The organism is Streptacidiphilus sp. EB129 (genome assembly GCF_041262645.1).
Lineage (GTDB): Bacteria > Actinomycetota > Actinomycetes > Streptomycetales > Streptomycetaceae > Streptacidiphilus.
Genome location: NZ_JBGCCS010000004.1, coordinates 230,687 through 346,029 on the forward strand (window position 1 = coordinate 230,687; position 115,343 = coordinate 346,029).

General features: G+C 72.7%; 87 protein-coding genes and 1 pseudogene (2 of these 88 running past the window's edge). 39 read left to right on the forward strand and 49 right to left on the reverse strand.

The features are described 5' to 3' along the window. The 11 genes from aepX to ABH925_RS07315 form a co-directional block, all read left to right on the forward strand. Window positions 1–678, forward strand: partial view of a phosphoenolpyruvate mutase gene (gene aepX / locus ABH925_RS07265; protein WP_370146221.1) — the 3' portion only. The gene continues 393 nt to the left of window position 1, outside the view; the window shows 678 of its 1,071 coding nt (coding positions 394–1,071); its start codon lies off the left edge, out of view; its stop codon occupies window positions 676–678. A gap of 2 nt (window positions 679–680) precedes the next feature. Then, window positions 681–2,015: an LLM class flavin-dependent oxidoreductase gene (locus ABH925_RS07270; protein WP_370146224.1), complete on the forward strand. Its 1,335-nt coding sequence runs from the start codon at window positions 681–683 to the stop codon at window positions 2,013–2,015. 162 nt (window positions 2,016–2,177) lie between these two features. Further along, the gene (locus ABH925_RS07275) at window positions 2,178–3,362 is read left to right on the forward strand and encodes a LeuA family protein (RefSeq protein ID WP_370146226.1); all 1,185 of its coding nucleotides are present in this window, start codon (window positions 2,178–2,180) and stop codon (window positions 3,360–3,362) included. Next, the gene (locus tag ABH925_RS07280; RefSeq protein WP_370146228.1) at window positions 3,362–4,603 is read left to right on the forward strand and encodes an aconitase/3-isopropylmalate dehydratase large subunit family protein; all 1,242 of its coding nucleotides are present in this window, start codon (window positions 3,362–3,364) and stop codon (window positions 4,601–4,603) included. The genes ABH925_RS07275 and ABH925_RS07280 overlap by 1 nt, the downstream gene beginning before the upstream one ends. Next, complete coding sequence (locus tag ABH925_RS07285) at window positions 4,590–5,174, forward strand: hypothetical protein (protein WP_370146229.1); 585 nt, start codon at window positions 4,590–4,592, stop codon at window positions 5,172–5,174. The genes ABH925_RS07280 and ABH925_RS07285 overlap by 14 nt, the downstream gene beginning before the upstream one ends. A 6-nt stretch (window positions 5,175–5,180) precedes the next feature. Then, on the forward strand, window positions 5,181–5,984 hold the full coding sequence (locus ABH925_RS07290) for a trans-aconitate 2-methyltransferase (RefSeq protein ID WP_370146230.1): 804 nt from the start codon (window positions 5,181–5,183) through the stop codon (window positions 5,982–5,984). Between the two features lies 1 nt (window position 5,985). After that, window positions 5,986–6,435, forward strand: coding sequence for a GNAT family N-acetyltransferase (locus ABH925_RS07295; protein WP_370146232.1), 450 nt, complete (start codon window positions 5,986–5,988; stop codon window positions 6,433–6,435). A gap of 2 nt (window positions 6,436–6,437) precedes the next feature. Next, the gene (locus ABH925_RS07300; protein ID WP_370146233.1) at window positions 6,438–7,649 is read left to right on the forward strand and encodes an acetyl-CoA carboxylase biotin carboxylase subunit family protein; all 1,212 of its coding nucleotides are present in this window, start codon (window positions 6,438–6,440) and stop codon (window positions 7,647–7,649) included. After that, window positions 7,642–8,865, forward strand: coding sequence for an acetyl-CoA carboxylase biotin carboxylase subunit family protein (locus ABH925_RS07305; RefSeq protein ID WP_370146235.1), 1,224 nt, complete (start codon window positions 7,642–7,644; stop codon window positions 8,863–8,865). Before ABH925_RS07300 ends, ABH925_RS07305 begins: the two co-directional genes overlap by 8 nt. Then, on the forward strand, window positions 8,859–10,184 hold the full coding sequence (locus ABH925_RS07310) for an MFS transporter (protein ID WP_370146237.1): 1,326 nt from the start codon (window positions 8,859–8,861) through the stop codon (window positions 10,182–10,184). Before ABH925_RS07305 ends, ABH925_RS07310 begins: the two co-directional genes overlap by 7 nt. Then, window positions 10,184–11,278 carry a hypothetical protein gene (locus ABH925_RS07315; RefSeq protein ID WP_370146238.1) on the forward strand — a complete coding sequence of 365 codons (1,095 nt, stop codon included), beginning with the start codon at window positions 10,184–10,186 and terminating at the stop codon, window positions 11,276–11,278. The genes ABH925_RS07310 and ABH925_RS07315 overlap by 1 nt, the downstream gene beginning before the upstream one ends. Window positions 11,279–11,328: 50 nt before the next feature. Here ABH925_RS07315 and ABH925_RS07320 read toward each other — a convergent pair whose 3' ends face one another. The 3 genes from ABH925_RS07320 to ABH925_RS07330 form a co-directional block, all read right to left on the reverse strand. Further along, window positions 11,329–12,360, reverse strand: coding sequence for a TolB family protein (locus ABH925_RS07320; protein WP_370146239.1), 1,032 nt, complete (start codon window positions 12,358–12,360; stop codon window positions 11,329–11,331). A 77-nt stretch (window positions 12,361–12,437) separates the two neighbouring features. Further along, window positions 12,438–13,703 (reverse strand): MFS transporter, encoded by a 1,266-nt coding sequence (locus ABH925_RS07325; protein ID WP_370146376.1) that lies wholly within the window; start codon window positions 13,701–13,703, stop codon window positions 12,438–12,440. Between the two features lie 72 nt (window positions 13,704–13,775). Continuing rightward, window positions 13,776–14,648: a glycosyltransferase gene (locus ABH925_RS07330; protein ID WP_370146240.1), complete on the reverse strand. Its 873-nt coding sequence runs from the start codon at window positions 14,646–14,648 to the stop codon at window positions 13,776–13,778. Window positions 14,649–15,196: 548 nt separating this feature from the next. Here ABH925_RS07330 and ABH925_RS07335 point away from each other — a divergent pair. The 8 genes from ABH925_RS07335 (at window position 15,197) to ABH925_RS07370 (ending at window position 26,727) form a co-directional block, all read left to right on the forward strand. Beyond that, on the forward strand, window positions 15,197–16,603 hold the full coding sequence (locus ABH925_RS07335; protein ID WP_370146242.1) for an exopolysaccharide biosynthesis polyprenyl glycosylphosphotransferase: 1,407 nt from the start codon (window positions 15,197–15,199) through the stop codon (window positions 16,601–16,603). Between the two features lie 121 nt (window positions 16,604–16,724). Beyond that, entirely contained in the window at window positions 16,725–17,771 is a 1,047-nt protein-coding gene (locus tag ABH925_RS07340) for a Gfo/Idh/MocA family protein (protein WP_370146243.1), read from the forward strand. An 88-nt stretch (window positions 17,772–17,859) separates the two neighbouring features. Continuing rightward, complete coding sequence (locus ABH925_RS07345) at window positions 17,860–18,825, forward strand: NAD-dependent epimerase/dehydratase family protein (protein ID WP_370146244.1); 966 nt, start codon at window positions 17,860–17,862, stop codon at window positions 18,823–18,825. Continuing rightward, window positions 18,822–20,006 (forward strand): DegT/DnrJ/EryC1/StrS family aminotransferase, encoded by a 1,185-nt coding sequence (locus ABH925_RS07350; protein ID WP_370146246.1) that lies wholly within the window; start codon window positions 18,822–18,824, stop codon window positions 20,004–20,006. Before ABH925_RS07345 ends, ABH925_RS07350 begins: the two co-directional genes overlap by 4 nt. Beyond that, the gene (locus ABH925_RS07355; protein ID WP_370146247.1) at window positions 20,003–20,818 is read left to right on the forward strand and encodes an acetyltransferase; all 816 of its coding nucleotides are present in this window, start codon (window positions 20,003–20,005) and stop codon (window positions 20,816–20,818) included. Before ABH925_RS07350 ends, ABH925_RS07355 begins: the two co-directional genes overlap by 4 nt. Beyond that, the gene (locus ABH925_RS07360; protein ID WP_370146248.1) at window positions 20,815–21,957 is read left to right on the forward strand and encodes a DegT/DnrJ/EryC1/StrS family aminotransferase; all 1,143 of its coding nucleotides are present in this window, start codon (window positions 20,815–20,817) and stop codon (window positions 21,955–21,957) included. The genes ABH925_RS07355 and ABH925_RS07360 overlap by 4 nt, the downstream gene beginning before the upstream one ends. Window positions 21,958–22,030: 73 nt before the next feature. Continuing rightward, entirely contained in the window at window positions 22,031–25,600 is a 3,570-nt protein-coding gene (locus ABH925_RS07365; protein ID WP_370146249.1) for a DUF4082 domain-containing protein, read from the forward strand. Window positions 25,601–25,680: 80 nt separating this feature from the next. Beyond that, the gene (locus ABH925_RS07370; protein WP_370146250.1) at window positions 25,681–26,727 is read left to right on the forward strand and encodes a glycosyltransferase family 2 protein; all 1,047 of its coding nucleotides are present in this window, start codon (window positions 25,681–25,683) and stop codon (window positions 26,725–26,727) included. A 152-nt stretch (window positions 26,728–26,879) separates the two neighbouring features. Here ABH925_RS07370 and ABH925_RS07375 read toward each other — a convergent pair whose 3' ends face one another. Continuing rightward, window positions 26,880–27,536, reverse strand: a complete 657-nt coding sequence (locus tag ABH925_RS07375) for a hypothetical protein (RefSeq protein ID WP_370146251.1) — start codon at window positions 27,534–27,536, stop codon at window positions 26,880–26,882. A gap of 71 nt (window positions 27,537–27,607) precedes the next feature. Here ABH925_RS07375 and ABH925_RS07380 point away from each other — a divergent pair, with 71 nt between their 5' ends. Both ABH925_RS07380 and ABH925_RS07385 read left to right on the forward strand, forming a co-directional pair. Further along, window positions 27,608–29,722, forward strand: coding sequence for an O-antigen ligase family protein (locus ABH925_RS07380; protein WP_370146253.1), 2,115 nt, complete (start codon window positions 27,608–27,610; stop codon window positions 29,720–29,722). Beyond that, on the forward strand, window positions 29,722–30,678 hold the full coding sequence (locus tag ABH925_RS07385; RefSeq protein WP_370146254.1) for a glycosyltransferase: 957 nt from the start codon (window positions 29,722–29,724) through the stop codon (window positions 30,676–30,678). Before ABH925_RS07380 ends, ABH925_RS07385 begins: the two co-directional genes overlap by 1 nt. On the opposite strand, the gene ABH925_RS07390 is transcribed toward ABH925_RS07385, so the two are convergent. The 16 genes from ABH925_RS07390 to ABH925_RS07465 all read right to left on the reverse strand — a co-directional run bounded on the left by ABH925_RS07390 (window position 30,675) and on the right by ABH925_RS07465 (window position 50,473). Next, window positions 30,675–31,343: a class I SAM-dependent methyltransferase gene (locus ABH925_RS07390; protein ID WP_370146255.1), complete on the reverse strand. Its 669-nt coding sequence runs from the start codon at window positions 31,341–31,343 to the stop codon at window positions 30,675–30,677. The genes ABH925_RS07385 and ABH925_RS07390 overlap by 4 nt on opposite strands. 39 nt (window positions 31,344–31,382) lie before the next feature. Further along, the gene (locus tag ABH925_RS07395) at window positions 31,383–32,180 is read right to left on the reverse strand and encodes a glycosyltransferase family 2 protein (protein WP_370146256.1); all 798 of its coding nucleotides are present in this window, start codon (window positions 32,178–32,180) and stop codon (window positions 31,383–31,385) included. After that, on the reverse strand, window positions 32,177–33,289 hold the full coding sequence (locus ABH925_RS07400) for a hypothetical protein (protein ID WP_370146257.1): 1,113 nt from the start codon (window positions 33,287–33,289) through the stop codon (window positions 32,177–32,179). Before ABH925_RS07400 ends, ABH925_RS07395 begins: the two co-directional genes overlap by 4 nt. 4 nt (window positions 33,290–33,293) lie before the next feature. Beyond that, window positions 33,294–34,811 carry an oligosaccharide flippase family protein gene (locus tag ABH925_RS07405; RefSeq protein WP_370146258.1) on the reverse strand — a complete coding sequence of 506 codons (1,518 nt, stop codon included), beginning with the start codon at window positions 34,809–34,811 and terminating at the stop codon, window positions 33,294–33,296. A gap of 44 nt (window positions 34,812–34,855) precedes the next feature. Then, window positions 34,856–35,734: a Wzz/FepE/Etk N-terminal domain-containing protein gene (locus tag ABH925_RS07410; protein WP_370146259.1), complete on the reverse strand. Its 879-nt coding sequence runs from the start codon at window positions 35,732–35,734 to the stop codon at window positions 34,856–34,858. Window positions 35,735–35,776: 42 nt separating this feature from the next. Next, window positions 35,777–36,886 carry a non-hydrolyzing UDP-N-acetylglucosamine 2-epimerase gene (gene wecB / locus ABH925_RS07415; protein ID WP_370146261.1) on the reverse strand — a complete coding sequence of 370 codons (1,110 nt, stop codon included), beginning with the start codon at window positions 36,884–36,886 and terminating at the stop codon, window positions 35,777–35,779. Window positions 36,887–36,890: 4 nt separating this feature from the next. Next, window positions 36,891–38,147: a nucleotide sugar dehydrogenase gene (locus tag ABH925_RS07420; protein WP_370146262.1), complete on the reverse strand. Its 1,257-nt coding sequence runs from the start codon at window positions 38,145–38,147 to the stop codon at window positions 36,891–36,893. Next, entirely contained in the window at window positions 38,147–38,965 is an 819-nt protein-coding gene (locus tag ABH925_RS07425; RefSeq protein WP_370146263.1) for a WecB/TagA/CpsF family glycosyltransferase, read from the reverse strand. Before ABH925_RS07425 ends, ABH925_RS07420 begins: the two co-directional genes overlap by 1 nt. Then, the gene (locus tag ABH925_RS07430) at window positions 38,962–40,131 is read right to left on the reverse strand and encodes a hypothetical protein (protein WP_370146264.1); all 1,170 of its coding nucleotides are present in this window, start codon (window positions 40,129–40,131) and stop codon (window positions 38,962–38,964) included. Before ABH925_RS07430 ends, ABH925_RS07425 begins: the two co-directional genes overlap by 4 nt. A gap of 261 nt (window positions 40,132–40,392) precedes the next feature. Next, window positions 40,393–40,995 carry an acyltransferase gene (locus ABH925_RS07435; protein WP_370146266.1) on the reverse strand — a complete coding sequence of 201 codons (603 nt, stop codon included), beginning with the start codon at window positions 40,993–40,995 and terminating at the stop codon, window positions 40,393–40,395. Between the two features lie 245 nt (window positions 40,996–41,240). After that, on the reverse strand, window positions 41,241–42,002 hold the full coding sequence (locus tag ABH925_RS07440; protein ID WP_370146267.1) for a Mut7-C RNAse domain-containing protein: 762 nt from the start codon (window positions 42,000–42,002) through the stop codon (window positions 41,241–41,243). A gap of 95 nt (window positions 42,003–42,097) precedes the next feature. After that, the gene (locus tag ABH925_RS07445; protein ID WP_370146268.1) at window positions 42,098–43,312 is read right to left on the reverse strand and encodes a calcium:proton antiporter; all 1,215 of its coding nucleotides are present in this window, start codon (window positions 43,310–43,312) and stop codon (window positions 42,098–42,100) included. 76 nt (window positions 43,313–43,388) lie between these two features. After that, window positions 43,389–43,631 (reverse strand): hypothetical protein, encoded by a 243-nt coding sequence (locus tag ABH925_RS07450; RefSeq protein WP_370146269.1) that lies wholly within the window; start codon window positions 43,629–43,631, stop codon window positions 43,389–43,391. Window positions 43,632–43,734: 103 nt separating this feature from the next. Continuing rightward, entirely contained in the window at window positions 43,735–44,592 is an 858-nt protein-coding gene (locus ABH925_RS07455; protein ID WP_370146271.1) for a peptidylprolyl isomerase, read from the reverse strand. Beyond that, on the reverse strand, window positions 44,589–49,109 hold the full coding sequence (locus tag ABH925_RS07460) for an NEW3 domain-containing protein (protein WP_370146377.1): 4,521 nt from the start codon (window positions 49,107–49,109) through the stop codon (window positions 44,589–44,591). Before ABH925_RS07460 ends, ABH925_RS07455 begins: the two co-directional genes overlap by 4 nt. A 104-nt stretch (window positions 49,110–49,213) precedes the next feature. Further along, a complete protein-coding gene (locus ABH925_RS07465; protein WP_370146272.1) occupies window positions 49,214–50,473 on the reverse strand; it encodes an ROK family protein in 1,260 nt (419 codons plus the stop codon). Between the two features lie 146 nt (window positions 50,474–50,619). On the opposite strand from ABH925_RS07465, the gene ABH925_RS07470 reads away from it, so the two are divergent. The 4 genes from ABH925_RS07470 (at window position 50,620) to ABH925_RS07485 (ending at window position 56,012) form a co-directional block, all read left to right on the forward strand. Next, entirely contained in the window at window positions 50,620–51,942 is a 1,323-nt protein-coding gene (locus ABH925_RS07470) for an extracellular solute-binding protein (protein ID WP_370146379.1), read from the forward strand. A 151-nt stretch (window positions 51,943–52,093) separates the two neighbouring features. Then, on the forward strand, window positions 52,094–53,026 hold the full coding sequence (locus ABH925_RS07475) for a carbohydrate ABC transporter permease (protein ID WP_370146274.1): 933 nt from the start codon (window positions 52,094–52,096) through the stop codon (window positions 53,024–53,026). Next, window positions 53,023–53,940: a carbohydrate ABC transporter permease gene (locus ABH925_RS07480; protein ID WP_370146275.1), complete on the forward strand. Its 918-nt coding sequence runs from the start codon at window positions 53,023–53,025 to the stop codon at window positions 53,938–53,940. Before ABH925_RS07475 ends, ABH925_RS07480 begins: the two co-directional genes overlap by 4 nt. A 23-nt stretch (window positions 53,941–53,963) precedes the next feature. Next, on the forward strand, window positions 53,964–56,012 hold the full coding sequence (locus tag ABH925_RS07485; RefSeq protein WP_370146276.1) for a hypothetical protein: 2,049 nt from the start codon (window positions 53,964–53,966) through the stop codon (window positions 56,010–56,012). A gap of 7 nt (window positions 56,013–56,019) precedes the next feature. Here the strand turns inward: ABH925_RS07485 and ABH925_RS07490 are convergent, their stop codons facing one another. From ABH925_RS07490 to ABH925_RS07510, 5 genes are read right to left on the reverse strand one after another with little or no spacing between them, the layout of a single operon-like run. Continuing rightward, window positions 56,020–56,265, reverse strand: coding sequence for a hypothetical protein (locus ABH925_RS07490; protein WP_370146277.1), 246 nt, complete (start codon window positions 56,263–56,265; stop codon window positions 56,020–56,022). A 50-nt stretch (window positions 56,266–56,315) separates the two neighbouring features. Beyond that, complete coding sequence (locus ABH925_RS07495; protein ID WP_370146279.1) at window positions 56,316–56,702, reverse strand: RNA-binding S4 domain-containing protein; 387 nt, start codon at window positions 56,700–56,702, stop codon at window positions 56,316–56,318. Between the two features lie 56 nt (window positions 56,703–56,758). Further along, window positions 56,759–56,911, reverse strand: coding sequence for a DUF6126 family protein (locus ABH925_RS07500; protein WP_370146280.1), 153 nt, complete (start codon window positions 56,909–56,911; stop codon window positions 56,759–56,761). Between the two features lie 33 nt (window positions 56,912–56,944). Beyond that, the gene (locus ABH925_RS07505) at window positions 56,945–57,532 is read right to left on the reverse strand and encodes a helix-turn-helix domain-containing protein (RefSeq protein WP_370146281.1); all 588 of its coding nucleotides are present in this window, start codon (window positions 57,530–57,532) and stop codon (window positions 56,945–56,947) included. Window positions 57,533–57,592: 60 nt separating this feature from the next. Beyond that, complete coding sequence (locus ABH925_RS07510; protein WP_370146282.1) at window positions 57,593–57,919, reverse strand: ArsR/SmtB family transcription factor; 327 nt, start codon at window positions 57,917–57,919, stop codon at window positions 57,593–57,595. A gap of 99 nt (window positions 57,920–58,018) precedes the next feature. Here ABH925_RS07510 and ABH925_RS07515 point away from each other — a divergent pair, with 99 nt between their 5' ends. Then, a complete protein-coding gene (locus tag ABH925_RS07515) occupies window positions 58,019–58,429 on the forward strand; it encodes a tautomerase family protein (RefSeq protein WP_370146283.1) in 411 nt (136 codons plus the stop codon). Window positions 58,430–58,448: 19 nt separating this feature from the next. Here ABH925_RS07515 and ABH925_RS07520 read toward each other — a convergent pair whose 3' ends face one another. Together ABH925_RS07520 and ABH925_RS07525 are read right to left on the reverse strand one after the other, a co-directional pair. Then, window positions 58,449–58,610, reverse strand: a complete 162-nt coding sequence (locus tag ABH925_RS07520; RefSeq protein WP_370146284.1) for a hypothetical protein — start codon at window positions 58,608–58,610, stop codon at window positions 58,449–58,451. Further along, a complete protein-coding gene (locus tag ABH925_RS07525) occupies window positions 58,607–58,789 on the reverse strand; it encodes a hypothetical protein (protein ID WP_370146285.1) in 183 nt (60 codons plus the stop codon). The genes ABH925_RS07520 and ABH925_RS07525 overlap by 4 nt, the downstream gene beginning before the upstream one ends. Window positions 58,790–58,911: 122 nt before the next feature. Here ABH925_RS07525 and ABH925_RS07530 point away from each other — a divergent pair, with 122 nt between their 5' ends. Beyond that, entirely contained in the window at window positions 58,912–59,634 is a 723-nt protein-coding gene (locus ABH925_RS07530) for a GntR family transcriptional regulator (RefSeq protein WP_370146286.1), read from the forward strand. A gap of 128 nt (window positions 59,635–59,762) precedes the next feature. On the opposite strand, the gene ABH925_RS07535 is transcribed toward ABH925_RS07530, so the two are convergent. Then, entirely contained in the window at window positions 59,763–60,395 is a 633-nt protein-coding gene (locus ABH925_RS07535; protein WP_370146287.1) for a TetR/AcrR family transcriptional regulator, read from the reverse strand. 94 nt (window positions 60,396–60,489) lie between these two features. Between ABH925_RS07535 and ABH925_RS07540 the strand changes: the two genes are divergently transcribed. After that, complete coding sequence (locus ABH925_RS07540; protein ID WP_370146288.1) at window positions 60,490–61,125, forward strand: NAD(P)-dependent oxidoreductase; 636 nt, start codon at window positions 60,490–60,492, stop codon at window positions 61,123–61,125. Between the two features lie 149 nt (window positions 61,126–61,274). Here ABH925_RS07540 and ABH925_RS07545 read toward each other — a convergent pair whose 3' ends face one another. The 3 genes from ABH925_RS07545 to ABH925_RS07555 form a co-directional block, all read right to left on the reverse strand. Further along, window positions 61,275–61,478: a cold-shock protein gene (locus tag ABH925_RS07545; RefSeq protein WP_370146289.1), complete on the reverse strand. Its 204-nt coding sequence runs from the start codon at window positions 61,476–61,478 to the stop codon at window positions 61,275–61,277. 230 nt (window positions 61,479–61,708) lie between these two features. Then, window positions 61,709–62,119 carry a YchJ family protein gene (locus ABH925_RS07550; protein WP_370146290.1) on the reverse strand — a complete coding sequence of 137 codons (411 nt, stop codon included), beginning with the start codon at window positions 62,117–62,119 and terminating at the stop codon, window positions 61,709–61,711. 126 nt (window positions 62,120–62,245) lie between these two features. Beyond that, complete coding sequence (locus ABH925_RS07555) at window positions 62,246–63,883, reverse strand: CHAD domain-containing protein (RefSeq protein WP_370146291.1); 1,638 nt, start codon at window positions 63,881–63,883, stop codon at window positions 62,246–62,248. Between the two features lie 116 nt (window positions 63,884–63,999). On the opposite strand from ABH925_RS07555, the gene ABH925_RS07560 reads away from it, so the two are divergent. Beyond that, window positions 64,000–64,752 carry an alpha/beta hydrolase gene (locus ABH925_RS07560; protein ID WP_370146292.1) on the forward strand — a complete coding sequence of 251 codons (753 nt, stop codon included), beginning with the start codon at window positions 64,000–64,002 and terminating at the stop codon, window positions 64,750–64,752. Window positions 64,753–64,894: 142 nt separating this feature from the next. Here the strand turns inward: ABH925_RS07560 and ABH925_RS07565 are convergent, their stop codons facing one another. The 3 genes from ABH925_RS07565 to ABH925_RS07575 are packed head-to-tail and all read right to left on the reverse strand — an operon-like array spanning window position 64,895 to window position 72,131. Beyond that, window positions 64,895–68,086 (reverse strand): efflux RND transporter permease subunit, encoded by a 3,192-nt coding sequence (locus ABH925_RS07565; RefSeq protein WP_370146293.1) that lies wholly within the window; start codon window positions 68,084–68,086, stop codon window positions 64,895–64,897. A gap of 2 nt (window positions 68,087–68,088) precedes the next feature. Next, the gene (locus tag ABH925_RS07570) at window positions 68,089–68,526 is read right to left on the reverse strand and encodes a hypothetical protein (RefSeq protein WP_370146294.1); all 438 of its coding nucleotides are present in this window, start codon (window positions 68,524–68,526) and stop codon (window positions 68,089–68,091) included. Further along, entirely contained in the window at window positions 68,526–72,131 is a 3,606-nt protein-coding gene (locus tag ABH925_RS07575) for an efflux RND transporter permease subunit (protein WP_370146295.1), read from the reverse strand. The genes ABH925_RS07570 and ABH925_RS07575 overlap by 1 nt, the downstream gene beginning before the upstream one ends. Before the next feature lie 178 nt (window positions 72,132–72,309). On the opposite strand from ABH925_RS07575, the gene ABH925_RS07580 reads away from it, so the two are divergent. Together ABH925_RS07580 and ABH925_RS07585 are read left to right on the forward strand one after the other, a co-directional pair. After that, a complete protein-coding gene (locus ABH925_RS07580) occupies window positions 72,310–73,035 on the forward strand; it encodes a 4'-phosphopantetheinyl transferase superfamily protein (protein ID WP_370146297.1) in 726 nt (241 codons plus the stop codon). Window positions 73,036–73,091: 56 nt separating this feature from the next. Continuing rightward, complete coding sequence (locus tag ABH925_RS07585) at window positions 73,092–74,228, forward strand: dihydrofolate reductase family protein (protein WP_370146299.1); 1,137 nt, start codon at window positions 73,092–73,094, stop codon at window positions 74,226–74,228. A 57-nt stretch (window positions 74,229–74,285) separates the two neighbouring features. Here the strand turns inward: ABH925_RS07585 and ABH925_RS07590 are convergent, their stop codons facing one another. From ABH925_RS07590 to ABH925_RS07655, 14 genes are all read right to left on the reverse strand, one after another. Continuing rightward, window positions 74,286–75,302, reverse strand: a complete 1,017-nt coding sequence (locus ABH925_RS07590; protein WP_370146301.1) for an ABC transporter ATP-binding protein — start codon at window positions 75,300–75,302, stop codon at window positions 74,286–74,288. Window positions 75,303–75,436: 134 nt separating this feature from the next. After that, window positions 75,437–78,331 carry an FtsX-like permease family protein gene (locus ABH925_RS07595; protein WP_370146304.1) on the reverse strand — a complete coding sequence of 965 codons (2,895 nt, stop codon included), beginning with the start codon at window positions 78,329–78,331 and terminating at the stop codon, window positions 75,437–75,439. Further along, window positions 78,328–81,786 (reverse strand): FtsX-like permease family protein, encoded by a 3,459-nt coding sequence (locus ABH925_RS07600; protein ID WP_370146305.1) that lies wholly within the window; start codon window positions 81,784–81,786, stop codon window positions 78,328–78,330. The genes ABH925_RS07595 and ABH925_RS07600 overlap by 4 nt, the downstream gene beginning before the upstream one ends. A 165-nt stretch (window positions 81,787–81,951) precedes the next feature. Continuing rightward, the gene (locus tag ABH925_RS07605; RefSeq protein ID WP_370146308.1) at window positions 81,952–82,356 is read right to left on the reverse strand and encodes a globin; all 405 of its coding nucleotides are present in this window, start codon (window positions 82,354–82,356) and stop codon (window positions 81,952–81,954) included. A gap of 94 nt (window positions 82,357–82,450) precedes the next feature. Further along, window positions 82,451–83,518: an ABC transporter permease gene (locus tag ABH925_RS07610; RefSeq protein WP_370146309.1), complete on the reverse strand. Its 1,068-nt coding sequence runs from the start codon at window positions 83,516–83,518 to the stop codon at window positions 82,451–82,453. Further along, a complete protein-coding gene (locus tag ABH925_RS07615; protein WP_370146310.1) occupies window positions 83,515–84,444 on the reverse strand; it encodes an ABC transporter ATP-binding protein in 930 nt (309 codons plus the stop codon). Before ABH925_RS07615 ends, ABH925_RS07610 begins: the two co-directional genes overlap by 4 nt. A 98-nt stretch (window positions 84,445–84,542) precedes the next feature. Then, window positions 84,543–85,826 (reverse strand): FHA domain-containing protein, encoded by a 1,284-nt coding sequence (locus ABH925_RS07620; protein ID WP_370146311.1) that lies wholly within the window; start codon window positions 85,824–85,826, stop codon window positions 84,543–84,545. A gap of 64 nt (window positions 85,827–85,890) precedes the next feature. Beyond that, window positions 85,891–87,231 (reverse strand): VWA domain-containing protein, encoded by a 1,341-nt coding sequence (locus ABH925_RS07625; RefSeq protein WP_370146312.1) that lies wholly within the window; start codon window positions 87,229–87,231, stop codon window positions 85,891–85,893. Window positions 87,232–87,289: 58 nt separating this feature from the next. After that, window positions 87,290–88,768, reverse strand: a complete 1,479-nt coding sequence (locus ABH925_RS07630) for a PP2C family serine/threonine-protein phosphatase (protein WP_370146313.1) — start codon at window positions 88,766–88,768, stop codon at window positions 87,290–87,292. Window positions 88,769–88,852: 84 nt separating this feature from the next. Next, complete coding sequence (locus ABH925_RS07635; RefSeq protein WP_370146314.1) at window positions 88,853–91,549, reverse strand: tetratricopeptide repeat protein; 2,697 nt, start codon at window positions 91,547–91,549, stop codon at window positions 88,853–88,855. 40 nt (window positions 91,550–91,589) lie between these two features. Beyond that, window positions 91,590–92,948: a hypothetical protein gene (locus ABH925_RS07640; protein ID WP_370146315.1), complete on the reverse strand. Its 1,359-nt coding sequence runs from the start codon at window positions 92,946–92,948 to the stop codon at window positions 91,590–91,592. A gap of 199 nt (window positions 92,949–93,147) precedes the next feature. Continuing rightward, a complete protein-coding gene (locus ABH925_RS07645; protein WP_370146316.1) occupies window positions 93,148–94,206 on the reverse strand; it encodes a glutamate ABC transporter substrate-binding protein in 1,059 nt (352 codons plus the stop codon). 14 nt (window positions 94,207–94,220) lie between these two features. Beyond that, window positions 94,221–95,459, reverse strand: coding sequence for a hypothetical protein (locus ABH925_RS07650; protein WP_370146317.1), 1,239 nt, complete (start codon window positions 95,457–95,459; stop codon window positions 94,221–94,223). 484 nt (window positions 95,460–95,943) lie between these two features. Continuing rightward, the gene (locus tag ABH925_RS07655; RefSeq protein WP_370146318.1) at window positions 95,944–96,411 is read right to left on the reverse strand and encodes a MarR family winged helix-turn-helix transcriptional regulator; all 468 of its coding nucleotides are present in this window, start codon (window positions 96,409–96,411) and stop codon (window positions 95,944–95,946) included. A gap of 121 nt (window positions 96,412–96,532) precedes the next feature. Here ABH925_RS07655 and ABH925_RS07660 point away from each other — a divergent pair, with 121 nt between their 5' ends. The 4 genes from ABH925_RS07660 (at window position 96,533) to ABH925_RS07675 (ending at window position 109,512) form a co-directional block, all read left to right on the forward strand. Continuing rightward, a complete protein-coding gene (locus ABH925_RS07660; protein ID WP_370146319.1) occupies window positions 96,533–96,907 on the forward strand; it encodes a cupin domain-containing protein in 375 nt (124 codons plus the stop codon). Window positions 96,908–97,045: 138 nt separating this feature from the next. After that, window positions 97,046–97,549 (forward strand): hypothetical protein, encoded by a 504-nt coding sequence (locus tag ABH925_RS07665; protein WP_370146320.1) that lies wholly within the window; start codon window positions 97,046–97,048, stop codon window positions 97,547–97,549. Between the two features lie 255 nt (window positions 97,550–97,804). Beyond that, window positions 97,805–108,796 carry a LamG-like jellyroll fold domain-containing protein gene (locus tag ABH925_RS07670; protein ID WP_370146323.1) on the forward strand — a complete coding sequence of 3,664 codons (10,992 nt, stop codon included), beginning with the start codon at window positions 97,805–97,807 and terminating at the stop codon, window positions 108,794–108,796. Window positions 108,797–108,930: 134 nt separating this feature from the next. After that, a complete protein-coding gene (locus tag ABH925_RS07675; RefSeq protein WP_370146325.1) occupies window positions 108,931–109,512 on the forward strand; it encodes a hypothetical protein in 582 nt (193 codons plus the stop codon). Window positions 109,513–109,613: 101 nt separating this feature from the next. On the opposite strand, the pseudogene ABH925_RS07680 reads toward ABH925_RS07675, so the two are convergent. Then, window positions 109,614–110,525: pseudogene (locus ABH925_RS07680) on the reverse strand (tyrosine-type recombinase/integrase); the annotation flags it as partial. A 112-nt stretch (window positions 110,526–110,637) separates the two neighbouring features. Between ABH925_RS07680 and ABH925_RS07685 the strand changes: the two are divergent. The 4 genes from ABH925_RS07685 to ABH925_RS07700 all read left to right on the forward strand — a co-directional run. After that, window positions 110,638–111,735, forward strand: coding sequence for a tyrosine-type recombinase/integrase (locus ABH925_RS07685; RefSeq protein ID WP_370146380.1), 1,098 nt, complete (start codon window positions 110,638–110,640; stop codon window positions 111,733–111,735). Window positions 111,736–111,744: 9 nt separating this feature from the next. Beyond that, window positions 111,745–112,092, forward strand: coding sequence for a helix-turn-helix domain-containing protein (locus ABH925_RS07690; RefSeq protein ID WP_370146329.1), 348 nt, complete (start codon window positions 111,745–111,747; stop codon window positions 112,090–112,092). Window positions 112,093–112,101: 9 nt separating this feature from the next. Continuing rightward, a complete protein-coding gene (locus tag ABH925_RS07695; RefSeq protein ID WP_370146332.1) occupies window positions 112,102–114,600 on the forward strand; it encodes a hypothetical protein in 2,499 nt (832 codons plus the stop codon). Window positions 114,601–114,858: 258 nt separating this feature from the next. Then, window positions 114,859–115,343: the 5' portion of a GNAT family N-acetyltransferase gene (locus ABH925_RS07700; RefSeq protein ID WP_370146333.1), read on the forward strand. The gene runs 25 nt beyond the window's last position; the window shows 485 of its 510 coding nt (coding positions 1–485); the start codon lies at window positions 114,859–114,861; the stop codon falls past the right edge of the window.

The window sequence follows — 115,343 nt, forward strand, 5'->3', positions numbered from 1 at the left end:
ACCGGCGGGCATCCGGCCCACTTCGAGTACCACGTACGGGACATGGAGCGGGCCGGGGTCTCCGCGGTGATCATCGAGGACAAGACCGGGCTGAAGCGCAACTCGCTGCTCGGCTCCGAGGTGCTGCAGGTCTCGGCCGGGATCGAGGAGTTCTCGGACAAGATCCGGCGCGGCAAGGCGGCCCAGGCGACTCCGGACTTCATGGTCATCGCGCGGATCGAGAGTCTGATCCTCGACCTCGGCATGCGCGACGCGCTGAGGCGGGCCGACGCCTATGTGGCGGCCGGCGCCGACGGCATCATGATCCACAGCCGTCGGGAGTCGCCGAGCGAGGTGCTGGAGTTTGCCGCGGAGTTCCGCCGGTCGCACCCGGGGGTGGCCCTGGTGTCGGTGCCCACCACCTACAACGCGATCCACGCGGACGACCTGCGGCGGGCCGGCTTCAACGTCGTGATCTACGCCAACCACCTGCTCCGGGCCGCGCTCAAGGCGATGCAGGAGGTGTCCGAGGAGATCCTGCGCAACGGCCGGACCGCCGAGGTCGAGGACCGCTGCCTGGACCTGAAGCAGATCCTCGACCTGCCCGCCGGCGCCGGCCCGGACGCCGCGGCGGAGGCCGGGACCGAGGCGGAGGCCGGGGCGGGCGACCCTGCACCGCGGACCCTGGAAGCCGCCTGACCATGAGCGGACCGCGCCGCCTCGTGCTCGGGGCCTACCTCTCCTACGGGACCGGCCATCACGCCGCCGCCTGGCGCCATCCGGACGCCCCGGCCGACGGCGCCCAGCGGATCGACCACTACGTCGACCTCGCCCGTACCGCCGAGCGGGGACTGTTCGACTTCATGTTCCTCTCCGACACCCCGTCGGTCTTCAACGACGACCGGCACGGGTACGGCAGCCGGGTGGTGGTCTTCGAGCCGCTGACTCTGCTGTCCGCGCTCGCCATGACGACCACTCATCTCGGACTGGTGGCCACCGCGTCCACCACCTACAAGGAGCCCTACAACCTCGCCCGCGAGTTCGCCTCGCTGGACCTGCTCAGCGGTGGCCGGGCCGGATGGAACATGGTCACCTCCTCCAAGCGTGAGGCGGCGGCCAACTTCGGCCTGGACCGGCATCCGGACCACGCCGAACGCTACCTGCGGGCCTCGGAGTTCTTCGACGTCGTCACCGGGCTCTGGGACAGCTGGGACGACGACGCCTTCGTCCGGGACAAGCAGAGCGGCGTCTTCTACGACCCGGGCCGCCGGCACCCGGTGGCCCACCACGGGCGGTACTTCAACGTCGGCGGCGAGCTGAACATCTCCCGGCCGGTGCAGGGGCGGCCGGTCATCGTGCAGGCCGGATCGTCGGACGACGGGCGGGAGCTGGCGGCCCGGACCGCCGAGGTCGTGTTCACCGCGGCCCCGGACCCGGACAGTGCCCGGGAGTTCGCCCTCGACCTGCGGAAGCGGCTGGCCCACTACGGCCGGCCGCCCGAGTCCCTGCTGGTCATGCCGGGGCTGTGCCCTTTCATCGGGCCGACCGACGAGGCCGCGCAGCAGGCCTTCGACCGGTTGCAGCAGCTGATCCACCCGCAGCTGGGGGTCTCCCTGCTCTCCGACCTGGTCGGCGGCTTCGACCTGTCCGGGTACGACGTGGACGGCCTGCTGCCCGAGCTGCCGCCGTCCAACGGCAACCGGAGCCGTCGCCGGCTGATCGAGACCCTGGCCGCGTCACAGCAGTTGACCATCCGTCAGCTCTACCAGCGGATGACGGTCGCGCGGGGCCATCTGGTGCTGGTCGGCTCCTACCGGCGGGTGGCAGAGACCATGGCGGAGTGGCTGCACTCCGGAGCGGCCGACGGCTTCGCGATCATGCCGCCCCATCTGCCCGGTGGGCTGGCCGAGTTCGTGGACCACGTGGTGCCCGAGCTGCAGGCACTGGGGGTGCACCAGACCGGATACCCGCCGGGCACGTTCCGCGACCGGCTCGGCCTGCCGCGCCCGCCGAGCAGGCACACCCGTACAGCGTGACCCGCACCGTGCTCCTCACCGCCTGACCCGCACCGCACCGCAGGACCGCACCGCGTGACCCGCACTGCACGACCAGCACCGCATGACCGGCACCGCACGACCCGCACCCCTGTGATCCGCCCCCGTAGCCGCATATCGCCGAGAGCTAAGGACACCAGGACCATGCGTGACGACATCATCCTTGAGGACACCACGCTGCGCGACGGGGAACAGGCCCCGGGCGTCGCCTTCTCGCGTGCCACCAAGGTGGCGATCTTCCACGCGCTGGTCGACGCCGGCGTGCGCTGGATCGAGCCGGGCATTCCCGCCATGGGCGGCCAGGACGTGCTGGCGATGCAGGAGATGCTGGAGCGCCGCGACGAGGTCAACCTCATCGGCTGGAACCGGGGTGTCCGGGCGGACGTCGAGTACACGATCTCGCTCGGCTTCAGGGCGGTCCACATCGGTCTGCCCACCTCCGGCATCCACCTCGCCCACAGCGTGGCCAAGGACCGGAACTGGCTGCTGGCGACCGCCGAGGACCTGGTCAAGTACGCCAAGGACCAGGGCTGTTTCGTGTCGATCAGCGCGGAGGACGTGGGCCGCACCGAGTTGCCCTTCCTGCAGGAGTACGCGGGCCGGGTGCACGCCGCCGGGGCCGACCGGCTGCGGCTCTCGGACACCATCGGCATCCTGGACCCCGCGCAGTACGCCGCCCGGGTGCGGACGGTGGCCGAGGCGTGCCCGATCGACCTGCAGACCCACTGCCACAACGACTACGGCCTCGGCGTGGCGAACTCGCTCGCGGGCCTGGCGGCCGGGGCGCGCTACTTCCACGTCACGGTGAACGGTATCGGCGAGCGGGCCGGCATGGCCGATCTGGGCCAGATGGCGCTCTGCCTCAAGGACTTCCACGGGGTGGACCTCGGCATCGACACCACCCGGCTGCGCTCGATCGCGGACCTGGTCGCCGACGCCTGCGGGCAGCCCATCGTGCCGTGGCAGCCGCTGGTGGGCCACAACGTCTTCGCGCACGAGTCCGGTATCCACACCAAGGGGATGCTCAAGGACAGCCGGACCTTCGAGCCCTTCCCGCCGGAGACCGTCGGCGGCAGGAGCCGCCTGGTGGTCGGCAAGCACTCCGGGCGGGCGGTGATCCAGCACGCGCTGGCCGAGGCGGGCGTCGCCGTTGACGAGCGCTACCTGGCCGACTGCCTGGTCCGGGTGCGCGACTACGCCATCGAGCGGCGCGGCGAGGTGCCCACCCCGGCGCTGGTCGAGATCTACGCCGCGGTGAAGGAGGCGGCGGAGCAGACCGGCGCGGCGGTGGGCGTGCCGGCTCCGGCCGGGGTCGGCGGGTTGTCGTGATGAGGCCGGACAGTCCCCTGGTCGGCCAGATCATCGCCGCTCACGGCGGCGGGGCGGCCGCAGCCGGTGAGCTGGTCTCGGTGGAGGTCGACCGGATCTACCTGCAGGACGGCAACTCGCCCACCGTGGCACGGCTGTTCGCGGAGTACGGGGTCGACCGGGTCGCCGATCCGGACCGGGTCGCGTTTGTCTTCGACCACTCGGTGATCGTTCCCGATCGTGACATGGCCGACCGGGTCCGCGAGGCCACCGCGTTCGCCAAGCGGATCGGCGCCAGGATCTATCCGCGGGGTGCCGGGATCAGCCATGTGATCGCGCTGGAGGAGGGCTGGTACCAGCCGGGCTCCATCGTGCTGGGCTCCGACTCGCACACCTGCACCGGCGGCGCCGTGCAGTCGCTGGCGCTGGGGATGGGCGCCTCGGACATCGCCGCCGCCATGGTCACCGGGCAGACCTGGCTGAAGGTCCCGGAGACGGTGTGGCTGCGGGTGCACGGCCAGGGGCATCCCGCGCTGCGTCCCAAGGACGTGGTGCTCGAAGTGCTGCGGGTCTTCGGGCAGCGGCCGTTCCTCTACAAGTCGGTGGAGTGGACCGGGGACTGGGCGGCCTCGCTGTCGCTGGACTCGGCCGCCTCGGTCGCCAGCATGGGCGTCGAGCTGGGCGCCAAGTGCGTGTTCCTGCCGGACGCCCCGGGCCGGGGGGACGGGCTGGTGCCGATCCGGCCGCCGGCCGGGGCGGCGGTGCTGGAGCTGTCCATCGAGGGGCTGCGGCCGAGGATCGCGATGCCGCACTCGCCGCGCAACAGCGTCGACATCGACCTGGCCGCCGGCGAGCGGATCGACTACGTCTTCCTCGGCAGCTGTACCAACGGCCGGCTGGAGGACATCGCCGAGGCGGCCCGGATCGTGAGGGACCGGTCGGTCCACCCCGATGTGCACTTCCTGGTCACCCCCGGCTCCAGCCGGGTGTACGCGGAGGCGCTCCGGCTGGGCTACCTGGAGACGCTGACCCGGGCCGGGGCGCTGGTCACCCCGGCCGGCTGCGGCGCCTGCGTCGGAACCCAGGGCACGGTGCCGGCCGCGGGCGAACGGGTGCTGTCCACGATGAACCGCAACTTCCGGGGCCGGATGGGCAATCCGGACGCGGACATCTACCTCTCCTCGCCGCTGGTGGCCGCGAGCGCGGCGCTGATCGGACGGATCCCGAGCGCGGACGAGCTGGTGTGCCATGTGGACCGGTGAGCTCAAGGTGCGCCGGGTGGAGGGCGAGATCTCCACGGACGACATCATCCCGGCCCGCTACAAGCACCGGTTCACCGATCCGGCGCTGATGGCCCCGCACGTGTTCGAGAACCGGCTCCCGGGCCTGGCGGCGACCTTCCGTCCCGGGGACGCGCTGGTCAGCCGGGACATCTTCGGGATCGGCAGCTCCCGGGAGCAGGCGGTCAGCGCCCTGCTGGCGGCCGGGGTCCGGCTGGTGGTCGCGCCCGAGTTCGGGCGGATCTTCTACCGCAACTGCTGGAACCTCGGCCTGCCGGCGGTGGAGGCCGCCGTGGAGGCCGCCGTGGAGACGGAGAAGTCGGCGCTGCCGGCCGAGGGCGCGCGGGTGGCACTGGACCTGACCCGGGGTCGGCTGACCGGGCCCGGTGTGTCCGTCCCGTTCCGGCCACCGGCTCCGATGATGATCGAGATGGTGCGGGCAGGCGGGCTGCTGCCGCTGGTCTTCGCCCGAACGCGGCCCCCGGCCGCCGCGCAGGCCCACCAGGACGTGGAGCCCTCACAGACAACCCCGGTAGGACCACAGGGAAGGTGACGAACCATGGCAGCTGCACGGCAGAAGTTCGACGGACTGTCGGTGGACTACGACCGCTACCGCCCGCGCTACCCCGCGGAGCTGATGCGGCGGATCGCCGACCGGCTGACCGGGACGGTGGTCCCGCACATCGTGGACACCGGCGCGGGCACCGGCGTCGGCCTGGAGGGGCTGATCCCGCTGACGGATCCGCGCAGCCGCTACCGGGCGGTGGACCTCTCGGCGGACATGGTGTCCGTGGGCCGATCCAAGTTCCCGCAGGTGGACTGGGCGGTGGGCCCGGCCGAACCCTTCCTGGAGTCGATGGCCGGGGTCGACCTGGTGCTCGCGGCGCAGGCGTTCCAGTGGATGGACCGGCCGCGCTTCCTCGCCGCCGCGCGCCACTGCCTCAACCCGGGCGGCCTGGTCGCCGTCATCCAGAACAACCGCGACTTCACGGCGAGCCCGTTCCTGAACACCTACGAGGTGCTGCTGGAGGAGTTCAGCCCCGGCTACAGCCGGTCCTACCGGGACTTCGACTTCGCCGCCGAGCTCGCCGAAGGCTTCGCGGGCACCGGTGCCCGGGTCGAGACCGCGACCGCGGTCTGGGTGAAGCGCATGCACCCGGACGAGTTCATCGGGATGTCCCGCTCGTCCACCCAGGCGCAGCGGGCCATCGCCGCGCACGGTGAGGTGTTCGGGGACCGGCTGCGCGACCTGGTGCACGGCTTCGCCGAGGGCGACGGGGGTGACGACGGCGCCGAGGTCGCCGTCCCGTACCGGGCGGAGCTGTTCACCGTGCAGCTGCCGCCCGCCGGGGCCGGGAGCTGAGGTGACGCCGCCGAGTGTCGGCGCGGCCGGGGGCGCTGACGTGGCCGCGATCCTGGCGGTGCTGGACGGCGCGTACTGGCCGTTCGCGGCCCGGTTCAGGCCGACCGCGCTGCGGGAGAACGCCGACTCGGTCGCCGCGGAGCTGGCCACCTGGCTGGTGGCCCGGGAGGCGGACCAGGTCACCGGCTGCGTCAAGCACTACCCGGACGGCGACTGGTACACCCTCTGCTTCCTGGCCACCCGGGCGGAGTCCCGGCGCCGGGGCCACGCCGGGGCGCTGCTGGACGAGGTCGCGGTGCGGGCCCGCTCGGCCGGGCACCGCACCGTGCGGATCGCCCTGCGCCGCAGCCTGACCGGCAACGTCGACTTCTTCGTCCGGCACGGCTACCGCTACCTCGAACCGTTCCCCACCGGTGAACACGACCTGTACCAACTGTCGATGGGAGCTTAGTGATGGGCACCGTGGTCGTACTCGGCTACCGCAAGGGCCTCGACCGGGCACTCGCCCGGCGCGGCCTGGACGTGTTCCATGTCGTGGCCAAGGTCAAGAGCGCGCTGGAGGACCGGCCCTACCGGTTGGTGGCCGGTCTGGAGGACGCGCAGGAGGTGCTGCGCGCGGTGCTGGCCGCCGAGCTGCGGGACGTGGTCGGCGTGGTCACCACGCACGAGGAGGCGGTGTTCAGCGCCGAGTTGGTGCGGGAGCACTTCGGCGTCTCCGTCGGCGGCAGCCCGGCGACGGCGCTCAGGTTCCGGGACAAGTACCTGCAGAAGACCGCGCTCCCGGAGACCGTGCGCCGGGCCCGATGCCGGTATCTCGCCGCGGACAGCTCGTTCGAGGAGGTGGCGGGCGAGCTGGGGACGCCGTTCATCGTGAAGCCCTCGAACGGCGCGGGCTCGGTGCGGACCGTGCGGGTCGGCACCGAGGAGGAGTTCCGCCGCTATCTCAAGGAGAACCCGCCGCTGACCGGCGCCTCGCTGGTCGCGGAGTCGTTCATGACCGGCAGGGAGATCCACGCCGACGGCGTCTGGGCCGGGGGCCGGGTCCGCTGGTTCTCGATCGGCGGCTACCACGAGTCCCCGATCGCCTGGAACTCCGGTGGCGTCCTGGCCGACCAGACGCTGTCCCGCGAGGAGCACCCGGAGCTCTTCCGGCGGGCCGGGGAACTGCTGGCGGAGAGCCTGGGCGCGCTCGGCACCCCGGACTGCGTGTTCCACCTGGAGGCCTTCGACGACGGCCAGGACGCGCTGGTGTTCAGCGAGTGCGGGCTGCGGCTGGCCGGCGCGCACGTCCCCGAGGTGGTCGAACTGACCTACGGCATCAACCTGTACGAGGCGGTGGCGGCCGTCGCGCTCGGCGAGCCGCTGCAGCCGCTGCTGGAACCGGCGGGGCGACCGGCGTCGCCGGAGCAGTACTACGGCTTCGTCTACCTGCGCCGGTTCGAGGGCGTGCCACTGACCCGGGCCGACTTCGAGCAGCGCTTCCCGATCGTCGAGCTGGACTTCCCGGACGGGGACGACGTCCGGGAGCGCATCTACGGCCGGGTCGGACACGCCGTGGTGGCCGCGCCCGACGGGGAACGGCTGACCCGGCTGATAGCCGACCTCGTCAGCTCCAACAGATTCGGCTCCACCGGGTCCGGCTCTACCGGGTCCGCTGATGCGTAGCCCGCGCGCCCTGGTCCTGCGGACCGAGAAGCCGCTGTTCGAGCGGGCCCGGGTCAGGTTCAGAACCGAGGTCGACTTCATCGACCTGGTCGAGTCGCGCTCCCCGGTCCTCGGCGCCCGCGCGGTGCGGGCGTTCGCGCCGGACGGCGACACCCTCGCGGTGGTGGACTCGGTGATGGCGCACACCCCGTTCTCCTACGCGGTCGCCACCTCCGAGCAGGACCTCGCCTTCGGGGGCTTCCTGCGCACCCGCTACGGCCTGCCCGGGCTGAGCTACGACCAGGCGGTGCGGGCCACCAACAAGGCCCGGATGAAGCAGACCCTGGGCGACGTCCTGCCGACCGCCGCGTTCTGGCTGGCCGGGGACTTCCTGGAGCTCGCGGAGCACGGCCCGGTGCCGCCGCGGGTGGTGATCAAGCCGCTGTCCGGCTCGGCCGGCCGGGGCGTGCGGATGCTGGAGACGGCCGAGGCGCTGAGGTTCCTCGGCACCGCCGACTCGCTCTACCTGGTGGAGGAGGCGGTCGACGTCGACTGCGAACTGCACTGCGACGGCGTGGTGCGGGACGGCGAACTGCGCTTCGTGCAGCCCTCCGTCTACAGCGAGCCGCTGCTGCGGACCATCGGCGGCAACTGCGCCAGCTACCACCTCGCCCCGGGCGACCGGCGCCGGGAGGCCGCGGTGGCCGCGGCGCGGAAACTGGTGGGCGCGGTGGACGCCACCGACTTCGTGTTCCACCTGGAACTGTTCGAGTCGGGCGGCGAACTGCTGTTCGGCGAGATCGGGCTGCGTCCGGCCGGGGGCGGGGTGGCCGAGTCGATCGGCCGCTTCTACGGCGTCAACCTGTGGGAGGAGCACCTCCGTACCCAGATCGGCCTGCCGTCGGGGCTGGACGCCGCGCCGGACCCGAATACAGGGACGGACCCGAACAGCGCCCTGGACCCGAACAGCGGGAGCCGGCACCGGGGGGTGATCGGGGTGTCCATCCACGCGTTGCGCGGCCGTACCCTCTCCGACGCGCAGATCCTCGAACTGCCGGGCGTGGTCTCGGTCTCGCCGGGCAGCTCCAAGGTCCGGCAGGCCGCCAAGGACGGCAGTACCAGTGCCTTCACCCACCTGGTGTTCTTCGACCGGGAGAGCGCGGCCGGCGCCCGGCAGACCTTCACCGACCTGCACGCGCTCTGCACCCGAAGGGAAGGACGGGTACGGACGTGGTGACCGAGACGCTGCCGGCCGCCGTCAGCACCCGGCGGTCCCGCACGCTGCTGTTCCTGCTGTACTTCCTGTTCGGATCGCTGGCCGAGGGCTGCCAGGGAATCGTGCTGCTGTGGCTGGTCTACGACCTGAGCCACAACGCCTTCCTGGTGAGCGTGATGGTGATGCTCGGCTATCTGCCGGCCGCCGTCATCGGGCTGCTGTTCAAACGGATCGCGGACCGGGGCCGGGCCGACCGGATCGCCCGGAGCACCAACCTGACCCTGGCCTGCACCTCCACCGTGCTCGGGGTGCAGCAGCTGGCGGCCGGGCACGCGGTGGCGCTGGTGCTCACCGTGATCGGTGTGGTCCAGGTGGTGCTGTCGCTGGCGAAGATGCTCAACAAGGCCGCGCTGAACCGGCTGATCCGGCTGGCCTTCGCGGACCAGGACGCGGCGCAGCTGCTGAAGACCTCCTCCTCGGTCTCGCTGATCGGCCAGGTGGCCGGGGCCGGGCTGGCCGGCCTGGTGCTCACCCAGGGCTGGATCGCCGCCGGGCTGCTCTGCGCCGCGGTCGCCTACGCGGCGAGCGCGGGCTCGCTGGCGCTCGGCACCAGGGGCGCCGAGGCCGCCGAGTGCGCGGCCAGGGACGGCGCGGGCGTCGGCGACTACCGGGATGAGGGGGACGGACGGCTCGCCGCGGGAACGGCCGTGCGCGTGGCGGGCGGTGCGGAGCCGGAACGGGCCGTGCGCGGTGGGGCGGTCGGGAAGATCCGCTGGAGCAGCGCGCTGGTGTCCGTGCTGGTGTTCTCCGTACCCAGCAGCGGTGCGCTGCAGTTCATCGCGATCCTGCTGGTGCCGCTGTCCAGGCAGGTCGCCCCGGACCAGCCGTCCTACTACGCGATTCTGGGCATCGTCGCGATCGGCGGCAGCATCACCGCCAGCCTGCTGCTCTCGGCGAACCTGGTGACGGCGGGTCAGGTGATGGGCTGGGCGCTGCCCGCGACCGCGGCGCTGGCCCTGCTGCTGGCGACGCTGCCGAGCCGCTATCCGGCCGGCCTGCTCAGCTTCCTGATCACGGTGACCATCACCGCCCATGTGATCTGCATGCAGGTGCTGACCAACCAGCTGCCCAGGCCGCAGGAGATCGGACAGTTCGCGGTGGCCCGCAACGTGGTCGCCTCGCTGGCCAAGGCCTCGTTCTCGCTGGCCGCCGGCACGCTGATCGAGGTCTTCGGGCTGAGCACCGCCTCGGTGGTGCTGGCCGGGGTGCTGGCCGCGTTCTGGATCGGCTGGTTGCTGTTCGGGCAGAGCCTGCGCGCTCCCGCCGTGGGGACGGCCTGATGGCGACGGGTCAGGGCACCGCCGTCGGGTCGGAGCTTCGTGCCGGCCTCTGCGACTGGCTGCGCTCCCGGCGCCGGGAGTTGCTGCCCTCGGCCGGGGACGACGCCTTCCGGGACGGCCTCGCCGTGCTGGGGCTGGACGACGCCGGGCTGGACCGGTTCGCCGCCGCGCGCCGGGTGGTGGTGACGCTGCCGCACGCCAGCCCCAACGTCTTCTTCCCGCGCGCCGGAGTCGGCTGGTACGCCCGGCACCTGCAGACCGTCGACCCGGACCTGTTCCATCTCCGGGTGGCGCTGACCCACGTCAACTTCTCCGACCTGGGCTGGCGGCCCTACGCCTGGTGGTACCTGGACCGGGACGGTGCGCTGACCCGGGAGACGCTGTTCACCCGCAACAAGAAGAACAAGCATGTGGTGGTGGCGAGCCTGCCGCCGTTGGAGACGGTGCCGCCGTCCGCGCACGGTGCCGACCGGGAGGCGGCTGAGCTGGCCCGGCACGGGGCCGACCGCGCCGTGTCGCACCTGCTGCTGACCGCGACGGTGGAGCGCGCGGCCGGACTGCACGGCGCCGGGGGCACCCTCTACCTGCCGCTCGACCTGCTGGTCGAGTACGTCCGGGGGATCGCCGAGCGGCCTGGCGCCTCGGCCCACGGGCCCTGGGCCGAGGCGCTGCTGGCCTCGGCCACCCAGGCCCGGAGGCTGGAGCCGGACGGCAGGCTGGCGGCGGCGGACGGCCGCGCGGACGCCTTCGTCTTCGACAACCCGACCAACCTGGCCCTGCTCGCGCCGCTGGCCTGCACGGCGGTGCTGGGCGGGGCGAAGATGGCCGGTTACTGGGGCGAGGTCGAGGCCCGCGTCGACGCCGCGGCATCGGCGGCGCGGCCGGGGCTGCCGCGGTTGCCGCAGCTGGTGCGGATGCCGGAGCCGGACTACCGGGCGGTGCTGGCTCCCTCGCGGTCCCTCGCCGACGCACTGGCCTCGGCGGGCATCGAGTACTCGCAGGGCATGGCGGTCGCCGGGCACGGCCGCTATGCGGACCGGATCGACCCCTTCGCGGACCTGCCCGGGACGTCCGGGCCCCCGATCGGCAGCTGACGCCACCTCATCCCGGCAGGCGCGGAAGGCTGATGCCCCGGGAGGACCGCCTACTGCGGGGCGGGGGAGAAGGCGCCGGGGAGCAGCAGGTGCGGGGTGCCGGTGCCGTCGGCGGGGACCGTCCACAGGTCGGATCCGCTGACGCTGCCGTTGCTGGGGAGGGAGTAGGCGACGGTGCTGTTGTCGAGCCAGGTGGCCTGGTCGTCCACGCTGCGGTGTTCGGCCAGCGGGGTCTCCTGAAGGGTGCCGAGGTCGAGGACGTACTCGTGCCACAACGCGGCGCCCGGGAGCACCCGCTTCTTGAAGGCGATGCGGGTGCCGTCGGGGGAGAGCGAGGGGCATTCGACGTTCTGCACCAGGGTGGTGACGGTGCGCCGCGAGAGCGAGCCGCGGACCAGGTAGGTGCGGCCGCCGGTGCCCAGGGTGGCGTAGAAGGTGTCGTCGTCGGCGGCGAAGGAGACACCCCAGAAGTTGGTGTCGGCGGCCCGGTAGCCGTGCCCGTCCAGGGTGATGGCGAAGGTCTCCAGACTGGGCGTCAGTTGCCAGGTGCGGGTGTCCAGGATGGAGGTGCGGGTGGAGAAGAAGGCCGCGCCGTAGGACTCGCCGCCGACGAAGACGGTCCAGGCGGCCAGGTGGCCGCTGGGCGAGACCCGGGCCCGGCTGGGGGTGCCCGCCAGCGGGAAGCTGCGCAGCGTGTGCAGCCTGGCGTCCAGGATCAGCGCGCGGTTGGTCTGGGTCAGGGCGCCGGGAGCGGACTGGAGGCAGACGCCGGTCCCGGCGGCGGCGTAGAAGCGCAGGCAGCTCACGTCGGAGGCGGTGCGTGCCGTGCCGGGGTCGGCCGGGGCGTCGGCGGCCGGGACGCTGACGATCGCGTCCAGGTGCGGCCCGGGGGTCTGGCTGAGGAAGTCCAGCTGTCCGTGCTGACCGAGGGTCACCGTCCCGGCGGTGACCGCCGGTCCGCCCGCCCGGGGCCTGGCCCGGTCGGCGGCCCGGGAGGCGGCGTGCAGGACCATGGCGGTGCCCGCACCGGCGCAGAGCAGTACCGCGACGGTGAGGATCAGCAGGCGGCGCAGGGGTGTCATCGGGGTCCTCGTGGTGCGGGGTGTGCCGGGTCGTCCGGGGAGCCGGGTACGTCGGGTGCGTGGGGACGGGTCGGGTGTCATCGGGCGGGGGCGGGACGCAGCACCACGCCGGCGACGGCGGCGCAGCAGAGCAGTCCGATCGCGGCGCCGGCCAGGGCGGGCCCGTCGCCCCAGGCGGTCCAGGCCGCGCCGAAGGCCAGTGAGCAGCAGAACCGGGCCAGCGCCTGGCCGGTGCCGATCAGGGCGAGGCCGCTGGCGCGCAGCCGCTCGGGCACGACGTCGGCGACCGCCGCGGGCAGGACGCCGTCGGTGGCCGCGTAGAAGGTGCCGTGCAGGGCCAGCACCAGGTAGGGGAGGGCCAGGGTGGCGGGCGTCCACAGCAGCAGGGCGTAGGCGGTGAGCAGGCCGACGTGGCCGGCCAGGAACACCGCGCGCCGCCCGACGCGGTCGGCCAGCGCGCCGAGCGGAACGGCCAGCAGCAGGAACATCACGGCGGTGCCGAGCGGCAGCAGCGGGAACCACTGCTCGCCGACGCCGACCCGGCGCTGCAGCAGCAGGTAGACGAACGCGTCGCTGACGGTGGTCAGGCCGAGCAGGGTGGCGCAGCCGGCCAGGGCGCGCAGCCGGGGGAGCCGCAGCAGCGACAGCGCCTCGCGCAGATCCACCCGTCCGCGCGCGGCGCCGGGCCGGGGGCCCGCCGGGCCGCGCGGTCGGCTCGGGACGAACAGCACCAGCACCAGCACGCCCAGCGCGGCGACGCAGGCGCTGACGCCGAAGACGGCGTCGTAGCCGCCGGTCGCCGCGCGCAGGATCAGGAAGGCGGACACCGGTCCCAGCACCGCGCCGGCGGTGTCCATCGCCCGGTGCACGCCGAACGCCCGGCCCCGGTGCTCGGCGGAGGTGGACAGCGAGATCAGCGCGTCCCTGGGCGCGGTGCGCAGGCCCTTGCCGGTGCGGTCCAGGGCCAGCACCGCGCCCAGCGGGCCGAGACTGTGGGCCAGCAGCAGCAGTGGCTTGCAGAGCGCGGACAGGCCGTAGCCGAGCCCGGCGACCAGCTTGTGGTTCCGGGCCCGGTCGGCCAGGTGCCCGCCGAGCAGCTGGACCAGCGCGCTGACGCCGTTGTAGACGCCGTCCAGCACGCCGAAGCCGAGCGGGCTGAGTCCGAGCCCGGCCACCAGGTAGAGCGGCAGCACGGCGGTGACCATCTCCGAGGAGACGTCGGTGATCAGGCTGACCGCGCCCAGCGCGATCACGGTCGTGCCGATCACCCGGGCCGCTCTGGCACCGGTGCCCGTCGTCACCGGGGTCGTCCCGCCGGGGGCGGAGCGGTCCGCGAGGTACATGTCAGCGGCTCCCACGGTAGGACCGGACGGGGGAGGACAGGACAGCGCAGGACAGGACGCCGATCGGCCGGATCACGCCTGCCTGCTGCTCTCGTCCCGCAGCCAGGTGCCGAAGTCCCCGACCCGGACGGCCTCCCGGGATCGGCGCCGGGCGATGACCGCCGCGGCGGCGAACACCGGTACCGAGGCCATCAGCGCCGGTTCGGCGCGCATCAGGGCGAGCAGATCCGCCTTGCTGGTACGGGCGGTGGGGTGGGCCGCGGGCTGCGCGCCGTCGGCCGCGGCCTGGCGCTGGTGGCGCTCCAGCTGGGTCGAGGAGGTGTCCGCCCGGACCCGACGACGGATCAGATCCGGCCAGGTGCGCGGCGGATGGACGGTGACCCGGGCCAGCTCGACCACCTTCCGCTCGTCCGGGCCGAAGGCCAGTGAGGCCGCCAGGTCGTCGGCCATCAGCGGGGGCAGCGCGGCGAGCCGGCGCTGCCCCTCCTCGGACACCGCGATCACACCCCGGCCGAACAGACCGGCCCGGACGGCCGGAAGCCGCTGCCAGACCCGGTAGTACGCCCGGACCCGCCAGTCGCAGTCGTCCAGCGGCAGGTCCCGTCCGGGCGCGGCGGCCAGCACCCCGTCACCGAGGGCCCCGGTCAGGGTCCGCAGGTCGGCGCCGCTGATCACCACGTCCGCGTCCAGGTAGACCCGGGGGAATCCGTGGGCCAGCTCGTCACCGGCCCGCAGTGCCGCGTGCTTCGAGGGCTCCGGCAGTTCCAGCACCCGCACCCCCCGGCGACGGGCCGTCTCCGCGGTGTCGTCGGTGCAGCCGTTGCACACCACCAGGACGTCGAAACCGTCCGTGGACGGTCCGTCAGGAGCGCTTCCCAGCACCGCGTCCAGGGTTCGGCCGAGGACGCGTCCTTCGTTGTGGGCCGGGATCACAATGCTCGTCACCTGGGCAGTATGACCCTAGACGTAGGGATGAGTCTGAGTATTTGTCCAACTGTTCCCCCGGTTGAGCAGAGTGGTCTAGATTGAACGCCGTCGGCCCGGTCGAGGTGGGGAGACACCCTGCCGATCAGAGCCGACACCCGGTAACAACAAGAGAAACGCAAGTACAGCGGTTTGTTCGCCCAGGTGTACCGATTGGTCATCGGTACGGAAGCGGTCGTTGTCCAACGACTGGGACCCTTGGGATGAGCTGAGAACTGCTACAGGCTCCACCGGGCTCCCGTCGGATGCGTGAGTCCGCCAGTACACGTCAATCCGGGTCGGTGCCGGGTGGCGGCTGCGGGGGGTAACGCGCGGCCGTTGACCTGTGCTCGATCAGGTGTACGAGCCATGTACTCGCGCCGACACCGCCGAGCCCGCACCCCCCACCCCTCCCCGCTGGATTCCGGCTGGGCGGACACGGGGAGGGCCGGAGGTCGCGGCGGAGTGCGTCGAGCACCTTGGTGGGGGGTCGCATGGCCGTTGAGCCGGTCACGCATGAGCGTCAGGTCGTGGAACACCGAAACTTAGGAGTCCGCCGACGAGCCTGGGAACGTAAGTACCGGGTGATCCTGCTGGTCACCGACGGCCTGGCCGCCGTGGTGGCCGCAAGCGTGGTGCATGGTGCCTACGGGCGCTGGGCCGTGGCACTGGGGCTGCCGCCCGCCTGGATCGCCGCCATGTGCGCGTACCGGGCGTACGACCGCAGCGCCCTGGGTCTGGGGACCGAGGAGTACCGGCGGGTGTTACGCGGCGCCCTCGCGCTGCCCGCCCTGGCCGCGCTCGCCTACCTGTGGCTCGTCCATGACTCGGAACTGCTGCACGACATGATGATGGCGGCGGCACCCGCCGCCGTGATCGCCCTGGCCGCCCGCTGGGTGCTGCGGCACCGGCTGCACCGCCGCTGGTCCAGAGGCCGCGACCGGAACGGCACGGTGCTGGTCGGCCCCTCGCGCAGCGTGGTGGAACTGCTGGCGGTGCTGAACCGCGGCGGAGCCCAGGACCTGCGGGTGGCCGGCGTCTGCCTGACCGACCCGGTGAACGCGCCGCTGGTCAGCGAGTTGGGCGTGACGGTCCGCGGCGGCCTCGGCGACGTGTCGGGAGTGGTCCGCGCCACCGGCAGCACCGCCGTGCTGGTGCTGCCCGCACCGGAGATCGACGCCTCGGTACTGCGCCGGCTCTCCTGGATCGCCGCCGCCCAGGCCGCGGACTTCCTGGTGGCCCCGGTACTGGCCGACATGGACGCGTCCCGGCTGGTCACCCGGCCGGTGAACGGCGTGCCGCTGATGTACGTCCGGGCGCCGAGACTGTCGCGGCTGCCGAGACTGCCCAAGGAACTGCTGGACCGGTCGCTGGCCACGGCGCTGCTGCTGCTGCTGGCGCCGCTGCTGCTCGCGGTGGCGCTGATGGTCCGGCTGGACAGCGCGGGCCCGGTGTTCTTCCGCCAGCGCCGGGTGGGCCGCTACGGCGACCACTTCACCATGTACAAGTTCCGCACCATGCGCGAGGACGCCGAGGCGTTCCGCGAGGAACTGGCGCACCTCAACGAGAACAGCGACGGACTGCTGTTCAAGGTGAAGAAGGACCCCCGGGTGACCCGGGTGGGCTCGGCGCTGCGCCGCTACTCGCTGGACGAGCTGCCGCAGTTGCTCAACGTGGCCGGCGGCCGGATGTCGCTGGTCGGTCCGCGCCCCTCGCTGCCCGAGGAGGTGGAGGCCTACACCCAGGAGGTCAAGCGCCGGCTGCTGGTCAAGCCGGGACTGACCGGGCTGTGGCAGGTCAGCGGCCGCTCGGACCTGCCCTGGGACGAGGCGGTCCGGCTGGACCTCGGCTATGTGGACAACTGGTCGGTGGGCCTGGACCTCTCCATCCTGATGCGCACGGCACCGGCCGTGGTGCGCGGGACGGGGGCGTACTGACATGACGTCAAACAGGCGCGCCCGCAGCGGCGGCGGCGTGAACGACGGCAGCAGCAGTGTCAACGGCCGTGACGGTAATGACTTCGACGGCAATGACTTCAAGGGTCAGAGGGAGAGCACTGTGACGGAGCCGCTGGGTGTCGCGGTCGTCGGCGCCGGATACTGGGGCCCGAACCTGGTCCGCAACTTCCAGGCCAGTCCGGAGTTCCGGCTGCGCTGGCTGTGCGACCTGGACGTGAGCCGGGCCGAGCGGGTGCTGGGCGGCTACTCCACCGTCCAGGCGACCGCCGACCTGGCGGCGGTGCTGGCCGACCCGTCGGTGGACGCCGTCGCGGTGGCCACGCCCGCCGGTACGCACCTGGACGTGGCGCTGGCCGCGCTGCGGGCCGGAAAGCACGTGCTGGTGGAGAAGCCGCTGGCGGCCACCTACGCCGACGGCGCCCGGCTGGTCGAGGAGGCCGAGCAGCGCGGTCTCACGCTGATGTGCGATCACACCTTCTGCTACACCCCGGCGGTGGTCAGGATCAGGGAGCTGGTCCGGTCCGGCGAGCTCGGCGAGATCCACTTCGTGGACTCGGTCCGGATCAACCTGGGGCTGGTCCAGAAGGACATCGACGTGCTGTGGGACCTGGCCCCGCACGATCTCTCCATCCTCGACTTCATCCTTCCCGACCACGTCGAGCCGGTCGCGGTCGCCGCGCACGGCGCCGACCCGATCGGCGCCGGGCAGGCCTGCGTGGCCTATCTGACGCTCCAGCTCAACACCGGCGCGATCGCCCACGTGCACGTCAACTGGCTGTCGCCGACCAAGGTCCGCACCACCATGGTCGGCGGCGCCAAGCGCACGCTGATCTGGGACGACATGAACCCGGCGCAGCGGGTCGCGGTCTTCGACCGGGGGGTGGACCTGGCCGCGCCGCAGGAGATCGGCGCGGACGAGCGCCGGGACATGCTGGTCTCCTACCGGACCGGCGACATGGTCGCTCCCGCGCTGGGCGAGAAGGAGGCCCTGCGCAGCATGGTCGACGAGTTCGCCGGCGCGATCCGCGGCAACCGGGCCCCGCTCACCGACGGCCGGGCCGGCCTGCGGGTGCTGGACGTCCTGGAGGCCGCGTCCCGGAGCCTGGAGTTCCGCGGCGCGGTGGTCGGCCTCAGAGCGGGCCGCTGACCACCCACGGCGGGGTCCACGCAGGCACGGTCCACGCAAGCACGGTCGACAACCGAGGCCGGACGAACTACTCAGTGAGGGAACAGCGTTGAGCAGCGTACGAGGCAAGAGGGTCCTGGTCACCGGGGGAGCCGGCACCATCGGGTCCAATCTGGTCGACCTGCTGGTCGGCCAGGGGGCACGCGAGGTCGTCGTGCTCGACAACTTCGTACGGGGGCGTACGGCCAACCTGGCCCGGGCCCTGCGGAGCGGGGTCGTGGAGGTCGTCGAGGGCGACATCCGCGACGCCGCCACGGTACGGAAGGTCACCGACGGCGCTGAGCTGGTGTTCCACCTCGCCGCGATCCGGATCACCCAGTGCGCGGAGGAACCCCGGCTGGCCAACGAGGTGATGGTCGACGGCACCTTCAACGTGCTGGAGGCGGCGGCCGCGGCCGGGGTGGGCAAGGTCGTCGCCTCGTCCTCGGCGTCGGTCTACGGCCTCGCCGACACCTTCCCCACCACCGAGGAGCACCACCCGTACCACAACGACACCTTCTACGGCGCCGCCAAGGCGTTCAACGAGGGCATGCTGCGCAGCTTCCACGCCATGTACGGGCTGGACTACGTGGCGCTGCGCTACTTCAACGTGTACGGGCCGCGGATGGACATCCACGGCCTGTACACCGAGGTGCTGATCCGCTGGATGGAGCGGATCGAGTCGGGCGAGCCGCCGCTGATCCTCGGCGACGGCACCCAGACCATGGACTTCGTCGACGTCAGGGACATCGCCAGAGCGAACCTGCTGGCGGCCGAGTCGGAGCTGACCGACCAGGTGTTCAACGTGGCCAGCGGTACCGAGACCAGCCTGCGCGAGCTGGCGGTCGGCCTGCTGGAGGCGATGGACTCGGACCTGGAGCCGGTGCACGGTCCGGCCCGCGCGGTGAACGGGGTGACCCGCCGGCTCGCCGACACCAGCCGGGCCGCCGAACGGCTCGGCTTCACCGCCGAGATCGGTCTGCGGGACGGTCTGCGGGACCTGGTGGCCTGGTGGCGCGCGGAGCGTGAGGCGTGAGCGCCGCAGCGCAGGCGCCGGAGCGGATCCCGGTGATGATCCCGTGGCTGGGCGAGGAGGAGGCCCAGGCCGCGGCGGACGCGGTGCGCTCCGGCTGGGTCGCCCAGGGCCCCCGGGTCGCGGAGTTCGAGCGGGCCTTCGCGGAGCGGGTCGGCGCCGAGCACGCCGTCGCGGTGAGCTCCTGCACGACCGCGCTGCACCTGGCGCTGATCGCGCTGGAGCTGGGCCCCGGTGACGAGGTGGTGGTGCCGTCGCTGTCGTTCATCGCCACCGCCAACGCGGTGCGCTACCTGGGCGCCGTGCCGGTCTTCGCCGATGTCGAACTCGCCACCGGCAACCTGACGGTGGCGACGGTGGACGCGGTGCGCACCCCGCGCACCCGGGCGGTGCTGGCCGTGCACCAGGGCGGGGTGCCCGCCGACGTGGACGCGCTGCGCGCGGCCTGCGCGGACTGGGACCTGCCCCTGGTCGAGGACGCCGCCTGCGCCATCGGCTCGACCGTCGGCGGGAAGTCGGTCGGGCAGGGCGCGCTGCTCGCCGCCTGGTCCTTCCACCCGCGCAAGGTGATCACCACCGGTGAGGGCGGCATGCTCACGCTGGACGACGCCCGCTGGGCCGAGCGGCTGCGCCGGCTGCGCGAGCACGGCATGAACGCCTCGGCCGCGCAGCGTCACGCCAGCAGCACTCCGGTCCTGGAGAGCTACCTGGAGGTCGGCTACAACTACCGGATGACCGACATCCAGGCCGCCGTCGGCCTGGTGCAGCTCGGGAAGCTGGACGAGGTGGTGGCCCGGCGCCGGCAGCTGGCGGCGCGGTACACCGCGCTGCTGCGGGAGGTGCCGGGGCTGACCCCGGTCGCCGACCCGGCGTACGGGCAGGGCAACTTCCAGTCCTACTGGGTGCTGCCGGACCCGGACTTCCCGGTCGGCCGGGACGCGCTGCTGGCGGTGCTGGCCGAGGCCGGGGTGTCGGCCCGGCGCGGCATCATGGCCTCGCACCTGGAGCCCGCCTACCGGGGGCATCCGGCCGGACCGCTGCCGGTGACCGAGCGGATCAGCCGCGACTCGCTGATCCTGCCGCTGTTCCACACCATGACGGAGGCCCAGCAGGACCGGGTGGTGGAGGTACTGCGGGTTCAGGCGGCCCGCGCCGAAGTCGTCCGCGTTCGGGCCGGCGGATGAGCGGCCTGGTGATCCTCGGCGCGGGCGGCCTCGCCAGGGAGACGGCGCAGGCCGTCCTCGACGACGGTCGCCGCGTGCTGCTCGGACACCTGGACGACAACCCCGCCCTGCACGGCGGCGCCGTGGACGGCGTCCCGGTGCTGGGCGGCTGCGACCTGGTACACCAGCTGCCGTCCGACGTCGAGGTGGTGGCCTGCGTCGGCAGCCCCGGGGACTACGCCTCGCGGGCCCGGCTGGTGCGCCGGCTGGGTCTGCCGCGGCACCGCTACGCCACCGTGGTGCACCCCACCGCGGTGGTGTCGCGCAGTTCGTCCGTCGGTCCGGGCTCGGTGCTGCTGGCGCACACCGTGCTGACGGCGGCGGTCACGGTGGGGGCGCATGTCGCGGTGATGCCGCACACCGTGCTCACCCACGACGACGTGGTGGAGGACTTCGCCACGATCGCCTCCGGGGTCCGCCTCGGCGGCTCGGTACGGATCAGCCGGGGTGCCTACCTGGGGGCGGGGGCCCTGGTCCGGGAGGGCGTGACGGTCGGTGCCTGGTCGCTGGTCGGCATGGGCAGCGCGGTGCTCGGCGACGTGCCGCCGGGCCAGACCTGGGTCGGCGTTCCCGCCCGCGCACGGCGCAGGGCGCCGGATTCGGCACTCGACGAGGTCCGCACCGAAAGGATCGCCGCGGAAAAGATCGCCGCCGAAAGGATCGCGGCGGCGGCGGAGGCCGGACCGGCAGGTCCGATCGCCGACGCCGTGGAGTCGCAGGGGAGTCAGGGCGGCCTTCGGCCGTCCGAGTCAACGGGGAGAACGGGACGATGAAGCAGATTCCACTGGTGGACCTCAAGGCCGCTCATGCCGAGGTCGCCGACGAGGTCCGGGCCGGGTTCGAACGGGTGCTCGCCGCCACCGCCTTCATCGGCGGTGACGAGGTGCGCGAGTTCGAACGCGAGTACGCCGAGTTCGCCGGGGTGGCGCACTGCGTCGGCGTGGCCAACGGTACCGACGCCCTGGAACTGGCGCTGCGCGCCGTCGGCGTGAAGGCCGGCGACGAGGTGGTGCTGCCGGCCAACACCTTCATCGCCACCGCGGGAGCGGTGGCCAGGGCCGGCGCCAGACCGGTCCTGGTGGACTGCAGTCCGGACACCCTGCTGATGGACCCGGGGGCGGCGCTGGCCGCCGTCGGCGCCGCGACCCGGGCGGTCGTCCCGGTGCACCTGTACGGGCAGTGCGCCGCCGTCGCCGAGCTGGCCGCGGCACTGCCGTCCGGCGTGCGGATCGTGGAGGACGCGGCGCAGAGCCAGGGGGCGACCCGCGCCGGCCGCACCGCCGGCAGCACGCCCACCGGTGGCTCCGCCACCGGCAGCGGGATCGCGGCCACCAGCTTCTACCCGGGCAAGAACCTCGGCGCCTACGGCGACGCCGGCGCGGTGCTGACCGACGACGAGGAACTGGCCGGGCTGGTACGGGCACTGGCCAACCACGGCGGCGTCGCCAAGTACCGCCACGACGTGGCCGGGTTCAACAGCCGCCTTGACGGGCTGCAGGCCGTCGTGCTGCGGGCCAAGCTGGCGCGGCTGGCCGAGGGCAACGCGGCCCGTCGGGCCGCTGCCGCGCGCTATGACGCCCTGCTGGCCGACCTGGTGTCGGCGGGCCGGGTGGTACTGCCGGTGACCGACGAGGGGAACGTGCCGGTCTGGCACCTCTACGTCATTCGTGTCGCCGGAGTGGACCGCGACGCGGTCGTGGGCAAGCTCAACGCGGGCGGCATCGGAGCGGGCGTGCACTACCCGGCCCCGGTCCACCTCACTCCCGCGTTCGCCCACCTCGGCCACCGTCGCGGGGATTTTCCGCATGCCGAAGAAGCCGCGGACCGGATCCTGTCGTTGCCGCTCTACCCCCAGATCACGTCCGAGCAGCAGCAGCAGGTCGTGTCCGCACTCGCCGACGCCCTCAGCTGACGTCGCCCCCACTGACCCCGACCCCATTGGCGCCGAGTCAGATATTGCTTCTTGCTCCACCTGAGAGGTTGCGATGCACAACAACAGAAGAATCGGCACGATTCAGGGCGCCCTGCTCGCCCTGGTCGCGGCCCTGATCACCGCGGTCCTGCCCGCGGCCGGGGTGGCCCACGCGGCGGCCGACCCGTGCGGGAGCGGGATGAACCCCGTCGTCTGCGAGAACTCCAAGCCGGGCAGCCCGATGTCGAGCTGGTTCTCACCCAACGCCTACGGAAACGTCGAGGGGTTCACCGACCAGCAGAGCTACCAGGCCGGTGACACCGTCCAGTTCAAGGTCCAGTCGCCGATCCCCTACCACGTCGAGGTCTACCGGCTCGGCTACTACGGCGGGGACGGCGCCCGCGAGTTGTCGACCGCGGCCCAGGCCTCGGCGACCTATCCCGCCAACTTCACCACCGACGGCACCGTGAACGGCACGCCCGACTTCAAGGTCACCGACGGTGTGCCCGACGGCAAGCCGCTGAACTGCGCCTCCGACAAGACCACCGGGCTGGTCGACTGCGGCGCCTGGCCGGTCACCGCCAGCTGGACCGTGCCCAGCGACGCCGTCTCCGGCCTCTACATCGCCAACTTCGACCAGGCGGACGGCAACGGCGTGATGCCCTACCCGTTCGTGGTGCGCAACGACTCCAGCCACTCCGACGTCGTGGTGCAGACCGACGACGAGACCTGGCAGGCCTACAACCAGTGGGGCGGCCAGAACCTCTACCAGGGCACCGGACCGGCTCCGGACGGCCGCGCCTACCAGGTCAGCTACAACCGGCCGCTGGACATCGGCGGTGACAACGGCGTCTACGGCTCGGAGTTCGAGATGATCTCCTGGCTGGAGCAGAACGGCTACGACGTCAGCTACCTCTCCGGCATCGACGTGTCCACCAGAGGCCCGGAACTGCTGAACCACAAGATGTTCATGTCCTCGGGCCACGACGAGTACTGGAACCAGGACCAGTACAACAATGTGCTGGCGGCCCGGAAGGCCGGCGTCAACGAGTCCTTCTTCAGCGGCAACGAGGTGTTCTGGAAGACCCGGCTGGCGCCGAGTACCGACGGCAGCAACACCCCGAACCGCACCCTGGTCACCTACAAGATGACCAAGCTGGAGCTTCCGGCGCCGGACGGGGTGCCCGACCCCAGCGGCGTCTGGACCGGCGCCTGGATGGACCCGGGCAGTACCGCCAACGGCGCCCCGTACCAACCGGAGAACATCCTCACCGGCTCCTTGTTCCAGGTGAACGGCTACCGCAGCGACGCGATCACGGTGCCGGGGACCTACGCCAAGCTGAGACTGTGGCGGAACACCTCGGTGGCGAACCTCAGCCCGACCCAGGTGGCCACCTTCCCCACCGGCACCCTCGGCTACGAGTGGGACAGCGACCTGCCGAACGCCAGCAGGCCCACCGGTGAGATCGACCTCTCCTCCACCACGGTGAACGTCACCAACGGCACCTACCGGCTGGACTGGGGCAACACCTACGGCAACGGCACCGCCACGCACAGCCTGGTCGAGTTCCGCGACCAGACCTCGCACGCGCTGGTGTTCGGCACCGGCACGGTGCAGTGGTCCTGGGGCCTGACCAACGTGCCCACCTCCGACCCCAACGCCACGGTGGTGACCGCGGACCCGCGGATGCAGCAGGCCACCGTCAACCTGATCGCGGACATGGGCATCCAGCCGCAGACCCTGCAGTCGGGACTGGTCGCGGCCACCGCCTCGGCCGTCACCACCGGCCCGACCGTCACCGTGACCAGCCCGGCCTCGGGCCTCACCGTCCCGGCGCTGAAGCCGGTCACCATCACCGGCACCGCGTCCGCCGCCTCCGGCGCCGTGGTGGCCCGGGTGGAGGTGTCCACCGACGGCGGCGCGACCTGGAACCCGGCCACCGGGGTCGGCTCCTGGAGCTACTCCTGGACCCCGACCACCACGGGCTCGGCGCAGATCCAGGTGCGCGGCGTGGACGACAGCGTCAACATCGGCGCGGTCACCACGGTCCCGCTCACCGTCGGCCCGCAGCAGTGCCCCTGTACGGTGTGGCCGGCCTCGGCCGTGCCCGGCACCGTCAACAGCGGTGACGGCAGCGCCCTCGAACTCGGCGTCAAGATCCGCACCACGGTGCCCGGTTCGATCACCGGCGTGCGCTTCTACAAGTCGGCGGCGAACGTCGGCACGCACACCGGCAGCCTGTGGAGCGGCACCGGCCAGCTGCTGGCCACCGGTACCTTCACCAACGAGACCGCCACCGGCTGGCAGCAGCTGAACTTCGCCTCCCCGGTTCCGGTCAAGCCCAACACCACCTACGTCGCCGGGTACTACGCACCCAGCGGCGGTTACTCCTACGACGGCGGCTACTTCAGCAACGCAGCCGCCGGGCTCGCCCCGCTGACCGCACTGCAGTCCGGCACCGACGGCGGCAACGGCGTCTACCACTACGGCTCCGGCGGCGGCTTCCCGTCCTCGGCGTCCAGCGGCAGCAACTACTGGGTGGACGCGGTGCTGGACACCTCGGCGGTCAGCACCGTGCCGCCGTCGGTCACCGCGACCTCGCCGACGCTCGGTTCCGCGAACCAGTCCATCACCGCCCCGGTGACGGTCACCTTCAGCGAGGCCATCGACACGAGCACGCTGGTGTTCACGCTGAAGGACGCCGGCGGCAAGGCGGTGCCCGGCACGGCGGGGATGGGGAGCGCGACCAACACCGCGACCTTCACCCCCTCCACCGAGCTGGCCCTGAACACCACCTACACCGCGTCGGTCCAGGCCTCCGACCTGTGGGGCAACGCCATGACCGCGCCGACGACGTGGACCTTCACCACCAGTCCCACCCCGCCGGCGGTCAACTGCCCCTGCCAGCTGTGGCCGAGCAGCACCGTCCCGGCCACCCTCGACGAGACCGGCGACGCCAACTCGCTGGAACTCGGCACCCGGTTCCAGTCCTCGGTGGCCGGCTACGTCACCGGCGTCACCTTCTACAAGGGCACCGGGAACACCGGCACCCACACCGGCAGCCTGTGGAGCAACACCGGCACCCTGCTCGCCAGTGGAACCTTCACCGGTGAGACCGCCTCCGGCTGGCAGACGCTCAACTTCGCCACCCCGGTGGCGATCACCGCCGGCACCAACTACGTGGTCTCCTACCACGCGCCCAACGGCAACTACGCCGTCGACGGCGGCTACTTCGCCGGGGCGCACCTCTCCTACCCGCTGCTCGCCCCGGCCGACGTCAGCGGCAGCTCCAACGGCGTCTACCAGTACGGCAGCGCCTCGTCCTTCCCGACCGGGAGCTCCGGCTCCGCCAACTACTGGGTCGGCCCGCTGTTCAGCACCACCGCCCCGGCGGCACCGGCGGCGATGCAGACCCGTGCGGTGGCCGGTGTCACCGGCACCACCAAGGTCAGCACCCCCGGCACCTCGGAGATCACGGTGCCGGTGACCAAGAAGCCCTACAACCCCAGCACCAACAAGACGAAGCTCGCGCCCGGCGGCAAGCCGCGTCCCTCCTCCGGTGGCGGCTGGGTCCCCAGCACCGGTCTGAAGGGCGAGGGCCTCGGCCAGCGCCGCGGATCGGCGGTGCCGGTGCTGGTCTGACCGCGCACACCCGCTCCGTCCCACCCGTACCCACCGGGCCGCCTCCGCACGAGGCGGCCCGGGGATTGGTTCTCCCACCGATGAGCACCCTCAGTGTCGTGATCCCCTGCTACAAGTACGGCCACTTCCTCGCCGACTGCGTGCGCAGCGTCCTGGACGAGCAGGAGGGCCTGGACGTGCGGGTGCTGATCATCGACGACGCCTCGCCCGACGACTCCGCGGAGGTCGCCCGCAAGCTGGCCGCCGCCGACCCGAGGATCGAGGTCCTGGTCCACGAGCAGAACCGCGGCCACATCGCCACCTACAACGAGGGCCTGCTGGAGTGGGCCGACGGCGACTACGTCGCGCTGCTCTCGGCCGACGACCGGCTGGTCCCCGGGGCGCTGGTGCGCGCGGCCGCGCTGCTGGACGCCCATCCGGAGGCCGGCTTCTGCTACGGCCGGCCGCTGCGCTTCCAGCACGGCGGACCGCTGCCGGCCGCGCGCACCCGGGGCACCGGTTCGGTGGTCTACCCCGGGCAGTGGTGGCTGGAACGGCGTTTCCGCGAGGGCACCGGCTGCATCACCTCACCCGAGGTGGTGGTCCGCACCAGCCTGCAGCGCGCCGTCGGCGGCTACGACCCGGCTCTGCCGCACGCCGGCGACATCGAGATGTGGATGCGGCTCGCCTCGCACGCCGACGTCGGCTATGTGAAGGGGGCCGACCAGGCCTTCTACCGGGTGCACGGCAACAACATGTCCACCACCGACTTCGGCGGCCAGCTCGACGACCTGCGGCAGCGGCTGGTGGCCTACGAGTCGGTGCTGGACAAGTGCGCCGACCGGCTGCCGCAGGCCGGGGAACTGTCGACGGCGGTGCACACCCGGCTGGCGCGTTTCGCCCTGCGCCGCGCCTACCGCGCCTACGACCGGGGCCGCACCGAGGTGGTCCCGGTGCAGGAGCTGGTCGACTTCGCCGAGCAGTGCCTGCCCGGCTTCGCCCGGCTGCCCGAGTACCGCGCGCTGCGGCTGCGGCAGCGGATCGGCGCGCGGACCATGCCCTACCTGCAGCCGCTGGTGCTCTCGGCGGTGGCCGAGCGCGGCCGCGAGTGGCTCTGGTGGGAGTCCTGGAAGCGACGCGGCATCTGATGCGGACTCACCATCGGGACGCTGAACGGCGCTGCCGTCCCGGGGCGCGGTGCCGCACCGAACCGCGGTGCGCCGGGCGGCGGTTCGGCCCCCCGTGGCGTGGCGGCCAGGGGCGCGACGACCAGCGCTGCGGCAGGCTGTGCGCCGCGCGCTCAGACCGGGAGGGCCGTCGCGCCCAGCCCGCCCGCATCGCGACGGCGGCGCCGGCCCAGCGCGAACCGGTCGGTCCACAGTGCGGCCAGCACCCCGCCGACCGAGCCCAGCAGCGCCACCGCGGCCAGCGAGCGGCTCCTGGTCCCGTGCACCTCGGCGGCGCTGGGCGCCACCACCACGTCGGGGGTCATCCGGGACGCCTTCGGGATCCCCTGGGTGTCCTGCAGGGCCTGCAGATGCGCCGCGTAGACCTGGATGATCCGCTGCACCGAGTCGTCGGCCACCGTCGGGTCGCCCAGCTGGGTCTGCACCTGCAGCGAGGGGATCAGGTAGTGCGGGGTGGCGTTGGTGCCGCTGTTGCGCGGGATCAGCTGGTACGTCCCCTGCACCCCGGCGGCCCGCAACTCGGTGTCGCCGGCCGGGGACTGGAGCTGCTCGACGATCGCGTAGGAGACCGCGGCGACGGCCGGCTGCAGGTTCGCCAGCTGGTTCGGCTGGTTGCCGGTGACCGGCGGCCGGACCACCACCACGGCCGAACTCAGGTACAGCGGGGCGGGCCGCAGCTGGTGGTAGGCACCGGCCGCGGTCAGCAGCAGCGCCACGACCAGGACGTACCAGCGGCGGAGCAGCGCGTGCACGACAGCAGCAGGCGACACCGGGATTCCTTCCGTCAGAACCGATACTGTCAGGCGCAGATGCGTTCTGCCACCGATCCGGGGGAGGGTCTGTGAGCCTCAGCGAGATCCATGCGGTGCTGCGCAGGCGCTGGTATCTGGTGCTGCCGGTCGCCGTGCTCAGCCTGCTGGCCGGCCTGTACCTGGACCGGACCGTCCCGGTGTCCTACCAGTCGCAGAGCTCGGTCACCCTGCTGGACTCCACCGCGGTGGCCAAGCTGGCCCCGAGCTACGGCAACCCCATCTCCAACGCCGGCGGTTCGCTGGTGGTCACCGCGGACGTGCTGATCAGGACGCTGTCCTCCAGCGACTCGGCGCTGGACCTGGTGAGCCTCGGCGTCACCGACCGCTACACGGTCGGCTTCGCCGCCAACACCTCCGGCCCGCTGCTCACCCTGACCGTCACCGGCACCAGCCGGCCGAACGTGCTGCACGAGACCAACGTGCTCACCGACTTCGCCGGCCAGCAGCTGAAGGCCCTGCAGGCGGCCGCCTCCGTGCCATCCGCGTACCTGGTGGTCACCGCGCCGGTGGTGCTGCCGCAGACGCCGGTGTCGCAGACCAAGAGCAAGTTCCAGGACGTGGCGGCGGTCGTCATCGGCGGGCTGACCAGTGCCTTTCTGCTGGCCTTCGGGGCCGAGGCGGTGGCCGGGGCGCGGCGCGGGGGCGGGCGGCGGCGCGGGAAGGCGCCGAAGGCCGGCCGTCCGAAGGCGGCCAGGGAGGGCCGGGGGCTGCTGCGGCGCCGGCTGGACTCCACCACCGTCCTCACCGGCTATCTGGTGCTCGCCTTCTTCATCCCCTCGGACCTGGCCCTGCCGGCCCTCGGCGGCGTCGGCACCCCCGCCAACGTGTTCGCCCTGCTCGGCCTGCTCTGGTACCTGGCGACCTGGCTGTGCGGCCGGATCGTCCCGGCCCGGGGGACCCGGTCGGCGCGGCTGGCGATGTGCGTGCTCAGCGCCGCGGTGCTGCTCGCCTACCTCGCCGACGCGACCAGGGACAGCTCGCACGAGGAGGTGCTCGGCGCCGACCGGGGCCTGATCGGGCTGCTGGTCTGGGTGTCGCTGGTGGTGCTCACCTCGGCGGGGATCCAGGAGCGCAGCCGGCTGGACGTGCTGATGCGCCGGCTGGTGGTGCTGGGGACGGTGGTGGCCGCACTGGGCTACTACGACTTCTTCACCGCCAGCAACATCGCCGACTCGATCAACATCCCGGGCCTGCACGCCAGCGTCACCGGAATCACCGCGATGGACCGGGGCTCGTTCACCCGGCCGCGCTCCACCACGGCCCAACCGCTGGAGTTCGGCGGGATGCTGGCGATCCTGGTGCCCTTCGCGATCCACCAGGCGCTCGACCCGGTGCGCCGGCACGCGAGCCTGTTCCGCCGCTGGGGGCCGGTGGTGATCATGGCCGGCGCGCTGCCGCTGACCGTGTCGCGGACCTCCATCATCGGCGCGCTGCTGGTCGCCCTCGTGATGCTGCCGCGCTGGCGGCCGCAGCGCCGCTGGACCGCGATCGGGCTGCTGATCGCCGGCGTCGGGGTGCTGAAGGTGATGATCCCCGGGCTGATCGGGACCATCGTCACGCTGTTCTCCACCTTCCTGTCCAACTCCGACAGCAGCACCCAGGCACGCACCGTGAAGTACGCCGAGATCGCCCCCTACCTGGCCGAACGGCCGCTGTTCGGACGGGGGTTCGGCACCTTCACGCCCGACCTGTACTTCTTCACCGACAACCAGTACATGCTCACCCTGGCCGAGATGGGCGCGCTGGGGCTGCTGGCGCTGCTCACGCTGTTCGTCACCGGGATCCACCACGGCGGCGCGATCCGCCGGCTGGCCAGGACCGAGTCCGACCGTGAGCTGGGGCAGGCCTTCTTCGCCTCGGCCCTGGTCGGCATGGTCATCAGCGCCACCTTCGACGCCCTGAGCTTCCCCATGTTCGCGGGGATGTTCTTCCTGACCCTGGGCGCCGGCGGCAGCTACCTCGGCTTCGTCCGGCGCGAGGCGGCGGCCGGACCGGCCCCGGCTCCGGCCGGGCTGGAGTCCCCGCCACCGCCCGCCGCCGAGCCCGGGTCGCCCGGAGCGCCGGGCCCGCGCACCGCGCCCACCCCGCGCGTCCCCGCGCAGGCACACACGACCGCAGCCGAACCCCAACTCGTGGAGTCCTGATGTCCGGTGGTACCCAGACCGCTGGCCCCGTCGTCGTCCTCGCCGTGACCTGGAACAGCGCCGCTGTGATCCCCGACTTCCTGGCCTCCCTCCCGGCCGGGATGGACGGCCTGGACTGGCGTCTGGTGGTCGCCGACAACGACTCGGCCGACGGCACCGTCGCCCTGCTGCGCTCCCTCGCCCCGGACGCCACCGTCGTGCAGACCGGCCGCAACGCCGGATACGCGGCCGGCGTCAACGCCGCCCTCGACGCCGCGCAGCGGGAAGGCGGTTTCCGGGCGGCCGTGGTCTGCAACCCCGACATCCGGATGCGGCCGGGCTGCGCCCGGCTGATGGTGGACGCCCTGGGCGCGGCCGAGCCGGACGGCACCCGGGTCGGCATCAGCGTGCCGCTGCTCTACGAGGGCGAGGAGCGCACCCTGATCCACTCGCTGCGCCGGGAGTCCAGCGTGACCAGGGCGCTGGGCGAGGCGGTGCTGGGCAACCGCAGAGCCGGCCGGTTCCGGCACTGGAGCGAACTGGTCACCGACCCCGTCGCCTACGCCGGCCGGACCCGGGCCGACTGGGCGACCGGGGCGCTGATGGCGCTGTCCCGGGAGTGCCTGGACGCCTGCGGCCGGTGGGACGAGTCGTACTTCCTCTACTCCGAGGAGACCGAGTACTGCCTGCGCGCCCGCGACCGCGGCTACGTCACCCGGCTGCAGCCGGAGGCCGGGGCGGACCATCTCGGCGGCGAGTCCCGGGTCTCGCCCCGGCTGTGGACGCTGCTGACGCTGAACCGGGTCCGGCTCTACCGGCGCCGCAACGGGGCGGCGGCGACGGCGGCCTTCTGGGCGGCGGTGCTCCTGCGGGAGAGCTCGCGGGCGGTGCTGGGCAAGGCGCCCAGCCGGGCGGCCGCGGCGGCCCTGCTCAGCCCCGCCCGGCTGCGCGAAACCCCCGGTCCGACGCCCGGCTAGCCCGAGTCGCCGGCCCGTACGGCGGTCAGCGACTTCGTGAGACCCAGCAGCTTCTCGTCCAGCAGGACCGAGCCGGGGAAGAGGTAGCGCATCTCGGCGCGGGTCAGCAGCTCGATGTTGACCACCGCGTCCATCCCCTCCTCGGGGCTGCCCGGACGGCTGTGCACCAGCGGCCAGTGCCGCACCAGCCGGGCCCGGGCGGCCAGCGGCAGGAACTGGAAGCCGGGCGCCACGAAGTGCGGTTCCACCGGGAAGTAGCGGTACGGCGTCTGGATCCAGTGCCGGGGCGCCAGCGACTCGACCGCGGCCACGAAGCGGCGGCGCTGGCTGTGGCCGCCGACGTGCTCGATGGTGGAGTTGGAGAACACCAGGTCGTAGCTGCCCAGCGCGGCGGCCACCTCCGGATCGGTCACGTCGGCGTTCTCCGCGGTGATCCAGTCCGGCAGGTCGGCCGGGTGCTGCTCCAGGTTGATCAGGTGGACCTGCTTGGCGCGCAGCGGGGCGCGCAGCCACATCTCGGCGGTGCCGCCGAGGTCCACCACGCTCATGTCCCCGATGTCGGGGAAGCAGCGCCGGAACCGTTCCCAGCGGGCGACGCGGAGGCGTTCGCCCACCGATCCGGGTGCGTCGACGAATCGGTTGCGGAGCGCGCGGGGGCCGGGCATCGGTTCAACCACCTGACTTCGAAGGGGTGTGATGGTTCGTCATGGAGTGGTCCAGTCGCTGTAGAAGCTCTCCGGATTCACCAGGTAGCGGACCGTGGGCTGCGGCAGGTGCCGCACGGTGTGCCGCCGGCTGTAGCGGTGGACCAGCTCCCAGTCCTCGCGGGGGAGGACCTCGGGGGTGCGCCGGAGCCGGCTGAAGTGCAGGCTCCGGGTGCGGCGGGCGACCAGGGCGTTGGTGTCCAGGAAGGACTCCCGGGCGGCCCGGCGGCGGTCGAAGGGCACCGACAGCACGTCCCGCTCGCTGCCGTCCGGGAGCATCCGGCGCAGCGCGGTGTAGACGGCATCCGGGCCGCCGGGGGCCTGCAGCGCCTCCAGGGCCAGGGCGAGATGGTCCGGCTCCCAGAGGTTGTCGTCGTCCAGGAAGGCCACGTACCGGGACCGGGTCAGCCGGATGCCGACGTTGCGGACCACCCCGGCGGTGCCGGTGTTGCGGGCCAGCGACACCGCGAACAGCCGTGGGTCGTCCGGGAGTTCGGGCAGTCCGGCGCCGTCGTCGACGACCATCACCACCTGGTCGCGGACGGTCTGCGCCAGCGCCGAGCGGACCGCCGCCAGCAGCGCCTCGGGGCGGCGGTGGGTCGGCACCACGGTGGCGACCAGCGCGGTCGGCGGGCCTGGCAGGGTGCCGGCCAGCCGCCGGGTCTCGGCGTCCTCGATCCGGCGCAGCCGCAGCGCCGAGGGCGCCAGCAGCACCTTGTTCCTGGCCTCGTAGAGCACCAGCCAGCCGAACACCGAGCCGAGCAGCCGCCGCGGCGCCCGCACCAGGCGCCGGATCACGAGGCGGGCCCTGGGTTGACCGGGGTGCCGTCCTGCATGCGGTTGTTCCTCCAGACGTTGCCGGCCCCGCCGGTGTTCCAGGCGGTGACCGTGCCGTAGACGCCGCAACTGGAGTGGTACTGGGGCGAGAACACGTTGCCGGTGACCTGGATGCCCCGGGCGCCGGTATTCCCCCCGTAGAGCGCGTAGGCGCCGCCGGCCAGCCAGTTGTCGTCGACGACGCTGTTGGCGACCACGCCGGTGTCCGCGAACAGGCCGATGCTGGCGGAGGCGCCCTGGTCGGCGCTGACCGGGTTGAGCAGGGTGTTGTGCCGGATGACCAGGGTGCCGCTGTTGCCGCCGTCGCTGATCACCGCGTCGGTGTGCTGCCACTCGCCGCCGAGGTTCTTGAACGGGGTGATGTCGTGCACGTAGTTGTCGTGCAGGTAGCCCTGGCCCATGGACAGCGCGTCCCCGAAGACCGAGATGTCGCTCCAGCCGACCTCGACGGAACTGCCGCCCATGTTGGAGACCGCGTAGTCCTCGCCGCCGTTGTCCTGGCCCTTGCCGGGGACGGCGGTGATGGTGGTGTGCAGCACTCGCAGCCCGCTGTAGCCGGCCCTCAGGTTGATGCCCCACCAGTTGGTGGAGGTGATCCGGCTGTCGATCACGGTCACGTTGTTGGCGTAGATGTCGAGCGAGCCGGTGATGTCCCAGCCGCTGATCACGGTGCCGTCGGCGTGGATGCTGAGCGCTCCGGTGGTGTGCGGGGTGAGCGGGATCCGTGCGCCGGTGGTGCTCGCGTCGGGGAAGCCGCAGGCGCCGGGGCCGGCGCAGTGCGCCGGCGGTACGGCGGAGTTCGCGGTCGGGGCGGCGCTGCCGGAGCCCGCACCGGCCGTGGCACTGCGGCCCGTGCTGCCGGAGCCGCCGGGCGCCGCGTCGCCGCCGACCGCGCCGGAGGGCGGGGCCGAGCCCGCGGGGGATCCGCTGGGCACGCAGGCGCCCGCGCCGGTCGGGCAGCCGCCCGCCTCCCTGTGGATCCCGCTGCCGGAGCAGAAGGCCAGCACCACCATCAGCGCGGCCGCCAGCACCGTCCCCACCAGCAGGGCCGGCGTGTGTCTTCTTGCCATGAGGTCATCTGCTCCTTCGGTGCCGGGCCAGGCGACCCTGCAGGAACCTGCGGCTGGGCAGCACGCACACCGCGTACCCGAGCAGGCCGGTCGTGCCGAGGGCGAGCAGCGCCGGCCGGCTGTCGCCGATCCACCGCTGGAGGACGAGGATGACGGCAGCCATCACGGCGCCGCCGAGGAAGGGCCATGAGCAGGCCCGGACGATCGATCCGACACTGATGCCGCCGCGGTGCAGCGCCACCAGGAACACCGGCACCACCAGGCCGCCGGCGACCAGCACATGGCCCACCGAGACGCCCACGATGCCGTGGCTCCTGGCCGCCACCACCAGGACCGGGATCAGCGCGGCCAGCCACAGCCCCTGGGCCAGCAGCAGCGACCGGCGCTGTCCGAGCGCTACCAGGCAGTCGTAGGCCAGCTCGCAGCCGATCCGGATCAGGCCGAGGACCATCAGCCAGGGCAGTGCGGTGGCGGCCGGCAGCCACTCGGTCCCGTAGATCAGGTGCACCACCGGACCGGACAGCACCGCCAGCAGCACACAGAGCGGCACCGTGCCGGTGACCAGGACCCCCAGCGCGCGGCTGAAGCCGTCGGAGAGCGCACGTGGGTCGCCGACCAGCCGGGAGAAACCGGCGAAGGACACCCGCCGGGCGGCCTCGGAGACCACCCGCACCGGCCAGCCGGACATGTTGAACGCCAGCACGTAGAAGCCCAGCGCCACCTTGCCCAGGGTCGAGCCGACCACCATGGTGTCCACGTTGACCACGCCGAGGGCCAGCAGGCTGGCCCCGGCCAGCGGCAGGCCGAACCGCAGCAGCGCCCGGGCCTGCTCCGGGTCCCAGCCGAACCGCAGCGTGCCCGGCGCGGCCAGGCAGCAGCCGATCAGGGCGGCCACGTTGCCGGCCACCGACCCCCAGGCGAAGCTCATCGCACCCCAGCCGGAGACCGCGAGGAACAGCGTGACCCCGGTGCTGAGCACGAAGTTGACCGCGTCGATGATCATCCGCCGGCCCTGGGCGAACTCCCGGGTCAGGAAGCCCGCGGGGACCTGCGAGAGCCCGTCCAGCACCACGCACACGCACAGCACCCGCAGCACGCCCGAGGCGTCCGGCGAGCCCAGCAGCCCGGCCACGGTCGGCGCGGCCGCGAACACCGCCAGGTACAGCAGGCAGCTGGAGATCGTGCTGAGGGTGAGCACGGTCGGCGCGAAGCGCCGCGCGTCCCCGTCCCAGCGAACGATGGCCAGGCCGACGCCGAGTTCGTTCGCCGAGAGCAGCACCAGCAGCACGGTCTGCGCGATGCCGTAGACGCCCCAGGCGGCCGGGCCCAGGAAGAAGCGCGCCAGCACGATGCCGGTGGCGAAGTTGCCCAGTCGCATGACCACGGTGTTGACCAGGCTCCACCGGGCGGCGGAGCGGACCCGGGTGCCCAGCGAGGGCGGCGCGGGGGTTAAGGGAGGCCCCTGGTCGGCGCCGGCGTCGGCGGCGGCGTGATCGGTGTCGGTGGCCTGGGCGCTGTCCAAGGAACGACTCCTCGTCGAGTGGTTCGCGGCGGACGTGGTCAGGCTCACGCGAACCAGTTCGCCCGTCCGCTCTCGGCCCCGGCGGGGATCGGCGGCACGGCGAGCTGCACGGTGGGCTGCTCGATGTCCGGTTCGGCGGGCTCCTGGGCCTCCTGCTGCGAACTCCGCGGCTGCGGCCGCGAGTTCCGCGGCTGCCGGCCGGCCTCCTGGTGCGGCTCCGGTGTCGCGGCGGGGCGCGGCCGCGCGACGTCCTGCTCGGCGCGGCCGTCCTGTTCAGCGGGGTGGGCGGCGCCGTCCGGAGCGTCCTGGTCGTCCCCGCTCCTGGGCCCGCGCAGCCTGGCCTCGACGTAGAACACGGCGACCAGGCTGAGCACGATGCCCATGACGCCGGCCAGGGCCAGGTACTCGATCCGGGTCTTGGTCTGCGCCGCCGGCTCCTGCGGCGGCACGATGGTGGTCATCCGGATCATCGCGTTCGGGGCCACCGACTGCTGGGCCTGGAACTGCTCCAGCCGGGTCTTGGCGTAGTCGGTGAGGATCTGGTCCGAGGACAGCACCCCGGCCTTGTCCGTGCCGGTGACGGTGAGCCACAGCATCGGCCCCTGCGCGTTGTCCGCGATCTTCGCCACATAGGTCCCGGTCAGGCCCTGGGACTTGAGATCGGCGATCGCCGCGTCGGAGTTGAGGTTGCGGGCCAGGCTGTCGGCCATCCCGGTGAGCGCGACCTGGGTGCTCAGGAACGGGTTGCCGTCGAAGGCGATGGTGGCCTTCTGCGAGTTCAGCAGCTCGACCGTGCTCTGCGACTGGTACTTGGGCGGAACCACCAGGAAGACGCCGACCGTCAGCGCGACCGTGACCAGCAGTCCGGGCAGCAGCACGTACCACCGCCTGCGCATGACCCGGAAGATCTCGGCGAGATCCATGTGTGTTCCCCCCTGACGTGGTGTGGAGATGCTGACGATAGATCAGGAAGCTGTGTCTGTGGGCCTCGCACGCTGACCTGATGGTCCGCCGGTGAGCAGGACCTCGGCGATGCGCTCGCTGGCCCTGCCGTCCCACAGTTCCGGGCGGCGGGCCGGTGGCGGATCGGCCAGTACCCGGGTCACCGTGGACACGATCCGCGCCGGGTCGCGCCCGGCCAGCACGTTGGTGCCCTGCTCCACCGTGATGGGGCGCTCGGTGTTGTCCCGCAGGGTGACGCAGGGCACGCCCAGCGCCGTGGTCTCCTCCTGCACCCCGCCCGAGTCGGTGAGCACGATCCGCGCCGAGTCCTGCAGGGCGATGAAGTCCAGATAGCCGGCCGGCGGGACCAGCCGGATGCCGCCGGGCACGCCCAGCTCGGCCAGCCGGGCCGCCGCCCTGGGGTGGACCGGCAGCAGCAGCGGGCAGCCGCCGGCGATCTCGCCCAGTGCCTTCAGCAGCCCGGCGAGCACCTCGGGGTCGTCCACGTTGGCCGGCCGGTGCAGGGTGACCAGGCCGTAGCCGCCCGGGGTGAGCCCGTGCCGGTCCAGCACGTCCGTCGCCCTGGCCCGCTCCAGGTTGGCGAACAGGGTGTCGATCATGACATTGCCGACCAGGTGGATCTGGTCCTCGCGGTAGCCCTCGGCCCGCAGGTTGTCCGCCGCGTCGGGGGAGGAGGCCAGCAGGTAGTCGCTGACCCGGTCGGTGGCGACCCGGTTCACCTCCTCCGGCATGCTCCAGTCCCGGCTGCGCAGCCCGGACTCCACGTGCGCCAGCAGCGGTCCGGCCTTCGCCGTCACCAGGGCGCAGGCGAGCGTGGAGTTGATGTCGCCGACCACCACGACCACGTCCGGGGTCAGCTCCTCCAGCAGCGGTTCGAAGGCGGTCATCACCCGGCCGGTCTGCTGGGCGTGGGTGCCGGAGCCGACGCCGAGGAAGCGGTCCGGCGGACGGATCCCGAGGTCCCGGAAGAACACGTCGTTCATGGACTCGTCGTAGTGCTGGCCGGTGTGGACCAGCACCACCTCGGCGCCCCGGCGTTCCAGGGCGTCCATCACCGGCTTGATCTTCATGTAGTTCGGGCGCGCCCCGGCGACGCAGACGATCCTCAACACGGGTTCAGAGCACCTCGATCGTGGGTCCGGACAGCCGGCGACGGCAGTCGAGGACGAAGGCCGCGTGCGCGGTGACCTCGTCGTAGTCGAAGGAGTCGTGGTCGGTGAGCAGCACCACCATGTCGGCGGCCGCCAGCTCCTCCGGGGTCGGTTCGACCCGGATCAGCCGGGCGTCCACCTTCATGCTCTCCACCACGTGCGGGTCCGCCGCCCTGACCTCGGCTCCCATGTCCAGCAGCAGCTGGGAGATGCGCAGCGCCGGCGACTCCCGGGCGTCGCCGGTGTTCTTCTTGTAGGCCAGACCGAGCAGCAGGATCCGGGACCCGTTGACGGAGCGGCGCCGCGCGTTGAAGGCGTCGACCACCCGGCGGGTCACGTACTCGGGCATGTGGCTGTTGATGTCGTTGGCCAGCTCGACGAAGCGGAAGTTCTGGCCGAGCTCGCGCTGCACCCGCCAGGACAGGTACGACGGGTCGATCGGCAGGCAGTGACCGCCCACGCCGGGGCCCGGGGTGAACCGCATGAAGCCGAAGGGCTTGCTGGAGGCGGCGTCGATGGCCTGCCAGACGTCGATGTCCAGATGCCGCGCGAACATCGCAATCTCGTTCACCAGCGCGATGTTGACGTGCCGGAAGGTGTTCTCCAGCAGCTTGGCCAGCTCGGCCTCGCGCGGGGAGCCGACCGGCACGGTGGTGTCGACCAGCTCCGCGTAGAAGTCCTGGACGGCCTTCAGCGACCCGGCGTCCACACCGGAGACGATCTTGGGGGTCTGCTGGAAGCCCCAGACCGGGTTGCCCGGGTCGATCCGCTCCGGGCTGTAGCCGAGGTGGAAGTCCGGTCCCGCGCTGAGCCCCGAGCCGTCCTCCAGCAGCGGGCCGAACAGCTCCTGGGTGGTGCCGGGGTAGGTGGTGGACTCCAGCACCACGGTCGCGCCGGGACGCAGGTAGCGGGCCAGCGTCCGGGCCGACTCCTCGATGTAGCGGAGGTCCGGAACGCCCTCGTGCAGCGGGGTCGGCACGGTCACCACGGCGACGTCGAAGCCGCCGCAGTCCCTGGCCAGGTCGCTGGGGCGGTAGGCGCCCCGGTCGATCGCGGCCCTGATCCGCTCGGAGGAGACGTCCTCCACGTAGGACTCGGCGGCGGCGAGGCTCTTGACCCGCCGACTGTCCACGTCGTAGCCGATCACCTCGTGACCGACCTCCGCGGCACGGATCGCCAGCGGCAGTCCCACGTATCCCTGTCCGACCACGACGACGCGCATCAGTACCCCCTCTTCGCGGAACCGGATGACCTTGCTGGTGCTGCGGTTGTTGCCGACGCCGGATCCGACGCTGGTGCCGGTGTGCGGCGTACCAGTTCCCTCGCGGTCATCAGCAGGAAGAGCACGTTGGTGGTGACGTAGCGGCGGCCCAGCCGGCGCGGTTCCTGCAGCGCCCGGTACAGCCACTCCAGGCCCAGCCGCTGCCAGGACGCGGGGGCCCGCCGGGTGACCCCGGCCAGGATGTCGAAGGAGCCGCCGACCCCGTGCACCACCGAGACCCCGGTCCGCCCGCCGTAGTTCGCGGTGAAGATCTCCTTCTTGGGCGAGGTCATTCCGAGGAACAGCAGTTGTGCGCCGGTGGCGGCGATCCCCTCGGCGACCTCCTGCTGCTGCTCGTCGGAGAAGTAGCCGTCGCGGCTGCCGGCCACCCTCAGCTCCGGGAAACGCTCGGCGACCTGGCGCAGCATCAGTTCCAGCACCTCGGCCTTGGCGCCGAGGAAGTAGACCGGCAGTCCGGCCGACTCGGCCTCCGCCAGCAGCCGCATGAACAGGTCGATGCCGGCCACCCGCTCCGGCAGCGGGGTCCGCAGCACCCGGGCCGCCCAGACCACCGCCTGGCCGTCGGCGACCACCAGGTCGCAGCCGGACACGGCTGCGGCGAGCCGGGGGTCGCGGCGCATGTTCACCAGCTTCGCCGCGTTCACCACCCCGATCTCCAGCTGCTCGCCGTCGCGTACGGCCTCCAGGCAGCGCCGCACGGTCTGGTCCATGGTCAGCGCGTCGAGCTGTACTCCGAACAGTGACTGACGCACGGTCATCTCTGCGGACCTCCGTACCAGGCGTGCAGCATCCAGCCGAACTCGTAGGGGCGGCACTCGCGGTCCACCGAGGCGGGACGGAACATGCCGTCCAGCGGGCCGAGCCTGAGCCCGGGGGCGAACCTGGTGCCGATCCCGCGCGCCGCGCGGACCGCCTTGCGCGGGTCGCCCCGGTAGACCTTGCGCCAGGTGACGCCCAGGTCGTCCAGCACCATCGGCTCCGACGCCTCCGGTGCGGCCGCGAGTTCCGGCACCTCGGTCATCCAGCGCAGCCCCAGCCGGATCGCCGCGCCGTAGTCGCCGCCGCCGGCGTCGGTGAGGTCGAACAGCGCGGTGGGCGCCATCGCGTGCTGGTGCACGCTGTAGACCGGGTAGCCCTCCACCACGCCACCGGTGCGGGCGTCGTAGTGCCACCACCACTGCCCGCCGTCGCCCTGCAGCGCGCAGATGCGTGCGGCGCAGGCGTCGGCGGCGGCCAGCGCCTCGTGGTCGTCACCGCTGGCGTGGGCCCGGGCCAGCGCCTGCAGCGGGTAGGTCTGGTCGGCGAAGCAGCCCACGTGCGAGCGGTACCAGGGCACCAGGCCGGGGCCGGTGGCGTGCGGGAACAGCGGACTGTCCCCGATCCGGGCCCGCAGCAGCCGGTCCCGTGCGGCGACGAAGCGGTCCTCCACGTCCACCGTGCCGCGCGCGGCGGCCAGCGCGGACAGCACCCAGGCCGCCTCCACGGTGTACCGGGGCGCTCCGTCCCGGGGGTCCAGCGCGGCCACGCGCTCCAGCGCGTCGGACAGCTTGGGGTGGCCGGTCTCGGCGGCGCACCAGGCGACCAGCGCCGCGTCGCCGAGGTTGGCGACCTCGGGCAGCCGCTGCACCAGCAGGCCGGTGTACTCCTCGGCGGTGTGCCCGCCCAGCACGGCCCGCTGCCGCTCCACGGGTAACAGCCGCGCGCCCAGCACGGTGATGGCGGCGTAGCGGACGCTGGTCCCGCGCGGCTCCAGCCGCCAGGACCCGTCCGGGTCGCGCCGGCCGGCCAGGGTGAAGACGAAGCTGTCGTCGGCCGCGCGGTACATCGCCGGCAGCCCGGCCTCGGCGAGCGCCAGCAGCCGCTCGGCGAGGGCGTGGAGCGGTTGGTCCTCGCGTGCGAGGGCCTGTATGCGTGTCGGAATCATCGAACCTTCACCCTTGCGGTCGTCGCTCCACGGATGGGCCACGTCGGACGCTGCTCACGGTGGTTCTGCGGTCGCAACCGACCGGTGCTGACTGGCTCGGCTCTGCAACGTGACTACGGCTCAGAAGTGCTGATCAAAGGGGCTGTTCGGGACAGCCGTGCGGCCTTGTGGAGGTCGTGGCGTGCATGCACCACGGTAGGCCCCGGGGATGGCGACTGATCGACGTTTTGGAGAAATAGTGTCGACTGTCACCACATATCTTCACACGCCCGGTTCGAGCAGCTCCCCGTCCTTCTCCTGGTACACCGCGCCGGTCTCCGGGCAGAGCCAGGACCCTGACTCACCGTCAAGCGGTGTCAGCCGTACGCCGGCCCGGCCGACCCAGCCGATCCGCCGGGCCGGGACCCCGGCCACCAGCGCGAAGTCCGGAACGTCCCGGGTCACCACGGCGCCGGCCGCGACCAGCGCCCACCGGCCCACCCGTACCGGCGCGACGCACACCGAGCGGGCGCCCAGCGAGGCCCCCTCGGCGACCTCCACGGCCACCGCCGTCCAGTCCTCGCCGCGCTTCAGCCGGCCCCCGGGGTCCACCGAGCGCGGGTAGTGGTCGTTGGTCAGCACGGCGGCCGGGCCGACGAAGACGCCGTCGCCCAGCACCGCCGGCTCGTACACCAGCGCGTAGTTCTGCAGTTTCACGTTGTCGCCGATACGCACGCCGGGACCGACGTAGGCACCCCGGCCGATGATGCAGCCGCTGCCGAGGGTGGCCTGCTCGCGGATCTGGGCCAGGTCCCAGACCGTGGTCCCGTCGCCGAGTTGGGCCGACTCGTCCACCTGGGCGGAGGGTTGAATCCTGAGGGTCACGCGGCTGGGTCCTTCTGTCGGTCGAGAACGGCACACCTGTGCGGGGCGCTCGGTCCCGAGCAGTATGCGGGACCGGTCGGGCGCCAGGGAGGCAGAATGCGGCAGTTGGCTGATTCCGGTGCAACTGCGACTACTGGCCCCCGGCCGCGCCCGGACTTCCCCTGACTGACCCCCGCGACGGTCCCGGACCGCGCCCTGACTGCCCCCGCGACTGTCCCGGGCTGCGCCCGGCCGACCCAGGGGCGCTAGCCGACCTCGGCCCTGCGCTCCGCGCGGGGCGAGGGGAGGTCGCCGAAGTCGCGCACGGCGGCCTCCACGATGGCGTTCAGCCGGGCGTGGTGCGCCCCGCGCCAGTAGGCCTGTCCGCAGTCGGCGCACTCCGAGAACGCGTCGTAGGACCGCTCGGTGCCGTCCCGCAGCCGACCCGCCAGCTCCTCCTTCGGCGCCCTCTGCAGCAGCCCGTTGCAGGCGGTGCAGCGGGTCCACGGTGCGAGCGGCGGCCGGAACCGCGACAGCACGTCGTCCAGCTGCTCGGCCGGCCGGTGGCTGTAGACGTACGCCCCGGCCCACAGCTCCCGGCGCCGCAGCAGCCCCCGGTCCCGGGAGAGCATCACCCGCTGCTCGGCGGCCGAGCGGGCGGCCAGCGCGGGATCGCCGATGTCGGTGCTCTCGTAGGCCACGTCGACGCCCAGCAGCCGCATCCGGCGGGCCAGCGTGCCGAGGTGCACGTCGAGCAGGAAGCGCGCCGGTCCCGGCAACTGCTGCGGACGGGTCACCGTGTGCACCGCCACGTTCTCGCCGTCGGCCGGGATGTGCCCGGCGGTCACCGCGCGCCCGTCCACGACCAGCGCGCCGACCTCCGTCAGCGGCACCCCCAGCGACTCCACCACGTGCCCCAGCGTGGCCGCACCGTCGGTGCGCACCGCCGAACTGCCGCCGCGCCGCGCGGCGCCGACGAACACCTCCAGCTCGGCGTCGACGGTCAGGCTGATCTCCGGTCTCTCCACCCGGCCAGCATGCCAGCGTCCGGATCACCGGTGCCACCGCATTGCCCGGCCCGAGTGGCGGGGGCCCGGGGTCGTCCTGGGCTGGGGTTCGTGACTCAGGGGTTGATCGCCAGGACCACGAAGGCCGCCAGCAGCACCAGGTGCACCCCGCCCTGCAGCTTGGTGGCACGCCCCGGTACGACCGTGAGGATGCTGGCGAACACCGTCAGCGTCAGCAGGACCAGCTGGGTCGGGCCCAGGCCGAGCAGGAGCGGGCCCTTCAGCCAGACGGTGGCCACCGCGATGGCGGGGATGGTCAGGCCGATGCTGGCCATGGCCGAGCCGTAGGCGAGGTTGAGGCTGATCTGCACCCGCTGCCGGGTCGCGGCGCGGGTCGCGGCCAGCGTCTCCGGCAGCAGCACCAGCAGCGCGATGACGACGCCGACGAAGGACGGCGGTGCGCCGACCGCCGCCACCGCGTCCTCGATGGTGTGGGACTCGACCTTCGCCAGCCCGACCACGCCGACCAGGGCGACCAGCAGCAGCCCGAGGCTGACCGCGGCCGCGCGGGAGGTGGGCCGGACGGAGTGCTCCTCGGTGCCGGTCGCCCCGCCGCCGGATGCCGGGTCCGGGTCCGTGGTGTCGGGTCCTGCCTCGGCCAGCGCGACCGGACGGGCGACCGGAGTGGCGACCGGACTGGCGACGGGCCGGGCGGCGGATCGGGGGTGGGCCGCCGTGACCGGGAGGAAGAACTCCCGGTGGCGGCCGGTCTGCATGAACACGAACATCGTGTAGAGAGCCAGCGAGGCCATCGCCGCGAAGGTCAGCTGGGTGGGGGAGAACTCCGGGCCCGGCGCGCTGGTGGTGAAGGTGAGTAGGGCGAGGCTGAGTCCGCTGAGGGTGACCACGGTGGCCAGCGCCGCCCCGGTGCCCTCCGGGTTGAACAGGATCTCGCCGTAGCGCACCGCGCCGATCAGCAGCGACGCGCCGACGATGCCGTTGGTGGTGATCATCACCGCCGCGAAGACGGTGTCCCGGGCCAGCGACGCGGCGTTGGACCCGCCGGAGATCATCAGTGTGACGATCAGGGCGACCTCGATCACCGTCACCGCGACCGCCAGCAGCAGCGACCCGAGCGGCTCGCCGACCCGGTGCGCCACCACCTCGGCATGGTGCACCGCCGCCAGCACCGCGCCGATCAGCACCACGGCGATGCCGACGGCGAGCGCCGTACCCAGGTGCCGCCCCCAGGTCAGCCCGAGGACGACCAGTGCCAGCGGCGGGGCGACGGCGGTCCAGGGCAGGCGGCGAATGCGTCGAAGCTCGGGCATACCGTCAGATTCGCACAGCTATTGCCCTGTTCCGTCGATTCCCTGCCGCACCGTCGGCCGAAAACCGTCGGTACCGTCACCCGTTCACGACGGGCAGTTGACTCACGACCCCCGGAACCGCTGATCCGATCTGCGTGAACGTGGTGCAGGCCCGGCCGGAGCCGGGCTGGGCGGTCTCCACCTCGTTGCAGACGGTCTGGTACCCCTGGGCCTGCGGGCCGGGCAGTGTGGGTGACTGGGCGGCGCTCGCAGCCGAGGTGAGCGTGACGACCGAGGTGGCGGCAAGAAGCGCGGGGGCGAGCACATGACGAATCTTCATGCCCGCACCAACGAGCCACCACGGCCCCGCGATGCGCCCCGTCCCCCATCTGGATGACCCCGCCGAACGCCATCACCGCCCACAACGGCGCAGGGTTTGGTGGTCAGTGCTGGTGGACGTGGTCGGGTTGGGCGGGGTCGGCGGGGTGTTCGAAGCCGGGGGCGAGGCGCAGGGAGCGGGCGCGGAGTTGGTCCAGCAGTCGTGCGAAGGCGCGTAGTCGGGCACCGGAGGGGGTGGGCGGGGCGGAGCCGGTCGGTTGCGGGTCGGTGTCTGCGGCGTCGACGCGCAGCCGGCGCCAGGTGCCGCGTGAGCGAAGTGGCTCGGACGTCCCGCCGACGGGCACGGCGCGGGCGGCGGTGGCGAGTTCCTCGGGCAGGTCGTCCAGGGTGCTCCAGCCGATGGACGCGAAGCCCGCCGCCCGGGCCGACTCCGGGTCGGCGCCACTGGCCAGGCTGAGCCGGTAGCGCGGGCGTACCGGTGCGGCCGGCGGTGACGGCAGGGGCGGCGATGGCGGCGCGGATGACGGCGGCTGTGACGGCGGGAGCAGTGTGGGGGTGGTGCCGGACGTGGCGGCGAAGAGGGTGCTGACGGTGGGGTCCGAGCGCCAGGCCGCTGCGGTGATCGACCCCAGCTGGACCGCGCCCAGCGGGTCCAACTCCGCGACGGGTGCCGTCTGCAGACCGCGCCGGGTGACCTCCGCCGCGCACAGCCGCTCGGTCAGCAGCACCTGTGCGGTCCAGCGGACCAGTTGCCGCCCCTCCCTGCTGCCGTCCACGGGCAGGCTTCCGGCGTTCGGGCCCGCTCTGAGCGCGGCGAGCCTGGCGTCGAGCACGGTCCGGGGGACGGGTCGGCCGTCGATCCACCCGATGGTCTCGGCCTCGCGCTGCGCCCGGGCGGCGGCGGCCTGCGCCGCCGGGCCGTGGTGCCGGTGCTCGTGCTCGTGTTCCGTCGGGGCGGTCATCGGGCACGCACCCGGAGCGGGACGGCCGCGCTGTACTGCACCCGGCCGAACCACATCAGCTTCACCATCGCCCACCACTCACCCGGCTCGGCGTCCACCGGCACGGACACCGCGAACTCGATCTCGGCCGCCTCGCCGGGCTCCACCCGGAAGCCCCGGGTGTGCGGGCCGAGCAGCTCCCAGGTGCCCCAGGGGCTGACCACCATCGCCTCGCCGGAGATCGGGCTCGCGGCCCGGCTGCTCACCCGCATCGCCAGCCGTCCCCGCTCGCCGGGGGCGAGGGTGAGCGACCCGGTGAGCGGGGCCAGGTCGAGGCCCAGGTCGCGGGGGTTCTCCGTGCGGGTGCCCTTGCTCTGCTTGCCGCGCCGGGTCGCCGACCCGGACGACGGCGGAAGCACGGCGTCGAGCGCGCCGCCCGGCACCACCAGGGTGATCACGTCCTCGACCATGTTGCCCCCGTCACCGCTGTTGCCGTCGCCGTCACCGCTCGTGTCCAGCGGGAGCTGCACGCGGGCGAAGTAGAGCCCGGGCGCGGCGTCGGCGGGCGCGGTCAGCGTCAGCGGGAACCGGGTGTGGGCGTCGGCGGCCAGCGACAGGGGCCGCATCGCCGGGTCCGCGCTCCAGCCGGGCGGGACCTCGACCCGGACCGTCGAGTCGAACCGCTGCGCGGGGTGGTGGCTGGCGACGGTGACCGAGCCGGTGACCGTCGCGCCCGGGGCGATCCGGTGCAGCGCGGAGTCGACCGCGACGCTGACCGGGAGGAAGCCCATCGGGGCGGGTCCCCGGTTGTGCAGCCAGTAGCGGGAGTAGACCGGCTGGGCCGCCTCCGCGCCCGGGCCGAGCAGGCCCGCTCCGGCGTCCAGGGCGTCCGCCGCACCGTCCCCGGGCACCCCCTGCAGGGTGGCGATCTGCGCACCGTCCAGCAGGTAGGCGAGCCGTCCCTCGTCGAAGGCGGGGCCCCGGCGCCGCTGTTCCAGCAGGTCGGTCTCGAAGCCGTCGACCCAGCCGAACGGGGTCTCCACGATCGCCGGGACCGGCAGCCCGGTGGTCTCCACCAGACGGACGGTCACCCCGGACGCGGCCGGTTCGCCGCCGACCGCGCCGACCGCGTGCGGGTTGCCGGCCGGCTTGACCGTCTGCACGTGGACACGGCGTTCCGGAGTCACCGTCAGCAGCGAGTAGCGGGACGGCAGTACGCCCGAGTGGGAGGCGCCGGTCCGGGCCAGCAGCGGGGTGCTGAACTCGTGACCGCGTGCCACCAGCCCGGTGTCCCGCCAGTCGCCCCGACCGGAGACCAGCGCGTAGTCGAAGTCGTGGGTCCAGTGCTGGAGTTGGAAGGCCGTCCCGTCGGGCGAGCGGCGCAGCGGCGGATCGAGCCAGACGCCGGACGGCCACCCGGTGCAGGAGCGCAGCAGCGACAGCTGCATTCCGCCCTGCGGGTCGACCGCGAAACCCGGCATCCCCCGGCTGAGGATGCCCACCGTGTGCTGGTCCAGCAGCGTCAGCGCCCCCTCGGCCGCCAGTACCGCGTCGGCGCCGGTACCGGCCGCGAACTCCGCCACCACGGCCTCGATCTCGGCGGCCAGCCGCTCCGGGGTGGCGCCCGCGACGATCAGCACCGGCAGCGCGTCCGCCGCGCGCAGGTCCGCGTTCGGCACCCAGGCGTCCTCGACCGCCGTCCTGGCCGGTACCAGCAGCCTCGCCGCGCCGTGCTCGGCCAGCCGGCGCTCCAGCTCCTTGGCGTGCTCCGGGGGCGCCTGGTCCAGCACCTCGCGGGCGAACGGGTTGGTGTCCGGACCGCCGAGGACGATGCGCAGGTCGGGGAGGTTGGAGTCGACCAGCAGCCAGCCGTACCGGGCTCCGGTCGCCGTGGCGGTGGTGGCCGTGACGCCGATCCGGCCCAGGGCCACCACCAGCGCGCGGGCGTCCTTCGCCACGTCGGCGGGCTCGGCGACGATCACCTCGGCGACGCCCAGCGCGGTGCGGCCCAGCGGAGCTCCGTCAGGAGCCAGCAGGCGCAGATGCGCGGTGCTGCTCAGCGCGAAGAAGGTGTTGGCGGGGTTGTCCAGGGTCCACGGCGCCTCGGCGCTGTCGACGTCGACCAGGCCGAAGCCGCGTCCGACCACGGCCCCGGCGACCTCCGAGACCGGGCGCGCGCCCGGCACCTCGCAGCCGAAGCGGACCCGGAGCAGCCGGTCCGCGCCGTCGAAGGCCAGCACCCGGGTACGCAGGTCGAGCCGGTCCAGCCCGTGCCACAGGGTGATCCGCTGCTCGTAGCGGACCTCGCCGACGGTGCCGGTGACCACCAGCCGACGTCCGGCCGGGGACCGCTCGACCTGTACCGACTCGGCCGCCCGCCCCGCCGAGGAGACCACCCGGCCGGAGGGCAGCAGATGCCAGGGGCCCTCGCCGAACTCGGGGTGGGTGGAGTACTCGTCGTAGACGCGCAGTTCGTTGCCGAGGGCGCCGGAGCGCAGCAGCTCACGGCCGGTGGCGAGTTCGCGGATCGAGGACAGTGCGCCGCCGCGCGCCTCGTCCGCGCTGACCTCCAGGTACTCGTTGGCGATGGATGCCGGGCCGTCGACGGGCCGCCAGCCGCCGGCGGCGGGGGAGTTGCCGGCCGGGTCCGCTGCGGCGTCGGGTGCGGCGTCCGCGTCGGTGAACTCCAGGCGCCAGGTCCGCCAGCCCATCGGGGGGACGTCGCGGGCGACGAACGCCAGGGCCAGCCGCTCGCCCTCGCGTGCCTCCACCAGTACGGGCACCACGGCACCCTGATCGTCCGTCAGCCGCACTCCGGAGCCAGCCCCCGGCGCGGTGACGGTGATCCGGGCCAGGTCGGTCCGGTGGAACGCCAGCGTGTTGGCCACCGTCAGCGGCAGACCGGCACCGTCGTCCCCGACCCCATCCCCGGCACCGGCGCCGTCCGCATCGTCCTCGCCGTCCCCGTCCGCGCCACCGCTGGTGTCGACGCGGGCCAGGATCGCGGTCAGTGCTCGGTCGCGTACCTCGGCGGCGAGATCGTGCGCCTCGCGCCAGCCGGTGACCAGGTCGATGTAGACCTGGTCGGACTCGGAGCCCGTGATCGCGTCATGGTGCGCGCCGTAGGCGAGTTGGCGCCAGACCTTGTCCAGGGCGGCGTGCGGGTAGCGGCCCGCGCCCAGCAGTTCGGCGAAGGTCGCCAGCTTCTCGGCGTCGGTGGCCGCCGTCTCGGCCGCGCGCTGGGCCTGCTTGGTGTCGATGTAGGAGACGTCCTTGCCGGTGTAGACCGGGTTCATGTCCCGGGTCTGCGGGCTGGGCGCCACCCCCCGCTGCTCCAACTCGGCGTGTACGGCGGCGAAGAAGTCGCGCGGGATGCCGCTGACGAAGCGCGGCCAGACGTACCGCGCGTTCCAGTCGCGGTGGATCTCGGTGACCCAACTGCTGGGTGGGGCGTAGTCGGTGCCGACCGGAAGCAGGATGTTCCTGGTCGCGGCGGCCGGTTTCAGCAGCCGGAACAGGTCGTAGGCCCGGCGTTCCGCCTCGGCCAGGCTCGACGCCGAGGCCAGGGTCCAGCCGGCCGAGTAGTGGTTGGGCATGTAGTGGGTGAGCACGCCGCGCCCGGACGGTGAGAGCCACTCGAACTCGGCCGGGAACTGCATCGAGCGGGCGTCGGCGCCGGTTTTGCCGAACTTGGTCAGCAGCGGGCCCCACTGGTGGAACGGCCCCCGCGCCCAGGCGCTGCCGGTCAGTCCGGCCTCGGCGGCCAGGCCGGGGAACTGCGGGTCGTGCCCGAAGACGTCCAGCTGCCAGGCGGTGCGCGGGTCGGCGCCCATGATGTCGCGCTGGTAGCCGACGCCGTAGACCAGGTTGCGGATGGTGGTCTCGGAGCCGGTGAGGTTGGTGTTGGGCTCGTTGTAGGTGCCGCCCATCACCTCGACCCGGCCCGCCGCGATCAGTTCCCGCAGCACCGCGCGGTACTCGGGCAGGACGTCCCAGAACGGTTTGAGGTAGTCGACCTCGGCCAGCACGAAGGTGTAGTCGGGGTCCTCAGCCGCCAGCTCCAGATGCGCCCGCACCAGGTTGAAGCCGTTGTGCTGCCACACCGGGCGGGTGCTGCCGTCGTTGCCCTGCAGCTCCCAGGTGGCGGTGTAGGCGGCCTGGGTGTTCCACCACACCGGGTCGTAGTGGAAGTGCGAGACCAGGTACATGGTCCAGCCCGGTTCGGCGACGGTCAGCACGCCCTCGGAGCGTACGGTCCGGCCGGCGGCGGCCGCCTCGACGGTGAGCGGCACGGTGTCGCGCGGGCTCCAGCGCGCGTCGACGTCCAGGGACACCTCGACCGTCACCGACCCGCGCCCGGACGGGAGCGCGGCGCTGCCGCTCACCCCGGGGCCGGTCACGGTGACCGTGCCGCCCGAGCCGCCGCGTCCGACTCCCAGCAGCAGGCCGCGTCTGACGACCACCCGCAGGACCTGCCGTGGGTGGTCGGCGGAGCCGGTGAAGCACATGGTCGACTCGATACCGGCGATGGAGATCATCACGTGGCCCAGCCCTTCTCGGCGCCCCGCCGGCGCCCTCGACGACAGGCCTACCGCAAGTAGAACGCTTCGGCGGACGATCAGCCACTACCCGTCTCCGGCCGTCAGATCCCGCTGGGGTCCGCGTAGACGGCGTCCAGGGCCAGCAGCGCGCCGCCGCGCGCGGCGGCGGTGAAGCCCAGGGTCGACAGCACGATCTCGCAGCCGCCGGCGTCCGACGCCATCACCCGCTCGTGGACCTCGCGGGTCACCGTGTCGATCAGGTAGTCGCCGAAGTGGGCGAAGTGCCCACCGAGCACCACCAGACGCGGGTTCAGCAGGTCGACCAGGAGCGCGACCCCGGGCCCGAGGCCGGCCGCGATCCGGTCCAGCGCGGTCAGGGTACGGGCGTCGCCGGCCGCCGCGCGCCGCAGCAGCTCGGTCAGCCTGCGCTCCAGGTCCACCGAGGGGTCGCAGACCGGGTCGTCCGGCTCCGCCGCGAACCGCAGCAGCGCCGCGAGCCCGACCATGGTCTCCCAGCAGCCCCGCCGCCCGCAGGAGCACAGCTGACCCGAGGGGTCCATCGGCATGTGGCCCACCTCGCCCGCGAACCCGGCGATCCCGCGCAGCAACCGGCCGTTGGCGATGATGCCGGCGCCGACGCCGGTCTCGCCGGTCAGGTAGAGCAACTCGTGGATGTCCGAGGCCGAGGCGACCAGGTACTCGGCGATCGCGCCCAGCTTGGCGTCGTTCTCCAGGTGGATCGGCGGCGCGGACCGGCCGAGCCGTGCGCGCAGGCCCGCGCTGACCGCGACCTCGCGCCAGCCGATGTTGGCGGCGTAGCTGACCACCTCGCGCTTCATGTCGATCACGCCGGGCGCGGCCAGGGTCACCCCGACGGTGCGGATCCCGCGTGCCAGCAGGGCGTCGATGGTCTCCCGCACCAACTGCGCGGCGCTGTCGAGCACCGCCTCCGGCTCGGCGGCGCGGACGTCGACCGCGATCCGGCGCTCCGCGGCCACGTCCCCGCGCAGGTCGAGCGCGATGACGCTGAGGTAGTCGACGTTGATCTCGACGCCGATGCCGCAGACCGAGCGCCCGTCGACCTCGACCGCGTGACCGGGGCGGCCGACGGCGCCGTCCCGCTCCACCGTGCCCTCGCGGACCAGGCCGAGTTCCACCAGCTCGCCGATCAGGCTGGAGACGGTGGCCTTGGGCAGGCCGGTCTCGGTGGCGATCCGGGCGCGGGACCGCGCCCCGGAGTCGCGCAGCAGGCGCAGCACCATCCCCAGGTTGGTGCGCCGGATCGAGGAACGGTCGGTCGGTTTCGCGGGGCCGGTCATTGCCAGGTCCCGGGTGCCGGTGCCGCGTGGATCCGTGTTCACCCGTCAACTCCCTCACTGCTCGCCAAACCCGGGGCCTTCAGACCTGTTGACTTTAGCAGAGTTAGTTCGAACAATAGGCGAACTAATAGCGTGCAGGTCGAAGCGCAGGTCGAAGCGGCGCCCGTCGAAGGAGTCTGACGTTGAAGGTGCGATCGGTACGGATGGGAGCGCTGGGGGCGGCCGCCGTCCTGGCGACGGTGGTGACCGGATGCAGTTCGTCGGGCTCCGGCGGCACCGCGAGCGCGGGTAGTGGCGGCAGTGGCGGCGGCGTGGTGAAACTGGACTTCTGGGGCTGGGCGCCCGGGTACGACGCCTCGGTGGCGCTGTTCGACAAGACCCACGCCGATGTCCAGGTCACCTGGCACCAGGTCGCCTCGGGCTCCAAGGGCGGCTACACCAAGATGCTGACCGCCGCCAAGGCGGGCAACGCGCCCTGCCTGGCCCAGGTGGGCTACGAGACGCTGCCCAGCTTCGCCGCCGCCGGCGCGCTGCAGGACGTGACCCAGTACGCGGCGGGCAGCAGGAGCCAGTTCGCGGACTGGACCTGGAACCAGGTCAGCATCCAGGGCAAGGTCTACGGGGCCCCGGTCGACACCGCGCCGATGGCGCTGATCTACCGCAAGGACCTGTTCGCCAAGTACGGCATCACCACGCCCCCGGTGACCTGGGACCAGTACGCCGCCGACGCCGCCAGGGTGCACGCGGCCAATCCGAACGCCTACCTCGGCGCCCTGGGCAACGACGCCTACAACTACGCCGGGCTGGCCTGGCAGGCCGGCGGCAAGTGGTTCGGCACCGCCGGCGACCAGTGGCAGGTCGGCATCGACAGCCCCGCGAACCAGAAGGTGGCGTCCTTCTGGCAGGGGCTGATCGACGGCAAGCTGCTGAAGTCCGACCCCAGCTACGACCCCTCCCTCTACAAGGACATGAGCAACGGCACGGTGCTGGCCGACGTCAACGCGGTCTGGGACACCCCGATCGTGGCCAGCAGTGTCGACAAGTCCACCGCCGGCAAGTGGGCGGTCGCCCCGATGCCGGTCTGGGACGCCTCGAACCCCGTCTACGGCAACGACGGCGGCTCCGCCACGGCCGTGCTCAAGGGCTGCGCGAACCCGAAGCAGGCCACCGAGTTCGCGATGTGGATGAGCACCGACCAGAGCAGCCTGACCAACCTGATCAAGGTCACCGGGATCTACCCGGCGGCGACGGCCGGACTGTCCAACCCGGTGCTGTCCGCCCCCGACCCGTTCTACGGAGGTCAGGTGGTCTTCGACGTCTTCAAGGCGGAGACCGCGCACATCGACACCAGCTGGCAGTGGGGTCCGACGATGACCCAGACCTCCGGTGACATCGCCGACGGTCTCGGCGCCGCGGACACCGGCGGCCAGAAGCTCCCGGCCCTGCTCACCGCGGTGCAGGCGAAGACCGTCAGCGGGATGAAGGCCCAGGGCCTCTCCGTCTCCGGCTGACCGGGGTCCTTCCCGGGTACGCGGCTGCGCCCCGCGAGCCGCGTACCCGGCACGGCGCCGACGGCGCCCACCACCCCGACCGGGCCACCGAGTTACTTGGACCACCGAGTTACTTGGACCACCGAGATGCCTGGATCACTGAGAGGACCCGATGACCGCCACGCTGCCCGCCGCCGCGCCCCGGCGACGGCCGCCGAGACACGTCCGCCGCCGGAGCCGGACCGTCGCGCTGTTCCTGACGCCGTTCGCGGTCCTGTTCGCGGCCGTGTACCTGGCGCCCATCGGGTACACCGTCTACCAGAGCCTGTTCCGGCAGCACCACGACGGCCTGGGCCTGTCCGCGCCCACCCAGGTCTTCGCCGGCTTCGCCAACTACACGGCGGCGCTGGGCGATCCGGCCTTCCGCGGGTCACTGCTGCGGGTGCTGCTGATCGGTGTCGTCCAGGTCCCGCTGATGCTGCTGTTCTCGCTGGCGCTGGCGCTGCTGCTGGACGCCAGGACCACCCTGTTCAAGCGCTTCTTCCGGCTGGCCTTCTTCCTCCCCTACGCGCTGCCCGGGGTGGTCGGCGCGATCATGTGGTCCTACCTGGTGGCCCCCGGCCTCAGCCCGATCACCGCGGCCGCGCACCACCTCGGCCTGCACCTGGACCTGACCTCCAACGCGATGCTGGCGCCCACCATCGGCAACATGCTCACCTGGGGCTGGACCGGCTACAACATGCTGATCATCTACTCCGCGCTGCAGGCCATCCCGGCCGAGCTGAGTGAGGCCGCGACCATGGACGGCTGCTCCGCCTTCGGCGTCGCCTGGCGGATCAAGGTCCCGCTGGTGCGCCCGGCGCTCGTGCTGACCACTGTGTTCTCCATCATCGGCACCGCCCAGCTCTACAACGAGCCGGCCATCCTGCAGCATGTCGCGTCCAATCTGAACAGCAGCTACACCCCGATCTTCGCGGCCTACGACGCGGTCGACAACAACGACTTCAACACCGCGGCGACCGAGTCCGTCATCCTCGCGGTGCTGGCCTTCGTCCTGTCCTTCGGCTTCCTCAAGCTGGTCCAACGCCGGGGGGACGCGCGATGACCACTCTCTCGACCACCCCGGTCCGCCCCGGCGCGGACCGTGCCGGGGCAGCGGTTCCGCGCACCGCCCGTCCGCACGGCGGGGCCGCGCGCTGGTTCGTGCTCGGCGTGCTGCTGCTGGCGACGGTGTACTTCCTCGCGCCGGTGTGGTGGCTGTTGGTCTCCTCGACCAAGACCAGCTCCGGACTGTTCACCGGAAACGCCTTCTGGTTCGGCCACTTCGCCCTCTTCGACAACATCCACCAGGTCTTCACCCGCGACGGCGGCATCTACTCGCGCTGGCTGCTGAACAGCGCGGTCTACGCCGTCGGCGGCGCGGCGGTCAGCACCCTGATCGCGGCCATGGCCGGCTACGCCCTCGCCAAGTACGCCTTCCGCGGCCGGGAACTGGCCTTCAACGTGGTGCTCGCGGCGGTGCTGGTGCCGCAGCCGCTGCTGGCCATCCCGCTGTACCTGATGTTCTCGCCGATCCACCTGGTGAACACCTACTGGGGCGTCCTGCTGCCCAGCATGGTCAGCCCGTTCGGCGTCTACCTGGCCCGGATCTACGCCGGGGCCTCGGTCCCGGACGAGCTGATCGAGGCCGGACGGATCGACGGCGCGGGCGAGTTCAGGATCTTCACCACCATCGCGCTGCGGGTGATGTCCCCGGCGCTGGTCACCGTCTTCCTGTTCCAGTTCGTCGCGATCTGGACCAACTACCTGCTGCCGGTGCTGATGCTGGCCGACGACAGCCTGCAGCCCGTCACCGAGGGAGTCGTCGGCTGGCAGGCCCAGCGCGGCATCGGCCCGGCGGCGGTGCCCACCAACATCGTCATCACCGCCGCGATGGTCTCGGCCGTCCCGCTGGTGGTCCTGTTCCTGTCGCTGCAGCGGTTCTGGCGCTCCGGTCTCACCGCCGGCAGCACCAAGTGACCCACATGATGAGGAGTCAACCCGTGTCGGCCCGGTACCACCTGCGCTTCCAGATCCACCCCACGGCCGATGCGGCCGAGGACGCCACCGCCCTGGCCAAGTTCTGCGACCACGCGGGCGTCGAGGAGGTGGTGCTGCTGACGGGCGCGGAGGAGCTCTTCCCCGGCCATCTGGACCGGGCGGCCGAGGACCGCTGGTTCCAGTCGGTGCGCACCGCCCAGGAGGTGCTGCTCGGCTCCGGTCTGCAGGTCAGCCTGAACCCCTGGGCGACCGTCGGCCACGCCGACCGGGGCCGGGTCGACCGCGCCGGGTTCGCCCCGATGGTCGGCCCCGACGGCGACGTCGCCGAAGCCCAGGCCTCGTTCGCCTGCCCGCGCTGGCGGGACTGGCTGGCGGCGCACTACGGCCGGTTCGCCGAGCTGGGCTTCCGGGTGCTGTGGCTGGAGGACGACTTCCGCTACCACAACCACGCGCCGCTGCGCTGGGGCGGCGGCTTCGAGCCGCTGATGCTGGAGCGGTTCGCCGCCCTCGCGGGGGAGGAGGTCTCCCGGGAGCGCCTGGTGGCCGCGATCACCGCGCCCGGAACGCCGCACCGCTGGCGCGGCCTGCTGCAACAGGTCTGGCGCACCGCGCAGTTGGAGGTCGCCGAGCTGGTGGCCCGGGTGGTCGCGGACGCCTCGGACGGGCGGTCCCGGCTCGGTCTGATGAGCTCCGAGCCCGGCGCGCACTCGGTCGAGGGACGGGACTGGACCGCCCTCTTCGAGCGGCTGGGCATCGCCGGGCAGGCGGCCCACCGGCCCCACTTCGCCGCCTACTCCGACGCCCCGGGACGGGAGTTGAGCCGGTCGGTGTGGATGCTGGAGCTCCAGCGAGCGCTGCGTCCGGCCGCCGTCAGCAGCGAACCCGAGCTGGAGAACTGGCCGCACACGGCATGGTCCAAGGCGGACACCCAGGCCTGGTCCGAGCTGGTCGCGGCACAACTCGCCGGCTCGGACGCGATGATGCTCAACGTCCATCCCATGCACGGCAGGCGGGCCGAACGCTTCCCGAGGGTGGGGGAGTTGCTGCGGCGCTCACGCCCCGCGCTCGACTGGGTGGCCGAACGGTACCCGCGCGACCAGGTGACCGATGGAGTGGGTCTGCCGTTCCGGCCGGACGCCGCCGCGCAGGTGCGCACCCGGCGGGGTGACCTGGCCGAGCTGGCGGTCGACCCGGGCCCCACCGCCGACTTCCTGCTCCGCTACGGGGTCCCGGTGACGGCGCGCAGCGCGCCGGTGCGGGCCCTGTTCGGGCAGCTGGCCTGGGCGTTCTTCGACGACGAGCTGCGCGCGATGCTCGCCGGCGGCCTGCTGCTGGACGGCGTGGCGGCCGAGGTGCTGACCGCGCGCGGCTTCGCCGACCTGATCGGCGTACGGGTCGACGCGGTCGTCGACCGCAACGAGCACGTGGCCCCGGGCCCGTACTCCGCAGAGCTGGTGACCGGGGAAGGTGCCTCCTCCCCGGTCACCCGGCACCACCTCCCGGCCGGCACCTGGCTGAGCGTGAACGTGCAGCCGGCGCTGGCGCGGGTGGAACCGCTGCCCGGAACGGCGGTGTGGACCGAGGTGGTCACCCCGGACGGGGCGTACTGGGGCGCGGGCCGCTGCGTCGCCGTCAACGGGCTCGGCGGCCGGGTCGCGGTGCTGGCCTCGACGGCCCCCGCCGAGCTGCCCTTCGACGACGACGGCCGCCTGCTCGTCCACGCCATGGTCCGGTTCCTGGAGGGCGACCGGCCACGCCTGCCGCTGGTCAGCGGCGGGCCGCACCTGATCCCGCACCTCTCCGAGAGCGGCGGGGTCCGCCGCCTCGCCGTGGCCAACGGCAGCGCCGACCCGGCCCGGGTCCGGGTGGACCTCCCGCCGGACCGGCTCCCGGACTCGGTGACCGGCACGCTGCTCGCGCCGCTCGCGTCGCCGGAGCCCTGCACGGTCGCCCGCGCGGCCGGCGGCCTCGATGCCGAGCGGCAACTCCCGCACCGCGGCTGGCTGGTTCTCGACCACCGCGAGGGTGTCGAACGGGAGGGTGTCGAATGAGAGGCCGCTATCTGCCCTCAAGGAAGCGGACCGACCAGGCGTAGCCGCTGAGGCCGTCGGAGGCGACCTTGCGGACTTCGATCACTTCGCATCCGTCGTGGGCGTACTTGCCCGCGAACCTCGCCAGGCGCTGCGCGCCGTCCAGGTCCTCCATCGACAGTGGGGCTCCGACGACCACGTCCTCGTGCACGGTCAGTCCGGTGGTGCCCTCGTTCGAACAGGTTCGGCATTCGTGGGTGCTGGGAAGGGCCATACCCCCAGTGTGCCCTCCGGGCCGGCCGGGGTGCCGGTCGGCATCCCCGGTCAGCCGTTGCGGGAGTGCAGCCGCTCCAGCTCGCGACGGTCGCGCTTGGTCGGGCGCCCGGCGCCCCGGTCGCGCAGGGCGACGACCACGAGCTCCTCGCGCGGCGGGGGCGGCGGGCTGTGGTCGACGTAGCACTCGGCCGCGACGGTCGCCCCGACCCGCTTGCGGATCAGCTTCCGCACCACGACGATCCGCTCGTACCCGCCGTCGCGCAGCCGCACCTCGTCACCGGGGCGGACGGCGTACGCGGGCTTCACCCGCTCGTTGTTCACCCGGACGTGGCCGCCACGGCAGGCGGCCGCGGCCAGGGAGCGGGTCTTGGTGAGCCGCACCGACCAGATCCAGCTGTCGACCCGGACCGTGCCGGGCGCTTCCTCAGCAGCCATGCCCGCACTCTACGTCGGATCGACGCCGGGGCTGGAGTGACTTTTCCGGTGCGGGGTCAGGCGGCGTGGCCGCTCATGAAGTAGAGCAGCATGGCGAAACCGGCGAAGACGTGCAGGCCGATGACGTAGATGAAGACACGGATGTTGACGCGACGTTCGGTGAGGGTGCTCCCGTCCTCGACGGGGCGGGCGTGGTTCTCGGTGGCCATGGGACAAATTGCCTTCCTGGGCGGGCGGTCTCTCTAGGGCAGGCAGAGGTCCGCGGTGGGGCTCTGCAGCAGGGTGTGCAGGAACAGCACCTCGACCCCGGGGGCCTCGGCCGCGACCAGGCGGTGCGGGCGCATGGAGTCGAAGTGGGCGGCGTCGCCCGGGTCGAGCCGGTGCTCCTGCTCGTCCAGGGTCAGCAGCAGCCGGCCCTGCAGGACGTAGAGCCACTCCTCGCCGGGGTGGACCCGGACCACAGCGTCCTGGACGCGGGGCGGGATGTGCACCCGCAGGGCCTGCATCGCCCGTCCCGGGGCACCGGCCGGGCGGTACAGCCAGCCGCCCGCGCGAGAGGTCTCCCGGTCCGCGTCCCGTCCCCGGATCACCGGGGACGGTCCTGACGCGTCCTCGCCGAGCAGGACCTCGACCGGGACGCCGTATGCTCGGGACAGGCCCAGCAGTACCGGCAGCGAAGGCTGCCGTTTGGCGGTCTCCAGTCGGGACAGGTGCGCCGGTGACAGGCCGACCCGTGCGGCGGCGGCCTCCAGCGTGAGCCGGCTGCTCAGCCGCCGCTCGCGCAGCCGCGCGCCGAGCCCGGGAACCTCTTCGGTGGCCGTGGTGTCCATGACGCCAGTCCACACCCGTCGTGCCTCCACGGCAACCATTTTGCCTCTGAGGCAAACTCCTCAGTCCGCCGTGGGGTCGGCCAGGATCAGGTCGAGCAGGCCGGGGAAGCGCTGGTCGAACTCGGGGCGGCGGAGCCTGTTGAGTCTGCGCGGCCCCTCGTCCCGCTGCTCGACGAGGCCGGCGGCGCGCAGCACGGCGAAGTGGTGGCTGCGCGTCGCCTTGGTCACCGGCAGGTCGAAGGTGCCGCAGGCGCGGGCCCAGTCCGGGCCGGCGGCCAACTCCCTGAGGATGGTGCGCCGCACCGGGTCGCTGACCGCGTCGAGCGCGTCCTGGAGTGACACCTCGGCCGGATCGGTGTGAGTGAGGCTGCGGGTGCGCGCGGACACGGTGGGATCCTCCACAGAGTGTTCGATGCTGGTCGTACACTGATATGGTCGATGACTGTCGAACACTGTAGCTGAGCCCTCCGGAAAGCGAGCGTCCTCATGCCTCTGGTCCGCATCGACCTGTCCGCCGCACGCCCGCCCGCCGTTCGGCGCGCCATCGCCGACGGTGTGCACCGGGCCCTCGTCGACGCCATCGGCATCCCGGCCGGTGACCGCTTCCAGATCGTCACCCCGCACGGTCCCGAGGAACTCGTCTTCGACCCGGACTACCTCGACGTGGCCCGGCAGGACGTCGTCTACATCCAGATCACCCTGGTGGCGGGCCGTTCCCGCGACCTCAAACTCGACCTGTACCGACGGATCACCGCCAACCTGACCGACGCCGGCGTGCGACCCGAGGACGTGTTCGTCACCCTCACCGAGAACGACCTCGACAACTGGTCCGTGGGCAACGGCAGAGCGCAACTGGTCGAGCAGGGTGCCGTGGCAGGGGCCCAGGTCGAGCCCTGATCCCACGTGGCGTTCTCACTCACGCCGCATGCGCGGCTGCGTGGTGGCGGGCCTGCATCACTCGCACGTCGGTGAGTCGGGAGTGGTCCCCCGTCAGGACGGCGGCGCGGGCCTGGAGGGACAGGCGCGCGCATTCGGCGCAGCCCTCGGGCGCCTCGGCCTCCAGCGGGGGAGTGCTCACTGTTCGACCTGGCTCACGGCGACCGCGACGTTCCGAGGCGACGCGGCCGTGGGCCGGCGGCGGACGGTGGAGAGGTCCACCCCGTCGCAGCGGGGGCAGCGGCGGGTGGTGGCCCAGACCATCTGATCGGCCCGGCCGCATCCGCTGCACCTCTGCGGCGTCGCCGTGTAGAACCACATGCGCTGACCTCCCATGCGAGTGAACTAGTTCACTGTCGCAGTGACCGAAGCACTACGCAACGGAGTGGAGTGCACTAGGTTGCTCATTGACAGGACGTCACCATCGTTGAGAGGTACGGAAGATGGCACATCCGAAAACTTTCACGACCATCGCTGATCACTTCCGGACGCGCATCCTCTCGGGCGAGCTCGCGCCGGGCACCAAGCTGCCGACCAACCGTGAGATCAGCGGACAGTGGCAGGTCGCGGCTGCCACCGTCAGCAGGGCGCTGCAGGCTCTCCAGGTGGAGGGCTACATCCGGACCACGCCGCGTGGGACGTTCGTGGCGGATGACCCGAGGGTGACGCTCTCGCCGAGGGACCGACTGGCCAGGGTCGCGCGGGTGAAGTCCATCCTTGCGGACGGCGAGACGAGTCGGGTCACGTCAGCGTCGCTGGTGGTCCCTCCGCTGTACGTCGCCGAGTTGTTCGACCTGGACCCCGGGGACCAAGTGGTTCGGCGCGAGTGGCTGGCCGGGCGGGGGCAGGTGCGGACCTGCTTCGCGGTGACGTGGTACCCGGCCCCGTTCGCGGCCCTGGTGGCCGACCTGCTGAGCACCGCCCCGGAGAAGAATGCCGGACTCACGTCACGGGTGCTGGAGGCCACCGGTCGCACCATCACCAGTGCCCGGGACGACATGCACGCGAGGGAGGCGGACGCGCGCGAAGCCTCGGCCCTGGGGCTCAAGCTCGGCACGTCCGTCCTCGCCGGGGCGCACCGCTGGGCCGACGAGGACGGCGTGATCGAGTACGGCGAATGGTGTCTCCCGCCGCGCTTCACCATCGGCTACGAGTACCAGCCGTAGAACGCACGAAAACCCGCGACGGCGGGGCCTGATGCGCGCCGCCCGCTCGCTCGGCATCGCGGCTCACCGCAGGCCCCTGTCCGTTCCGCTCACCGCCTGACCGGCGTGCTCGGCCGTGGGCGGGGCGCTCAGGAGCCGGTGGGGTCGAGGCCGGTGACGAGGGTGCGGGCGAGGGAGGCGGCGAAGGCGTCCACCGGCTCCGGGGGCTCGGAGAGGAAGGGTGCGAGCAGGGCCCGCTGGAAGCAGGCGCCGAGCAGCAGGGCGGAGGCGGCGTCCGGGTCGGCGTCCTTGCGGATCCGCCCGTGGGCGCGCTCGGTGCGGAGGAACGCCGCCAGGGCGTGCAGCGGATGGTGCGGGCCCCTGCCCAGCGGGCGCAGGCCGTCGATGTGGCGCCGCAGCAGGCTGGGGTCGGCGAAGAGCGAGGCGCTGATCGCCGCGCTGGCCTCGTAGAACAGGCACGCCTCGTGGGCGATCTCGGTCAGGCACTGCTCGGTGCTGCGGTCGCCGGGGCTTTCCGTGAGGGCGACCAGCAGCGGGCCGAGCGGGGGCAGGCGCTCCTGCAGCACGGCGACGAAGAGCTCCTCCTTGCTGGAGAAGTACTTGTACAGGGTGGCCTCCGAGCACTCGGCGGCTGCGGCGATCTCCTTGGTGGTGGCCCGGACCAGCCCGATGGTGCGCATCAGCCGCTCGGCGGCGTCCAGGATGCGCAGCCGGGTGGGCGTCGGAGTCGGGGTCGGGCCGGCGGAGGGCGTGGGTGTCACAGGGGGTCCGATCTGTCGGCGAGGGCTTGACGTCAAGGTAAGTGAATGCTCACTCTAGAGGGGTGAGTGAATACTTACCCACCAAGGAGCGATCGTGAAACTCACCGTCTTCGGAGCAACCGGCGGCATCGGCGGCCAGATCGTCCGGCAGGCCCTCGACGCCGGTCACGACGTCACCGCCGTGGTCAGGGAACCGTCCCGGTTCACCCTCGAACGCCCGGGGCTGCGGGTGGCCACCGCCGACCCCACCGACCCGGAGCCGCTGGTGCCGCTGGTCGCCGGACGGGACGCGGTGCTCTCCGGCATCGGGGCGCGGGGCCGCAAGCAGGCCGGCATCGCCGCCGTCGCCACCGGGGCGATCCTGCAGGCCATGGCCCGGGCGCAGGTGTCTCGGCTGCTGGTGGTCAGTGCCGCGCCGCTGGCGCCGATCCCGGTCGGCGAGTCGCCGGTGCTGCGCTATCTCGGCACCCCGGTGATCCGCCGGGTCCTCAAGGGCGTGTACGCGGACCTCGCCGACATGGAGGCGCTGATGCGCGACAGCGACGCCGAATGGACCTCGGTCCGCCCGCCCAAGCTCAACGACAAGCCGCTCACCGGTGTCTACCGGGAGGTCGTCGGCGGCGCCGTGGCCAAGGGCTTCGCCATTTCCCGCGCCGATGTCGCCCACGCCATGCTGGCGATGATCGACAATCCGGCGACCGTGCGGCAGGCCGTCGGCGTGGCCTACTGATCGCCCGGCGGGGGTACGGGACGGGTGCGGCGCGGTGCGCGCACAGCGAGAAGCCCCGCTGTGCGAACGCACGGCGGGGCTTCCCGGACGCACACAGCGCGAAAGCGCTATTGCGTCAGGCGCTCGATGAAATCAGAGCGCGGGGTGAATCAGAGGCCGCGGATGTTCTCGGCCTGCGGGCCCTTCGGGCCCTGGGTGACGTCGAACTCGACCTTCTGGCCCTCAAGGAGCTCACGGAAGCCGGTCGAGTTGATGTTCGAGTAGTGGGCGAAGACGTCGGCGCCGCCGCCGTCCTGCTCGATGAAGCCGAAACCCTTTTCGGCGTTGAACCACTTCACGGTGCCAGTAGCCACGATATGTCTCCTTCGGGGGCAGTTTCGGAATTCACACCGTGTGAAATCCGAGTCGCCGCGATGATTGCCCCGCTCCGACTGCGACACATGGACACAGGTACCGGAAAAACAAATGCGCCTGTCGGTTACATCCCGATAGGCGCACACAACGTTCATGGGAACCACAACTGCAACGTCTTCAAAGCTAGCACACCTTTTTCGTGACGCTGTCGGCACTGGCGTCGCGTGCGTCACTCCGGTAGCGCGTCCAGGTAGACCCAGGCGCCGGCGACGCGGACGAAGCGGCTGTGCTCGTGCAGCGCATCGGTGTGGCGGCCGTCGCGGTAGTGGGCCCGGAACTCCACGGTGCCCTCGGCGTGGAACGCGCCGCCCTCGGTGGTGCCGAGGATCTCCAGCCGGAGCCACTGCTGCGCCGGGTCGAGCTCCAGCCGGGCCGGACGGGTGTCCGGGTGCCAGGACCGCAGCAGGTAGGCGGTGTCGCCCACGGCGAACGCGCTGTACCGGGAGCGCATCAGCAGTTCCGCGCTGGGCGCGGCCGCCTCCCCGGCGTGGAAGCGTCCACAGCACGCACGGTAGGGCTGCCCGAGCCCGCAGGGGCACGGCTCCGCGTCGTGGTTTCTCGGGTGTCGGTTCTTGGCCATGCGTCGATTGTGCCGGTAGCCCACCCCGGGGGACGTGAGCGGGCGCCGCCTGAGCGGGCCTCAGCTTGAACGCGGGCTCAGCTTGAACGCGGGCTCGGGCGGACGCGGGCTCAGGCGGACGCGGGCTCAGGTGAAGCGGGTGAGGCGGCGGGGGCGGGCGGCGCGCCAGACTGCCGGCAGGTCCCGGTCGGTCTGGGCGATGGCGGCGCGCTGACCGGCGTAGAGGACGCCGTAGCCGAAGCCGTCCTCGCCGGCCGCGTGCGCCGCCGAGGCCAGGCCCGGGAGTTGGGCGCAGGCGAGCAGGGCGTCCTGGCGGTCGCCGAGCAGCTGCTGCACCGCCTTCATCCGTCCGGCCAGCCGGCTCGCGGGCTTGCCCACCGACCGCTGGGCGCCCTCGGCGGCGTACCGCGCGCGCTTGGCCGCCTTCCGGGCGCCGTGCAGGGACTGGTCGCGCAGCGGACCGTCCGGGGCGGCGGCCGCCTCGGCCAGCCGCTGCGCCACCCGCAGCTGCTCGCGCCGCACCGTCCGCTCGAACGCCGACGCCGCGCCCCGGCGCGCCTGGCGGCGCCGCAGCGGCGGACGGGTGGCCAGCTCCTCCAGGGTGTCGAGCAGGGCGAAGTAGCGGGCGCCGTCGAGTTCGGCGATCACGCGCTTCCAGGAACTCCGGTAGCGGGACGTGGCCCAGGCGTCGATCCGCTCCCGGATCGGTCCCGGGGCCTCGGCCGCCGGCAGCAGCCCCAGCTCCGCGCCCAGCCGTGCGCCGAGCACCTCCTGGTCCCTGGCCTCGCCCAGCACCGCGCCGAGCCACCGCAGTTCCTCGGTCACCCGCCCGGCCGGGCCGCGCCGGTCCAGCAGCCGCCGGTGGATCCGCAGCGTGCTGCGCAGCCGGCGCACGGCCACCCGCATCTGGTGCACGGCGTCGGGCTGGTCCGCGCGGACGGTGGGGTCGAGCGCGATCAGCTCGGCGGTCTGCTCGCGCAGCAGTTCGGTCACCGCGGCGCCGATGCTGCGCGGGCGGACGTCGGGGGAGGGCGGCGGCTGTACCTCCAGGCCCAGGGCGCGGGCCAGCTTGGACGAACTGGCCGAGCGGCGCAGCCCGGCGCGGGTGAGCCGCTGCTCGACGGCGTCGAGCAGGGCGGGGCGCCCGTCGACCAGTTCCGCCTCCACTTCGGTCCACCGCAGCGGTTCGGCGGCTTCGGCGGCCTCCGCGGCCTCGGCGGACACCTCGGTGCCGGCCCCGGCCGGGACCCCGGCGGGGACCCCCGCCGCGGCCCGTGCCCCGGTCGGGACGCCGGCCGGGGCCAGGTCCGGGGTCGCCACCGCGCGGGCGGCGACGGCGTCCTGGGCGATCTCGGCCAGCGACCGCTGCCGGGCGTCCAGCAGCAGCGTGCGGCTGCGGTGGGTGTGCAGATGGGCCACCGGCACCAGTGCCGCGCCCCGCGCGTACACGCTGGTCCGCAGCAGCAGCGCGCGCGGGACCCTGCGCGGCCCGCCGGCCCGCAGCGGCAGCTCGATCTCGCGGCGCTCGTCCGGCCCGACCGGGAGTTTCAGGTGCCAGCCGGCGTCATGGCCGCCGGTCCGCCGCCGCAGGGTGACGCCGTGGGCGAGCAGTCGCAGGTCGGGGGTGTCGTAGTAGACCGCGTCCAGTTCCTCGACGTCCGGGTCGGAGATCTCGGCCACGCCGGGCAGGCCGTCCAGGTCCGGGAGGGCGGCCGTGTCGATGCCGTCGTACTTCCGTTCCCGCTCCGTACGGATGGTCGTCATGCACGATCCCTGCCCTCTCGTGAGCGGTGCCACGCCTGCCGGGGGCCTGAGCTCGCGCCCTCGGGGGTAGGAGGGCGATGGTACGCATGTTCCTGCTCGGAGGAGAAGGCACGACGATGGTGAGACTCGCGGAGCGCGTGGAGGTACGGCGCGGCGTCCGGTACGGGTCGGGCGGACTGCTGCTCGACGTCTACCGGCCGGCGGCGCGGGAGCCGGGCGTCGGGTGGCCGACGGTGCTGCTGTGGCACGGGCGTCCGGCCGTGAGCCGGACCGTGCTGGCCGCGCTGGGACGGGCGGCCGCCTCGCAGGGGCTGCTGGTACTGGCGCCCGACTGGCGCACCGACGCCGCCGACGGCGGCTGGGGCGGGCTGCGCGAGTCGCTCGCCTTCGCGCGCCGGAACGCCGCCGGGCTGGGCGGCGATCCGCACCGCTTCGTGCTGGCGGGCTGGTCGGTGGGCGGCCGGGCGGCGCTGGCCGCCGCGCTGCGGCCGTCGGCGCTGAGCACCGACGGCTGGCGGCCGTCGGCGGTGGTCGGCCTGGGCAGCAACTACCGCAGCGCGGACGAGCTGATGCATCCGACCGTGATGGACGAGCTGGCCGCCTCGGTGGCGTCCCCGGTCCCGGTCTGGCTGCACCACGGGACCCGGGACGTGGTGGTGGACGTGGCCCGGTCCCGCGAGTTCGCCGCCGCGCTGGAGGTGTGCGGCTGGCAGGTGTCGCTGACCGAGTCCGACTCCGACCACGCGGGCGTGGTGCTGGCCGAGTACGACCGCGCGCTCGGCCGCTGCCGCGGCGCCACCGCCGACCACGCCGTCCAGGCCGGCGAAGTGACGGCCCGGCTGCTCGCCCGCGCCGCGTTCGGCGACTGAGGCCGGACCGACTGAGGCCGGACGGCCTGTGGCCGTTCGGCCTGTGGCCGTTCGGCCTGAGGCGTCCCGGCCGTGTGGGTGCGCGGCCGGGACCGCCCCGCGCGGCGCCGAGGCGGCGCCGGGATGGACCCGGGCGGCCACCTCAGGTGTCGGCTGCCGCGGGCCCCTCGGCCGCGGCGGCCCGCCTTCCGGGGTGGGCGAAGCGGAGGTAGAGGGAGGGGACCACGAACAGGGTGAGCAGCGTGGAGCTCACCAGCCCGCCGAGGATGACCACCGCGAGCGGGTACTCGATCTCGTGTCCCGGCTGGTCGCCGAGGGCCACCAGCGGGACCAGCGCCAGGCCGGTGGCCAGCGAGGTCATCAGGATCGGGGCGAGCCGCTCGCCCGCGCCGCGCACCACCAGGGCGGGCCCGAAGGGCACGCCCTCGTGTCTCTCCAGGTGCTGGCAGTGGTTCACCAGCAGGATGCCGTTGCGCGCGGCGATGCCGAAGACCGTGAAGAAGCCGACCAGCGCCCCGATGGTGACCACCCCGCCGCCGACCCAGATCGCGATCACCCCGCCGACCAGTGCCATCGGCAGGGTCAGGAACACGAAGACCGACAGCCGCCAGGAGCCGAAGGCCAGTTCCAGCAGGATCAGGATCGCCACCGCGGCGATCGCGGCCGTGGTGAGCAGGCTGTTCTGGGCGGCCTGGCGCTCCTGGTACTCGCCGAGCAGCGTGTAGTGCGAGCCCTGCGGGACGCTCAGGCCCTGCAGGTTGCGGCGGATGTCCTGGACCACGGCGGACAGGTCGCGGCCCTGGACGTTGGTGCCGACGTCGATGTAGCGGGAGTTGTCCTCACGGGTGATCAGGTACGGGTCCGGGCCCAGCGTCACGCTGGCCAGGTCACCGAGCCGGACCGTGCCGCCGGACGGGGTGTCCAGCCGCATGTCGCTGATCGCGCTGGGGTTGTCCCGGGCCGAGGGGACGCTCCACACGTAGACGCCGTAGACCTCGTTGCCCTTGAAGACGTTGCCCATCTCCTGCCCGGCGACGACGGTCGCGGCCTGGCGCCGGATGTCGCCGGGCTTCAGCCCGTACTTGGCGGCCTTGGCCAGGTCCACCTCGACCTGGATCTGCGGGGTGTCGATCGACAGGTCGACATGCGGGTCGACCACCCCGGGCACCGACTGGACCCGCCCGAGCACCTGGTAGGCGGTGTTCCGCATCTGGGCCAGGTCCTGGCCGTAGACCCGGATGGTCACCGCCTCCTTGGAGCCGGACAGCACCTCCTCGATCCGCTCGTTGAGGTAGGTCTCCACGTCCCGGTAGAGGCCGGGGTAGCTGTCGACGACCGCGCGGACCCGGGCCACCGTGCTGTCGTAGTCGACGTTCGGCGAGATGCTGATCCACACCTCGGCCGCGTTGATGCCGACGACCTCCTCGCCCTGCTTGGCCCGGCCGATGTGCGCGCCGAAGTCGGTGACGCCGGGGATGGTGCGCAGGTCGTGGTCGAGCGCGGTGGTGGTGCGGACCACCTCGGCGTCGGAGGTGCCGGGGATGGCGTCCCAGTGGATCAGCAGGTCGCGCTGCTTGAAGGTGGGGAACAGCGACTGCCCCAGCTGTGGCGCGACCAGCGCGCCGGCCAGCACCACCAGGCCGAACACCGCGTAGGCGGCCCGGGGTCTGGCCACGATCCGGTTCAGCGCCGCCCGGTACCACCGGCGCAGCACCCGGACCAGCGGGGACTGGAAGCGTTTGAGGGTGGCCCGGCGCAGCAGGATCAGCGTCAGCGCGGGGGTGACCGTGAGCGCCACCGCCATCGAGGCCAGGATGGCGAGGGTGTAGGCGAGGGCGAGCGGCCGGAAGAAGGCGGCGGTCAGCCCCTGCAGCAGGAAGACCGGGACGGCCGCGCAGACGATGATCAGCGTCGCGTAGACGATCGGACTGCGCACCTCCATGGAGGCGGCCAGGATGATCCGCGCGGTGGAGGTGTCCCTGCCGGCGCGTCTGGCGTCGCGGAGCCGGCGCAGGATGTTCTCCACGTCGATGATCGCGTCGTCGACCACCGCGCCCAGGGCGATGATCAGCCCGGCCAGCACCATGGTGTTGAGCGTGGTGCCGGTCGCCCGCAGCACCAGCAGCGCCGCGGCGAGCGACAGCGGGATGGTGACCAGCGAGATCAGCGCCACCCGCCACTCGAACAGGAACAGCACCAGGATCACCACGACCAGCAGGAAGCCGAGCAGCAGCGCGTCGGTGAGGTTGTGCACCGAGTCCTGGATGAAGGTGGCCGGCCGGAAGATGTGGGTGTCGAACTGGACCCCGGGCAGACCCGGCTGCAGCTGGCTGATGACCTGGTCGACGTCCTTGGTGACCTGCAGGGTGTTGCCCCAGGGGAGCTTCTCCACCACCAGCAGCAGGCCCGGCTTCCCGTTGATCACGGCGTCGCCGATGATCGGGGTGTAGTCCTGGACCACCTGGCCGATGCTGCCCAGCGGCACGTTCTTCCCCTGCGCGGCCGGGTCCTCCAACGGGACCCTGGCCAGGTCCGCGGGGGTCTGCACGGAGAGCTGGTGGGCGACCTGGAGCCGGTTGGACGGGGTGTCCAGGAAGCCGCCGGCGCCGACCACCGAGCCGGTGGAGAACTGCAGCGCGCCGGAGTCCAGGGCGTCGGAGGTGGTGCGTTCGACGTCGTCCAGGGTGGTGTGGCTGGCCGCCAGCTTCGCCGGGTCCACCTGCACCTGGAAGGTGGGCTGGCGCTCGTTCCAGATCGAGACGTCGGCGACGCCGTCCACCCGCAGCAGCCGCGCCTTGACGTTCCAGTAGGCGAGCTGGGACAGCTGGACGACGCTCAGGGTGCTGGACGTCATCCCGATCTGCAGCACCCGGCCGGTGGCCGAGACCGGCGGCAGCATCACCGGGGGACTGGCCCACTTGGGCAGCGTGGGCCGGACCGTGGCCAGCCGCTCCTGGACCAGCTGCCGGGCGTGCAGCAGGTCGGTGCCCGGCTTGAAGATCAGCACGATGGACGAGAGCTGCGGCACCGACGTGGAGCGCAGCGTGTCGAGGCCGGCCATCCCGTTCATGGCCAGCTCCAGCGGGACGGTGACCAGGTTCTCCACGTCGGAGGTGGACAGGCCCAGGCTCTCGGTCTGGATCTGCACCTGTGGCGGGGCGAACTCGGGGAAGACGTCCAGGGGTTGCTGCGGGATGGTGGCGATGCCGACGGCCATCAGCGCCACCGCCGCCGCGACCACCAGGAAGCGGTAGCGCAGGCTCCAGGTGACGACGGCCCGCATCGCGGTCATCCGCTCACGTCGGGTCGACCCGCTGCGGGGTGAGCTGTTCACCGTCATTCCTCCCCCACGCCGTACTCGGCGCCCAGCAGTTCGGGTGCGGCCACGTCCACCACCTGGGTCCCCGGCGGCGGCCCCGAGCTGAGCAGCACGGAGCCGTCCTGGGTGGTGGCGGCGACGACCACGGCCAGGCGCAGATAGGTGCGCGGCGCGGGGACGGTGTAGACCCACGGGTGGCCGTCGGGGTCGTAGACGATCGCGGTCTCCGGGATCCGCAGCAGCCCGGCGGCGCTGCCGACCGGCGCGGTGGCGATCGCCAGCCGGGCGACCGCCTCCGGGGTGAGCACCACCCGGTGCAGCGAGCTGCCGGGGACCGGCTGCAGGCTGGCCGGCTGCGGATCCTGCGCGGTCACGCCCCTGGGGCCGCAGCCGGTCAGCAGTCCGCCGCCGAGCAGCACCAGCAGCGCCGTGGTGAGCGTCCGGTGACGGGGCATCAGCGCACCTCGCCGACCGGCCCGAGGCCGCCGCCCGCCGCGACGCCGCCCGTGCCTGTGCCCGTGCCCGGGTCGCCGTCGCCGAGGTCCGACGGGTCGGTGCCGTCGGCGGACGGCCGGGAGGCGGGCAGCCGCAGCTGCAGGGCGGGCAGCAGCACCAGCGTCACCAGGGTGCAGCTGACCAGCCCGCCGAGGACGACCAGGGCGAACGGCCGGGCCAGCTCCAGCCCGGCGATGTCGCCCCGGAAGGTGAACGGGAGCAGCAGCAGCGCCAGTCCGACGGCGGTCGTCAGCACCCGTGGGGCCGCCCGGCCGGTCGTGGCCAGGACGGCGGCGCGGCGCGCCTCCGCGGCGGCCCCGTTCGCCGGGCCGGTCCCGTTCGACCGGCCTGCCCCGTTGGTGTCGGCGAGCCGGAAGCGGTGGAACAGGGTGAGCCCGCCGTGCACGGCGACGCCGAGCAGCAGCAGGAAGCCGACCAGCGCCCCCGTGGTGATCCGGGTGCCGTCGATCAGCGCGGTCAGCGCCCCGCCGGCCAGCGCCAGCGGCAGCGTCAGCAGCAGCAGCAGCGCCCGGATCCAGCTCCGCAGCGCCGCCTGGAACAGCAGCAGCACCCCGACCACGCACGCCAGCACGCACAGCAGCAGCCGGAACTGCCCGCTCTGGGTGGTCAGCAGTCCGCTGGTCACCTCGGCGTGGTAGCCCAGCGGCAGGCCCACGCCCTGCACCGCCGCGCGGACCCGGGTCAGCGTGTCGCCCAGGTCCTGGCCGTGGACGGCGGCGGTGACGTCGAGGTAGCGGGAGGCCTGGTCGTGGTCGATCTCGGTCGGTGCGGGCTGGATCGAGACGGTCGCGATGTCCTTGAGCGCGACCGTGCCGCCGCTGGGGGTGTCCAGCAGCAGATTCTGCAGGTCGGCGAGGTTGCTCCGGACGGCGGGGGTGCTCCACACCGCGACGTCGAAGATCTGCTGCTGCTGGTAGTAGCTGCCGACCGGGATGCCGGCCACCAGGACGGCGGTCGCCCGGCGCACGTCCCCGGGCTTGAGGCCGTACGCGGCGGCTTTGTCGACGTCGGTGGCGATCTGCACCGAGGGCTCGGTGACCGGCTCCCGGACCGAAAGTCCGCTGATGCCGGGCAGGCCGGCGATCGCCTGGCGCAGCCGCGCGGCCTGCGCGGCCAGGGTCTGCCAGTCGGTGCCGTAGAGCCGGACCCGGACCGCGTCGCTGCCGTCCGAGCGGTCCACCGTGGCGTCCTGGAGCGCCAGCTGAGGGTAGGTCAGCAGGGTGTGCCGGACCGTGGTCTGCCGGTCCAGCACGGCCCGGACCGCTGCGGTGGTGCGGGCGTAGTCGGCGTCCGGGGCGATGGTGACCCAGGTCTGGGCCGAGTCCACGTTTACGATCTGGTCGCCCATCAGCGACTGGCCGACGTCGCTGGCCACGTCCTTGACGCCGGGGACGGCGCGCAGGCTGTCACCGGCCGCCGTGGCGGTGCCCTCCATCGAGGGCAGCGAGGTGCCCGGGGCCGCCTGCCACTGGACCAGCAGGTCGCGGTCCTGGGACTGCGGCATCAGGCCCTGCGAGGTGTGGCTGAGCTGCGGGACGACCGTCAGCGCGGCCAGTGCCAGCAGCACCGCGAGGCTGCCGGCCGTCAGCGGGCGCAGCAGGCCGCCGGCCACCCGCTGGTAGCCGCGTTCGAGCCAGTGCGGCGTGGTCGCGGGCGGCCTGGGCTTTCCGGCCCGCAGCAGCAGGAAGCCGAGCGCGGGGGTGACCGTCAGCGCGACGGCGGTCGCGGCGAGCAGTGCCAGCAGGTAGGCCACCACCAGCGGCCGGGCCAGCGCGCCGCCGAGCCCGGGGATCAGCAGCAGCGGTACGGCGCTGAGCAGCACCGCGGCCAGCGCGAAGCCGAGCGGGCGGCGGGCCTCGACCAGCGCGTCGGTGAGGAGTTCGGACAGCGGCGGTCCGGCGGCGGCGCCTGACCCGGAGCCGGAACCGGGGACCGGGTCCGGTGGCGGCCCGTCGTCAGCCGCCGCGGCGGGTCCGGTGTTGTCGACGGCGGCGTGGTCGGCGCCGGCGTTGCCGGTCAGCGCGCTGGCCCCGTGGCCGGACCCGGCCGGGGAGGCCGGAGCCGTCCCGCCCGTGCCCTGGCCCGTACCCTCGCCCGTCTTGGGAGCTCTGGCGTCGCTCGCACGTCGGCCGGCGGGGGCGGCGGCACCGCTGTCGCCCGCACGCCGACCGAGGCTGAAGCCCCTCCGGTCGCCGGTGCCGAAGCCCGCACCGTCGCCCCCGGCGAAGCCCGGGCCCCGGTCCGCGCCGGAGGCGGCCGCGCCGAGGTGCCGGCGCAGGCCGAGCCCGCGGAGCGCGACCACGCCGGCCACCGCGTCGTCCACGATCACGCCCAGCGCGGCCAGCATCCCGGCCAGCGTCAGTTCGTTGAGCGTCGCCCCGCGCAGGTACAGCACGTAGGCCGCGGCGACCAGCGGCAGCGCCACCGCCACCAGCCCGGTCAGGGACACCCGCCAGGACCGCCAGCAGCCGCCCAGCCAGACGGTGAGCAGCAGCAGGCCGATCAGCGACGCCCAGCCGAGGTTGTGCAGGGCGGACTGGACGAAGGTCGCCGGCCGGAACACCGAGGTGTCGACGGTGACGCCGGCGAGGCCCGGCTTCAGGTCCGCCATCGCCTGCTCGACGCCGTTCGCCACGGCGAGGGTGTTGGCGCCGGGGAGCTTCTCGACCACCAGCAGGAAGCCGGGGCCGCTGGAGAGCAGCGCGTCGCCGCGCATCGCCGGGTGGTCCTCGACCACGGTGGTGACCGTGCCGAGCTTCACCGGTGACTTGCCGGTCACGTCCTCGACCGGCACCTGGGCGAGGTCCTGCGGCGTGGTGATCGGCAGGATGTGCTGCACCGACAGCCGCTGGTTGGGGGTGTCGATGAAGCCGTCCGCACCGGGGGAGGAGGCCTCGACGAAGGTCAGCGGCGAGGTCCACATGGCGTCGCCGGTGGTGTTGATGACCTGCGACAGGGTGACGCCGTTGGCGTGCAGCCGGGCCGGGTCGACCAGGACCTGCAGCTGCTGGTCGCGCTGGCCCCAGATGGTGACGTTGGCGACGCCGGGAACGGCCAGCAGCCGGGGCCGGATCCGCCAGCGGGCCAGCGTGGACAGGTCGATCAGCGAGGTCGACTTCGAGGACAGCGCGATCATCATGGTGCGGCTCTGCGCCGACTGCGGCTGGATCATCACCGGCGGCGTGCCCACGTTCACCACGGCCGGACCCTGCGCGACCCGCTCGGTCACCAGCTGCCGGGCCTGGTAGACGTCCGTGCCGGGCTTGAAGGTCAGCTCGATGGACGACAGCCCGGGGACGGACTGCGAGCGCAGCCGGTCCAGATAGGCGAGGCCGTTGAACTCGTCCTCCAGCGGCACGGTGATCAGCTGCTCCACCTCCTGGGTGGACAGCCCCAGCGCCTCGGTCTGCACCTGCACCTGTGGCGGCAGGAACTCCGGCAGGGTGTCCACCGGGGCGTGGCGCAGCGATCCCGCGCCGACCACCAGGACCAGTACGGCCGCCGCGACCACCGCGGCGGCCAACCGCAGGCTCGAACTCACCATCCAGCGCATGACGATCCCCCCGCTGCCCCGACTGACAGAGGGCGCCCGCTCACCCCTGGGCTCCCCCACCTGTGTTCGAGGTGTCCCCCTTGGGAGCGGCCTCCACACACTTTTCTCACGGTCTGTGCACGAGTCGTCACACAAGCATCATGAACGATGTTCCTTGTAATCTCGGGGTGTGACACGAGCTCCGGATACAGCCCCCCGTTCGTACCCGTTCGTGGTGCCGGCCGCCGGTGCGGTCGACCTCTGGTTCGCCCGGGAGCCGGCGCTCGGCCCGCCGGCCGTGCTGGACCAGGGTGAGCGGGAGCGCGCCGCCGCGTTCATCCGGGACGCCGACCGGGACCGCTACGTCGGCGCCCATGTGATGCTGCGTCATCTGCTGGGCCGGTACCTGGCGGTACCGCCGGAGGCGGTCCGGCTGGCGCGGGACCGCTGCCCCTGCTGCGGCGCGGACGGCCACGGACGGCCGATCGTCGCCCCGGGGACGTACCGGGAGCCGCTGCACTTCTCGCTCTCGCACGCGGGTTCGCTGGTCGCCCTCGCGGTCGGATCCGATCCGGTCGGCGCGGACGTCGAGGCCTGGCCGAGGCCGGAGGCGGTCCGCGACCTGGTGCCCGCGCTGCACCCGGCCGAGCAGGACGAACTCGCCGAGGAGGCGGGCGGGGAGGGCGAGGTCGCCGCCTTCTCCCGGCTGTGGACCCGCAAGGAGGCGTACCTCAAGGGCCTCGGCACCGGTCTGGGCCGGGCACCGCACCTCGACTACGTCGGCACCAGGCGGCCGGGCCCGGAGGACTGGTCGCTGGCCGACGTCCCGGTCCCGGAGGGCTACTCGGCGGCGGTCGCGCTGCGGCACCCCGGCCGGATCGACCCGCGCGTCACCTGGCTGGACGCACCCCCGTAGCCGGGCCCCGCTCCGAGGACCCAGCACCGCTCCCACGACCGTGAAGGACCCGCACCGTGCCGGACGACCGACCGTATGTGCTGATCAGCGCCGCCGTCTCGGTGGACGGGTATCTCGACGACACCACCCCGGAGCGGCTGCTGCTGTCCTCGCCGGAGGACTTCGACCGGGTCGACCAGCTCCGGGCCGACAGCGACGCCGTCCTCGTCGGCGCGGGCACGCTCCGCGGCGACGACCCCCGGCTGCTGGTGTACGCGCCGGAGCGCCGCGCCGCGCGGATCGCCCGCGGCCTGCCGGAGTACCCGCTCAAGGTCGCGCTCAGCGGCAGCGGCGACCTCGACCCCGGGCTGCGGTTCTGGCACCACGGCGGCGCCAAGGTGGCCTACACCCCCACCCCGGTCGCGGCGGGCCTCGCGGAGCGGCTGCGGGGGCTGGCCGACGTGGTGGGCACCGGCCCCCGGCTCGACCCGGGCGCGGTCCTGGACGACCTGGGCGCGCGGGGCGTGCGCCGGCTGATGGTCGAGGGCGGGGGAGCGGTGCACGCACTCTTCCTGACGGCGGGTCTGGTCGACGAGATCCAGCTCGCGGTCGCCCCCTTCCTGGTCGGCGACGCCGCGGCACCACGGTTCGCGCACACCACCGGGGCCACCCGGTTCCCGCAGGACGCCCTGCACCGGATGACGCTGGCCGGGACCAGCGCCGTCGGCGACATGGCGCTGCTGCGCTACCTCGTCGACCGCCCCGCGCTCACGGCCGAGGACCGGCGCTGGCTCTCGCTCGCCATCCAGGAGTCCCGGCTCTGCCCGCCGTCCGCCACGGCGTACTCGGTGGGCGCGGTGATCGTCGGGGCCGACGGCACCGAGCTGGCGCGGGGTCACTCCCGCGAGGACGACCCGACCGTGCACGCCGAGGAGGCCGCGCTGGCCAAGCTCGCCCCGGACGACCCCAGGCTGCGCACCGCCACCCTCTACACCACGCTCGAACCCTGCAGTGTCCGGGCCTCCCGGCCGACCCCGTGCGCCCGGCTGGTACTGGCGGCGGGGATTCCCCGGGTGGTGCTGGCCTGGCGCGAACCGGCGCTGTTCGTCGCCGACTGCCAGGGCGTCGAGCTGCTCGAACAGGCCGGTGTCAGCGTCCTCGAATGCCCCGAACTCGCCGCCGAGGCCCGCGCCGTCAACGCCCACCTCGGCTGAGCACCGGGCGTCCGTTCCCCGGGCGGCCGTTTTCCGGGGGTCCGTTTTCCGGGGGGCTCAGCCGCCGGCCGGGGGCTCCTCGGCCCAGACCGAGATGTGGTCCGGTTCGAGGGAGACGCCGACGCGGTGCTCCATGCCGAGGGCCTCCAGGAACTGCCTGGGCAACTGGATCCGTCCGGCGCGGTCGAGCATGGCGTACTCCCGCTCCTCCAGTGACTCCTCGCCGTGCTCGTCGGTGGCCAGCCGCCGCAGCACCTCGGAACTGGCCCGTCCGTCGCGGATGGCGACGGTGCGGCGCACCTCGGCGGCGACCATCAGGTCATGGGTGACGATCACCACCGTCGCGCCCAGCTCGCGGTTGACGGTGCGGAAGGCCTCGAAGATGACGCCCGCGGTCTCCGAGTCCAGCTCGCCGGTCGGCTCGTCGGCCAGGACCACCGAGGGGCTGTTGGCCAGGGCCACCGCGATGGCGACGCGCTGCTGCTCGCCGCCGGACATCTGGTCCGGCCTGCGGTCCCCGCAGTGGCCGACGCCGAGCAGGTCCAGCAGTTCCCCGGCCCGCTGCCCGCGTCCCCGGCGCAGTCCGAGACCCCGCCGCAGTCCGAGGCCCCGGCCACCGCTCAGCTGCATCGGCAGGGCCACGTTCTGCCGCCCGGTCAGGAACGGCAGCAGGTTGCGGGCGGTCTGCTGCCAGACGAAGCCGACCACCTGGCGGCGGTAGCGCAGCCGCTCCGCGCCGCTCATGGCCAGCAGGTCGCAGCCGGCGACGGTGGCCTTCCCGGCAGTGGGCACGTCCAGTCCCGCCAGGAGCTGCAGCAGCGTCGACTTGCCGCTGCCGGACGCGCCGACCAGCGCCATCAGCTCGCCCCGGGCAACCGTCAGGTCGAGCCCCTGCAGGGCCTGCACCTCGACCCCGTCGGTGGAGAAGATCCGTACCAGCCGGTCGCAGGCGATCACCGCGTCGTGGCCGTAGCCCGGCCGCTCCCGGGCGGCGGCGACCCGGCCGCGCAGCTCCTCCAGCGTGGGGTTGCCCTGCTCCGGGCCGCCTGCCTGGTTCTCCGTGGTGGTGCTCATCCTGTCCCGCCCTCCCCGCTCGGTCCGTCGCCCGCTGCCTGGTACATCGCTGCCCGCCCCGCCCCGTCGCCCCGCCGCACCGCCCGCCGCACCGCCTGCCGCGCTGCCCGTCGGCGGCTGCCCGCGCCCGTCGTTCACCGCCGGTCGCCCGCCCGCAGTTCGGTGCCGATCTGACGCCGCCCCAGCACCGCCGCCTCGGCGCTGACCACCCCCACCGTGAGCAGCAGCAGCGCCGCCCCCGGCAGCAGCAGGGGCAGCGGCTCCGCCTGCAGCCCCGAGTCGACCGTGGCACCCACCAGGGCGCTGAGATCCACCGCCGGGCTCAGCAGCGGGATCGACGCCGCCCCCAGCGCGGTGCCCGCCAGCACCCCGGCCAGCACCTGCGGCAGCGCCTCCACCAGGATCAGCGCATAGCCCTGACGGGGGGTCAGTCCCATCGTGCGGAGCCGGGCCAGCAGCGCCGAGCGTCCCGGCGCGGCCTGGAGCAGCGCCAGCAGTACCGCGACCACGCACAGCAGCGCGGCGGCCAGCACCGAGGCCAGGTACAGCCGGGCCGCCCCGGTCTGCAGCGGGTCCGTGCCCAGCTGGGCCAGCAACTCGGCGCGTACCTGGACGTCGGTCAGCGACGGGCCGGAGGTGCGGTCCACCACCGCGCGCAGGGCCGCGCCGTCCACCGGGCCGTCGATCAGCAGGGTGGTGGGCGCGTCGGCGCCCTGCTGCGGACGCGGCAGCGCGGTCAGGGCGGCGGCCGGAGCGAGTACGAAGCTGGAGCGGCCGGCCGGGGTGCCGGCCAGCGTGCCGACCACCCTGACCTCGAAGGTGCCGAACTCGTCCTGCACCGGGAACGGCGCGCCGCCGAGCACCTGCGCCACGTCGGGCGAGGCGAGGACCGGGATCGGCCCGGTGCCGGCGTAGGCCAGCCGCGCGGGATCGAAGCCCTCGCCGGCCGGCCTGCTCATCGCGGCGTAGCCGGCCGGGTCCACCCCGTACAGGTCGGCCGCGGTCCCGGTGACCGAGATCGGCACGGTGCCGCGCAGCACCGGCTGGACCGTGCGCACCCCCGGGGACCGGCGCACCGCGGCCACCAGAGCGGCCGGCAGCGGCCCCTGCGCCCCGTCCACCCGGGCGTCCGCGCCGACCTGGAGCAAGGCGGCCTGGGCACGCGCGGTGCCGACGTCGCTGAGCAGCTCCGAGCCGAACACGCCCACGGTCAGCGCCAGCAGCATGGCCAGCAGCGGCAGCACTGAGGCGGTCGCCGACGCCCGTCCGGCGCGGGCCAGGCCGAGGAAGGCGACCGCGCCGCCGCGCCGGGCGGTGGGCCGGGCCACCGCGCGCAACGGCCACGGGTAGACCCGCATCAGCAGCAGCGCCCCGGCCAGACCCAGCAGCACCGGCGCCGCCGACAGCAGCAGGTTCGGTCCGTCGCCGGCCGGCAGGCCCTGCCGTCGCACCCCGAACCCCGCCGCCGCGGCGACCACCAGCACCGACACCTCCAGCACCGTGCGGCGCCGGGACGGCCGGGCGGTGGTCACGTCCTCGGCCCGGCCGGCCGCGCGGATCCGCCGGTGCCGGGCCAGCGCGCGCAGCGGCACCGCGAGCAGGGTCAGCAGCGCCGGCGCCGCGGCGGCCGCGACCGGCGCCTGCCAGCGCGGGCCGGGGAACAGCAGCAGCGCGCCGGCCAGCCCCAGGCCGCCGCCGAGCAGGACGCAGCAGCCGGTCTCGGCCAGCAGCCGCAGGCCGAGACCGGTCAGTCCGGCACCACGGGCGCGGAGCAGCCGCAGCTCCTCCTCGCGGCGGTCGGCGGCGAGGCCCGCGGCCATCAGCAGCACCGCCCCGGCCACCCCGGCGGCGCCGGCCCCGCCGACCGTCAGCACCGGGTCGAGCGCGCCGCTGTGCGCACTGAACGCGGCCAGTCCGATCGGCAGCGAGGAGCTGAGTTCCACCCCCTGCGGGATGCCGGGGGTGCCGTTGGCCTGGCCCGAGTCGGCGCCGGTGGTCAGCGCCGACAGCTCGCTCTGGGCGGCCGGGATCTCGTAGGCGTGCAGTTGGCCCGCCGCGACCGGGAACCACCAGTACTCCTCGATGCCGCCGAGGTCCGCCAGATAGGGGTTGGCGCCGGCCCCGACCACCGCTTCCATGTGCCACTGCCGCAACCGGTCCTGGGTGAGCGGGACATGTACGTCGAAGGTGGGCTGCCGCAGCCGCGGCTCGCCCTGCCAGAAGGCGGCGCCGGGTTGCAGCGGCTGGTAGACGCCGACCACGGTGAGCACCGCGCGGCGGCCGAAGTCGGGGGACAGGTGCAGCACCGAGCCGGTCTTCAGGTGCATGATCGTGGCGGTGCCGGCACTGACCGCGACCTCCAGCGCCAGCGGCGGAGCGGTTCCGAACCGCAGGACCGGGGTCGGACCCGGCCAGTCGCCCGGCGGGCCCTGCGGGAGCCGGCCGGACACCATCCGCACCTGTGCCGCGAGGTCCGCCTGCCAGTCGAGGGTGAGCACCGGCGCCAGATCCTCGGGGCGCGGCAGCCAGGGGTCGTCGAGCCGGTCGTTGATGCCGGTGCTGTGCAGGCCGTAGCTGACGTCGACCGGGCGCACCCGCAGCGGCGGGGTGATCGCGGGGGCGATCCCGTCCCTGGTCCGGAGCAGCGCCGCGGGGGCCGAGGAGTCGGCGTCCTGCAGCGGACGCTGGCCCGGTCCGCCGTACGAGAGCCGGCCCTCGACGGCCCGTGCGGACAGCGGGGTGCCGGCCAGCGCCTTGTCCAGCGCGGAGTCCTGGTACCGGTCGTAGGCCCGGGGGAAGCCGGCCGCCAGCAGCACGGTGACCGCGACCAGCAGCATCAGCGCGACCGCCGCGCCCGGCGCGGACCGCAGCCGGGTCCGGGTCCATGGCGCGACGGACCGGGGACGGCGCCGGACCGGGGCCCAGCCGCGGTCCGGAGCGGGGGAGCCGGGAGCGGAGGCGTCTGGGCCGGACGCGTCGGGGCCGGAGGTGGATGCGCCGGCGGCGGGGACGTCGGGGGTGGCTGTCATGACTCCTCCGGTTGGCGCAGGCGCTGGGCCGGGTCGCCGCCGCGCAGCCCGGCCAGGGCGGCGACCAGCAGCGGCACCGCCGCGATCGCGAGCAGCAGCAGGAGCAGGCGCCCGTCGGGGATCAGCACCCGGACGTCCGGCACCGGCCGGCGTGCCTGCGGGGTGAGGACCAGCAGCGGAACCACCATCCGGGTCACCGTCTCGCCGAGCAGCAGCCCCACCCCGACGCCGAGCAGCACCGGAAGCCCCAGCTCCACCGTGGTGGCCCGGGCCAGCACTCGCCGGGGCGCGCCCAGCGCCCGCAGCACCGCGGTCTCGCCGGCCCGGCGGCGCACCGCTCCGGCCGCGTCGGCGGTGAAGCCGACCGCGGCCAGGGCGACCGCCAGCGCGACGGCCGCCAGCAGCGCCGCCTCCGGGCCGGTGCCCAGCGGGTCGTTCTGCCGCGCGCCGGCCACCTCGTCGCGCACGAAGACCGCCTGCACCCCGGGCAGCGCCCTGGCCTCGGCGCCGACCCGCCCGGCCGCGCCCGGCGCGGAGCCGGTGGACAGCCACCACTCGCTGGGCGTCATCGGGATGCCGTTGGCGGCGGCACGGCGGTTGTAGGAGGGAAGGTCGACCAGCAGCGCCCCGCCGTAGGCGGCGGGGTTCGGCTCGGCCACCCCCGAGTCGACGATCAGGGCCGAGCCGGACAGGCCCTGCTCGGCGTCGGGGCCGGTGCCGGGCAGGGCGGTGACCACGGCCGCGATCCGCACGTTGATCGCGCCCTGCCCCGAGGGCAGCGGCAGCACCGAGCCCAGGTGCGCCCCGGTGCTGTCGAGAAAGCGCTGGTCGGCGACGGCGGGCAGCGGGGTGCCGGAGTCCGTCGCGCCCGCGGGGGTCACCGTGACGGTCCCGGTGGGGGTGTAGCCGGCGGTGCTGCCCCGGTAGCTGCCGGTGGCGAAGGTCAGCACCAGCGGGGCCTGCGCGGTCGTGCTCGCGGTGGCCGCTCCGCCGGGGGTGTAGAGGGTCGGGTCGAAGGCCATCGCGTTGCTGATGCCGGGGTCGAAGGCGGCGTCCCAGTGCAGCCCCGGCGGGGCCGCGGCCACGGAGTCACCGTGCACGGCCTGCACGGTGAAGGTCTGCCGGACCGGGCCCTGCGCCGAGACCGGCGTGGTCAGCGTCAGCGAGGCGAGGGTGAGCGGGTAGGCGGGGGTGCCGGCGCCCGCCGCTGCCGCCAGGTCGAAACGCACCGGGCGCGACTGTCCGTCCAGAGGCACGTCGACGGAGTCCAGGGTGTACCGGATGCCGTACCGGTCGACGACGGTCACCAGCATCGCCTCGGAGGACTCGGTCATCGTTGCCGGGCTGCCTCCGGCCAGCGCGGCCCGCACGTCCAGGGTCAGCACCGCCGGACGGCCGGGGATGGGCAGGCCCTGCCGGGCCGCGGGCACCGGTGCGTCCGGCAGCAGCGCCATCAGCTGCGCGGCGCTGCGGTCCGACAGGTCGGGGCGGAGCGGGTAGCGGCCGCCCTCGGTCGTGGCGTCCAGTGCGATCAGCTCGCCGGTGCGGCCGTCGGTGCCGGGGACCGCCTGCCGGCCGACCGGCACCGCGGCGGTCACCCCCGGCAGCGCGGTGTACTGGCCGCCCTGGCCGAAGGCCGGGGCGGTGTTCGACGCCACCCGGACGTCGCCGCCGGTGTCGAACGCCGCCTGGTCGCTCTGCGACCGGGTCCAGGTGGCGCCCTGCGCCAGCGACAGCGTGCCCACCGCGGCGGCCAGCGACAGCACCAGGATCGGCCCGGTGGCCTGGTGCGGGCGGCGGGCGAACTGCCAGCCGACCAGGGCGGCCGGCAGGCCGCGCCCGCGTACCGTCAACCGCTCGGCCAGCCGGGCCGCGAGCGGCAGCAGACGCAGGGTCAGCACCGTGCCCGCGCACAGCGCCAGGGTGGGCGCTGCGACCAGCACCGGGTCCACGCCGAGCGTCCCGTCGCTGTCCGGGGTCAGCATCCCGGTGCCGCCGCTCTGCGAGGCGTAGTGGTCCAGCTGCCAGTACGCGGCGAGGGCCAGCCCGACCAGGGCGAGGTCGGCCCCGCCACGGAGCAGGCCCGGCAGGGCGGCCCTGCGGGTCCGGCCGCGGCGCTGCTCGGACCAGCTCCTGGCCCGGGCCAGGGTCGGGCCCAGCATCACCAGCGCGCTGCACAGCGCCGCCGCCAGGGCCGCCCACCCGACGTCGAGCGGCTGCGGGACGTCCAGCCGCACCTGGGCGGCGGACAGCGGGCCGTAGTCGCCGAGCAGCCGGATCAGCGGCCCGGCCAGCAGCGGGGCGAGCAGCAGAGCCGGCAGCACCAGCAGCAGCGCCTCGGCCGCGGCCAGCGCGGCGACCCGGCGCGGTGCCGCCCCCCGGGCCCGCAGCAGCGCGTTGTCCGACTCGCGCTCCTCGGCCAGCAGACGGGCCGTCAGCAGCAGTGTCATCAGCGCCAGCAGCACCAGCTGCAGCACCGCGACCAGCAGGGTCGCCCGGGCCACCAGCACCGCGTGCTGCAGCTGGTCCAGCAGCTGCGGCAGCACCGTGACGGCGCCGTAGGTGGCGCTCAGCCCGTTGCCGGCGGGCGTGCCGACGCGGGTGGCGGTGGCCAGGTTCGCCGCGGCGAGGGACTGCAGCTGCGGACCGCGCAGCCCGCCGAAGTCGGCGTCGATCTGCCAGAAGGCCTGGTACTCGGCCACCGCGCCGGTGCGGAAGGCGGAGTCGTCGACCAGCAGCGGGCCGTAGCCGCTGCTGGTGCTGCCGCTGGTGCGCAGCGAGCCCTTGCCGGCCAGCGGGTCCAGCTGCCAGTAGCGGTCGCCACCGTCCCGGACCGTGTAGACGCCGGTCACCAGGATCCGCACGGTGAGGCCGGAGATACGGTTCTTCAGCGACAGCACCGTGCCGACCGGGCCGAGCCGGCGGGAGGCCGCGACCGGCACCGCCACCGGCACCGGTGGTGCGGCCGGGAGCGCGCCGGCCGGGGTTGTACCGGACAGGGCTGCGCCGGCCGGGGCTGTGCCGGACGAGGACGTGCCGGCCGGGACCGCCACGCCGGGCCAACTCCCGCTGAGCAGACGCAGTCTGGCCCGGTCGGGGGTGCCCAGCGTGGTGGTGTCGGGGTCGTCGGCGGAGCGGCTGCCGGGCAGCGAGTACGGGTCGGACAGGTGCAGCACCGCGGTGCTGGTGGGGAGTCCGGGGAAGGCGGCGGCGGCGATGCCGGCCAGGTCACGGCCGGCGGCGGCGCGGTCCTGGTAGGTGAGGTGGCGCTGCAGCAGCAAGGGCGTGCCGGCGGCGTCGGTGGTGGCCAGGGTCCGCCGGATCCCGGCGTCGCCGACGGCGGAGGTGAACCCGGCCAGCGCGGCCAGCACACTGGTGGTGAGCAGCACGGTGAGCAGTGCCGCGGCGATCAGCAGCCGGTGCGCCCGCAGGCGCAGCAGCACGAAACGACCCACCCTGTCCCCCGTGACCTCGGCTCCCCGGCGCCTGCTTCGCGGGCGATCCTGTCACGGACCCGAGTGGTGACGGAAGGACTTGCGCTGAGGAATGATCAGTTGGGGACTCGGCCGGGGATCGGCCACGGGGATCGGCTGCGCGGATCGGCGAGGGGCGGCCGGGGCTCAGCCGGGGGTGTTGACCATGGAGGCGGCGGCGTAGACGAGGTAGTCCCAGAGCTGCTCGCGGTGCTCGTCGGCCAGGCCGCACTCGTCCACGGCGGCCCGCATGTGGCGCAGCCAGGCGTCGTGCGCGGCCTGGTCCACGGCGAAGGGGGCGTGCCGCATCCGCAGCCGGGGGTGGCCGCGCTCGTCGCTGTAGGTGCGCGGGCCGCCCCAGTACTGCATCAGGAACAGCGCGAGCCGCTCCTCGGCCGGGCCGAGGTCCTGCTCCGGGTACATCGGCCGCAGCTCCGGGTCGTCCGCGACGCCCCGGTAGAAGGCATGCACAAGACGACGGAACGTCGGCTCGCCGCCGACCTGCTCGAAGAAGGTCTCGGTCTGCAGGGTGCCTCGCTTGATCTGGTCCACCTCACCATGGTCTCAGACCCGCCGAAGGCCCCACACGAAAATCCGCCCAGACCTTCGACCGCCCAGACCTTCGACCGCGCAGACCTTCAACCGCTCAGGCGTCCTCCCAGCGGAACAGCCGGACCGAGATCGCCGTCAGCACCGCGGCGAACAGCAGCAGACCGCCCAGGGTGGGCAGCGCCGCACCCCAGCCCCTGTCCCGGGTGAGCACGTCCTCCATGGCCGTCGTCAGATGGTGCAGCGGCAGCACCGTGGAGATCCCCTTCAGCCAGCCCGGGGTGTTGTCCAGCGGGAAGAACGAGCCGGACAGGAAGGCCATCGGCAGCACGATCAGCTGGGCCACTCCGGTCGCCGCCTGCTCGGTCTTGGCCCACGACCCCACCAGCAGCCCGACCGACATGAAGGCCAGCGACCCGGCCAGCACCAGCGGAATGGCGATCCACCACTGCCCGCTCAGACGCAGCCCGTAGTAGGGGAGGGTGGCCACCGCGAGGAAGATCGCCGTCTGCACCAGCGCCACCAGCAGCGTCACCGCGACCGGCGCGCAGATCACGGCGGACAGGCTGACCGGGGCCAGCCGCAGCCGCCGCAGGATGAACTTCCGGCGCCACACCACCAGCGTCAGGGCCGCGGTGAAGGTGCCGGAGGTGGCGATCGCCCAGCCCAGCAGGCCCGGGGTGAGGTACTGGATCGGCTTGGTGGACAGGTCCTCGACCTGCGCCGTGGTCAGCGTGAAGGTCGGCGGCCGGCCGCTGGCGGCCTGGTTGGCCTGTTGGACGATGCCGTTCACCACCCCCTGCACGGTCGCGGCCCGGGTCGGGTCGGCCACCGAGAAGCGCAGCACCAGCTGCCCCGTGCCGGACTGGCTGATCACCCCGTCGTCGTCGCCGTTCTTCACCTTCGTCAGCGCGTCGGCCTGGTTGTCGTCCCTGACCAGGGTCAGCTCCTGGGAGAGATCGCTGCGCTGCTGCGCGGTCATCGAGTCGAACAGCACCACGGGACCGGACTGCACCAGCGTGATGTGCGGAGCGCCGGCGCCCTTGAACAACGAGCCGAAGAGCAGCAGGAACAGCAGCGGGAACAGCAGGGTGAAGAAGACCGCGGCGCGGTCCCTGGTCCAGCCCATCAGCTGCGCCCTGGCCAGTGCGCGGAAGGCGCTCATGCGCGGTACTCCCGTCCGGTGAGCTGCAGGAAGACGTCCTCCAGGGTGGCTCCGCGGACCTCCAGGCCGCGCAGCGCGTCCTGTTCGGCGAGCAGGGCCAGCACCGGTGCGGGGGTGCGGGTGGCGATGGTCAGCGAGATCCCGTCGTCGCGCACCTCGGCGTCGGGGACCGCCGTGCCGCCCTCGCCGCCGGCCAGCAGCTCGCGGGCCCGCTCGGCGCCGAGCAGACCGGACTCGACGGTCAGCCGGGTCGGCGCGTCCAGCTCGCGGACCAGGGTGGCCGGCGGGTCGGTCTTCAGGATCCGGCCGTGGTCCATCACCGCGACCCGGTCGCAGAGGATCTCCGCCTCGTCCAGGTAGTGGGTGGTGAGGACGACCGTGCGTCCCTCGGCGTTGATCTCCCGCAGCAGGTCCCAGAGGTTGCGCCGGGCCTGCGGGTCGAGCCCGGTGGTCGGCTCGTCCAGGAACACCAGCTCCGGGTCGTGGGCCAGCGCACAGGCGATGGACAGCCGCTGGGCCTGGCCGCCGGACAGCTTCTCGGCGCGGGTCTCGGCGAACTCGGTCAGCCCGACCCGCTCCAGCATCTGCGCCGCCCGGCTGCCGCTCACCCCGTACAGCGAACCGAAGGTGACGATCTGTTCGCGCGCGGTCAGCCGCTCGAAGAAGGCGGAGGCCTGCAACTGCACGCCGATCCGGGGCAGCAGTGCGGCGTTGCGCGGCCACGGCCGCTGCCCGAGCACCTCGACGGTGCCCTCGTCGGGCTGGCGCAGTCCCTCCAGGATCTCCAGCGTGGTGGTCTTCCCGGCGCCGTTGGGTCCGAGCACCCCGAAGAACTCCCCGGAGTGCACCTCCAGCGACACCCCGTCGACGGCCCTGATCTCCCCGTACCGCTTACGCAGGCCATCGGCCGCGATCGCTGCAGTCATGGGCCGACGCTACAGGGCGGGCACGGGAGTTGTCTGCCGTCTCATGTGCCCGCCCTCTAGCGGCTGGTGCTGCCCCTAGTCTTCAAGCGCGCCGTCCTTCACGCGCGGTTCACGGTGATGGTGGTCCAGGCGCCGATGTGGATCCGGTCGCCGTCGTGCAGCGGGACCGGGGTGTGCGCCGGCAGCGACTCCGCGCCGCCGTTCAGTGTGGTGCCGTTGGTGGAGTCCTGGTCGATGACCACCCAGCCGCCGTCCGGCTGTTCCTGCAGCAGCGCGTGCTGGTGCGAGGCACCGGGGTCCTCCGGGGCGATCGACAGGTCGATCTCCGGGACGGTGCCGCGCTGGTTGCTGCGCCGCCCGATCCGGAGCTGGCCGCGCCCGGTCATCGGCACCCGTCTGTCCGGCGAGTACGGCGGGAAGTACAGCCCGGCGGCGTCCGGACCGCTGCGCGCCATCATGTCGCTGAAGTAGTCCCGGTCGGCGGCGACGGTGGCGACCCAGGTGCCCCGGCCGGCCGGCGGCTGCTGCGGCTCGGGCGCGGAGCCGGCCGGCGGCTCCAGCTCGAAGTCGGTACTGAACCCGCCGCTGGTGTCCCCGGTGGAGTACTGCACCCCGCCGTAGTTCCCGGCCGGGACCCCGTACGGGGGCGAGGCGGACGGCGACTGCTGCGGGTTCCCGTAGTCCGGCAGCGCGACCGGCGCGGGCACGTTGAAGCCCTGCGGCGCGCCCTGCTGGTAGTAGCCGCCCTGACCCTGCTGGCCGTCCGGCTGGTACATCGCCATCGGCACCGGCTGCCCCGGCCCGGGCGTGCCGGGCGGGTAGGACGGGCCCTGCGCGTACCCCGGCCCCGGCGGCTGCCCCGGCCCGGGACCCTGTCCCTGGCCGGGACCCTGGCCGTGACCCTGTCCCTGGCCGTGACCTTGCGGCTGCGCCGGTCCCTGGCCGGGGTAACCGGAACCCTGCGGCTGGCCCTGCCCCGGACCCTGGCCCTGCGGCTGCCCCTGGCCCAGCCCGTGGCCCTGCGGCCGGCCCAGCCCCTGGCCCGCGCCCTGGCCCCAGTCCGGCACCCCGCCTGCGGCCTGCGGTTGCGGAGCGGCCTGCTGCACCCGCCGGGACGGGGACGCCAGGTCGTAGTCGTACCCGCACTCCTCGCAGTACCGCCCGGTCTTCGGGGTGCTGCAGATCGGGCACATCTCCAGCCCGGCGGTGCCCTGTCCGCCCGGGACCTGTCCGCCCGGGCCAGGTCCGGCCGGGGCGGCCCCCCACTGCTGCGGCTGACCCCCCGGCGGCGCGGACTGCGGTCCCGGCGCGGACATGGGCAGACCGCAGTAGTCGCAGTAGTCGGCGGTCGGCGAGTCGTGGCCCTGCGGGCAGATCGGCATGGGGAGCCCCCCTCTGGCTCGTGGATGCAGCGCCCGGCCAGGTGGCCTGCTGCTTCTCTCGGTGTTACTTCTTCACACGGACGGTCTTGGTCGAGCGCGTTTCCAGGGTCATCGAATCCGCCTCACTGACGTTCTTACGGAATCGAACGGTACCCTCCTTCGCGTCGACCACGTCGACCACCTTCGCCAAGAGCCGGAAGGTGTCCTCATTGCCCGATTCGTGGGCAAGCTGGACCGCCTTGCCGAGCTTCGAGGTGGCGCTGTCGACATCCCCGCGCCGGTGCGCCTCCATGCCCTCCTGGATGGCGTTGGCCAGATCCGCCTGCCCGGTGTAGTGGGCGACCTGCGGGCTGATCTTGGTGGAGGCGGAGATGTCGTCCGTCCACACGGCCTTGACCAGGCCCTGCGAGAGCACCTCGGAGGTGCCGTCCGGCTGCGGCACGACCAGGCTGATCCGGCCGGCCAGCATCTCGCTGCCCACGGCCGCGGCCGGAACCTCGATGCAGACGTGGTAGTCGCGGCTCTCGTCGCCCCAGGAGCCGGTCGGGTAGTCCCCGGCGCGCGGCGCGGAGTCCTTGCGGCGCGCGGTCAGGTCCTCCACGGCCGGGGCGACCTGCTTGACGAACTTCACGGACGCGTTGGCCGGCGTCCACACCCGCAGGGCGACGTCCGCGACCTCCTTGCCCATGGCGTTCTCCATCATCGACCGGAAGTCGTCGGCCAGCAGGGCCGGGTCGGCGACGATGTCGACGGTACCGAGCAGGACGGAGGAGATCCGGCGCAGCTCCTCGATCTCCCAGTCGGTGCCCACGCCGCGGCAGTCCGCGGTGAAGTGGCCCTGCACCCGGTCCAGGGTGCGCTGCAGGTCGGCCGGCTTCTCGTGCTCGTTGCGGCCGTCGGTGAGCAGGATGCCGTGCCGGATCGAGATGTCCCGGCGGGAGAGGAACAGCTGGTCGGCCTTGCTCAGCCAGGTGCCGATGGCGGTGCCGCCGCCGGGGGTGAGCCGGCGCAGCGACTGCTTGGCCTCCTCGCGGCTGCCGGCGTGCGACACCGCGAGCTGCCCGCTGCCCGGGTAGACCTCCTTGGCCTCGTGGGTCCCGGCGACCACGGCGAAGGCGACGCCGTCGCGCACCGCGTCGATGGCGGCGGCGGTGGCCTCACGGGCGGCGCGGATCTTGGTGGACGGGTAGTCCATGGACCCGGAGCAGTCGACCATGATCACCACGGCGGCGTCCGGGCCGTCGCTGAAGTTGACCGGCTGGGCGCTGACGCCGGCGGCGGTGCCGCCACCGGTCGCGGTGACCGTGACGATCGCGTTGACCTCGCGGGCGCCCTCCGCCAGGTACTCGTTCTGGAAGATGTCGACCGCGAAACGGGGAAGGTTGGTCTTGCCGAACCTGGCCATCTTGATCCTTAGAGATAGACGTTCCGGCGTCCTGGCCGGGTGGTTGCGCGGTGCACGCTCAGAGTTCGTCGGAGGTGGCGCCCGGTCCGCCCAGCACCGGCAGCGTGTGCTCGGTGGGCGTGTAACCGGGACGCAGCGGGACGCAGGGGAGCACGGCGACGGTGATGTTGTCGTGCCCGCCGCGCTCGCAGGCCAACCGGACCAGCTCCTGGGTCGCCTCCAACGGGCGGGTACGGGCGTCGGCGGGGACGACGGCGGCCAGGTCCGCGGCCGCCTCCCAGTAGTTCCACAGTCCGTCGGTGCAGATCAGCACGACGCCGGGGACCTGCGGGACGAAGCTGACGATGTGCGGCTCGACCTCCTCGGCGTCTGCGCCGAGCCAGCCGGTGATCGCGTGGGCCCGGGGGTCGGCGTAGGCCTCGGCCTCCTCCATCAGGCCGGCCTCGACCATCCGGGCCGCCCAGGAGTCGTCCAGGGTCAGCCGCTCGGAACCGGACCGCTCGTCCGGGAACCAGTAGGCGCGGCTGTCGCCGACCCAGCCCACGGTCACCGTGCCGTCGACCGCGACGGCGCTGACGATGGTGCAGGAGGGGTAGTTGCGGTTGGGGTCCGGCGGTCCCTCCTGGCCGAGCGCCTCGACCCGGCGCGCGGCGGCCATGATCGCCTCGTGCATCGCCGCCGAGGCCTCCCGGTCCGACTCCAGCCACTCCAGCAACGACTCACTGGCCGTCTCGGCGGCCGCCTCTGACGCCTCGTCAGGACGGGTCGCCGAGGACACCCCGTCGCACACCACGGCGACCACGGCGGGCGAGCCGCCGGGGCGGGAGGTGGCGGCGACGGCGAAGGCGTCCTCGTTGCGGTGGTGCCGGTGGCCCCGGTCGCTGACGCCCGAGACCCCGGCCAGCGCCCGCTCCTGGTGGTCGCGCGGACGCGGCTGCGCCCGTCCGCAGCCCTCGCAGTAGCCGTCGGAGTCGATCCGCTGCGCGCCGCAGCCGACGCAGAGCGGTCCGGTACCCACCGGGGCCAGTACCGGGATCGCCTCGGTCGGGTCGTGCTCGGCCTCGGCACCCGGACCACCCTCGCCGGCCGGCAGCGAGGGCGCGGCCAGCAGGAAGTCTCCGGTGCTGCCCGGCGGGACGGGCGCCGGTACCGGCTGCGCCACGGCCGCGGGCGCCTGCCCGAGCACCCCGGTACGCGGATCCGGCTGCGCCGGGGCGTGCTCGGCACCGAACGCCGGCGCCTGCGCCGACGCGTTCGCCGCCGCCGGGGCGTGCTCCGGCATCGGCGGCAGCGCGGACCCGGGCAGGCCGTCGATCGCGACGGCGCCGCCCGGCCCGGCGTTCGACGAGGTGCCGTTCGACGTGGTGCCGTTCAGCAGGGCGCCTGCCGCCGAGGCGCCGCTCGGCACGGCGAAGGCCGCCGCCCCGGCAGGTGACGCCCCGGCAGGTGACGCCCCGGCGGAGGCCGCCGTGGCGGACGCCCCGCCCGGGCCTGCCGTGGCGGACGACGCCGCCAGGGCGGGGGACCGGAGGTCCATGCCGCACTCCTCGCAGAACAGGTCGCTCTCCCCGACCGGCTGCGCGCAGTGCGGACAGGAATGGGTCAACTGGTCCATGCGCGCTTACACCCACGTCCTGGGCCGGGTGCGGTTCGCCCGCTCCACCCACTCGATCCGCTTCTCCGGCTGCTCCGCGAGACGCGCCAGTACCCGGTACGACTGCTCCAGTGCGAAGCGCAGTTCCCGCTCCTCGGCCGGGTGCCCGAGCAGCATCACCGGGCCCGACGCGGACGCACCGTCGGGCCGTCCGGCCAGCACCCAGCCCAGCGCCTTGCCGAGCACCTCGGAGGCCAGCTCCTCGCGGCGCCTGGCGTCCAGGCCGAGCCCGCCCAGCTGCGCCGAGCAGGCGTCCAGGTCGGCCCGCAGCGGCTCGGCCGCGTTCCGGTCCCGCAGCCGGGAGCGGACCGCCGCGACCCGTGCCGCGACGAAGTGGTTCGAGGTCTCCGGCACCGACTCCAGCGACTGCACCGCTCCGGCCCGGTCGCCCGAGGCCAGCCGGACCCGCGCCAGCCCGAACGCCGCGCTCACGTAGGCGCGGTCGGTGGTCCACACCAGCCGGTAGAACTCCGCCGCGTCCTCGCGCTCGCCCAGCGCCTCGGCGCACAGGCCCAGCGCCAGCTTCGGCGCGGCCTCGCCGGGGAAGGCGTCGTAGATCGCGTCGAAGGCGTCGGCCGCCGCCCGGGCCGCGGCCTGCGGCTCGGCGCCGCCGGTGCTGCCCGAGGCGACCAGCGCGGACAGACCCCGGTACCAGACCACCCGCCAGTCGTCGGGGTGGTCGGCGGACAGGCTGCTCAGCGCGGCGTCGACCGCGGCCAGGTCGCCCAGCTCGATCAGCGCGCGCAGCTCACGCAGCCGCAGCTCCACCGAGTTGACCGGTGCCGAGCGCAGCGCCGCGATGACGTCGGCCGGACCGGTGGCCATCAGCGCGGCCAGGAAGCCGGCGTTGGGGTCGCCGGTGTCGATCCGCGGCACCGGCAGCGCCAGCGCGGCCGGCCGGGCGTCCAGCGGCAGCACCGCCGGGGCGGACCGCGCCAGCGCGGCCGGCGAGATCGCCGGGATCCCGGACAGCGTCCCGCCACGGCCGACGGCGGCCGGCGCCCCGGGCGCGCCCTGGAACGCGGCCGCCGCCGGCTGGAGCGGGGCCCCGGCCGGAGCGGGGACCGCGGTCGGGACCGCAGCCTTGCGCCCGCGTCGGCCGCCGGCCTCCCGGCCGGGCGCGTCGAACGCCGCCGGGCCGACCAACTCGGTGTCCACGACCCGCAGTTCCGGGCCGAACAGGGTGGACAGCGCGGGCCGGGGCCGCTCGTCCTGCAGGGCCAGGATCTCCCGGAGCACACCGGTCAGCTGCTCGGCCATCTCCTGCGCCGAGGAGAACCGCTTGTCCGGGTCCGGGTCGGTGGCCCGTACCAGCAGCCGGTAGAAGGACTCGTACTGGGCGAAGACCTCGACGTCCTCGGGACCGGGCAGGCTGTCCCGGTAGACCGTGGAGTAGCCCTGGAAGTCGAAGGTCATCACCGCCAGCGAGCGTGCCACGGTGTAGAGGTCGGAGGCGGGCGAGACGCCGTCGGTGGCGATCTCGGGGGCCTGGTAGCCGATGGTGCCGTAGATCGCGCCGTCGTCGTCCTGGCGGCGCACCGCGCCCATGTCGATGATCTTCAGCTGGTCCTCGGACTGGATCACGTTGTCCAGCTTGAAGTCGCAGTAGATCAGGCCCCGGCTGTGCAGGTATCCGAGCGCGGGCAGCGCCTCCAGCGCGTAGGCGATGGCCTGCTCGACCGCCATCGGCTCGCGCTTGCCGTCCGGGCCGCGCCGCGCGTCGGCGATGTCCTTGAGCGACTTGCCGCCGACGTACTCCATCACGATGTAGCCGTCGGTGGTGCCCTTGCGCAGGTCCGGGTGCTCGGCGAAGTTGATGATCCGGACGATGTTGGGGTGGTCCACCTCGGCCAGGTAGCGGCGCTCGGCGATGGCGACCGCCAGCGCCTCCTCGTCCCCGGTGTCCAGCAGGCCCTTGAGGACCACCCACTTGTCGTTGACCCGGCGGTCGATGCCCAGGTAGATCCAGCCCAGGCCGCCGTGTGCCAGGCAGCCGACCACCTCGTACTGGCCGCCGACCAGGTCGCCGGCGAACAGCTTCGGCGAGAAGGAGTACTCGGTGCCGCACTTGGTGCAGAAGCCCTCGGGACGCCCGGTCTTGCCGTTGCGGGTGCGGCCGACCGGGGCCTCGCACTTGCTGCAGTAGCGCTTGCGCTCGGGGACCTCGGGGTTCTGCAGCACCATGCTGCGCGGTTCCGGGCGCGGCACCGGAGGGACCGTCACCAGGCCGGCGCCGAGCGCCCCCCGGCTCGACTGCGAGGTGCTGCTGCGGGTGCTGCGCACCGACACCGACGAGCGCGAGGACCCCGTGCGTGAGGACCGGGAGCGGCCCGACAGGGTGCGGGAGGAGCCGCGCGAGGTGCTGCTGCGCGAGCTCACGCCGCCGCGCGGCGCCGGGACGGACGGCCCGGCCGCCACCGGCAGCGGGGCCAGCCCGCATTCGGTGCAGTAGCCGTCGGCGTCGATCACGCCGGTGCCGGTGCAGTCGGGCCGGGTGCAGGGCGAACCCGGTCCGGCGGCCTGGGCCCTCGGCTGTGAAGCCGCGGCGGGTGCGGAGACCGGCAGCGGGGCGAGCCCGCATTCGGTGCAGTAGCCGTCGGCGTCGATCACGCCGGTGCCGGTGCAGTCGGGCCGCGTGCAAGGCGTCCCCGTCATCGAGGTCATGCCCCTCTTCCCCCTGTCGAAATGGTCTGCGACTTCATGCTCAACCCCCGTACGGGCGGCCGTCCACCGGCCCGCCCGGTCCGTTCCTGCCGACCGCGCCGTGCTGCCCGGCGGCCGGCCGCATCGCCTGCTGGTAGCGGGTCACCGCGTGCTCCGCCGCGCGCAGGTCGCAGGGCGCGCTCCAGAGCATCCGCCGGGCCTGGTCGTAGCGCTCGATCAGCTCCGGGTCCTCGGCGACGCCGAGCCTGGCCGCCATCGCCTTGTACGCGTCGAGCCGCCCGCGCAGCTCGGCCCGCACCGCGAGCGGCGCGGTCACGGAGGTCAACGACTCGCGGGCGCGCAGCAGTTCGCGCTGCGCGGCACCCTCCAGGGTGTCCAGCAGCGGGCCGAGCCGGTGCCACTGGCCGTGCCGTCGCAACTGGTCGGCCTGGGCCAGCCGTTCGCGCATGGCGCTGGCCGGCCCCGGCACGGCCGGGACCTCGGTGGAGGCGATCTTCGCCAGCACCTCGCCCCGGGCCCGGCGGGCCTCGGCCAGGGTGGCGTCGGCGCGGGCGAGAGTGTCGCCCACCCCCTCCAGCCGCTCGTCGGCGTCGTCGCGCAGCCGCAGCAGGTCCTCCAGCTCCAGCCGGATGTCGTCCACCGCCCGTGCGGCCCGGTCGTAGCGGCCGGTCTCGACGGTGCCGGTGGCCGGCGCGAGCGCGGAGTCGCCGGAGGAGCCGCCGGCGCCGGGCCGGGGCGTCCAGAAGGCCAGCGGGTCGGCGATCACCTCGGCGCGCAGCCCGGCCAGCTCCCTGACCATCTCCTCCAGCGCGTCCCCGGCCGGGTGCTCGCCGGGGTGGACGCCCACCGAGCGGGCCAGCGCCCTGACCCGGCCCAACTCGGCGGTGAGCAGGTCGATCCGGGCCGGCAGCGCGGACCAGACCGCGTCGGCGGCCGAGGCCACCGCGATGATCCGGCCGTACCAGGTGTTCATCCGCTCGACCAGCTCGGTCAGGCTGACCTGCTCGCTGAGCCGGGCGCCGCCGGTCAGCGTGGGTCCACCGGACGGCAGCTGACCGGCCGACACGGTGACGCCCCGTCCGCGCAGCAGCTCGGTGAGCTCGTACAGCTCCGCCTGTCCGGGACGGACCCGGCGCGAGCGGACGGCGCGGGCCGCGGCCAGCGCCTCCGAGTAGGTGTCGAACATCGACCAGAGCAGCCCGAGCCCGGGCTCGGCCTGGGACCAGCGCTCCTGGGTACGGCCGGTCAGTTCGGCGCCCTCCAGCAGACGGCGGCCCGGGTGGTCCTGCAGCGCCAGCAGGGAGGCCTCGACGGCTTCGCGCTCCGAACCCAGCCGGGCCAGGGCGCGATCCACCTCCTCCCGGGTCATCACCGGACCGTTCGGTCCTGTCAACGCCATCCGCCCGCCATTCGTGCCGCCCGTGCCTGCCGGGATCCGGTCCTGGGTACCGCCTTCCGCTCGGCGTCGGCCATGTGCCGTCACCTGCGGCTCGGCGTCCTTGCCGAGCAATTGTTCACACTGTCAGATCGCTCGGGTCCCTGATAGCCCGGGCCCCCTTCACCCGGGCCCGCGGCCGTTAAGATCCCGTCAGGGCGCCTCAGTCCGAGTAGTGCACCGAGGGCGGGCCGGGCGACTTGCCCAGCGGCTTGAGCCAGGTGTTGTACTCGCCGTCCCACTGGTTGGCCCGGAAGTCGACCAGCACCTGGTTCACCCGGCGGACCAGGTCGTCGGAGCCGAGCTTCATCGCCACCCCGTACAGCTCCTGGTCCAGCGTCCCGCCGACCAGGTGCACGGTCGGGTCCTGGGCGGCCTGGCCGGCGCCCAGCGCGTTGTCGGTGATGGTGGCGTCCACCTGGCCCAGCTGCATCAGCACCAGGCAGTCCAGCTGGTTGGCCACCGGCACCTCGGTGGCACCGAGCGCGGCGGCGCCGCGGGTCGGCTCCTTGAGCATGTCCTCCGCCGTGGAGCCGGTGGCCGCGCACACCCGCTTGCCCTTCAGCGAGCTGTCCAGGCCGGTGATGCCGGACGACTTGGGGGCGACCACCTCCTGCCCCGCGACGAAGTAGGGCGAGGAGAAGGACACCTGCTTCAGCCGGTCGCAGGTGATGGTCATGGTCCGCACCACCACGTCGACCTGACCGCTCTGCAGCGCCGAGATGCGGTTGGCGGTCGGCACGGCCAGGAACTCCACCGCGTCCGGATTGCCCAGGATCGACCTGGCCAGGGCGTGCACCAGGTCGATGTCGAAGCCCTCCAGGCCGCCGCTCACCGGATCCCGGAAGCCCCACAGGTCGCTGTTGGTGTCGATGCCGGCGATCAGTTTGCCGCGCTGGATGATCCGCTGCACGTTGGGGCCGTTGTCCGACGGGCTGGGGGACAGGCTGGCGCCCGGGTCGCAGCCGGACGCCGCCGGAGCGAGCCCCGGCGCCGCGGCCGAGACGTGCACGGTCTGGGTGGGCTGCTCGGCGGCCGAGCTGCCGGGCAGTGCGATGGCGCCGAGCAGCAGTGCGGCGGCGCCGAGCACCACCACCCTGGCCCGCGCGGACAGCGCCCGCACCGGCGCGCTATCCCTGTTGCCGGTGTTGCCCGTGGTGTCGCCGCTGCCCGTGGTGCCGGTCCTGCTGGTCGCCGCGGACGTGTCGTCCGTGCTGCTCATCCTGCTCCGCCCCCTCATCGGTACTCCGCCGCACGGCGGTTGATGCCGAACAGGGCCCCGCCGGCGGCGATCAGGGCGAGTGCCCCGGCGCCCTCCGGCAGCAGCGCGGTGTCCCCGCGGCCGGCGTCGGCGAGGCTGTGGAAGTTCGCCCGCTCATGCGTGATCGCCGTGCTCAGGCTGTCGTCGAGCTGGGTGAACGCCGCACTGGTGGTCTGCGTGGAACTCTGGTCCGGAGCCCCGATGGTGTCGTTCACCGCGGTGGTGTAGTCGCCGGCGTCGCCGGCGCCCTTGGCGGTGTCGTGCCGCTGCTGCCAGGTGCTGAACGCCGCCTGCGCCGCCTGGACCGGCTGCAGCGCGGCCGGGTCGGCGCCGGTCATCGCCGCGGCCTGGACCAGGTAGCCGCTCTTGCCCGCGAGTTGGCCGCTGTCCGTGCTCCAGGCGGTCTCGTAGGCGTCGGTGGAGCCGCGCGCCACCAGGTTGAGGTTCTCCGCGCCCCGGCACTGCAGGGCCTTGATCCGGGCCTCGTTCAGCACCTGCAGCGGCGCCGCGCCCCGGGTGTTGCTGTCGCCCAGGTCGGCGGCGGCCACGCTCTGCGCGGTCGCCAGCCAGAGCAGCGAGACCGCGGTCGCCCCGGTCGCCACCACCAGGCCCAGGTTGAACACCCGGTTGGTGCGGCGGAAGAGACGTATCTGCGCCCAGACCAGGGCGGCCAGTGCCACCACGCCCAGGCCGATCGCGGCCCAGGGCAGCGCCTCGGCGTCGGCGTAGTCCTGGTGCAGCCGCGCGGTCTCGGCCTGGTACAGCGACTGCGCCTCGGCCAGCATGGTGTTCTGCAACTGCGCCGAGGCGTACCGCAGATAGGCGCCGCCCAGCGGCAGCCCCTGCCGGTCGTCGGCCCTGGCCGTGTCCACATAGCCGGTGTAGAGCGGGAGTTGCGCGTTCAGCTGCTGGATCTGCTGCTGTCCGGGATCGGACGGCGAGGTGCTCGCCGCGGCCTGCGCCAGCAGCGTCGCGGCGTTGGCGATGTCCTGGTCGTACTGCTGCTGCACGGCCCTGGTCTCGTTGCCGGCCTGCAGGAAGCCGGTGGCGGCGGTGGTGTCGGCGTCCGCCAGCGAGTGGAAGATCTGGGCGGCGTCGTCGCTCAGCGGCTGGCTGTGGTTGACCACGCTGTCGGCGGCGTTGCCGGCCTGCACCACCTGGGTCACCGTCAGCGCCCCGAACAGCACCGCGAGTACGGCCAGCGCGGAGCCCACGGTCCACAGCCGGCGCGGCGGGGTGCCGCCGAAGCGCGCGGCCAGCCGTCCGCGCGGTGCGCGGGACGTGGCAGGACGGGGTGCGCCGGGCGGGCCGGCGGGGCGACCGGGCGGGTCGACGGGCGGGCGGCCGGGCGGGCCGGGCGGTCGGCCGGGAGGTCGTCCGACGGGCGGCGCTCCGACGGGCGGGCCGAAAGGCGGTCCGGGGCGGGGCGGAAGAGCCGGGCCCGCGCCCCCCGCGCTGCTGGTGCCGCCCGTCCCCCAGCCGGCATTTCCTTGACCGGACATAGCCATCAGTGGCGCCCCCTTTCCCCGTTGGTGCCGCCTTACCGCTTCGAGCCGTCTCTCGCATGCAGTATGGCCAACCCCTGTGACATCCACACGATACTTGCGTCGATCTTGAGCATTCGTCGCAGACCTGTGACGAGGAAGCAGATGGAGAGGACCGAAGAATAGAGGACGACGGTGCGGCCCGGCGCCGCGGTCACCAGCTGGGACGGACCGGTCCGCCCGGGGCGATCCTGGCCAGGTCGGCGCAGAGCGCGTGGAAGCGCTCGGGGCCGAGCAGTTCGATCCACGGCCGGACGGTGTCGGCGGCGGCGTCGTCGGCGGCCCGGGTGCAGGCCCAGCCGCGGTCGGTGAGCAGCACCAGCCGGGCCCTGGCGTCGTCGGGGTGCGGATGCCGGGCCACGTAGCCCTTCCGGACCAGCTCCTCCACCAGCTGGCTGGCGGCCTGCTTGGTGACGCCCAGGTGGTCGGCCAGCTCGCCCACGGTCGCGCCGCCGGACGCGAGCCGGGCGAAGGCGAAGCCGTGGGCCGGCCGGACGTCGTCGAAGCCGCGCGCGGCGCCGCCGGCCTGGATCCCGGCGACGAGGGCGCCGCTGAGCGCGAGTAGGACGGCGGGGAGCGCGCGGGCGTCCGCCGGGGTGCTGTCCAGGGGCGTGGTGTCCATGGGTGCAGTGTGCCACAAAAGGACAAGGGGCTTGACTATCGATGGGCAAGCGGCTTGACTATGGGCAAGTAGTCAAGCCGCTTGCCCATCTCGGCAGGCCCGTCCCTCCTGGAGTTCCTCCATGCCGTACGTCCGCGCCACCGACGCCGTCGACCACGAGGTCCACGGGGTCCGCTTCACCGCCTACGCCAACCCCGGCACCGGAAGCGGCCAGCTCGCCGCCTGGCGCGGCGAGATCCCGGACGGCACCGCCGGCGTCCCGCACACCGTCAGCCACGAGGAGGTGCTCTACCTGCTCTCCGGCAGTCTGCGCTTCAGCATCGACGGGGAGGTCGCCGAGCTGTCCGCCGGCGACGTCGTGATCGCCCCGGCGGGCGCACGGCTGTGCGTCGACAACACCAGCGGCGCCCCCGCCACCATGTGGGTCAGCACCAGCATCGGCCTCTCGGTCACCCTCCCCGACGGCACCACCATCACCCCGCCCTGGGCGAACTAGCGGCTGGACGCCGCGGTGCCGCGGTGGTCGCTCCGGGGCTGCCGTGCTGCTCCGGGGCTTGCGCGGGGTGCGTATGCTGCCGGTTCGCCGCCGGGAACAGGTCTTGAGCGGGTGGAGACGGGTTGAGGACGGTGGCGTATGGGCAGGGTGCTGCGCAGGTTCTGGTGGGTGCCGGCGGGGGCGGCCGTGCTGGCCGTGCTCGCCGTCGCCGCGTCGACGCTGTGGCCGGCGGCGAAGCCGACCCGCTTGCCGGTGCGGGCGCGGGTCTACGCGGCGACCCAGGTGTGCCTGCTGACCCCGCCGGCCGGCCTGGCGGACCCGCGGGCCGCCGCGGCCTGGGCGGGGATGCGTGACGCCTCGTCAAGGACCCGGGCGCAGGTGCGCTATCTCTCGGTGGTCGGCCAGGACAGCGCGGGCAACACGGAGCCGTATCTGGCTTCGCTCGCGGTGGGGGGCTGCGAGGCGGTCCTGGTCACCGACGGGTCGGGGGCCGCGGCCGTGACGGCCGAGGGGGCACGGTTCGCCAAGGTCCGGTTTCTCGTGCTGGGCGGGACCGGGCACGGGGTTAATGTCTCATCGATCTCTTACCTGGAGCCCGCCCAGGCGCGTGCCGCAGTGGCTGCCGCAGTGGAGCGGTTGTAAACGGAATGCCTGATTCCTCCCGGGGACAACTCGGACTATTCGCAGAATGCCTGCTCATGGCCATGGTCCGGCAATGGTTCCCGATCCTTGGTGAGAGTCTGGCATGAGCTGCCTGTGGAATCTTGTGGATGCCCCCCGCCTGCGTGATCAACTCTCGTCCGTTCGTCTGTTCGGGATGTTTTTCATGTGGGTGGGGTTGCGGCGATGCGCACGCGGGCGATGCGGGGCTCCGGCTGGTCCTTGAGGGGACGTCGGATGCGTCGGGTGATGCGACTGGTGGCGGTGCTGCTGGTCGTGGGCCTGTTCTCGGGGTCGGGCATCGCGACGGCGGGTGCGGCCGAGACGGGATTCCCGCCGCTGCACCTGCCGACCTGGGCGCAGATGGCGAGCTGGTTCACCGACCCGCACTGGGGGGCGTTGCCGAGGCAGGCCTCGGGGACGGCCGCCGGGCGCAGCCATGCGGTGAGTGCCTCCGCCACCCGTGCCGGCCGTGGTGCCGGGCGCGCGCCCGGCACCGGGCACGGCCAACTCGCCCCCTACGCCCCGTACGGACGCACCTTCACCCCCGGCGCCAGCGCCGGGAGCGCGGGATTCCAGGCGCGCACCAGCACCAGGGTGGCCGGCAAGTCGACACAGACGTCCACCTACTTCCACAACGCCGACGGTTCGGTCACCCGCAAGCTGTCCCAGAGCCCGGTCAACTACCGTGACGCCTCCGGGAACTGGCAGCCGATCGACACCGGCGTGCAGGCCGGAGCGGATCAGCGCTGGCACGAGAAGGCGAACTCGCTCAGCGTCGACTTCGCCCCCACGGCCTCCGCGCCGGCCCTGGCGGACTTCGCGGTGGACGGCGCCCACTCGCTGAGCTACGGCCTGCAGGGTGCGGCCCCGGTGGCGGCCCGCGCCTCGGGTTCCACGGTGACCTACCCCGCCGCGCTGCCCTCCACCGACCTGGTGGTCGCGCCCACCACGGTGGGCCTGAAGGAATCGATCGTCCTGCACTCGGCGCAGGCCGCCAGCTCCTGGACCTTCCCGCTGGCCCTGAAGGGCCTGACCGCCGTCCAGGGCAGCGGCGGGGCGATCGACCTGGTCGACGCCTCGGGGAAGACCGTCGAGGAGATCCCGGCCGGCTACGCCTTCGACTCCAAGGTCGACAAGCGCTCCGGCGACCCGGCGACCACCCATGCGGTGACCTACCGGCTCACCACCACCGGCGGCCACCAGGCCCTGGTCGTGACGCTGGACCCGGTCTGGCTGCACGCTCCGGAGCGGGTCTTCCCGGTCACCGTCGACCCGACCATCAGCGACGGCTGGACCACGACCTACGCGGAGTCCAACAACCCGGGCGACCACTCGGCGGAGCTGTCGATCAAGGCCGGCTCCTACGACTCGGGCACCCACAGCGGGGTCGGCTACATCGGCGACCAGTTCGCCACCCTGGACGGCTCCAAGGTCACGGTGACCTCCGCCAGCCTGCAACTGTTCGACACCTGGGCCTCGACCTGCGCCTACGCCGAGCAGTTCAACGTGGCCCCGGTGTCGGCGGCCTGGACGCCCTCAGGGGTGACCGGCTGGCCCGGTCCGGCCTACGGCGCCTCGATCGGCAGCCTGACACCGGCGGTCTCCACGCTCACCGCCGCCTGCGGCAACACCGCGGCCAACCGCACGGTCGGTGACTGGCTGACCGTGCCGCTGACCACCACCGCCTTCCAGGGCTGGGCCAACGGCACCACCGCGGACCACGGCCTGGCCGTGTACGCGGCCACGACCAACGACCTGACCTGGAAGCAGTTCGGCTCGTTCAACGATCCCGGGTTCGCCCCGGTGCTGAGCATCACCTACACCGGGAACATCGCCCCGCAGCTCACCCAGGAGTACCCGGCCAACAACACCACCGCGACCAGCCTCACCCCGGAGTTCGCCGCCGCCGCGATCGACGACGGCGCGCCGAACCCCACCCTGCAGTACGACTTCCAGCTCTACACCGCCTCGGGCACCAAGGTCGTCGACTCCGGTCTGGTCACCGGCGGGGACTGGACCGTGCCCGCGGGCAAGCTGGCCTGGGGGCAGACCTACTACTGGACCGTGCAGGCCTACGACGGTTCCGCGTACTCCACTGCCATGCCCTGGTCGGCGCTGACCGTCGAGGTCCCGCAGCCGGTGATCACTTCGGGCCTGTCGCAGAACAGCAGCGAGCACGGCTACGACCCGTCGATCGGCAACTACACCACCACCGCCACCGACGCCTCGGTGTCCGTGGTCGGCCCCTCCCTGGACGTCGTGCGCGACTACAACTCCCGTGACCCGCGCAGCGCCGAGGCCTTCGGCGCCGGGTGGGCCAGCATCTTCGACGCCCGCGCCAGCGAGCAGTACGGCGCCTCGGGTGCCGTGACCAGCGTGCAGGTGACCTACCCCGACGGCTCCGTGATCGGCTACGGGAAGAACAGCGACGGCTCCTTCACCGCCCCGGCCGGGCGCTTCGCGACCTTCAAGGCGGTCACCGGCGGCTACACGCTGACCGACAAGAACGACACGGTCTACACCTTCACCCAGTCGCTGGGCTCCGGCGGCTACGGCATCACCGCGGTGACCGACGCGGACGGCCGCGCGGAGACCTTCGCCTGGTCCGGCGGCCAGATCACCACGATGACCTCGGCCACCGCGGGGCGCTCCCTGCACCTGACCTGGTCCACCCCCACCGGCGCCACCGGCGCGCACGTGGCGACGGTGTTCTCCGACCCGGTCACCGGTACCGACCAGAACACCGATCTGACCTGGACCTACACCTACAACGGTGACCAGCTGGCCAAGGCCTGCGACCCCGCGGACTACACCCACTGCACCACCTACGGGTACGGCACCGGCTCGCAGTACCCCACCGCCGCCCTCGACCTGGCTCCGCACTCACTGTGGACGCTGTCCGAGGCCTCGGGCAGCACCGCCACGAGCTCGGTCCTCGCCAACGAGGGCAGCGACAACGCCACGTACAGCAACGTCACGCTGGGACAGCCCGGGGCGCTGGCGGGTTCCACGGCCACTGCGGCCGCCTTCAACGGCACCTCCTCCAGCATCGCGCTGCCGTCCAGCCTGGCCAACGCCGCCAACTCCCAGTCGATGTCGCTGTGGTTCAAGACCAGCAGCACCACCGCCGGAGTGCTCTCCTCCTACTCCTCGCTGCCCGTCAGCAACGGCACCACCGCCGGCTTCTACACCCCCTCGCTGTACGTCGGCACCGACGGCAAGCTCAACGCCGAGTTCTGGTACGCGAGCGGGGTCGCGCCCATCGTCACGTCCGGTGCGGTCAACGACGGCAGGTGGCACCACGTGGTGCTGTCCGCCGCCGGCGCCTCGCAGACCCTCTACCTGGACGGCGCCGCGGCCGGCACCGTCAACGGAACCGTGTCGGTGGGGGCGGGGGTGCCCACCTTCAACCAGACCTACAACACCCTGGGCGCCGGGTTCCTCGGCGGCGGCTGGCCCGACGAGCCCAACCAGGGGAAGAACGGCAACACCGGCTACGCCACCTACTTCAACGGCTCCATCGCCGACGTCGGCTTCTACACCTCGCCGCTGTCCGCCGCCCAGGTCACCGCGCTCTACGGCGCGGGAACCCACCCGGCGAACCTGCTGACCACGGTCACCCGCCCCTCGGGCAAGGCCTACGCGGCCGTCGCCTACGATCCGGTCTCCAGCAGCGTCACCCAGGTCACCGACGAGAACGGCGGCGTCTGGAAACTCAACGCCCCCACCGTGGCCGGGTCCAGCCAGGTCTACCGCTCGGCAGTGCTCGGAGCGGCCCCCAGTGCGTACCTGCGCCTGGGCGATCCGGCGGGTGCGACCGCGGCCACCGACGAGGTCAAGGGCGGCACCGGCACCTACAACAGCGTCACGCTGGGAGCCGCCGGTCCGTTCGCGGACCAGCCGGCCGCCTCCTTCAACGGCAGCTCCTCGTCCGTGCAACTGCCCTCGAACCAGCAGATCACCGCCGGCGCGAACTCGGTGGAGATGTGGTTCAAGATGCCGTCGGGCAACACCGCCGGTGGTGTCCTGTTCGACTACGCGGGCGCATCGCTGACGGGAGGCGCGCCGCAGAGCAACAGCTACGTCCCCGCTCTCTACGTCGGAACCGACGGTGTACTCCGGGGTCGCATCTGGGGCTTCGGCTACGCGACCAGCACCGGTCACGTCAACGACGGCCAGTGGCACCACGTGGTCCTCGCCGCCTCCGCCGGTTCGGAGGCCCTGTACCTGGACGGCAACCAGCAGGGCGCCGCGGTCACCGGAACCTGGGGCGCGAGCAACACCCAGTACGTGTACGTCGGTGCCGGGGAGTCGGCCGGATGGCCCTCCGCGCCCACCAACAGCCTGGGCTACTTCCCGGGATCCATCGCCGAGTTCGCCCTCTACCACACCCAGCTGAGTGCGCAGGACGCGGCCGCGCACTTCACCGCGGCCAAGAACTCCGCCGGTCTGAGCCCGCTGGAGACGGTCACCACGACCACCCCCTCCGGGGGCACGGAGACCAGTCGCTACGACGTCACCAACGGCAACCGGATCGTCTCGGAGACCGACGCCCTGGGCCACACCACCAGCTACGGCTACGACACCGGTGGCTTCGAGCACTCCATGGTCGACCCCAACGGCGCGATGACGGTGGTGGGTCATGACGTGCGCGGCAACACCGTCTCGAACACCACCTGCCAGAACGAGGCCGCCAACACCTGTTCCACGCAGTACTACAGCTACTTCCCGGACGACACCTCCGCGCAGCTCACCACCGCGGACGCCCGCAACGACATCCTGCTGACCGCCCGCGACGGGCGCTCCGCCTCCGCCACCGACAACGCCTACCTGACCAGCTACGGTTACGACGCCGCAGGCGACCGCACCAGCGTGACCACCCCCGCGGTCCCCGGCTTCCCGAACGGGCGCACCTCCACCACGGTGTACTCGGACGGCACCGCCACCTACCCGGCGGCCGACAGCGGCAACGTGCCCAAGGGCCTGCCGGTCAGGACCAGCTCCGCGGGCGGGGCCTCCGGCACCATCGCCTACCTGCACAACGGCGACGTGGCCTCGACCACCGACGCCGCGGGCGAGGTCACCAAGTACAGCTACGACAACCTGGGCCGGGTCCTGAGCAAGACCGTGGTCTCCGACGCCTACCCCGGCGGCCAGACCACCTCGTACAGCTACGACCAGGACGGCCAGGTCACCCAGGAGAGCAGCCCGGCGCTGACCGACCGGGTCACCGGAGCGGTCCACACCGCGGTCACGACCACGGCCTTCGACTCCGACGGCAACGTCACCTCCCAGACCGTGGCGGACACGACCGGCGGCGACGCCTCGCGGACCGAGACCACCAGCTACAACGCCGACGACCAGGTCGCCTCGCGCACCGACGCGAACGGCAACGCCGGCGCCACGGACGGCAACACCACCACGTACAGCTACGACTCCATGGGGAACCCGGTCACGGAGGTCGACCAGAACGGCAACACCACCGCGTACACCTACGACGCGGCCGGGCATCTGCTCACCCAGTCCCTGGACAACTACACCGGGGACCCGGTCAACCCGACCGCGGCCACGACCCTGACCGAGTCCTCCCGTGCCTACGACCCGGCCGGCCGGCTGGCGTCGATCACCGACTCGATGGGCAACACCACCGCCTACACCTACACCGACGACGGCCTGGTCTCCACGGCCACCCGTTCGGACTCCACCGGAAGCCACAGCTTCGTCCTGCAGTCCAACAGCTACGACGCAGCCGGCAACCTGACGCAGCGGGTCACCAACAACGGGGCGACGGTGACCAACTACACCGTCGACGCCGCCTCGCGGGTCACCTCGACCGCCGTCGACCCCTCCGGCCTGGACCGCGTCACCCGGGTGTCCTACACGCCGGACGACCTGGTCGCCACCTCCACCCAGACCGACTCCTCCGGTTGGGACCGCACCAGCTCGGCGACCTACGACCCCATCGGCAACACCACCAGCAGCACCCTCTACGGGGACTCGTCGGGGCACCCGTCGGGTTGGTGGCCGCTGAGCCAGACCAGCGGATCGACCGTCACCGACGCGTCGGGCAACGGAAACACCGCCGCGGTCGGCAGCGCTACCTGGAGCAACGGCGGCGCGACCATCGCGGGCGGCACCAGCCAGTCGATCGCGACCAACGGCCCCGTGCTCAGCACCACCGGCTCCTACACGGTGTCCGCCTGGGTGAACCTGGCCGGCACCACCGGCTACGACACCGTCCTGTCGCAGGGCGGCAACGCCTTCAGCTCCTTCATCCTGGACTACAACAAGGGCCTGAACGCCTGGGCGTTCCTCTCGCCGTCCTCCGACAGCCTCAGCGCCGGACAGACCTGGGCCGCCGCGAAGACCCCGCCGGCCCTCAACACCTGGACCCATCTGGTGGGGGTGTTCAACGCCACCAACGGGTCGATGAGCCTCTACGTGAACGGGGCACTCGCCGGCTCCGCCACCAACACGACCCCGTGGACCGGCAACGGCCCGCTGTCGGTCGGCAACATCAAGCTCGCCAACGGCGGCTCCTACGGCAGCAATCCCGACACCTCCACCGTCGCCAACGTCCAGGCCTACCCGCGCGCGCTGTCGGCCGCCGAGGTCACCACCCTCTACGGCAACGGCCGCACCGGCGGCACCGTCGGCTCGTCCACCGCGCAGACCACCAGCTACACCTACGACCAGCGCGGTCTGCGCACCTCGATGACCGACCCCAACGGCAACACCACCGACTACGGCTACGACGAGGCCGGGAACATGGCGGTGGTCACCGCCCCCGCGGCCTCGGTCGAGACTGTCGGCGGCACCGCGGTCACCGCCCACCCGGTCACCACCACCGGCTTCAACACCTTCGGTGAGCCGGTCGAGAACGTCGACCCCAACGGCAACGAGAGCACCACCACGTACGACGCCAACGGCGAGAAGACCTCGACCACGCTGCCGAACTACACCCCGCCCGGGTCCTCGACCCCGATCACCGCCACCAGCACCTGGACCTACGACTCCGACGGCAACCTGGTGTCCACCGCCCTCCCGGACGGCGAGACCACCCAGGCCGGCTACGACCAGCTCGGCGACGTTGCCCAGACCACCGCCGCCGACGGCACCAAGACCCACACCACCTACGACACCAACGGCGACAAGCTCCAGGTGACCGACGCCAACGGCGCCAGCACCCAGGCCACCTACGACTGGATGGGGCGTCAGCTCACCGCCACCACCCTGGAGCGCTACCCCTCCCCGCAGACGCTGGTCTCCACCAACTCCTACGCGGTGACGGCCGGGAACCCCTACGGGGCCGACCTGGCCTCCACCACCACGCCCGGGGGAGTGACCACCACCTTCGGCTACGACCGGGCCGGCGACCAGACCTCGGTCACCGACGGGGCCGGCAACACCACCAAGTACGGCTACGACTACATGGGCAACCGGCAGGACACCTACCTGCCGGACGGTACCTGGAGCGAGGTCGACTACAACGCCTCCGCCCAGCCGGCCTGGACCACGACGTACGACGCCGCGGGCACCGTGCTCACCCAGACCGCCACGCACTACGACGGCAACGGCAACCCGATCAGCACCACCGACGCCAACGGCAACACCAGTCACTTCGCCTACGACGCCACCAACATGGTGACCCAGGAGGTCCAGCCGGTCTCGGCGACCTCCTCGATCACCACCAGCTTCGGCTACGACGCCGCAGGCCAGCGCACCCGCTACACCGACGGTCGCGGCAACTCCTGGATGTACGCCTACACGCCCTGGGGCCAGACCCAGAGCGTCACCGAGCCGACCACCAGCACCTACACCGCCGCCTCGGACTCGACCACGACCAACACCTACAACGGCGACGGCCAGCTGGTCGCCAGCACCGCCCCGGGTGGCGTGAGCGTCAGCAACACCTACGACAAGGTCGGCAATCTGCTGACCCAGTCCGGCAGCGGCGCGGAGGCGGCCACCGCGACCCGCACCTTCACCTACGACCCCACCGGGCAGGTGCTGACCGCCGCCACCTCCACCGCCGGCACCAGCGGCAACGCCGACTACCAGACCGCGACCAGCGAGGCGTTCAGCTACAACGACCGCGGCCAACTGCTCACCGCCACGGGCTCCGGAGGAAACTCCAGCTTCGGGTACAACAACGACGGCAGCCTGATCGCCCGCACCGACGCCGCCGGCACCACCAACTACGGCTATGACACCGCCGGACGCCTGTCGAGCCTGAACGACCCGGCCACCGGAACCCAGCTGGGCTACAGCTACAACAGCCTGAACCAGCTGTCCCAGGTCAACTACGGCGCCACCGGCCAGGTCCGCTCCTACAGCTACAACAGCTCCCACGAGCTGACCGGGGACACGCTGGCCCAGGGCGGCACCACGCTCGCGTCGATGAGCTACGGCTACGACAAGGTCGGCAATCTGACGTCGAAGACCACCACCGGCGTTTCGGGTGCCTCGGCGAACGCCTACACCTACGACCAGGCCAACCGGCTGACCTCGTGGAACAACGGCACCACCAACACCGCCTACGCCTACGACGCCTCCGGCAACCGGATCCAGGTCGGCTCCAACGTCTTCACCTACGACGCCCGCGACCAGCTGACCTCCGACGGCACCAACACCTACAGCTACTCCGCGCGCGGCACCCTGACCCTGGACGTCACCACCTCGGGGAGCAGCGCCTACGCGTCCGACGCCTACGGCCAAGAGATCACCGCCGGCCCGCAGTCCTACACGCTGGACGCGAACGGCCGCAACATCACCGACGCCGACAGCGCCGCCAGCACCTCACGCACCTTCCAGTACTCCGGCGCGGGCAACACCATCGCCAGCGACGGCGACTACAGCTACACCTACGACCCGGGCGACGCCCTGGTCGGTATCAACAACGCCAACGCCACCTCCACCAGCACCGGCACCCTGGCCCTGACCGACCAGCACAGCGACGTGGTCGCGACCTTCACCCCGGGCGCCACCGCCCTTGCCGGGTCGGCCAGTTACGACCCGATGGGCAACGTCACCGCCAACACCGGCCTCAACGGCCACCTGGGCTTCCAGTCCGGCTGGACCGAGGCCACCACGGGCAAGGTCGGCACCGCCTCGCGCTGGTACAACCCGGCCACCGGCACCTTCCTCAACAAGGACACCTACTCCGGGAACCCCGTCCCCAACTCCACCACCGCCAACCCCTTCGCCTACGTCGGCGACAACCCCCTGGGCGACCAGGACCCCAGCGGCCACTGCGGCATGTTCGACTTCAGCTGCGACTACCACGCCGTGGTCCACGCCGCATCGAGCGCCTGGAACGGCGTCACCTCCACCGCCTCCAGCACCTTTGACGACATCGGGCGCGCCGGGCGCTGGCTCTACCACGCCAGCGGCCTGAGCACCGCCGTGCAGGCGGTGAAGCGGACCGTCACCAGCGCCGTCCACCACATCGACGACGCCGTCCACACCCTGCGCAGCTATGGACGCCGGCTCTACAACTGGGGCCGAAGTGAGTACCGCAGGGGACTCAGGGCCGTGAGAACCTTCGCGAAACGCGCCGTCCACCTCGCCAAATCGGCCTGGAGCAAGGCGAAAAAGGTCGGGTCCGCGCTGGTGAAGGCGGCACGAACAGTCGGCAGCGCGATCAAGAAAACCGCTGCGGCTGCCGTGAAGTTCGCCAAAAAGCATGCCGCCGCCATAGCCGGCTTCGTCACCTCCGTAGCCGTCTTCGCGGGATGCGAAACCGTCCTGGGGGTCTCTACGGGCGGAGTCGGAGCGGTCGCCGGCGCGGTGGAATGCGGTGCCCTGGCCGGAGCGGCGGGCTCAGCGGTCTCCCAAGGCGTCACGTGCGCCCAGAAGGGCGGAGACAACTGCTCGGCCACCTCCTTCGCCACCTCCATCGTCACCGGCGCCGTCGGCGGCGCGGTCGGGGCCGGCGTCGCGGGCGGCCTCAGCGGCGAACTCGCCACCAGCCTGCTCGGCCGGGTCGTCTCCGGCGCCGCGACGGGAGCCATCTCAGGTGGCGTCAGCGGTGCGGCGGCAGGCGCCACCGGCTACGGCATGGGCTGTCTGGCCGGCGCCTCCTGCTCGGCGTCCGGCCTGGGCCAGGCGACCCTCGACGGGGGTATCAGTGGAGCCGAGTACGGCGGCGCGTTCGGCGCAGCCGGAGGGCTGCGCGGCGGCGGCGCCTGCCACAGCTTCACCGCCAACACACCGGTCCTGATGTCCGACGGCACCACCAAGTCCATCGACCAGATCAAGGTCGGTGACCTGATCACCAACGCCGTGCCCGGGGAGAAGGGCACGCAGGCCCACAAGGTCACCGCGGTCATCGTCACCACGACCGACCACGACTTCGCCGACGTCACCGTCACCCCCGTCGGCAAGCAGGCCGACACCACCACGCAGGCCAAGACCACCGCCGTCCCGCTGAAGACCAAGGTCCTCCACAAGGCGGGCCTCGGCCTCGCCGCCTCGGCCGCGGGCCTCGCCGCCCTCTTCGGCCTCGGCCACCACACCCCCACCGACCAGGCCACCCCGGCCGCCTACACCACCCCCATCACCACCGCGCTCACCACCCCGGCCGCCACCACCACCCCGAACGGCGCTGCGGTCGCAGCCGGCGGCGGAACCCTCCACACCACCTTCCACCACCCCTTCTACGACGAGACCCAGGCCTCCTTCATCGAGGCCCAGAGCCTCCACCTCGGCGACCTCCTCCAAACCCCCACCGGCACCGCCCAGGTCACCGCCCTCCACCTCTTCCACGCCAACACCACCACCTACGACCTCACCATCGGCGACCTCCACACGTACTATGTACTCGCCGGTACCACGCCGGTCCTAGTGCATAACTGCAATGACCCGTCGGATGCACTTCTCGACCATGCAGATGCCAATATCGGTAAGACGAATGTTGCTGCGGAAGTTGTGGCAAAGGATGGGACGCATGGACTCGGGGTCAGCGTGGCCAGGAGCCCGGGGAGTTTGACCCCGCAGGTGCGAACAGCTGTTGAGGCTACTGGGCACCACGGTGGTTGTGCAGAAATTGGCGCTTTGTGCGACATTGAGAGTCAGGGTGCGTCAATCGACGGCGCGCGCGGCCAGGCCGTCCATGTGATGGGTGGCAGCCAGGGCTATGGCCCAGAGCTCCATGGTGAAGTCAAGCCATTCTGTCCTGATTGCGAGCGCCTATTTGGGTTCCTTGGAGGAGGTCCGCTCGAATGATTTACGAGCCTGCCGAACTGTCGAATAGGGCGCTGAGATTCCTGAGAGAAGGGTCGGTGGCGCTAGGTCAATCCGAGCCAAGTGTGACGCTAGATGCTACTGGCTTGGCCCCCGATGCTTTGGACCTACCCGCGATGTACCAGATCGTCGCGGGCTACCGTCGGGATTACGAAGGACGAACCCTCAAAGTTGCTGGTGGGCCGCTGAGAGGTTCCATCCTCCTTGGCTGTGGCTCGAATCCACGACTACGGGGATCTCGGAACGGTGTGATCATGTTCCGCGCGGCGCGCCATGAGCATGCTCAGTGCGACATCGTCGTTTCCGAGCATGGAGAATTTGGATGCTCGTGGGGTGATGAATTCCATCTCCTCTTCAACTCGGTTGCGAGTTTCATTGAAGACTGCGCAATCTGGAACGAGCTGCGTGGTTGGCACTATGTAGCCAGGCTGGACGGCGACTTCGATCGAGTTCTAGATCTGATTGGCGAAACCGCTCGACAGGAAATATGGCTTGAGGAATCCGCCGCCTGGCGCATTGGTGACAGCATTGCGATCGCTTCCCACCCCTACCTTAATCCCGCAAGGAGCGTAAATAATCAGACCGCCATCCTTGTTCGCGATAGGGAAAAAGTTCTCGAAATGTTCGAATCTCTGAGCATGAATGGAATCCAGATCCCCGGCGATCCAAGTCGAATTGTGGATTCGGTGGGCTGTTAGAAGGCAATCTCGCGCTCGGGTGAAGTAACCACCAGAGGCCCCCCGGAATGGCGTTCCGGTGGGGCCTCTGTGGTGTCTGACGGCAGTAGTTGACGGCAACGTCAGCGGACGGGTGCTGCACAAAGGGGTGGTTCGTCGCCGTCGTCGGGTCGAGCGGTGGGCTGGGCGGGGTTGCGGAGGGCGTTGCCGAGGAGGTCGATGGCGTCTCGTTGGAGGCGGAGCCGGACGTGGGCGCATACCGTCGCGGTCACGCCAATGTGGGCGTGACCCAACAATTCCTTGATCACGACGAGCTCGACGCCCTGCTCCAGGAGCAGGGTCGCCGCCGAGTGCCGGAGGTCGTGGAAGCGAATGCGGCGGAGAGTGGCCCGGCGGAGCAGGGTGTTGAAGTGCCGGGTGAGTGTTGCTCCCTCGATCGGGGAGCCGTCGGGCCGGGTGAAGACGTAGCCGCTCGCCTTCCAGCCCGCCCCTGCTGCTTCGCGTTCCTGACGTTGCCGGTCGCGGTGCTGTTCGAGTGAGCGCAGGCACTCGGTGGGCAGGGCGATGCGCCGCTCCGAGCTCTGCGTCTTCGTCGGTAGGGCCGTCAGGCCGCTGGAGTTGGTGCGCTGCAAGGTGCGGCGGATGCTGGCGGTTGCGCCGGCCAGGTCGAGGTCTTCCCAGCGCAGGCCGAGGAGTTCACCCTTGCGCAGTCCGGTGCGCAGGGCGAGTTCGAACAGCGGGCTCAGCCGGTGGCCGCTCGTGGCGGCCAGGAACGCGCGCGCCTCCTCGGCGGTGAGGGGCTCGAACCGGCGGGGTCGGGGCGTACCCATGCGGACGTTGCGGGCGACGTTGCGGGGGATCTCCTCCTCGCGGACGGCGTGCTCCAGGGCGGATTTCAGGACGGAGTGCACGTAGGCGAGCGTCAGCGGCGACAGCCGCTTGCAGCAGCAGGTCCCGATCGCGCAGCACTGGGGCTGGTCGCGGTTGGTGTCGATGCCGCGTGAGCAGCACTGGCAGGTGGTGCGGAGTTGGTCGAACCCCGGGGAATTGCGTTTGATGCACGATGGTGAGACCGCTGACCTGCGGGCGACCGTTCATCTGATGCATGATTCGCGCACCCGATGGCCGGGAGGTTGCGTGTCGAGAATGGGTCTGAGTGAGGGGTCCGCGCGGTTGGTGCTGCTGGACGGCGTGGCTCTGCTGCACCCGGAAGACGCCGTCTTCGAGGCGATGTTGGAGGGCTGGGGGCGGCAGCAGCGCGGGGGTCGGCGGCTTCAGCCGGAGACTGTCAAGGGTCGGCAGAATGTGGTCCGCCGCTTCGGTGAGTACACCAATGCCTATCCGTGGCAGTGGTCGGCAGCCGACGTCGATGAGTGGATGACGTACCAGATCGCGGAGTTGAAGCGGGCGGAGTCGACGATCCGCAGCTACCAGACGACGCTGCGGCTGTTCTGTGACTACATCACCTCGCCGCACTACCAGTGGCCTGCCGAGTGCGAAGCCCGGTTCGGTACGCACCCGGTGCAGATCTGCCACGAGTGGAACACCGCGGCCCACCTGGTCGACTACGAGGGCGGCCCCGACCGGCGGCCGATGACCCGCGAGGAGATCCAGCTCTTCTTCGACTACGCCGACGACCAGGTGGAGCGGGCGATCCGGCTGGGCCGCAAGGGAGCCCTGGCGGCCTACCGCGACGCCACGGTGTTCAAGACCATCTACGGCTGGGGGCTGCGCTGCACTGAGGCGTCGCGGCTGGAGATCACTGACTTCTACCGCAACCCGAAAGCTCCGGAGCTGGGCCGGTTCGGCTCGCTGCATGTGCGGTACGGCAAGCGGACCAAGGGGTCGCCGCCACGCCGCCGGATGGTGCTGAGCGTCATGCCGTGGGCGGTGGAGGCGGTCGAGGACTACCTGGCCAACGTCCGTCCCCGCTATGCGGAGGCGGGCGAGAAGCCTGCGCTGTGGCTGACCGAGCGGGGCGGTCGCCTGCAGGCCCGGGAGATCGAGGACCGGTTCGCCACTTACCGTGACGCACTGGGGCTGGACAAGGAATTGGTGCCGCACTGCCTGCGGCACAGCCACGTCACGCACCAGATCGAGGACGGCGCCGACCCGGCATTCGTCCAGCGGCAAGTTGGGCATCGCTTCCCGTCGACGACCGCGATCTACACCGGGGTCAGCGGTGACTTCATGAACACGATGATGCGCAAGGTCCTGGACCGGGCCCTTGACAACGAACAGTAGGGAGACGACGTGACGGCGAAGCTGGACTACAGCTGGCATCTGCGGGAGGTGATGGCCACCCGAGGCATGTTCTCCACGACCGATCTGCGGCCGCTGCTGGCCGAGCGGGGCATCGACCTCTCTCCCAGCCAGACCTACCGTCTGGTGGTCGAGCGGCCCGAGCGCATGAGCCTGAAGACGCTCATGGCCCTGCTCGACATCCTCGGCTGCTCGATGGAGGACCTGATCGAGCCCGTCGCCGCGGCGGGCGGCCGACGACGCAAGACTGCCGCAGCCGGCGGAGGAGAACAGACCGGCGAAGGCACGTCGGGCGTCGGAGACTTCCGGCCCAAGCGGGCCCGAATCCTGCCCGAGTAGAGCGTCGCCGTGCACGAACAGGAGCCGAGGTTCGCTCTCGAACCCGAAAGGTTCATCGTCGAGGCCGTGCACTCCGTGGAGCCGGACCTTGCCGTGGAGGTCACCGAGACGGTCCTGCTCTCGACGGTCAAGCGCCGACCACAGCGGCGCGAGCTCGCCGAAGCACTGCACGCGGACCCGGACCTGCTCACCTCCGGCCGTCCCGAAGGACCCCGCTCGGTTGAGAGGCTGATCCGTGCTCTGCGCGAGCACGGCGCTGTGCACGTCGACCTGCCCCGATGCGCACAGTGCCAACGCCAGCGGCCCTTGGAGGCGCTGAGCGACAACGGACGGATCTGCAGATCCTGCAACGCCCGTCGGTACGCGCTGGCCAACCCGTGCACCGTGTGCGGCCGCCACGAGTTCGCCGCACGCGACCGGCAGGGACGGCCCCGCTGCACCCGGCACCCGGACGGTCCGAAGGACCCGCTGGCCTCGCTCTGCGAGAAACTCGCCTGCCTCCCGGTCGATCTGCCGCAGCAGAAGATCAAGGAAGCCGTCCTGTCGGTCGAGCGTCGCAGCAACGGCCAACGCCACCTGCTGCACGCTCTGGAGGACGTCCCGAATCTCCTGACCGGCGATGGCGCCCAGGGCCCCCGCAAGACGGCCGGCTTGATCCGGGCTTTGCTCGACCGCGGCGCGACGGGGTTGGTGATCCCGGCCTGCCCGTTCTGTCGACGCGCTCGGGAACTCAGCGCCACTCGCGACGGCCTGCGATCCTGCGTGACCTGCTCGCGCGCCAGCCGCACCGCGATCTGCGTGCGCTGCCAGCGCCCGCGATTCGTGGACACCAGGACCTTCGACGGCCAGCCGCTGTGCGGCAGCTGCCGCCAGGCAGTGCCGTTCAACCGGAAGAAGTGCAGCCGGTGCGGAGCCTGGAAGAAGAACGTGACGACCACCGGCGAGGGCGACCTGTGCGTGCACTGCGCCAAGTGGCCCATGGCGACCTGCGCAGACTGCGGGCGGCCAGGCCCCTGCAGGGAGATCCGAACCGGGGCCCTGAAATGCACGACCTGCTACGAGCGGACCAAGCGGCAGGGCATCTGCGCTCGCTGCGGTGTCGAACGGGCCATCAACTACCTCACCGAGTCCGGCGAATCGCTGTGCAAGTACTGCGGTGAGCCACGCACACCATGCTCCGCCTGCGGCAAGACATATCGTGTGATGGGCCGACCGGACGGCAAGCCGCTGTGCCAGACCTGCTGGTCCAAGCACCCCGCCGCACACCGGCCCTGCACCGGCTGCGGCACCGTCGAGAGACTCTTCCACCACGGACTCTGCACCGCATGCGCCGCCCGCCGCAGCCTGCGCGAGGTGCTCACCGGCTCCCGGACTGCCATGCGCCCCGAACTGGAGCCGGTCTTCGAGGCAATCCTGCGTGCTCAGCCCCGTGCCGTGCTGCGTTGGATCAACAAGGTCCCCGCCCGCCGCGCGATCCTTGAGGCACTGGCCGAGGGCGCCGGGCCCGTCACACACGAGACCCTCGACCGATGCTCCTCGGTCCAGACCGCGACGAACCTGCGCGCCATCTTCGTCGCCGGAGGGGCCCTGCCCGCTCGCGACGAACAACTCGTCACCCTGGAGAAGTTCCTGGCCAAGACCCTTGCCCGCGTCGAAGTCGCCGACGAGCGGAAGATCCTTCGCAGCTGGGCCACCTGGCACCACCTGCGGCGTCTGCGCAGCCTTCCGGACGGCAAGCATGTCACCCACGGCCAGGCCGCCGGCGTCAAGCACGAGATCCGCAACATCGTGCGGCTGCTGGACTGGCTCCACAGCCACGGTAGCGGTCTCGCCGACTGCACCCAGGACCATCTGGACACCTGGCTCGCCGAGGGCCCCGCCCAGCGGGCCTATGTCCGCGCCTTCCTGTTGTGGACCAGCCGCCGCGGTCACACCGCGCCGCTGGAAGTGCCGCTCTACTCGGGCGACTTCACCACGCACGTTATCGCCCAGGACCAACGCTGGGCCCTGGTCCGACGCCTCGTCCATGACGACCAGCTGGACACCGTCGACCGGGCGGCCGGGCTGCTTCTGCTGCTGTTCGCCCAGCCGCCCAGCCGGATCACCCAGCTCACTACAGACCAGGTCACCGACCACGGAGACAAGGTCACTCTCGCCCTCGGCCCGGCCCCCGCGGACCTGCCCGCGCCGCTGGACGACCTCATCCGACAACTCGTACAACGGCGCCAGGGCCACGCCGTGACCATCCCGATCACCGAACCGAAGTGGCTGTTCCCCGGCGGCTACCCCGGCCAGCCCCTCGCCCCGCACCACCTGGGCAACCGGCTGCGAGCCATCGGCATCCGCCCCCGGGTCGCCCGGAACACCGCACTGATGGACATCGCCTCCGAACTGCCGTCCTTCGTCTTCAGCCGGCTGCTCGGCTTCCACCAGACCACCGGCGACAACTGGAACCGCGAACGTCAAGGCTTCGGCGCCGATTACGCCGCCGACCTCAGCAGACGCTGACCACCGTGCAGGATCCGGCGGCCGATACGGCCCAGGGCGAGACGCGCCCACGAACCCTCCCAGCCACCTGCTAAGATCACCGTCAACAGTGAGGCCTTCCCGGCTCGGATACACATCCGCGGGGGAGGCTTTTTTCATGCCCTGAGGCCAACTCGCCCCGGGACACGTGCGCCCCGCATAAGGGCGCTGGTCCTGTCCCTGACCACTGATCCGGGCATAGGGCGCCTGCAAGTTGGTCCGACCCTGCAAGGGAGTTACATGCCACACGTATCTGTACGCCTCGCAAACGCCGCCGACCGCCCCATAGCGGAGCGACTCTGGCTGATGTTCCGCCACGACATGTCCGAGATCCGCGGTGTGCTGCCCAACCCAGACGGCACCTTCCGGAACGATCGGCTTCACACGGCCTTCGCTGACGCCGACTGGGCGCCATACCTCTTGACCAGCGGCGAGCGCCCAGTCGGTCTCGCGTTCGTCCGCGGCCTGGCCGGTCCGACGCACGTATTGAACAGCTTCTTCGTGGTGCGCGGGGCACGGAGGGCAGGCATCGGACTGCGTGCCGTCCAAGACGTCGTGGCCAAGCACCCCGGCCCGTGGGAAGTCGCCTTTCAGCACGACAACCCGTCCGCAGTGCACTTCTGGCATCGCGTCGCCACCGAGATCGCCGGCGATGCCTGGTCTGAAGAACGCAGGCCAGTACCAGACCGCCCGGATCTGCCGCCTGACGTCTGGATCTCGTTCGG

What these genes read in the sequence shown, in the direction of transcription:
- ABH925_RS07290 (WP_370146230.1), top strand. Translation starts at nt 5,181, where the DNA reads ATGGCAGCTGCACGGCAGAAGTTCGACGGACTGTCGGTGGACTACGAC.
- ABH925_RS07590 (WP_370146301.1), bottom strand. Translation starts at nt 75,302, where the DNA reads ATGAGCACCACCACGGAGAACCAGGCAGGCGGCCCGGAGCAGGGCAAC.
- ABH925_RS07300 (WP_370146233.1), top strand. Translation starts at nt 6,438, where the DNA reads ATGGGCACCGTGGTCGTACTCGGCTACCGCAAGGGCCTCGACCGGGCA.
- ABH925_RS07365 (WP_370146249.1), top strand. Translation starts at nt 22,031, where the DNA reads ATGCACAACAACAGAAGAATCGGCACGATTCAGGGCGCCCTGCTCGCC.
- ABH925_RS07275 (WP_370146226.1), top strand. Translation starts at nt 2,178, where the DNA reads ATGCGTGACGACATCATCCTTGAGGACACCACGCTGCGCGACGGGGAA.
- ABH925_RS07360 (WP_370146248.1), top strand. Translation starts at nt 20,815, where the DNA reads ATGAAGCAGATTCCACTGGTGGACCTCAAGGCCGCTCATGCCGAGGTC.
- ABH925_RS07315 (WP_370146238.1), top strand. Translation starts at nt 10,184, where the DNA reads ATGGCGACGGGTCAGGGCACCGCCGTCGGGTCGGAGCTTCGTGCCGGC.
- ABH925_RS07355 (WP_370146247.1), top strand. Translation starts at nt 20,003, where the DNA reads ATGAGCGGCCTGGTGATCCTCGGCGCGGGCGGCCTCGCCAGGGAGACG.
- ABH925_RS07610 (WP_370146309.1), bottom strand. Translation starts at nt 83,518, where the DNA reads ATGAGCGCCTTCCGCGCACTGGCCAGGGCGCAGCTGATGGGCTGGACC.
- ABH925_RS07270 (WP_370146224.1), top strand. Translation starts at nt 681, where the DNA reads ATGAGCGGACCGCGCCGCCTCGTGCTCGGGGCCTACCTCTCCTACGGG.
- ABH925_RS07575 (WP_370146295.1), bottom strand. Translation starts at nt 72,131, where the DNA reads ATGGTGAGTTCGAGCCTGCGGTTGGCCGCCGCGGTGGTCGCGGCGGCC.
- ABH925_RS07475 (WP_370146274.1), top strand. Translation starts at nt 52,094, where the DNA reads ATGACCGCCACGCTGCCCGCCGCCGCGCCCCGGCGACGGCCGCCGAGA.
- ABH925_RS07495 (WP_370146279.1), bottom strand. Translation starts at nt 56,702, where the DNA reads ATGGCTGCTGAGGAAGCGCCCGGCACGGTCCGGGTCGACAGCTGGATC.
- ABH925_RS07390 (WP_370146255.1), bottom strand. Translation starts at nt 31,343, where the DNA reads ATGCCCGGCCCCCGCGCGCTCCGCAACCGATTCGTCGACGCACCCGGA.
- ABH925_RS07685 (WP_370146380.1), top strand. Translation starts at nt 110,638, where the DNA reads ATGGGTCTGAGTGAGGGGTCCGCGCGGTTGGTGCTGCTGGACGGCGTG.
- ABH925_RS07500 (WP_370146280.1), bottom strand. Translation starts at nt 56,911, where the DNA reads ATGGCCACCGAGAACCACGCCCGCCCCGTCGAGGACGGGAGCACCCTC.
- ABH925_RS07420 (WP_370146262.1), bottom strand. Translation starts at nt 38,147, where the DNA reads ATGCGCGTCGTCGTGGTCGGACAGGGATACGTGGGACTGCCGCTGGCG.
- ABH925_RS07445 (WP_370146268.1), bottom strand. Translation starts at nt 43,312, where the DNA reads ATGCCCGAGCTTCGACGCATTCGCCGCCTGCCCTGGACCGCCGTCGCC.
- ABH925_RS07675 (WP_370146325.1), top strand. Translation starts at nt 108,931, where the DNA reads ATGTACCAGATCGTCGCGGGCTACCGTCGGGATTACGAAGGACGAACC.
- ABH925_RS07325 (WP_370146376.1), bottom strand. Translation starts at nt 13,703, where the DNA reads ATGTACCTCGCGGACCGCTCCGCCCCCGGCGGGACGACCCCGGTGACG.
- ABH925_RS07665 (WP_370146320.1), top strand. Translation starts at nt 97,046, where the DNA reads ATGGGCAGGGTGCTGCGCAGGTTCTGGTGGGTGCCGGCGGGGGCGGCC.
- ABH925_RS07285 (WP_370146229.1), top strand. Translation starts at nt 4,590, where the DNA reads ATGTGGACCGGTGAGCTCAAGGTGCGCCGGGTGGAGGGCGAGATCTCC.
- ABH925_RS07480 (WP_370146275.1), top strand. Translation starts at nt 53,023, where the DNA reads ATGACCACTCTCTCGACCACCCCGGTCCGCCCCGGCGCGGACCGTGCC.
- ABH925_RS07455 (WP_370146271.1), bottom strand. Translation starts at nt 44,592, where the DNA reads ATGACCGCCCCGACGGAACACGAGCACGAGCACCGGCACCACGGCCCG.
- ABH925_RS07460 (WP_370146377.1), bottom strand. Translation starts at nt 49,109, where the DNA reads ATGATCTCCATCGCCGGTATCGAGTCGACCATGTGCTTCACCGGCTCC.
- ABH925_RS07490 (WP_370146277.1), bottom strand. Translation starts at nt 56,265, where the DNA reads ATGGCCCTTCCCAGCACCCACGAATGCCGAACCTGTTCGAACGAGGGC.
- ABH925_RS07570 (WP_370146294.1), bottom strand. Translation starts at nt 68,526, where the DNA reads ATGCCCCGTCACCGGACGCTCACCACGGCGCTGCTGGTGCTGCTCGGC.
- ABH925_RS07385 (WP_370146254.1), top strand. Translation starts at nt 29,722, where the DNA reads ATGTCCGGTGGTACCCAGACCGCTGGCCCCGTCGTCGTCCTCGCCGTG.
- ABH925_RS07620 (WP_370146311.1), bottom strand. Translation starts at nt 85,826, where the DNA reads ATGCCGATCTGCCCGCAGGGCCACGACTCGCCGACCGCCGACTACTGC.
- ABH925_RS07425 (WP_370146263.1), bottom strand. Translation starts at nt 38,965, where the DNA reads ATGACCGTGCGTCAGTCACTGTTCGGAGTACAGCTCGACGCGCTGACC.
- ABH925_RS07645 (WP_370146316.1), bottom strand. Translation starts at nt 94,206, where the DNA reads ATGAGCAGCACGGACGACACGTCCGCGGCGACCAGCAGGACCGGCACC.
- ABH925_RS07560 (WP_370146292.1), top strand. Translation starts at nt 64,000, where the DNA reads ATGGTGAGACTCGCGGAGCGCGTGGAGGTACGGCGCGGCGTCCGGTAC.
- ABH925_RS07280 (WP_370146228.1), top strand. Translation starts at nt 3,362, where the DNA reads ATGAGGCCGGACAGTCCCCTGGTCGGCCAGATCATCGCCGCTCACGGC.
- ABH925_RS07635 (WP_370146314.1), bottom strand. Translation starts at nt 91,549, where the DNA reads ATGACCTCGATGACGGGGACGCCTTGCACGCGGCCCGACTGCACCGGC.
- ABH925_RS07530 (WP_370146286.1), top strand. Translation starts at nt 58,912, where the DNA reads ATGGCACATCCGAAAACTTTCACGACCATCGCTGATCACTTCCGGACG.
- ABH925_RS07515 (WP_370146283.1), top strand. Translation starts at nt 58,019, where the DNA reads ATGCCTCTGGTCCGCATCGACCTGTCCGCCGCACGCCCGCCCGCCGTT.
- ABH925_RS07400 (WP_370146257.1), bottom strand. Translation starts at nt 33,289, where the DNA reads ATGGCAAGAAGACACACGCCGGCCCTGCTGGTGGGGACGGTGCTGGCG.
- ABH925_RS07660 (WP_370146319.1), top strand. Translation starts at nt 96,533, where the DNA reads ATGCCGTACGTCCGCGCCACCGACGCCGTCGACCACGAGGTCCACGGG.
- ABH925_RS07370 (WP_370146250.1), top strand. Translation starts at nt 25,681, where the DNA reads ATGAGCACCCTCAGTGTCGTGATCCCCTGCTACAAGTACGGCCACTTC.
- ABH925_RS07450 (WP_370146269.1), bottom strand. Translation starts at nt 43,631, where the DNA reads ATGAAGATTCGTCATGTGCTCGCCCCCGCGCTTCTTGCCGCCACCTCG.
- ABH925_RS07550 (WP_370146290.1), bottom strand. Translation starts at nt 62,119, where the DNA reads ATGGCCAAGAACCGACACCCGAGAAACCACGACGCGGAGCCGTGCCCC.
- ABH925_RS07505 (WP_370146281.1), bottom strand. Translation starts at nt 57,532, where the DNA reads ATGGACACCACGGCCACCGAAGAGGTTCCCGGGCTCGGCGCGCGGCTG.
- ABH925_RS07430 (WP_370146264.1), bottom strand. Translation starts at nt 40,131, where the DNA reads ATGATTCCGACACGCATACAGGCCCTCGCACGCGAGGACCAACCGCTC.
- ABH925_RS07320 (WP_370146239.1), bottom strand. Translation starts at nt 12,360, where the DNA reads ATGACACCCCTGCGCCGCCTGCTGATCCTCACCGTCGCGGTACTGCTC.
- ABH925_RS07630 (WP_370146313.1), bottom strand. Translation starts at nt 88,768, where the DNA reads ATGGACCTCCGGTCCCCCGCCCTGGCGGCGTCGTCCGCCACGGCAGGC.
- ABH925_RS07595 (WP_370146304.1), bottom strand. Translation starts at nt 78,331, where the DNA reads ATGACAGCCACCCCCGACGTCCCCGCCGCCGGCGCATCCACCTCCGGC.
- ABH925_RS07640 (WP_370146315.1), bottom strand. Translation starts at nt 92,948, where the DNA reads ATGGCGTTGACAGGACCGAACGGTCCGGTGATGACCCGGGAGGAGGTG.
- ABH925_RS07625 (WP_370146312.1), bottom strand. Translation starts at nt 87,231, where the DNA reads ATGGCCAGGTTCGGCAAGACCAACCTTCCCCGTTTCGCGGTCGACATC.
- ABH925_RS07410 (WP_370146259.1), bottom strand. Translation starts at nt 35,734, where the DNA reads ATGGATCTCGCCGAGATCTTCCGGGTCATGCGCAGGCGGTGGTACGTG.
- ABH925_RS07305 (WP_370146235.1), top strand. Translation starts at nt 7,642, where the DNA reads ATGCGTAGCCCGCGCGCCCTGGTCCTGCGGACCGAGAAGCCGCTGTTC.
- ABH925_RS07670 (WP_370146323.1), top strand. Translation starts at nt 97,805, where the DNA reads ATGCGTCGGGTGATGCGACTGGTGGCGGTGCTGCTGGTCGTGGGCCTG.
- ABH925_RS07655 (WP_370146318.1), bottom strand. Translation starts at nt 96,411, where the DNA reads ATGGACACCACGCCCCTGGACAGCACCCCGGCGGACGCCCGCGCGCTC.
- ABH925_RS07615 (WP_370146310.1), bottom strand. Translation starts at nt 84,444, where the DNA reads ATGACTGCAGCGATCGCGGCCGATGGCCTGCGTAAGCGGTACGGGGAG.
- ABH925_RS07525 (WP_370146285.1), bottom strand. Translation starts at nt 58,789, where the DNA reads ATGTGGTTCTACACGGCGACGCCGCAGAGGTGCAGCGGATGCGGCCGG.
- ABH925_RS07555 (WP_370146291.1), bottom strand. Translation starts at nt 63,883, where the DNA reads ATGACGACCATCCGTACGGAGCGGGAACGGAAGTACGACGGCATCGAC.